This is a genomic window from Streptomyces sp. NPDC006872 (genome assembly GCF_040635845.1).
Taxonomy (GTDB): domain Bacteria; phylum Actinomycetota; class Actinomycetes; order Streptomycetales; family Streptomycetaceae; genus Streptomyces.
Genome location: NZ_JBEYIL010000001.1, coordinates 566,403 through 678,685, shown reverse-complemented (window position 1 = coordinate 678,685; position 112,283 = coordinate 566,403). Strand labels below are relative to the sequence as shown.

The window sequence follows — 112,283 nt, the reverse complement described above, 5'->3', positions numbered from 1 at the left end:
CGTCGGGGACGCCGACCACCCCGACGTTCGGCTCGATCGTGGCGAACGGGTAGTTGGCCGCCAGCACGTCGTTCTTGGTCAGGGCGTTGAACAGGGTCGACTTGCCGACATTCGGCAGGCCGACGATTCCGATCGTGAGCGACACGTTGCGACTTCCCGTAGTGAGAGGGCCAGGGGGCCGGTTCCCTCGAGGCGAGGGCCAGGGGGCGGAGGGCCGACCGGTCCACCAGTTTACGGCGTGCGCGGACGCGGCCCGGCGGACCTGTCGAACGGATGGCCAAGCTCGGGCCCCCGGCGTGTCCGACACCCGATTCGGCACATAAACCGACCTAAGTTGGTCCGGTGGAGCAACACAGGACCCGTCCGCCGAGCCGAGGCGCCACCCGACGCGACCCGCCGCCGCCCCTTCCGGCCCTTCCGTCCGTGCCGCCCCTTCCGCCTCAGGCCGCCGGGCGGGAGGAGCGGGGCCGCCGGCAGCAGCCACCACGTCCTGCCGTCCCTCGGAGCGGTCCCGCCGGTCCCGCCGGTGCCGCCAGTGCCGCCGGTCCCGCCCCCGTGCGGCCCTCGGTGGGGCCTGCCGGGCGGCGGGTGCCCAATCCGCGGCTCACCGGGCTCGGCGCCGGGCTCTTCAGCAGTGCGCTGATGTTCGTGCTCGGATGCCTGGACCAGCTGCTGTTCGGGTCCTCGCTGACGGCGTACAGCGTGCTGTTCCTGCCGGTGTGCCTGCTGACCGCCCTGTGGGTGCGCGGCGGCGACCTGCTCTCCGCGCCTGTGGTCGCGCCGATCGCCTTCACCGTCGGGCTGCTGCCCGTGGCCGACGGCGGGCACGGGTTCGGGGCTCGGCTGATGGGGCTGGTGACGGCGCTGGCCACACAGGTCGGCTGGCTCTACGGAGGGACGCTCATGGCCGCGCTGACCATCCTGGCGCGCGGCCTGCGCCGGGCGGCGGCCCACCGGCACGCCATGCGGGCTCGGCAGCCGCGCTAGCTCCGCTTCGCCGCGTGCATCGCCGCCCCCACGATCCCCGCGTTGTTCTGCAGCTGGGCCGGGACGATGTCCGCCTTGATGCCCTCGATGAAGGGCAGGAACTTCTCCGACTTACGGCTGACGCCGCCCCCGATGATGAACAGCTCGGGCGAGAAGAGCATCTCGACATGGTCGAGGTACTTCTGGACGCGGTGCGCCCAGTGCTCCCATGTCAGCTCGCCGTCCTCCTTGGCCTTGCTGCTGGCGCGCTTCTCGGCGTCGTGGCCGTGCAGCTCCAGGTGGCCCAGCTCGGTGTTGGGGACGAGCACGCCGTCCACGAAGAGGGCGCTGCCGATGCCCGTGCCGAACGTCAGCAGGATCACCGTGCCGCTGCGGTCGCGGCCGGCGCCGAAGGCCATCTCGGCCACGCCCGCCGCGTCCGCGTCGTTGACCATCGTCACCGGCAGGCCGCCCAGGCGCTCGCCGAACAACGCGCGCGCGTCCGTGTCGATCCAGCTCTTGTCGACGTTGGCCGCCGTACGGATGGTGGATCCGCCGGTGACCACGCCGGGGAAGGTCAGGCCCACCGGGCCGGTCCAGCCGAAGTGCTCCACGACCTGCTTCACCCCGTCGGCGACGCTCTCGGGCGTCGCCGGGTGCGGGGTGAGCACTTTCAGGCGCTCCTGAGCCAGGTCGCCTTTGTCCAGGTCCACCGGGGCGCCCTTGATTCCGGATCCACCGATGTCCACGCCGAAGATCTGCATGGCCCTACGTTACGACGATCGACTGACAGTCACTCAGTCGAGGCTCCCGCGGCACCGCTGCCGCCACGCTCGGCGACCAGCGCCGCAGCCTCTTCGCGCAGGTCACGGCGGAGTTCCTTGGGCAGCGAGAAGGTGATGTGCTCCTCGGCGGCCTTGACCAGCTCGACGTCCCCGTAGCCGCGCTCGGTGAGCCAGGCCAGGACCTCCTCGACGAGGATCTCCGGGACGGAGGCCCCGGAGGTGACGCCCACCGTGGTGACGCCCTCCAGCCAGGCCTCGTCGATCTCGCTCGCGAAGTCCACCAGGTGGGCCGCGCGGGCGCCGGCCAGCTTGGCGACCTCGACCAGCCGCACGGAGTTCGAGGAGTTGCGGGAGCCGACCACGATCACCAGCTCCGCCTCCGCGCCCATCTGCTTCACCGCGAGCTGGCGGTTCTGCGTGGCGTAGCAGATGTCGTCGCTGGGCGGGGAGATGAGCTGCGGGAACTTCTCCTTGAGGGCGTCGACCGTCTCCATGGTCTCGTCGACCGAGAGGGTGGTCTGGGAGAGCCACACGATCTTCGACGGGTCGCGGACCTCGACCTTGGCGACGTCCGCGGGGCCGTCGACGAGCTGGATGTGGTCGGGCGCCTCGCCGGAGGTGCCGATGACCTCCTCGTGGCCCTCGTGCCCGATCAGGAGGATGTCGTAGTCCTCATTGGCGAAGCGGACGGCTTCCTTGTGGACCTTGGTGACCAGCGGGCAGGTCGCGTCGATGGTGGCGAGCTGCCCGCGCGCGGCCTCCTCGTGGACGACCGGGGCGACGCCGTGCGCCGAGAACATGACGATGTTGCCCGGCGGGACCTCCTCCGTCCGTTCGACGAAGACGGCGCCCTTCTTCTCCAGGGTCTGCACGACGTACTTGTTGTGGACGATCTCGTGCCGGACGTAGACCGGGGCCCCGTACTGCTCCAGGGCCTTCTCGACGGCGATCACGGCACGGTCGACGCCCGCGCAGTAGCCCCGGGGAGCGGCGAGCAGGACACGGCGGCGGCCAGGCGAAGCAGTCATGCGTCCCATCGTAAGGGCGCTCGCCGCCCTGACGGCGCGTGCACCGGGGGCGGCGCCCCCCCCAGACCCCCATCGGCCTCCCCCGCCTCGGCCCGGCCCGCGCCTCGGACGGGCTGATCGTCCTCGCCGGTGTTGTCAGTGCGGGCCGATACTCTCGTTCGCATGGCTGTGAACACGTCCGCGGACGCCCCGTTGCCCGTCGGCGAGGTCTCGCGGCTCATCGGAAGCTGGATCGACCGGCTCGGCGCGGTGTGGGTCGAGGGGCAGATCACCCAGTTGTCGCGGCGCCCGGGCGCCGGCGTCGTGTTTCTGACGCTGCGGGACCCGTCGCACGACATCTCCGTGGGCGTGACCTGCTACCGACAGGTGTTCGACGCGGTGGCGGACGTCGTGGGCGAGGGCGCGCGGGTCGTCGTCCACGCGAAGCCGGAGTGGTACGCGCCGCGCGGCCAGCTGTCGCTGCGGGCCGTGGAGATCAAGCCGGTGGGCGTCGGTGAGCTGCTGGCGCGGCTGGAGCAGCTGAAGAAGTCGCTGGCCTCGGAGGGGCTCTTCTCGCCTGCGCGGAAGAAGCCGCTGCCCTTCCTGCCGCAGCTCATCGGGCTGGTGTGCGGGCGGGCCTCCGCGGCCGAGCGGGACGTCCTGGAGAACGCCCGGCACCGCTGGCCCGCGGTCCGCTTCGAGGTGCGCAACGTGGCCGTCCAGGGCGTGCACGCGGTGACACAGGTCGTCCAGGCCGTGAAGGAGCTGGACGCCCTGGAGGAGGTGGACGTGATCATCGTCGCGCGGGGCGGCGGCAGCGTGGAGGATCTGCTGCCGTTCTCGGACGAGCAGCTGGTCCGGGCGGTCGCGGCCTGCCGTACGCCGCTCGTCTCGGCGATCGGGCACGAGCCGGACAACCCGCTGCTCGACCATGTGGCCGACCTGCGCGCCTCGACGCCGACCGACGCCGCGAAGAAGGTCGTGCCGGACGTCGGCGAGGAGCTGGAGCGGGTGCGGATGCTGCGTGGGCGTGCGCGCCGGTGTGCGGAGGCGTTCGTGGAGCGGGAGGAGCGCGGGCTCGCCCACGCGCTCGCGCGGCCCGCGATACAGGATCCGCACCGGATGATCGACGAACGGGCCGATCATGTCGCCTCGCTCGTCGGCCGTTCCCGGCGCACGGTCGGGCACCTTCTGGACCGGGCCGACTCCGAGCTGACGCACACGCACGCGCGTGTGGTGGCCCTCTCGCCGGCCGCGACGCTGAAGCGGGGGTACGCGGTGCTGCAGCGGGCCGACGGGCACGTGGTCCGGGATCCGGACGAGGTGGCGGCGGACGAGACGCTGCGCGCGCGGGTCGCCGAGGGCGAGTTCACCGTTCGGGTCGACAACGACGACCAGGGCTGACGACTTCCGGAACTGCCGACTTCCAGAGCCGGCGACTTCCAGCGCCGCGACGGCCGGAGCCGACGACGGACCAGGGCAACGACAACTAGGACGGGGTGCATGACGGGCAAGGTCGAGGAAACCCTCGGGTACGAGCAGGCGCGCGACGAGCTGATCGAGGTCGTACGGCGGCTGGAGGCGGGCGGCACCACCCTGGAGGAGTCCCTCGCGCTCTGGGAGCGCGGTGAGGAGCTGGCCAAGGTGTGCCGGCGCTGGCTGGAGGGCGCGCGCGCCCGGCTGGACGCGGCGCTCGCCGAGGAGGGGGAAGAAGAGGGCGCGGACAAGTAGGCGCGCGGGACGACAGCTGTGAGGGCGGTCACTGAGCACCCGAGTTTTGTTGAACCTTGAACATCTCTCGCGTACCGTCGTGGACGTCAGCCGGTCCGGCATCCCGGATCCGGACGCGCAGCAAAGGAAGTCCACGCATGTCTCTCGTTCTTGACGCCGCCGCCCAGGACCTGCTGTTCCGCGAGGCCCGCACCGCGAACACCTTCACCGACGAGCCGGTGACCGACGAGCAGGTCCAGGCGATCTACGACCTGGTCAAGTACGGGCCGACGGCGTTCAACCAGACCCCGCTGCGCATCACCCTGGTCCGCTCCGCCGAGGCCCGCGAGCGCCTGGTGCAGCACATGGCCGAGGGCAACCAGGCCAAGACCGCCACCGCCCCGCTGGTCGCGATCCTCTCCGCGGACAACGAGTTCCACGACGAGCTGCCGACCCTGTTCCCGGCCTTCCCCCAGGCCAAGGACCTGTTCTTCGGCGAGCGCGCAGCCCGCGAGGGCTCCGCCAAGGTCAACGCCGCCCTCCAGGCCGCGTACTTCATCATCGGCGTGCGCGCCGCGGGCCTCGCCGCCGGCCCGATGAGCGGTCTGGACTTCGAGGGCGTCCGCAAGGAGTTCCTGGACGACGACCACACCCCGCTGATGGTCGTCAACATCGGCAAGCCGGGCGAGGGCGCCTCGTACCCGCGCTCCCCGCGCCTGGCGTACGACGAGGTCGTCACCACCGTCTGACCCGCACAGCGAGCGGTCTTCACGACTGAGGCCCCCGGCGATCCCGCCGGGGGCCTCGACTCATGACCTGTGCGCCCGGAGGTTCACGCCAGCTTCAGCGCGCCGGCCATCGTCGACAGCTGTTCGAAGGAGCCCGTGCCCGCGACCACCGTGGTGGAGCCCGCGGCGTCCTGCAGGACGAGCGCGTCGTAGCGGCCGCCGGTGTAGCGGGTCCAGGTGCGGCCGCCGATCTGCTCGGTGACCTTCGTCGCGGTCGAGCCCTGGCTGGCCTGGTCGATGAACTGCGAGCGCTTCTGAGTGGACTGCTCGATCGTCACGTACTCCCCGTCGGGGGCGTGGAAACCGAGGTGCCAGGCGTCGAAGTCGTCACCCTTGAAGCGCACCGAGGTCGCCTTCCAGGTGTCGGGCAGGCCCTCGGGCGCGGCCACCAAGTACGACGCCGCACGGCGCGCCGTGAGGAGCTCGACGCGGTAGTCGACCTTTTTGACGTCGGGAGCGCGATCGTCATGCGGGACGAAGAGGTATATGACGCCCGCCGCGATCATGATCACGCCCAGGGAAAGGATCATGTCCCGGGCCGTCTTCTGCTTGCCGTTCGAACCTGCCACGCCCCCTATCGTCGCAGGTGCCCGGTGCGCTCATCCGTGGGGTCCCCTGCTCATTTTGTCGGACTGACGATAGAGTCGGGGATCGAACCCTCATCCGGCCGTCGTCGTATCAGTCAGAAAGGTGCGCTCCGATGACCGAGCATCATCACTTGCCGTCCGAACTCGATGTCCCTTCCGAGGCTCCTGACCGCAACCTCGCCCTCGAGCTGGTCCGGGTGACCGAAGCCGCCGCCATGGCCGCGGGCCGCTGGGTGGGTCGCGGTGACAAGAACGGCGCCGACGGCGCCGCGGTGCGCGCCATGCGGACCCTCGTCTCCACCGTGTCGATGAACGGCGTGGTCGTCATCGGCGAGGGCGAGAAGGACGAAGCCCCGATGCTCTTCAACGGCGAGCGCGTCGGCGACGGCACCGGGCCCGAGGTCGACATCGCGGTCGACCCGATCGACGGCACCACGCTGACGGCAAAGGGCATGCCGAACGCGATCGCCGTCCTCGCCGCCACCGAACGGGGCGCGATGTTCGACCCGTCCGCCGTGTTCTACATGGACAAGCTGGTCACCGGGCCGGAGGCGGCCGACTTCGTCGACATCGACGCCCCCGTCTCCGTGAACATCCGGCGCGTGGCCAAGGCCAAGCGGGCCACGCCCGAGGACGTCACCGTCGTCATCCTGGACCGGCCGCGGCACGAAGGCATCATCGAGGAGATCCGGGCGACCGGTGCGCGGATCAAGCTGATCTCCGACGGTGACGTCGCCGGCTCGATCCTGGCCCTGCGCGAGGGCACCGGCATCGACCTGCTGCTCGGCATCGGCGGCACGCCCGAGGGCATCATCTCGGCCTGCGCCGTGCGGTGTCTGGGCGGTGTCATCCAGGGCAAGCTGTGGCCCAAGGACGACGAGGAGCGGCAGCGGGCGATCGACGCCGGGCACGATCTCGGCCGGGTGCTGACCACCGAGGACCTGGTGACCGGCGAGAACGTCTTCTTCGTCGCGACCGGCATCACCGACGGCGAGCTGCTGCGCGGGGTGCGGTACCGGTCGGAGACCGCGACCACCGACTCGATCGTGATGCGGTCGAAGTCCGGGACGGTTCGGCGGATCGACTCCGAGCACCGGCTGAGCAAGCTGCGGGCGTACAGCGCCGTCGATTTCGACCGGGCGAAGTAGCGCCCACCGGGCAGCGGGGGCGGATCGTCGGCGAGTGCGGGTCCGCTGTGGCCGGTCGCGCCGAGCCCCGCGCCCCTTGACCGCAAGAGCCACAAGAAGCAGGGCGCCCCCGGTGCGGAGGGGGCGCCCCTTTTCTGCGGGGCCGGTCAGCCCGCCGCCGCTATGCGGCCCGTCGTGCGGGCCGCCTTCTGCAGTTCCACGTCGCGGCGACGTCGTCGGGCGAGCACCACTCGGCGTTCGGCGGCGGTGAGGCCGCCCCAGACGCCGTAGGGCTCGGGTTGCAGGAGCGCGTGTTCACGGCACTCCACCATGACGGGGCAGCGCGCACAGACCCGCTTCGCCGCTTCCTCGCGGGAGAGTCGGGCGGCTGTGGGCTCCTTGGAGGGGGCGAAGAACAGGCCTGCCTCGTCGCGCCGGCACACCGCCTCGGTATGCCAGGGAGCGTCTTGGTCCCTGTCGCGCGCTGGTACCCGCTGGGCCGGTACAGCGGCGACCTGCAGGGACGAATGCGGCGGTTGCAGCACGGGTCTACTCCTGACGACGGCTTCGCGAGCGAGAGACGATGCAGCAAGGCCTACCCGCTGTGCGCGTGCCTATGCACTGAGTTCCGAACCACCGCGGCCGCGCCGGCTTCCCGGCCCACTTCACTACCGTCAACGGTCCAGGTGTTTGCGCAAACTCCTGTCGACCTTGTCCTGAACCCGATCGAGAATGTCCGCGACGAGCCTTCCGCGCTTCGGCCGGCCTTCGATGTTGCCCAGCACCGCCCAGCCGTCCACATAGACCACCGGGGCGTCGGGCTGCGGGGAGTCGAGCGAGACGACCTCGAAGCTCCCGAGCACCGCGCCGCCGGTGCCGCGCAGCGAGACGTTCTCCGGAACCCGGACCTCCACGTTGCCGAAGACCGAGAAGGCCTTGATCACGACCTGCCGGTACTCGAACAGCGCCTCGGTGAGGTCGATCTCGACGCTCCCGAAGACCGCGTACGCGTGGAGGCGGCGGCCCGCGCGCCAGCGGCCTCGGCGGACGGCGCTGCTGAAGACCGCGACCACGGTGTCGTCGGGGTCGGCGGGTATCGCGCCGGGGGTGGGCCGGCTGGGGGCGGAGGCGGGCCCGGGGGCCGTGCGCCGCTCATGGGCGGCGGGCAGGTCCCGGACGAAGACCTCCAGCTCGCCGACGGTCTTGGCGGCCAGTACGCCCTCGACGCGCTCGGCGTGCTCGTCGGCGGTGAGCCTGCCCTCCGCGAGGGCCTCGCGGAGCATGTCGGCGATACGGTCACGGTCGGCGTCCGAGGCCCGCAACTCGGCCGTCGGTGTGGGGGCGGCAGCGGTCTGCTTCTGAAGGTCCACGGGATCAGCGTACCCAAACACGATAGATCGCGATAGCCCCCGTCGGATGAACCGCGACGAGCCGCGACGAGCCGCGGCGGGGTCGATCGCGTTCGAACTGAGCCTTACCTCACAAGCTCGCCGTCCGAGGCAGGTTCTACGCTGGTGAGCGCCCGCCAACGGAGGCGGCCGCTGTCTGTCGAGTGAGGAATGGGCGAGATGCCTGAGTTCGCGTACACCGATCTGCTCCCCATGGGAGAGGACACCACCCCCTACCGGCTGGTGACCGCCGAGGGTGTCTCCACCTTCGAGGCCGACGGGCGGACGTTCCTCAAGGTGGAGCCGGAGGCGCTGCGCAAGCTCGCCGAGGAGGCGATCCACGACATCCAGCACTACCTGCGGCCCGCGCACCTCGCGCAGCTGCGGCGCATCATCGACGACCCCGAGGCCTCGGCCAACGACAAGTTCGTGGCCCTCGACCTGCTGAAGAACGCCAACATCGCGGCCGCCGGCGTGCTGCCGATGTGCCAGGACACCGGCACGGCGATCGTCATGGGCAAGCGCGGGCAGAACGTGCTCACCGAGGGCGGTGACGAGTCGGCCCTGAGCCGCGGCATCTACGACGCCTACCTGAACCTGAACCTGCGCTACTCGCAGATGGCCCCGCTGACCATGTGGGACGAGAAGAACACCGGCTCCAACCTCCCGGCGCAGATCGAGCTGTACGCCACCGACGGCGGCGCGTACAAGTTCCTGTTCATGGCGAAGGGCGGCGGCTCCGCCAACAAGTCGTTCCTCTACCAGGAGACGAAGGCCGTCCTGAACGAGGCCTCCATGATGAAGTTCCTGGAGGAGAAGATCCGTTCGCTGGGCACGGCCGCCTGCCCGCCGTACCACCTGGCGATCGTCGTCGGCGGCACCTCCGCCGAGTACGCGCTGAAGACCGCGAAGTACGCCTCCGCGCACTACCTGGACGAGATCCCGGCCGAGGGCTCGCCGCTCGGGCACGGCTTCCGGGACAAGGAGCTGGAGGAGAAGGTCTTCGAGCTGACGCAGAAGATCGGGATCGGGGCGCAGTTCGGCGGCAAGTACTTCTGCCACGACGTGCGCGTGGTGCGGCTGCCGAGGCATGGCGCCTCGTGTCCCGTCGCCATCGCCGTGTCCTGCTCCGCCGACCGGCAGGCCGTCGCGAAGATCACGGCGGAGGGTGTCTTCCTGGAGCAGCTGGAGACCGACCCGGCGCGGTTCCTGCCGGAGACGACGGACGAGCACCTCGACGAGTCGTCGGACGTCGTCAGGATCGACCTGAACCAGCCGATGGAGTCGATCCTCGCCGAGCTGACGAAGTACTCGGTCAAGACCCGGCTCTCGCTCACCGGCCCGCTGGTCGTGGCCCGCGACATCGCGCACGCCAAGATCAAGGAGCGGCTGGACGCGGGTGAGGGGATGCCGCAGTACCTGAAGGACCACCCGGTGTACTACGCGGGCCCGGCGAAGACCCCCGAGGGCTACGCGTCCGGCTCCTTCGGGCCGACGACGGCCGGTCGCATGGACTCCTACGTGGAGCAGTTCCAGGCCGCGGGCGGCTCCAAGGTGATGCTCGCCAAGGGCAACCGCAGCAAGCAGGTCACGGACGCGTGCGACGCGCACGGCGGCTTCTACCTGGGCTCCATCGGCGGCCCCGCCGCCCGGCTCGCCCAGGACTGCATCAAGAAGGTCGAGGTCGTCGAGTACGAGGAACTCGGCATGGAGGCCGTCTGGAAGATCGAGGTCGAGGACTTCCCGGCCTTCGTCGTCGTCGACGACAAGGGCAACGACTTCTTCCAGGACCCGGCGCCCGCGCCGACGTTCACGACAATTCCGGTGCGGGGGCCGGGGCTGGTGTGACGCGTGTGATCCTGTGACGGACGCCCGCCCCTGATTGGCGCAGGGGCGGGCGTCGTTGTCAGGTCGGGGCCCGGTCAGCCGGCGCAGATGGTGAAGCTGACCGTGTCGCCCGGCTTGATGGTCTTCGGGGCGTGCGGGGTCACCTCGAGCACCGAGTTCGGCTTGCAGCCCTTGACGGCCTTCTTGGTGACGGTGCCGAGTTTGGTCTGCGTCTTCTCGAGCAGCGGCTTGGCCATGTCCAGGCTGAGGCCCGCGAGGGGGATCCGCGTGGTCGTGCCGTCGCTGAAGAGGTAGAGCAGGGTGGTGGCGTCGTCGCTCTGGGCGGCCGTGCTGGTCGCCGCCGGGGTCGAGGCCTTGCTGCCGCCCGCGACCGAGGTGGCCAGGGCCGTGCCCCCGCCGCCCGCGATGAGGGCGACGGCGACGGCGGCGATGCCGATGGTCCGCCGGCGCCGGGTGCGGCGCTCGATCTGGGGCGCGTCGAAGTCGGGGGCGTCGGCGGAGTTCGCGAAACGGTTCATGGCGTTCATCAGTTCCTGTTCGAAAGGTGTGCGGCCGGAAGCCGGCGCGTCGCCGTACGAAGTCATCGGATTCCTTCCGTGTGCCGCTGAGGTGAAGGTTCGGAGAGTGCGGGGAACTGGCTTCTCAGCTTCTCGATCCCCCGGGCGAGCTGGGAGCGGACCGTGCTCGGCGAGACGCCGAGGTCGGCCCCTATCTCGAGGTCCGAGAGGTCGTGGAAGTACCGCAGCACCACGACCGTCCGCATCCGCATGGGCAGTTGCTGCAGTGCGCGTACCAACTGGTCCCTGCTGTCCACCTGTCCGTACTCGTCCCCGGGGGCGGCCGGATCGGCGCCTTCCGGGTGCGGAGCCGTGGCCAGGCGGCGGAATCTCCGCCAGCGGTCGTTGGCCAGGTTCACCATGATCCGCCGGACGTAGGCGTCCGGAGCGTCCTTCGCCGCGATGGTGCGCCACTTGCGGCAGGCCTTCTCCAGGGTCTCCTGGACGAGGTCCTCCGCCGCCTCACGGTTTCCCGTGAGGACGAACGCGCCCTTGAATAACGCGGCCGATCGAGCGGCCACGAATTCATGGAAGTCCGTCTCCACACGCTCCTCCCTTCCTGTCACCCCTCCACGACGCGGCTGCCCCCTCGTCTGCTGCACGGCCTCGGTGAGACCTGAGTCACATGGCGGGCCTCACCCGATCGGCCCAACGCCGGAACATCCCCGCCGTCCCGCTCGCTGTACCGGACATGAGCGAATACCGGATCGAGCACGACTCCATGGGCGAGGTACGCGTCCCGGCGGACGCCAAGTGGCGGGCCCAGACGCAGCGCGCCGTCGAGAACTTCCCCGTCTCGGGGCAGCGCCTGGAGCGCGCGCACATCGAGGCCCTGGCGCGCGTCAAGGGCGCCGCGGCGAAGGTGAACGCACAGCTCGGGGTGGTCGACAAGGACATCGCGGACGCCATCCAGGAGGCCGCCGCCGAGGTCGCCGAGGGCCGGTGGGACGACCACTTCCCGGTGGACGTGTTCCAGACCGGGTCCGGTACGTCGTCCAACATGAACGCCAACGAGGTCCTGGCCACGCTGGCCGGTGAGCGGCTGGGGCGGGACGTGCACCCCAACGACCACGTCAACGCCTCGCAGTCCTCCAACGACGTCTTCCCCTCCTCGATCCACATCGCGGCCACCGCCGCCGTCACGCGCGATCTGATCCCCGCGCTGGAGCACCTGGCGGCGTCCCTGGAGCGGAAGGCGGCGGAGTTCGCCGACGTCGTGAAGTCGGGGCGCACCCATCTGATGGACGCCACGCCCGTCACCCTGGGCCAGGAGTTCGGCGGGTACGCCGCGCAGGTGCGGTACGGCGTCGAGCGGCTGACCGCCTCCCTCCCCCGGCTCGCCGAGCTGCCCCTGGGCGGGACCGCCGTCGGCACCGGCATCAACACGCCCCCCGGGTTCTCCGCCGCCGTCATCGAGGAGGTCGCCCGGGCCACCGGGCTGCCGCTGACCGAGGCGCGCGACCACTTCGAGGCGCAGGGCGCTCGGGACGGCATCGTCGAGACCAGCGGGCAGCTGCGGACCATCGCCGTGGGCCTCACGAAGATCGCCAACGATCTGCGGTGGATGGCCTCGGGGCCGCGCACGGGATTGGCCGAAATCAGCCTGCCCGACCTCCAGCCCGGCTCCTCGATCATGCCCGGCAAGGTCAACCCGGTGATCCCGGAGGCCGTGCTGATGGTCGCCGCGCAGGTGGTCGGGAACGACGCGACGGTGGCCACGGCGGGCGCGGCCGGCAACTTCGAACTCAACGTCATGCTGCCGGTGATCGCGAAGAACGTGCTGGAGTCGATCCGGCTGCTCGCCAACGTGTCCCGGCTGCTCGCCGACCGGACGGTCGACGGCATCGTCGCCCACCGCGAGCGCGCCCGCGAGTACGCCGAGTCCTCACCGTCCGTCGTCACCCCGCTGAACAAGTACATCGGGTACGAGGAAGCCGCGAAGGTGGCCAAAAAGGCGCTGTCGGAGCGGAAGACGATCCGCGAGACGGTGCTTGAGGGCGGGTACGTGGAGCGCGGGGATCTGACGGTTCAGCAGCTCGACGAGGCCTTGGATGTCCTGCGGATGACGCACCCGTAACCGCGCCCGAAACCTTCGCGCCCCGGCGTGAGAACCGTGACGCGCGCCGCAGCGTCGTATGCCCATGGCACCTAATATCTGTGCATGGCAGACGGTGGAGCGGTGAGACGCGTAGGAACGGGCGGCGCGGCCGCTTTCTGGAAGCCCGGGGACCGGATCCTGTGGCGCTACCGGGAGAACGGCGGCGCGCATGTCCACATCGCCCGCCCGGTCACCGTCGTGCGCGACGACGAGGAACTGCTCGCCGTGTGGCTGGCCCCGGGCACGGAGTGCGTCAAGCCGGTGCTCGCGGACGGCACCTCACCGCACCAGGAGCCGCTGCACACCCGGTACACCAAGCCGCGGACCGTGCGGCGCGACCACTGGTTCGGCACCGGCGTGCTGAAGCTGGCCCGGCCCGGCGAGCCCTGGTCGGTGTGGCTGTTCTGGGAGCCGGGCTGGCAGTTCAAGAACTGGTACGTCAACCTGGAGCAGCCGCTGGCCCGTTGGGACGGCGGGGTGGACTCCGAGGACCACTTCCTGGACATCTGCGTGTACCCGGACCGCAGTTGGGGCTGGCGCGACGAGGACGAGTTCGCGCAGGCCCAGCAGGACGGACTGATGGACGCGACGGTGGCCGCACAGGTGCGGGAGGCGGGCCGCAGAGCGGTGGAAGCGATCCGCGACTGGGGGCCGCCGTACAACGAGCGCTGGCAGCACTGGCGCCCGGATCCGTCCTGGGCCGTACCGTTGCTGCCGGAGGACTGGGACCGTACCCCCGCGCACATGTCCACATGAGACCCTTGATGCGCCCCCGGGCAACAAACGTAGGATCGTCCTCCGCAAGGCACGCAGGTAGTAACTCCCGGAGCAGACGCCGGGTCTGACCGAACGTCACCGAGGGGCGGCAGGACGTGAGCGAGGGGCACGACGGCAACACCGGCGGGATGTTCGACGTCGGCCCCCAGGGTCGCGTCCGGTCCACCCGTGACACAGGAACAACCTCTGACCACGCGGGATTTCCGTTCCGGGGACATGTATTCCGGGTATCGGGTTTCCTGCGGGACCAACTGCGCGCGCGGCGCGCAGCCCCGGACGGACGGATTCGACACGCGTGACGGAGCAGCCCACCTCCTACGAACGCCCCCAGGGCGTCGACCCCACGGACCCCCGTGGGGCACTCCTGCATACCCCGGCGCCCGCGCCGGGCGCGTCCGCCTTACCGCCCGACACCTCGGGCACGGCGACGCGCGGAAAGGGCGGCAAAGGCGGAAAGGGCGACATGGGCGGCCAGGGCAGCCAGGGCGGCGGCCAGGGAGCCGCAGGAAACGCGGGAAAGGATCCGGCCGGTCCGGAGGCCGGTTCCGACACCGAGCACTCCCAGCCGTCGGCGTCCGACGAGGCGACGGGAGCGTCTCCTGCGCGGGACAAGCCGAACGTGGGCGAGCATCGGCCGCGCCCCGCGCCCGAGTCCATTCCCGCCCAGCCGGGCGGCGCCGAAGCCCGCCCGGAGCGCGCTCCCGGCCCGCAGGACCGGCGCGGCGGCGGGGCGGTGACGCCCGGTCGGCCCACGCCGATGCGGCGGGACGGCGACCGGCTGCGCTTCGTGGGCGCCGCGACCCGGCGGATCGCCCGCGGCCTGGACCTCGACGAGATCGTGATGGGGCTGTGCCGGGCCACCGTGCCGACCTTCTCCGACGCGATCCTCGTCTATCTGCGCGACCCGCTGCCGGTCGGCGACGAGCGGCCCGCGGCGGACCGCATCATGCTGCGGCTGCGGCGCACCGACCGCATCCCGGAGGAGCGGGACACCGAGACCGGCTTCGCCGCGCTGGCGCTGCCGCCGCCGGAACCGGCGGAGCTGACCGCCGAGTTGTCGGCCGCGATCGCGGAACTGTGCGAGGTGCGGCCCGGCGGGGCGCTCGCGGAGGTGCTGCGCGGGGTGCGTCCGGTGTTCGCCGACTCCCCGGCCGCACGCGCCGCGCTGCCCGAACTCCTCGGCGAGGACAGCACCTTGGTCATCCCGGGCGGCCAGCGGGCCGTCCTGGCCCCGCTGCGGGGCCGGCGCCGGGTGATCGGCGCCGCGGTGTTCCTGCGCCGCCCGGAACGCATCCCGTTCGAGAACGACGACCTGCTGGTGGCCGCCCAGCTCGCCACCCACAGTGCCCTGGGCATCGACAAGGCGGTGCTGTACGACCGTGAGGCGTACATCGCCGACGAGCTGCAGCGCACGATGCTGCCGGAGACCCTGCCACGTCCCACGGGCGTTCGGCTGGCGTCCCGGTATCTGCCCGCGGCCGAGACGGCGCGGGTCGGCGGCGACTGGTACGACGCCATCCCGCTGCCCGGCAGCCGGGTGGCGCTGGTGGTGGGCGACGTCATGGGGCACTCCATGACGTCGGCGGCGATCATGGGCCAGCTGCGCACGACGGCCCAGACCCTGGCCGGTCTCGACCTGCCCCCGCAGGAGGTCCTGCACCACCTGGACGAGCAGGCCCAGCGGCTGGGCACGGACCGCATGGCGACCTGCCTCTACGCGGTGTACGACCCGGTGTCGCACCGCATCACCATCGCCAACGCGGGCCATCCCCCGCCCGTTCTGCTGCACCTGGGCGGCCATGCCGAGGTGCTGCGGGTGCCGCCGGGCGCGCCGATCGGCGTCGGCGGGGTCGACTTCGAGGCGGTGGAGCTCGACGCGCCGGCCGGGGCGACGCTGCTGCTGTACACCGACGGCCTGGTCGAGTCCCGGCTGCGGGACGTGGCGACCGGTATAGAGCAGTTGCGGGAGAAGCTCGCCGCGACCGCCCAGCTCACCGGTCCCGACCATCCGCCGCCCCTCGAGGCGCTGTGCGACGAGGTGCTCGACATGCTCGGCCCCGGCGACCGGGACGACGACATCGCGCTGCTCGCCGCCCGGTTCGACGGGATCGCGCCCAGCGACGTGGCGTACTGGTTCCTCGAACCGGAGGACGCGGCGCCGGGGCGGGCCCGTCGGCTGGCCCGCCGGGCGCTGTCCCGCTGGGGTCTGGAGGACATGACCGACTCCGTCGAGCTGCTCGTCAGCGAGGTCGTCACGAATGCGGTGCGGTATGCCACGCGACCGGTCACGCTGCGCTTGCTGCGGACCGATGTGCTGCGCTGCGAGGTCGGGGACGACGTGCCTCAGCTGCCCCGGCTGCGGCAGGCCAGGGCCACCGACGAGGGCGGGCGCGGGCTGTACCTCGTGAACCGGCTGGCCCGGCGCTGGGGGGCGACCCGGCTGAGCACCGGCAAGGTGGTCTGGTTCGAGCTGAACCGGAGCTGACCGACGCGAACAGACGCAGACCAGAGGGCGCCCGGTGATGATCACCGGGCGCCCTCCGCGTTGTACCGCTACCGGGTTGTACCGCTACTGGCTGAAGAGCGGCTCGTCCGGATCCTCGGTTCCGGTCGACGGGTCGTCCGTGCTCGGTTCCGTCGACGGGCCACCCGTCGGTGTGCTGGACGGGGACGAACTCGGCTTCGGCGACGAGGACGGCGACGAACTCGGCTTCGGCGACGAGGACGGCGACGAGGACGGGGACGGCGACGAGGACGGCGACGAACTCGTGGACGGGGACGTGGACGGCGACGGGGACGACGTCTGGACCGCCGCGCCCTGGTCGGTCTCCAGGTCGAACTTGGTGACCTTGGTGGAGACGCCGAAGGTGTACGCCGCCCAGATCTGCGCCGGGTAGCCACCGCCGTTGATGCGGCCGCCGCCCGCGCTGATCAGACCGGTCGCGCCGGTCAGCGGGACCTGGGCGTGGGTCTTGGCGCTCTCGCCGAAGAGGCCGACCGAGGTCACCAGATCGGGGGTGTAGCCGGTGAACCAGGCCGACTTGTTGTTGTCGGAGGTTCCGGTCTTGCCGGCCACCTTCTGGCCCTTGCGCAGCGGGTTGTCCCGTACGGACTTCTTGGCCGTACCGTCGTCGACCACGCCGGTGAGGATCGAGGTGACCGAGTCGGCGGCCTCCCTGTCGATGACCTGCTCCCCGATGGCCTCGGTGTGCTTGAACGACGGGTAGGCGCTGTTCTCCGCCGACTTGATGATCGCCGGGGTGACCTTCTTGCCGTGGTTGTCGAGGGTGGCGTAGACGCCGGCCATCTGCAGGGGGCTCGCGCCCATGGTGCCGAGGGTCTGGGCGGGCACGGCCTTCAGGTCCTCGGTGTTCATGCCGAGGTCGCTGGCGACCTTCAGCACGTTGGCCATCCCGACGTCGACGCCCATCTGCGCGAACACGGAGTTGATGGACTGGTTCAACGCCGTCTGGACGGTGACGTCGCCGTAGTCCTGGTCGTCCTCGTTCTCCGGGGCGAAGCCGATGTCGCTGCCGACCACCGGGCGCTTGCTGGTGCCGTCGTAGATGGTGTTCGCGGTGATCGGGTCGTCGTCCTGGGTCTGGGCGTTCTCGTCGAAGGCGGCGGCCAGGATCACCGGCTTGAAGGTGGAGGCGGGCTGGTAGTCGGTGCGGGTGGCGTTGTTGATGTAGTGCTCGGTGTAGGTCGTGCCGCCGTACATCGCCTCGACCGCGCCCGTCTTCGGGTTCACGGACACCGCGCCGGCCTGGACGTCTCCGTCGACCGAGCGCTTCTTCTTGTCCAGCTTGCTGGTCAGCTGTCCCTTGACGGACTCCTCCAGCGCCTTCTGCTTGGTCTTGTCGATGTTGAGCTCGATGTTCCAGCCGCCCTTGCTGACCAGGGCCGCAGCCGACTCGTAGTCGTCGGCGATGCCCTGGGCGACGAGCTGCTTGGCGAGCTCGGCGTTGGCCGCGTCGACCAGGTAGCCGATCTGGCCCTCCTTGCCGGGCGCCGCCTTGGGCTCCTTCGGCTCCGGGAACGTCATGGCGGCGCGCTTGCTCTTGTCGAGCCAGTCCATCTCGACCATGTTGTCGAGGACGTAGTTCCAGCGGGTCTTGACCAGGCGCTTGCCCGTGTCGGAGGCGACGGCCCAGTCGTACTGGCTGGGCGCCTGCAGCAGCGCGGCGAGGTAGGCGCCCTGCTCGACGCTGAGCTTGTCGGCGTCGACGCGGTAGTAGGCCTGGGCGGCGGCCTGGATGCCGTAGGCGCCGCGGCCGTAGTAGCTGGTGTTGATGTAGCCGGCCAGGATGTAGTCCTTGGACTCCTCCCGGTCCAGCTTCAGGGAGATGACCAGTTCCTTCAGCTTGCGCGAGACGGTCTGCTCCTGCGTCAGGTAGTAGTTCTTCACGTACTGCTGGGTGATCGTCGAACCGCCCTGCGCGCCCTTGCCCATGAGCGTGTTGAGCACACCGCGGGCGGTGCCCTTGAGGTCGACGCCGGCGTCGTCGTAGAAGGTCTTGTTCTCGGCGGCGACGAAGGTGTGCTGCACCGGCTTGGGGACCGACGCGAGGTCGACGTTCTCACGGTTGACGTCGCCGTCGCGGGCGAGCATCGCGCCGTTGCCGTACTTGTAGACGTTGCTCTGCAGGTCGGCGTCGGGATTGCCCTTGGGGATGGGCGTGCTGACGTACAGCCAGACGAAGGCGCCGATGACGGCCACGGTCAGGCCGATGAACGTGCCGAGGATCTTCTTCCAGGTGAAGATCCGGCGTATGAGGCTCTTGTCCTTCTTGCCTGCCTTGCCCTTGACGCCTCTGCCGCCCTTGCCGCCCTTCTTCGCGCCCCTGCGGGCCGCCGCGCGGCCTCCGGGCTCGGGTGCGTCCGTGGCGGCGGCTGTGGCGGTGGCTGTGCCCGCGTCCGAGGACTCCGGCGTCGAGGGCGGCGCCTCCGTCTCCGTCGAGCGGTTCCTGGGCGCCGCGCGGCGGCCACCGCGCTGTCGCGCTCGTCTCTCTTCCGCTCGTCCCATGAGTCCGCTCGCTCCGCTTCCTACTCGGCAGTCACACCAGTGCCCAAGGGCAGGGGCAGGTCAGCTCAGAAAGCTAACACCGCTCGCTATGACGGAGCGCTCTCGATCCGGTCTTCGGAGGGCGTGAGAATCAGCACCCCACACCGTGGAACCGGTGGAACGTCCCCACCGATTCGACGTACGAGAGGCGTACAGGGTTGCCATCACACGCTAAAGTGATATCACTTAGCTAGGCAGCCGATAACTGAATCGGCTGATGAACAGAGACGGGGACCCCACCATGTCCGCACACGACCCCACCGCCACCGCCGAAGTCACCGCCGACGCCACGACCGAGGCCGTCGACGCGCCGCAGATGCCCGACCCGAGCGTGCAGGAGTTCGTCGCGCACAGCGTGGGCGGCGGGCTCGCGCTGACGCTCGGCCTGGCCGGGCTGCTGGCCGGCGGCGGGTTGATCGCCGCGGGCAGCATGGCGGCCGCGGCCGGCCTCAAGGCCGCGCTGATCACCGGCGGCATCCTGGTCGCCGTCGCCGCGTTCCTCGCGATGTGCGGACTGAACACGGTGTCGCCCGGCGAAGCCCGCGTGGTGCAGCTCTTCGGCCGCTACCGGGGCACCATCCGCGAGGACGGCCTGCGCTGGGTGAACCCCTTCACCTCCCGCGAGAAGATCTCCACCCGGGTCCGCAACCACGAGACGCCCGTCCTCAAGGTCAACGACGCCTACGGCAACCCGATCGAGCTCGCCGCGGTCGTGGTGTGGAACGTGCACGACACCGCGCAGGCCTCCTTCGAGGTGGACGACTTCCTGGAGTTCGTCGCCACCCAGACCGAGGCGGCCGTCCGGCACATCGCCATCGAGTACCCCTATGACTCGCACGACGAGGACGGGCTCTCGCTGCGCGGCAACGCCGAGGAAATCACCGAGAAGCTCGCGATAGAGCTGCACGCGCGCGTGCAGACGGCCGGCGTCCGGATCATCGAGTCCCGCTTCACCCACCTCGCCTACGCTCCCGAGATCGCCTCGGCGATGCTCCAGCGGCAGCAGGCGGGTGCGGTCGTCGCGGCCCGGCGGGAGATCGTGGACGGCGCCGTGGGCATGGTCGAGGCGGCGCTCAACCGGATCGCCGAACAGGGCTTCGTGGAACTGGACGACGAGCGCAAGGCGGCGATGGTGTCCAACCTGATGGTGGTGCTGTGCGGGGACCGATCGCCCCAGCCGGTGCTGAACACCGGGACGCTCTACCAGTGACCTCACCCGAAGAGGGCCAGACCCCTCGGCGTCGGCCGCAGCAGCAGCGCAAGCAGGTGCTGCTGCGGCTCGACCCGCTGGTCTACGACGCGTTGGCCCGCTGGGCCTCGGACGAGCTGCGGTCGGCGAACGCGCAGATCGAGTTCCTGTTGCGCAAGGCCCTGAAGGACGCGGGGCGGCTGCCGGGCGAGGCGGGACCCATCCCGCGCCGCGGGCGGCCCCCCGGGGGCGGCTCCACCCCCGGACCCCCGTCGGCCTGACCGGCTCGGGGGCTGTTTCCGAACAGTGACAATCGGCTCCCACCTGCGCACTCCCACCCCCCGGCACCAACTGCACACCGTGCGTATACACACCGGGTATACACCGCATGTACAGTCCTCCTCATGTCCATCGGTCACACTCTCCTGGGACTCCTGGAGTCCGGGCCCCGCCACGGTTACGACCTCAAGCGGGCCTTCGACGAGAAGTTCGGTCACGACCGGCCCCTGCACTACGGCCAGGTCTACTCGACGATGTCGCGTCTGCTGAAGAACGGGCTCGTCGAGGTCGACGGCATCGAGGCCGGCGGCGGCCCCGAGCGCAAGCGGTACGCGATCACCGACGCCGGCGTCACCGACGTCGCGCAGTGGCTCGCCACGCCCGAGAAGCCCGAGCCGTATCTGCAGTCCACGCTGTACACGAAGATCGTCCTCGCGCTGCTGACCCACCGCGACGCGGCCGACATCCTCGACACTCAGCGGTCCGAGCACCTGCGCAGCATGCGCATCCTCACCGACCGCAAGCGCAAGGGCGATCTGGCCGACCAGCTGATCTGCGACCATGCTCTGTTCCATCTCGAGGCCGACCTGCGCTGGCTGGAGCTCGCCGCCGCGCGCCTCGACAAGCTGAAGGCGGCGGTGAACGCGTGAACGCTCCCGGGGGATCCCTGCTCGTCGCCGAGAACCTGAAGAAGGCGTACGGCCCGACGATGGCGCTGGACGGCGCCGAGTTCTCCATCCACGCCGGCGAGGTCGTCGCCGTGATGGGCCCGTCCGGGTCCGGCAAGTCGACGCTGCTGCACTGCCTCGCCGGCATCGTGACGCCCGACTCGGGCTCGATCAGGTACGACGACCGTGAGCTCGCGACGATGAACGACGCCCAGCGCAGTCAGCTGCGGCGCTCGGAGTTCGGGTTCGTGTTCCAGTTCGGCCAGCTGGTGCCGGAGTTGACCTGCGTGGAGAACGTCGCGCTGCCGCTGCGGCTGAACGGCACCCCGCGCAAGCAGGCCGAGCGCACCGCGCTGAGCTGGATGGAGCGCCTCGAGGTCGACGACCTCGGCAAGAAGCGGCCCGGTGAGGTGTCCGGCGGTCAGGGGCAGCGGGTGGCCGTGGCGCGTTCGCTCGTCACCAGCCCGCGGGTCGTCTTCGCCGACGAGCCGACCGGCGCGCTGGACTCGCTCAACGGCGAGCGCGTGATGGAGCTGCTCACCGAGGCCGCCCGGTCGGCCAACGCGGCCGTGGTGCTCGTGACGCACGAGGCGCGGGTCGCCGCCTACTCCGACCGCGAGATCGTCGTACGGGACGGCAAGTCGCGCGACATGGAGCGCGTCGTATGAGCGTGCGCCAGTGGTCCCAGGACCTGGGGATGGGGATCCGGTTCGCCTTCGCGGGCGGGCGGGAGGGGTGGGTCCGGGCCGTGCTGACGGCGCTCGGCGTCGGCCTCGGCGTGGCGCTGCTGCTGCTGTCGACCGCGCTGCCGAACGCCCTCGCGGTGCGGCACGAACGCGAACAGGCCCGGATGGACTACTCGTTCACGGACAAGCCGGTGCCCAAGGCCGACGACACCGTGCTGGTCGCCCACGCCGACACGACGTTCCGCGAGCAGGACGTACGCGGCCGGCTGGTGGAGCCCGAGGGGACGCACGCCCCGCTGCCGCCCGGCGTCGACGCCTACCCGGCCAAGGGCGAGATGCTGGTCTCGCCCGCTCTGAAGAAGCTGCTCGCCTCCGACGGGGCGGGGCTGCTGCGGGAGCGGCTGCCGTACCGGATCGTCGGGAGCATCGGGGAGAGCGGGCTCATCGGCTCGCACGAACTCGCCTACTACGCGGGCGCCTCCGGACTCGCCCCGCGCATCAACGGCTTCGGCGTGTCCCGGCTGACGAAGTTCGGGGACCCGAATCCGACACCCGATTCCACCGACCCGGTGCTGGTGCTGCTGAACATCGTGGTGATCGTGATGCTGCTGATGCCGGTGGCCGTGTTCATCGCGGCGGCCGTGCGGTTCGGCGGCGAACGGCGCGACCGCAGGCTGGCCGCACTGCGCCTGGTGGGCGCCGACGGCCGGATGACCCGACGCATCGCGGCGGGCGAGGCGCTGGCCGGCGCCCTGCTCGGCCTGGTCATCGGCACCGGCTTCTTCCTGGTCGGACGTCAGGTGGCGGGCTCCGTCGAGATGCTCGGCATCAGCGTGTGGCCCAGCTATCTCAACCCCTCCCCCGCACTGGCCGCGCTGGTCGCGGTGGCGGTGCCGGCGTCCGCCGTCCTCGTCACCCTTCTCTCGCTGCGCGGTGTGGTGATCGAACCGCTCGGCGTGGTGCGCGCGGCGAAGCCCGCCCGGCGCCGGCTGTGGTGGCGGCTGCTGCTGCCGGTGGGCGGCCTCGCGATGCTCTACCCGATGATCGGCCAGGGCCGCGAGAACGGCGACTTCAACCAGTACCTGGTGGTCGGCGGCGTCCTGCTGCTCCTCGTCGGGGTCACCGCCCTGCTGCCCTGGCTGGTGGAGGCGCTCGTCGCCCGGCTCGGCTCCGGCGGCGTCGCCTGGCAACTGGCGGTACGGCGGCTGCAGTTGAGCAGCGGCACGGCGGCCCGGATGGTCAACGGCATCGCCGTGGCGGTGGCCGGGGCCATCGCGCTGCAGATGCTGTTCGCCGGAGTGGACAGCGACTACACCGAGGCGACGACCAACCAGGACGTCACGCGGGCGCAGATGCAGGTGCAGGTGCCGGAGGGCACTCCGATGGCCGCGACCGTCGCCAAGTTCCAGGAGACCAAGGGCGTCCGGAAGGTCACGGCGCTGTGGGAGGACTACCTCGGCGACGTCACCTGGAAGAACGAGGACGGCCCGACCCTGTCCGACTCGCTGACCGTGGGCGACTGCACGACCCTGCGCGAGGTGGCGAAGCTGCCCACCTGCAAGGACGGCGACGTGTTCGTCCTCGACGGCTACGACGGGTACTCCGGGGACGCCGTGAAGATGAACCAGCCCGGCAAGAAGCTGTACATGGAGTCGTACTACTCCGCCGCCTCCGACACAGAGGTCGTCTGGACCGTCCCGGCGGGCATCCGGCAGGCCCACTCCATCGACGACCCGACCGGCAACCGGCGCAGCGGCTTCATGATGACGCCGGGCGCGCTGCCGAAGGACGCCGAGGCGATCCTCTCCGGCCAGCTGTACCTCTCGATCGACCAGTCCGTGCCCGACGCCTTCGACTACGCCCGCAACACCGCGGCGCGGGTGGACCCGCAGGCCGACCCGATGATGTGGGCGTCCAGCCGGGAGGCCGCCCGGTTCACCTCGCTGCGCACCGGCCTGCTCGTCGGCTCCGCCGCGGTGCTGCTGCTGATCGGCGCGAGCCTGCTGGTCGCACAGCTGGAGCAACTGCGCGAGCGCCGCAAGCTGCTGTCGTCCCTGGTCGCCTTCGGCACCCGACGGCGCACGCTGGGCCTGTCGGTGCTGTGGCAGACGGCGATCCCGATCACGTTGGGCCTGGCGCTGGCCCTGGTCGTCGGGCTCACGCTGGGCGCGGTCCTGCTGAAGATGACGGGCACGCCGGTCGGCATCGACTGGGCCAGCGTGCTGTCGATGACCGGCATCGGCGCGGCGGTCGTCCTGGTGGTGACGCTGCTGAGCCTGCCACCGCTGCTGCGGCTGCTGCGGCCGGACGGGCTGCGCACGGAGTGACGGCCGAGTAGCGACCGACCGACCCCGAAGGGCCCCTCGCACCGGCGAGGGGCCCTTCGCCGTTCACAGCTGGTACTCCCGCACCACCCTCCGCACCTGCGCGAACAGCATGCCGACGTTGACGGACTTGCGGCAGACGACCACCGCGACGACGTCCTGCTGTTCGGTCATCCGCACGAACAGATGGGTGAGGTTCTCGCTGTTGACGAGGATCTCCTGGAAGAAGTGGTTGTCGCTCTGGTTCCCGCGCCGCTCCTTGAAGACGTCCTCGATCATCACGACCGTACGGCCCTGGAAGAGGTCGAGCGTGGCGCCCGCCAGCAGGTCCAGGACCTCGGGCGGATGGTTGTCGACGGTCTCGTAGGAGAGCAGCATGCCGGTCGACATGTCGACGACGCCGGACGCGACGCAGTCGGGGGCATCCGTACGCAGTGACTTGACCAGGCCCATCACCTGGTCGGAGAAACCTGGGGTCATACGCTTCGTCGCCATCCCTTCAGACTCCGGTCTTCTCGGTGAGGATCAGGTCGATACGGCGCAGGGCAGGCTGGGTCGCCGTGTGCAGGCGCTCCACGTCCATGCCCTCGTCGCCGAGCACGACCATCAGCGCGGTGTCCCCGACCGCGTAGAACGCGGCGCAGCCGTGGCTTCCGTAGGCCACCGTGCGGTGCAGGGCGCCGCGGGAGGTCGCCTCGGCGGTGCGGCGGGCGAGGCCGAGGCCGGCCGCGGCGAGGGCCGCGAGGCCCTCCGGGTCGATGGAGTCGGCGGTGTCCGCGGCTATGAGCAGTCCGTCGGCCGCCGCCACCGCGGTGTCGGTGATGCCGGTCACCTGCTCGCGCAGGCCGCGCATCTCCCGCGCGAGGGCTTTGTGGTCCATGAAGGCAACTCCCCTGATTCTGATCGCATATGACCGTCTGTTTTCTTTGGGGGTTTCGCGTGGGGGCATTTGTGTGGGGGCATTGACGCGGGGGGATCGATGCGGACGGATCGATGCGGAGGGCATCGATATGGGGACATCGATGTGGAGGGCATCGATGTGGGGCCGCTATTTCGCCGGCGAGTTCCGCAGGCGGAAGAACTCCTTCCAGCCGGTGCCGTTTCCGGATTCGTCCTGTTCCGGTGTGAGCGCTTCGTTGATGCCGCTGGCACCGGGCCGACGGCGGGGCAGCGCCGTCGCCTCCTCCGGAACCGGCTGCGGCGGCGGGAGCGCGGGCGGCGCCGGTTCCCGGGGGCGCACCCCGTGTCCGTCGGGCGGCAACCGGACCGGGATCGGGCGGGGCGCGTCCACGCACTCCAGCAGCCCCTCGCCCACCATCCGCGCCACCTCCACGGTGACCGTGTAGACCCCGCGCCCGGTGCGGAAGGCGAGATCGCGGGCGGTGCGCCGGCCGTCCGCGTGGGCGAGCAGCTCGCACTGCAACGCGCCGAGACGGGCCGCCGCGTAGGAGAGGGAGGCGGGCACCGGCCGTTCCCGGTCCGGGCGTACCGGGCACGGCAGCGCCAGCAGCGCGGCCAGCTTGCGCGACGCCTCCTGGAGCAGCCGGGTGGGCGGTTCGCCGACGGCGACCGCGGCGGGCGGCGGACCAGCCGCCGGACCGCGTTCGCAGCCGTCGACACTGCCCGCGACGACTGCGAACGCGGCGTCCTGGAGGGCCATCGCGCAGACCACCCGGAGCTGTGCGGCCCCCGCGTAGCCGTGGGCGATCAGCCCGGCGGCCGGCCAGCGCGCGCCGCCCGACTCGCGCACCAGCCCGGCCCACTCCTCGCCGCCGATCCGGCCGGAGCGCAGCAGCAGCGCCTCCGGCGCGGGCGCGCCGGGCGACTCGACCGCGACGACCAGCCCGCCGTACAGATGGAAGGTGCCGCCGGGCGCGCCGAAGACGCGCAGTTCCCCGGTGAAGCCCTCCCGGCTGCACGCGGCAAGGTCGCGTGCCAGCAGTTCGTAGCCCGACATCACTCCCCTTGGGCCTCTCGCACATACGCCTGACGCGTAGCGCTGAGGAGGGAATGTGTATCAGTCCGGGCGCATATTCCCGCGGGGGATTTCCGAGCTGCCCTCAGCTGACCTCCAGCTGACGGAAGTTGAGCGCTCAGCGGCCTTTCGGGGAATTCAATTTGCTTTGTTCAGTGCTCATTTGACGCCCCGTCCGCAGGCACCGAATCCGTCGGAGCGGCCGAACCCGCCGAAGTCGGCGCGCCCGCCGGAGTGGCCGTCACCGGTGCCACGTCCGAGGCCGTGGCTCCCCTCGGGCGTGGCGCGTGCCGCAGGGCCTGTTCCCGGGAGTAGGCATGCAGATAGCCCACCACCGTGTTCGTGACGGCCACCAGGGGCACGGCCACGATCGCGCCGCCGATGCCCGCCACCATCCCGCCCGCGGCGACCGACAGGACCACCGCCAGCGGGTGGACGCGTACGGCGCGGCCGAGGATGAACGGCTGGAGGATGTGCCCCTCGATCTGCTGGACGGCCAGCACGACCGCCAGGGTCATCACCGCGGTGAACACGCCCTGGGTGACCAGCGCGACGACGACCGCGAGCGCGCCGGAGGCGACCGCGCCGACGAGCGGGATGAAGGAGAACAGGAAGATGAAGACGGCGAGCGGGACGGCCATCGGCACGTCGAGGAAGTAGATGCCGAGGCCGATGAAGATCGCGTCGATCAACGCGACTATCACCGTGCCGCGGACGTACGCGGTGAGCGTCGCCCAGGCCCGCGGGCCCGCGCCCGCCACGCCCGGCCGGGCCGCGGCCGGGACCAGCTTGAGCGTCCACTCCCAGATGCGCTTGCCGTCGTAGAGCAGGAAGAGGGTCGAGAAGAACGCCAGGAGGATGCCGGTCAGCGCCTCGACGACGACCGTGACGCCCTCCAGGCCGGCCGAGGTGATCGAGTCGGTGTTGTCGCCGATCGCGTCGCGCAGGTTCTCGGCGATGCCGTTGATCTGCTTGTCGGTGACGTGGAAGGGGCTGTTGAGCAGCCAGCGGCGCAGGTCGTCGATGCCGTCCTGGACCTGGTCGGAGAGGTCGTCGATGTTCGCCATGACCTGCCAGGTGACGAACCAGCCCATCAGACCGATGACGACGAACCCGAGGATCGCCGTCAGCGCGGTGGCGGCCCCGCCGGGGACGCCGACCCGCTTCAGCCGGGCCACGGTCGGTTCGAGGAGCGCGGTGAGGAGCAGGGCGACCACGAAGGCCATGACGACCAGTTGGACCGCGCTGATGACCTTGATCAGGATCCAGACGGTCCCGGCGAGCACCAGCAGCCGCCAGCCCGCCTCGGCCGCGACCCGGACGCCCCAGGGCACCACTTGCGCGGGATCGGGACGCGGGGCCCGCGGCGGGGGCTCCTCCAGGAACTCCTCGGCGGTCGCCACGGAGCTCGCGGACGCCGCGGCGGCCTCGGACGTCGTCGGCTTCGACCTCGGATTCGGATCAGGCCGCGGATCCGGCGTCGGATTCAGTTCGGCGGAGGTCTCCCGCTCCACCTCCGCGCGCCGCTCGTCGAGCCGCTCGCCCATCTCGCTCAGCCTGGTGCCGAGCCGGCCCAGCCACCCTGGCACTCGCGACATGATCCGACCTCTTCCCCCGTCTCTCCCCACCACTCCCCCTGGAGTCGTCGGTCACGGCCGTAACGACCGTACATGGCGATGGCCCCTCCCCCTAGGACGGGGAGGGGCTGTGCAGGGTTGAGAGCTACCGCGAAGTCACCGGCTCAGTACGAGCCGTTGGCCTGCCAGAAGGCCCAGGCGTCGCAGGGACTGCCGTAGCGGTCGTTCATGTAGTTCAGGCCCCACTTGATCTGGGTGGCCGGGTTGGTCCGCCAGTCGGCGCCCGCGGACGACATCTTCGAGCCGGGATAGGCCTGGACGAGGCCGTATGCGCCGGAGGAGGGGTTGACGGCCTGGTAGTTCCAGGTGGACTCGTGGTCCACGATGTTGCTGAAGCACTGGAACTGACCGCTCGGGATGATCTGCCGGGCGATGGCCTTGACCTCGGCGACCGTGTACGACGCCTGCTGGGGGAAGCTTCCGGAGGCGGAGGTCGACTCGACGTCGTTCTCGGCCGCCTTGTCGGCGGCGTCCTTGGCGGCCTTGTCCGCCTTCGCCTTGTCCACGGCGGCCTGGGCGGCCTTCTGCTTGGCGACCGCGTCCTTGGCCGCCTGCTTGCGGGCCGACTCCTCCGCGGACTTCCTGGCGGTGGTGTCGGCGGCGATGGCCTGGACGTCGGCCTGGTGCGTCAGCGTGGCGGACTGCACCTGGGCCTGCTGGCCTACAGGTAAGTCCGCGAGGAGGGTGGATTCGCTCGCTGTCGCCTCGGCGTCGTCGAGAGGCTGCGCGACGCCGCCCTGGCCGACGCCCACGACGGCGCCGACGGTGGTCACAGCGGTAGCCGAGGCAACGGCGAATCCCCGGGCCGATATCGGGCTCACACGGATTCCTTCTGCTGGTCGTCAGGTCTGCTGGTCGTCAGATGAAGGGAACGTACGGCCGACCGGCCGTACGGCCTAGTACCAGTGGTTGGCCTGCCAGAACGACCATGCCTCGCACGGGCTGCCGTAGCGGCTGTCCATGTAGTTGAGGCCCCACTTGATCTGGGTGGCCGGGTTGGTCTGCCAGTCGGAGCCGGCGGACGCGTACTTGCCGGCGGGCAGAGCCTGGAAGAGACCGTAGGCGCCGGAGGAGGCGTTGACGGCGTGGTAGTTCCAGCTGGACTCGTGGTCCACGATGTTGCTGAAGCACTGGAACTGGCCGCTCGGCACCATCTGCGCCGCCATCGCCTTGATCTGGGCGATGGTGTAGGAGCTCTGGATCGGGAAGTCGCCCGCGCTGCGGCTGGCCTTGGCCTTGGCCTCGGCGCGGTCCTTGGCCGCCTTCTCGGCGGCCTCCTTCTTCGCGACGGCCGTCTTGGCGGCGGCCTTGCGGGCCGTTTCCTCGGCATCCTTCTTAGCGCCCTCGTCCGCGGCGATGGCCTGTACGTTGGCCTGCTGCGCGAGGGACGCCGTCTGCACCTGGGCCTGCTGGCCCACGGGTATGTCTGCGAGGAGCGTCGCGTCGCCTGCCGTCGCTTCTGCGTCGTTGGGCTGCGCGACACTGCCCGAGGCAACGCCGACGACGCTTCCGACAGCGGTGACCGCCGTGGCCGAGGCCACTGCGAATCCCCGGACCGAGATCCGGCTCACACGGTTTCCTTCCAGCATCGCCCGCTTCGGTGACCCTGGCGGACGCAATCGTGCCCCTTGACGCTGGTCTCCGAACTGCGGGGTCACAGGAGACACGGGCCCGTTGGACGACTCCCGGAAAGGGAGCGCCCGTGGTGCGCGGGCGGCATACGACGGTCGGTATGGAGTTTGAGGTGGTACTCAAGTGGCGCTGCACCTCCCCCACTGCCCTAAAAGCGTGGGAGGTACCCCCAGGGGTACAGCTGTGTCGTATGCGGGGCCTGACGGAACTGAGACTCTGCCGTAACCAAACCGCGCAAGGCAATTCCGAGTTACGTGTGAAAGCTCACACCCGTCGGAAGCCTGGGTATTTCGCGAAACCCCCACACACGCCGACGCCGTCCGACTAGGCTCACAGCCTTTGTCGGACGGCGCCAACTCACGCCCAATCCCCGTCAATCGGGGCAGGGCATTCAGATCTGCCCGTCCTCCAGCATTTCGGTCACAAGCGCCGCGATCTGGGACCTCTCGGACCGGTTCAGGGTGACGTGCGCGAAGAGCGGATGCCCCTTCAGTTTCTCGACGACGGCGACCACTCCGTCATATCGCCCGACGCGCAGATTGTCCCTTTGCGCCACATCGTGGGTCAGTACGACCCGGGAATTCGCGCCGATTCGGGACAGAACGGTGAGCAGTACATTCCGTTCGAGCGACTGCGCCTCGTCGACGATCACGAAGGCGTCGTGGAGGGAACGGCCCCGGATGTGCGTCAGGGGCAGGACCTCCAGCATCCCGCGCGCGGTGACCTCCTCGATGACCTCGCGGCTGGTGACCGCGGACAGCGTGTCGAAGACCGCCTGCGCCCAGGGGCCCATCTTGTCGGCCTCGGAACCGGGCAGATAGCCCAGCTCCTGTCCGCCCACCGCGTACAGCGGCCGGAAGACCATCACCTTCTGGTGCTGGCGGCGCTCCAGGACCGCCTCCAGACCCGCGCAGAGCGCGAGCGCGGACTTGCCGGTGCCGGCCCGGCCGCCCATCGACAGGATCCCGACGTCCGGGTCGAGCAGCAGATCGAGCGCGATGCGCTGCTCGGCACTGCGGCCCTTGATGCCGAAGGCCTCCCGGTCGCCGCGCACCAGGCGGACATTGCCGTCGGCGGTGACCCGGCCGAGAGCCTTGCCGCGCTCCGACTGGATGGTCAGACCGGTGTGCACGGGAAGGTCGGCGGCCTCGGGCACATGGATGCGCCCCTCCTCGAAGAGGATGTCCACCTGTTCACCGGACAGGGTCAGTTCGGACATTCCGGTCCAGCCGGAGGAGCCCGTGATGGCGAGCTCGGCGCGGTACTCCTCGGCGAGGAGACCGACCGAGGACGCCTTGATCCTGAGCGGAAGGTCCTTCGACACAACGGTGACGTCGAACCCCTCGGCCTGCAGATTGCGGGCGACCGCGAGGATGCGGGAGTCGTTGTCCCCCAGGCGGTAGCCGGACGGCAGGACGCTGGGGTCCGAGTGGTTGAGCTCGACACGGATGGTCCCGCCCAGTTCGCCGATCGGAATGGGAGCGTCCAGGCGACCGAACTTCACCCGGTAGTCGTCGAGCAGGCGCAGCGCCTGCCGGGCGAAGTAGCCGAGTTCGGGATGGTGCCTCTTGGCCTCCAGTTCCGTGACCACGACGATGGGAAGCACGACTTCGTGCTCCTCGAAGCGGGTCATGGCGTTCGGGTCGGCCAGCAGGACGCTGGTGTCGAGAACATAGGTGCGCCGGTCTGGCATACGGCGCTTTGTGCTGGTCACCACGGAAGGACGTACCCCCTCGGATGAGGTCGGGGAGCGACGGAGTGGAGCTGGACCGGTTCCCGGCCCGCTTGCACGGGCCGAGAACCGGCCCCCCGCTGCTTCTTCCGTGCCGTGACCGCACGGTCGGGCTGGTGCAAAGGGCCTCCCGGGCGGACGGCCCCGTGCCGTCCGCTGAGATCCGACACCCGTGGTTCGGGCGTCGACCTGCTTGGCTTATGCCCTCGAACATGCGCTGCCATGCCAGGGCATATGACGGCGCCCCGGTGAACTCCTTGTTACTTCCGCCCCAAGAGGGTGAACGCGAGGGTGGCGCCTCAGCCGCCGTAACGGCGGTGCCGGGCCGCGTAGTCGCGCAGGGCGCGCAGAAAGTCGACCTTGCGGAAGGCCGGCCAGAAGACCTCGCAGAAGTAGTACTCCGCATGGGCGGTCTGCCACAGCATGAAACCGGACAACCGCTGCTCGCCGCTGGTGCGGATCACCAGGTCGGGGTCGGGCTGGGCGCCGGTGTAGAGGTGGCGGCCGATCAGCTCGACGCTGACGGACTCGGCGAGGTCCTCGATCGAGGTGCCCTTGTCCGCCGCGTCCACGATCATCGAGCGCACGGCGTCGGCGATCTCCTGCCGGCCGCCGTAGCCGATGGCGACGTTGACCAGTATCCCGTCGACATGGGCGGTGGACTCCTCGGCCTCCTTCAGCGCGCTCTGCACATGGGAGGGGAGGATGTCGGGGTTGCCGACGTGGTGGACCCGCCAGCGGCCGTCGGCGGCGAGGGTGCGCACGACGTCCTCGATGATGCCGAGGAGCGGGACGAGTTCTTCCTTGGCGCGGTCGAGGTTGTCCGTCGACAGCAGCCAGAGGGTGACGACCTCGACGTCCGTCTCGGTGCACCAGCCGAGGAACTCCTCGATCTTGTCGGCGCCGGCCCGGTGGCCGTGCTCCGTGGTGGAACCCGCGGCCTTCGCCCAGCGCCGGTTGCCGTCCATGATGACGCCGATGTGCTTGGGCACCTGAGCGTGGTCCAGGTGACCTTCCACCCGGCGTGCGTACAGCCTGACCAGAAGGCCGCGCAGCTTGTCGCGCAGGTTCACGTGTTTGTCAGCCCCTCCGTACGGTGCGGTCCCCGCGGGGCGCAGCCTACCGCGCAGGGCTCGGACGGGTCACACGGGAGCCGACGGCGGTGCGGGGACAAAAAAACGGGCCGGTCCGTGGGGGGGAGACGGACCGGCCCGAGGGGGGGTTTCCACCATAACCCTTCGTAAGTGATGCTGCGCGCATCGGCGCACCACAACTACTCTCCGGAGTCGCCCGACGACGCGCCGGTGGCCCTTTCGGGCGTTGTTCATGGGTGGTTCATGGCCGGAACACAGCGGATTCGCAGGGCAATGCACCCGATTGCCGAGGGAAGCTGAGGTTTTGGAGCGACTTGAGCCCCGGTCGACCACATGTCCATCCGTCCCTCCGACGGGCTAACGCGGCCGCGAACGCCCGCTTGACGCGGGCATCCCCGCGCAGCCCCCTCCGCGCTCCGGAAACTCCGTGGAGCCGGAGGGTGGAGGGGAGGCCCGAAGAGCGGAGCGGGGCCCGGGAGCGCAGGGGTGATTCCTGGCCAATTCGCCACGACCGGCACAACGGGGGCTCATCGGGGGCCTACGGGCGGCGCGCCTCGACGAGGTGGCGGGTGCTGTGCGCGACGAAGGGGCCGTCGGCCTCGATCTGCTCGTGCAGGGCGCGCAGTCGGGGCCGGTAGGCCTCCACCGTGAAGCCGGGCACCATCCACACCACCTTGCGCAGGAAGTGCACGACGGCGGCGATGTCGTGGAACTCGACGCGGAGCCGTTCCGCGCGCAGGTCGACGATCTGCAGACCGGCCCGCTCGGCGTCGGCGCGCTCGCGGTCGGGGTGCCGTCCGCTGTTCACCGCCGCCGGCTGCGGACCGAGGAAGTACTCGACGAGCTCGAAGACGCTGCGGGGACCGACGTGCTGAGCAAAGTACGTGCCGCCCGGCCGCAGGACGCGGGCGATCTCGCCCCACCGGGGCCGGACCGGATGCCTGCTGCTCACCAGGTCGAAGACGGCGTCCGCGAACGGCAGCGGGGCGTCCTCGGGGGACGCGACGACCGCGATGCCGCGCGGGCGGAGCAGGGCGGTGGCCTTGGCGACGTTCGCCGGCCAGCTCTCGGTGGCGACGGTGAGGACGGGCGCCTCGGAGGCGGCGCGGCCGAGGGCGAAGTCCAGGACCTCCCCTCCCCCGGTCTGCACGTCGAGCACGGCGCTCGCGCCCGCCAGCCGCCCGGCCAGCGACGACGCGTACCCCCAGGACGGCCGCGCCTCGGTGGCCCGCCCCTCGAACCAGGAGAAGTCCCACCCTTCGGTGGGCACGGCGCCGCCCTCCGCGAGGAGGCTCTCGAAGACGTCCATACGGTGATCGTGGCAGAGCGGGCGCAAAGGCCGCCGCTGATTTTCGCGACGCCGACGGGGCCTACTCCGGGCGCTCGTAGTGCAGCATCACGACCCCGTTGCCGAAGGTGCGGGACTCGGTGAGGTGGAGCGCGGCCGTGGCGGGACGCGCTGTGCGGGGGAACAGGGGTGTGCCGTCGCCGACGAGCACCGGGTGGACGTAGACGCGGAGTTCGTCGACCAGGTCCTGGCGGAGGAAGGCCGCGGCGAGTTCGGCGCCGCCGAGGCCGAGGTCGCCGCCGATCTGCTCCTTGAGGGCGTTCACCTCGGCGGGGACGACGTCCCGGACGATCGTCGTGTTCCCCTCCACGTGTTCCAGCGTCCGCGAGTAGACGAACTTCGGTTTCTCGCGCCAGATCGCGGCGAAGTCGGCCACCGCAGCGGGGGCGGCCGGGTCGGCGTCGGCGGTCGGCCAGAAGTCGGCCATGAGGTCGTGGGTGGTCCGGCCGAGGAGCATGGCGCCCAGCTCCCGGACCCGGTCGTTGACGTACCGGTGCACCTCGTCGTCGACGCGATGCCAGGAGATGTCGTGGCCCGGGCCCTCGATACAGCCGTCCAGGGACATCGACATCATCAGGACGATCTTCCCCATACGACGGCCACCCTTCGTGTCCCCGGCTCGCTACGGTGCAGAGGGTAACGACGCGGCCGAGGGGAGACGGGGATGGCGCGCTGGCGGGACGGGCGTGGGGAACTGATCGTGGGCGGCGGTGCCGGCCCGCGGGTTCCGCTGGAGGTCGCCGCCTCCTACCGGGCCCGTACGAAGGGCCTGCTCGGGCGGGACTCCGTGGACGGGGCGATGCTGCTGACGCCGGCCGGCAGTGTGCACACGTTCCGGATGCGGATGCCGATCGACGTCGCGTATCTCGATCGGCGGCTGAAGGTCATCGCCGTGCGCACCATGCGGCCGGGGCGACTGGGGTTGCCCCGGCTGCGGTCCCGGCATGTGCTGGAGGCCGCGGCGGGGGCGATGGAGGGGTGGGGGGTGCGGGTGGGGGTGCGGGTCGAGGTCCGGGTCAGCTCACCGTCCGCGGGAAGGTGACCTCCACCCGGCGGTTCTTCTTGCGGCCGGCCTCGGTCGAGTTGTCGGAGATGGGGTACTGCTCGCCGTAGCCGCGCACCTCGAAGGTGATGTTCGGGTTGTTCAGCTCCCCCGCGAGCTCGGCCTGCACGGCGTCCGCCCGCTGCTTCGACAGGACGTCGCCGTGGGCGGAGGAGCCCAGGTCGTCCGTGAACCCGAAGACGCGGACCAGGGTGGTGTTCTGCTTCTTGATCTCCGCCGCGATCGTGCCGATCCGGGCCTTCGCAGCCGCGCCCAGGCTCGCGCTGTCCTTGCCGAAGAGGACCTCGGCCTGGAGGGCGAACGTCACGTCGGCGTTGGTGTCCTCCCGGCGTTCGTCACCGGTCTCGTCCTCGACGACCTGCTTGATGTCCAGCACCTTGGGCTCGGCCAGGGTGCCGCCCTCGGGGAGCTTGAGATCGGGGTCGTTCGGGTCCACCTCGACCGGGGCGGTGGCGGTGGGCTCGGTGCCGGGGGGCACGCTGGGGGTGGTGTCGGCCCGGGCGGCAGGAGCCGTGCCGACGATCACGAGGGTGGCCGTGGCCACCGCCAGAGCAAGACGTGGGGTCATGACCGCCTCACCCGGAGATCTTGATGACCCCGCTGGGGAACAGCGGGAGTTGGAAGGTGACGTCCGTGGAACTGGCGGGCGGGGCGGGGAACTGGAGGAAGACGTCGATGGATTCGCCGGCCTTGAGGGTGGAGAAGCCCGTCGTCGTCAACGGTCGGCCTTCGGTGTCGCGGAGGACGTAGTAGCGCTTCTTGCTCTTGGAGTCGACGAGGGTGGCTCCGCCGAGGGATCGCCCGTTGTTGATGATCTCGGTCTCGTTGCCGCTCAGTGCGGACGGGATCGTGACCATCGTGCCGCTGTCGTTCTTCAGAGCGGCGTTCACGGTGACGAAGCCGCCGGAGTCACGTACGGCAGAGGTGATCTGGAGCAGCAGCCCGCTCGGGCCCTTCAGCTCGGCCAACGGCTCGTCGGACTGCTCTTCCTGCGTGTTCGGCTGCGATCCACTGGTCTGCGAGGACGATGCCGTGGACTGCGGCTTCTTGTCGTCGCCGCCACCGCCGCCACCGCAGGCGGTCGAGCCGAGGGCCAGCCCGGCTGCGACTGCCAGCGCGACCGTCCCCCTGCGGGCCTTCGCAGTGAACCGCATGCTCATCGCTCTGCCTCCTTCTTCACTCGTCGTTCGCTCGTTCAGTCGGCCAGGTGGACGGAGAAGAGATCCTCGGGCCCGGGAAGATCACCGAGGTCCGCCGGGTCCAGATCCCATATCCCCCCGTCCTTGCAGGTGAGACTCGGCAGCACGTCGTCCTCGGCGTCCGGGTCCGGAGTCGGGGTCGGGGTCGGGTCCGGAGTCGGGGCCGGGTCCGGCAGCTCGAACGTGCACAGCGACTCGATCACGGCTGTGGCGGAAGCGTGGGCCCGGGTGGTGCTCGTGACGGGGATTACGGAGTCCCCCGCCGACTTGTTCGTCTGGACGGCGACGCTGAAGTTGAGGCCGTCCGGCTCACAGGCGTCCACGCTGGCGTCGTTCTGCGCGGCGAGCTCATAGGCGCGCCAGCACGGGTTGTCGGTCGCTCCGACGCCGTCGAAGATGTCCTGCCACTTCGTCGGGTCGAGCACGGCCAGGGTCCACAGGTCGGCAAGCTGGTCCCTGGTCTCCTGCGCCGCCGCCAGCGCCGCCGCGTCGGCCGCGGTCTGGGCGCCGTTGCGGTTCACCGCGGCCTGGCCGACCGCGAAGTACGCGAACGCGAGAAAGAGCAGGCCCGCCACCACCGTGATGTAGATGGGGAAGGCCTGCCCTGCGTCGTGGTGACGGGCAGATCGGATCAGGGGGCGACCTTGCCGATCTGGGTGGTCAGCTTGTCGACGATCGTCTGGCCCAGGTTCGTGTTCGCGATCAGGACCACGATCGCCACCACCACCGCGATGATGCCCAGGTACTCGACCGCGGTCTGTCCCTTGTCGTCGGCGGCGCGGCGGCGTGCCGCCCGCACCGTGGTGTTCGTCCAGCCGCTCACCCGGACCCTGGCCGCGACGGCGGTCTTCAGCAGCAGGTCGCTCATGGCGTTCCCCTCCGTTCGTGGCGTGAGGGGCACCGTACGACGGGGGCGGCGGTTCGGCCGAGGGTCCCAGGGCCCAATTCCGGGCCCATTCAGGGCTGCGGTCGGGTGTCATGAGGGCACCGCCGTTCCCAGCCACTTGGCCGCGGCCTCGGAGCGGCTGCTGCTGTGCAGCTTGGCGAAGATGCGGTTGATGTGGTTCTTGACGGTCTTCTCGCTGATGAAGCAGGTGGCGGCGATCTGCTGGTTGTTCATGCCCGATGCGATGAAGTCCATGATCTCCGCCTCCCTCGCGCTGAGTTGGAACCCCGCCCTGTGTTCAGGGCCATGTACAGGGGTCAACTGTCTCACAGGCGATTGCAACTGCGAAAGCTGTTCCGGGGATGTCGGGGAAAATAGGGGTGTTGGGTCCGGTTCGACGTGTGCATTCGCATCGGACTGGATGTGTGCGAGGACCGCCGTCGCCGCCGTCGGGGTGAAGTGGGCGCGGCCCGAGGTGATGTCCCGCACCGCCGACGCCAGTTCCTCCACGGTGAACTCCCCGTGGACCAGATAGCCGCCGGCCCCACCGCGCAGGGCCGCCCGGACGATCTCAGGCTCGTGGCTGTACGTCAGCATCACGACCCGGGCGATCCGCGCCAGGTGGGGAAGGGCGGAGAGACCGTCGACGCCCGGCATGCGGACGTCCAGGAGCACGACGTCGGGGCGGTGGCGGAGGGTGGCCTCGTAGGCCTCACGGCCGTCCGCCGCCTCCGCGACGACCGTGATGTCGTCCCGGCCGGAGAGCAGGGCGGTCAGGCCCGCGCGGACGACCGGGTTGTCGTCGGCCACCACCACGCGCACGCGGGCCGGCCTGGGCGGTGGGGGGAAGAGCGGCTGCACGGCGCCGTCCGGCATCAGGCGGCCTCCTCTCGGGTGAGTGCGGCCAGCGGGAGTTCCAGGCGCACCTCGGTGCCCCGGGAGTCATGGCCGTGGCCGATGTGGATGCGGGCGCCGACGGAGGCGGCCCGCTCGACCATGCCGACCAGGCCGAAGTGGCCGGTGCGGCGCAGTCGTTCGAGGGTGGTGCCGGGCGGGAGGCCCCGGCCGTCGTCGTGGACGCTGAGGGTGAGGAGTTCGCCGTGCACGGCCGCCCGCACCTCGACATGGGTCGGGGCCGCGTGGCGGTGGGCGTTCTCCAGGGCCTCCGAGGTGATCGTGAGGAGTTGGCGGGCCACCGCGGGCGGGACGGGGAGGGTCGTCCGGTCGCCCGAGGGGTGGTAGGTGACCGGCAGGCCGGTCCGCCGCGCGAAGTCGTGGGTGCTGGCCGCCAGTTCGGGCAGGACGTCGACGCCGGGCGCCGGATCCGACTCCCGGCGCAGGTCGGTGAGGAGTTCGCGGGACTCGGCGGCGGCGCGGCGCGCGGCCCGGGCGACCAGCTCCGCGTGTTGCCGCACCCGGGCCGGGTCCATGTCCGGCGCGGCGGCCGAGCGGGCGAGGGCGTCCGCGGCGAGGGCCACGCCGTGCAGGGTCTTGGCCACGGAGTCGTGCATCTCGCGGGCCAGCCGGGCGCGTTCGGCGGCGACCGCCTCGGTGACGGCCAGCCGGGCCTTGACGGTGGTCAGGGCCAGGGTGGCCGCGCCGAAGCGGAGCATGAGGCCCCGCAGCGACGAGCCCATCGCACCGGTGATGACGCACAGGCCCGGCAGCAGCAGTCGCTCGGCGAGGCTCGCGCCGGGATCCCGCACCAGGGTCGCGTGCACCAGCAGCAGGATCAGCGACTGGAGGGAGGCGAAGCAGGCGGCGCCCCGCCAGCCGTAGACGATGCCGGCGAGGAGGGGGGTGCAGACGCTGACGTAGGCGAGCGTGGTGTCCGGGCCCGCCGAGATCAGCAGCAGGGTGCCGAAGGCGGTGTCCGCGACCAGGAGCGCGGGGTGGCGCAGCAGCAGGGGGCCGAAGCGTTCCCAGTCCCGGAAGAGGACGTACGAGCCCATGAAGGTGACGACCACGGCGGCGCCCACCAGACGGACGCCCAGTCCCGGGGCCGCGTTCAGCAGGGCGGGCGGGGCGGCGACGGCGATCATGGCCAGCCGGAAGCCGAAGACCTGACGGCACATCGCCTGAAGGGCGTTGACCTGGAGCGGTATGGGCGTGGCGGGGGTGTGCGCACGGCCGAGCAGCCCCGGCAGCCGCACGCGCCGCCGCAGCGCCTGCCCGCGCCCCCTCGTGGTCGCCGTCATGCCCGCCGTCGTCATGGCCGTCATCCCGCTCGCCCGCCTGCCTACTCGCCCGTGATCGAGCTGAAGTCCGTACCGGAGCCGAGCAGCATCCCCGCGCCGAGGAGGAGCATCGTCGCCGGGACCATGAACGTCGTGATCATCAGCGTGGCCTTGGGGACCGCTCGGGCCGCCTTGCGGCGGGCGTTCTGCGCGTCCGTGCGGCGCATGTCCTTGGCGATCGCGACGAGCGTGTCGACGATCGGCGCGCCCAGCTCCTCGCCCTGCTGGAGCGCGGTGACGAACATGGCGACCTGCTCGGAGTCGTTGCGGCGGCGCAGTTCCTGGAAGGCCTCGCGGCGGCTCACGCCGAGGTCCATCTGGCGGAGCGTGATGCGGATCTCGTCCGCCCACGGGCCCTCGTACTTGGTGGCGACCCGGTCGAGGGCCTGCCGGAAGCCGAGGCCCGCGCTGACGACCACGGCGAGGACGTCGAGGAAGTCCGGCAGGGTCCGTTCGATGGCGTCCTTGCGGATCCGGATCGCGGACCAGATGCCGACCTCGGACCAGAACAGGCCGAAGGCGAGCATGAGAAGGGCGATGAAGTAGCTGCCCTGAAGCACGGCGGCCAGCGCGCCGAAGGCGCCGATCGCGCCGTAGACGGCGCGCCGGGCGGCGTAGCGGTCGATCGTCAGGCCGCCCGGGTTGCCCGCGAGGTCGATCCGGCGGCGGTACCGGGTGACCTGTTTGGGGCCCATCAGGCGCAGGACGGCGGGTGCGTACCGCATGCCCATCCGGTCGACGACCGAGCCGACCGCGCCGGTGCGGGTCGAGCCGACCTCCAGCGCCAGTTGGAGGTCGCTGGGCAGTTTCACGTCGGCCCGGTACATGCGGATGCCGGCGAACATGCCCCAGACGCTGAGCCCCACGGCCAGTGCGAGCAGGTACTCCATCCCGTCCCTCTCCTTCCCGGATTGCTCAGACGTCGATACGGGACATACGGCGGATGAGGACGAAGCCGACCGCGTAGAGGCCGAACGCGATGATCACGCAGGCCTGGCCGACGGGCGAGCCCGTCATACGGTCCAGCGTGCCGCCCTCGACGCTGTTCATGAGGAACAACGCCCCGACCCCCAGCCCGGGCACCGCATAGGAGGTCAGATTCACCTGCGACAGCTGTGTGCGCACCTCGCGCCGGGTCTCCTTGCGTTCCTCCAGCGTCTCCGTCAGGTTCCGCAGGGCCCCGACGACCTGGCCGCCGGCCCGGTTGGAGAGGACCAGGGTGGTGACGAGGACGACGAGTTCGCGGGAGGGGAGGCGGTCGGCGAGTTCGCCCAGGGCGTCGTCCATGGAGTGGCCGACCGCCAACTGGTTGGCGACCTTGGCCAGTTCCTCGCCCGCCGGGGCCTCCAGCTCCTCCGCCGCCATGCCGATCGCGGTGCGCAGCGCCAGGCCCGCGTGGGTGGCGTTGGCCAGGATGCGGGCCAGTTCGGGGAGTTGGTTGATGAACCGCTCGATGCGTTTCTGGCGCTGCCAGTTGAGGAACTGCCAGGCCGCCCAGACGCCCAGGAGGCCGGCGATGGGCCCGAAGAACGGGGCGAGGACGGCGTCGCCGATCAGCCACAGGCCGGCCACCGTCGCCAGCATGTAGACGAGGAACTCGCCGGGCGTCACGTCCAGGCCCGTCGCCACGAGCCTCAGTTCCAGGTTGCGGCCCGACTTGGTGCCGCGCAGCCGGCGGTCCAGGCCGCGGAAGCGGCGTCGGCGGCCGGTGTCGGGGAGCCGGCCGGTGTAGGAGAGGCGTTCGACGAGTTCGGCCCGCTGGGCGCGGCCCTTGGCGTAGGCGTGCAGACCGGCGACGGCCAGGGTGCAGGTCAGGACGGTCACGCCGGTGGTCAGGGCGGTGAGGGTGTCGAGGTTCATCGGCGTCACCGGGCTTCCCTTGTGGTCAGTTCATGTGCCGCGCGCGCCACCCCGAACGCCTGCGGGATCGGCTGGCTCGCCATGTACAGGCGGTCCGCGGTGCGGCGCGGGAGGGGGAAGTACTCGAAGTCGCCGTGGATGCGGCCGTCGGCGGCCATCGGGCGGGCGTTGAAGCGGGCGATCGTCGCCAGCCGGTACGGCTCTCCGCCGTGGCTGTCGAGCAGGGCTATCTCGGTGACGCGGCGGGCGCCGTCGGCGAACCGGGTGAGCTGGACGACGACGTCCACCGCGCTGTTGATCTGGTCGTGGAGGGCGATGAAGGGGATCTCGACGTCGGACATCGAGGCGAGGGTCTGCAGGCGCATCAGGGCGTCCTCGGCGCTGTTGGCGTGGACGGTGGCCAGGGAGCCGTCGTGGCCCGTGGACATCGCCTGGAGCATGTCGAGCGACTCGCCGCCGCGGACCTCGCCGACCACGATCCGGTCCGGGCGCATCCGCAGCGAGTTGCGGACCAGGTCGCGGATGGTGATGCGGCCGTTGCCCTCCACGTTCGGGGGGCGGGACTCGAGGCGGATCACATGGGACTGCTGGAGCTGGAGTTCCGCCGAGTCCTCGATGGTGATGATGCGTTCGCCCTCCGGGATCAGACCGGAGAGCGCGTTCAGCAGGGTCGTCTTGCCGGTGCCGGTCGCGCCGGAGACGATCACGTTGAACTTCGCCTGCACCAGGCCCGCCAGCAGATACAGCATCTGCTCGTCGAGCGAGCCGAAGCCGACCAGCTCGTGCAGGGTGTAGGAGCGGGGGAAGCGGCGGATGGTGAGGATGGGGCCGGTGAGGGAGAGCGGGGGGATGATCACGTTGACGCGTTCGCCCGACGGGAGGCGGGCGTCGACCATCGGGTTGGTCTCGTCCACGCGCCGGTTGACGGTCGAGACGATGCGTTCGATCGTCTGCATCAGCTGGTCGTTCGACGCGAAGCGGATGGGGAGCTGCTCGACCCGGCCGCTGCGCTCGACGAAGATCGAGTCGGGGCCGTTCACCATGATCTCGGTGATCGACGCGTCTTCGAGCAGCGGCTCCAGGATGCCCAGGCCCAGTGCCTCGTCGACGACCCGGCGGATCAGCTGGGCGCGTTCCGTCGTCGACAGCACCGGGCCCTCGCGGCTGATGATGTGCCCCAGCACCCGTTCCAGCCGGGCCCGGCGCTCGGCCGCCGCCAGCGAGCTCATCTCGGCGAGGTCGATCTCCTCCAGCAGCTTGGTCCGGTAGGAGGAGACCAGATGGCCGTCCTCGCCCCGGCCGCCGTTCTCCTCGGGGGAGGTGATGCGTGCCCGCAGACTCATGGCTGCGCCGCCTTTCAGTGGTCCACCGGCATGACGGCCGTCTTGCTGGCCGTGCCGAAGTCGATGCCGGGAATGACGGACGGGATGGTGACGGTGGAGGTGACCTTGACCTCGTCGCCCAGATACGCGGGGGTGCAGCCCGCGTCCAGCCAGCTGCTGACCGCGTTCGCGCAGTCCGCGGCGTAGTCCTCGCGCAGCGACGCGCTGCGCGCGCCCGTCCGGGCCGCCGTGCCCGCCTGCTGCGCCGCGTACGCGATCAGGCCGAGCTGGACGGCGGCCAGCGCGACCAGCAGCAGCAGGGGGAGGAAACCCAGGTACTCCAGGGCCACCTGGCCCCGGTCGCGGGAGCGTCCGCGCCATGCCCGGCGTCCGACCGCCATCTCAGTCGCCGCCATCTCAGTCGCCGTCCTCTTCCTCGACGGCGCCGGCATGGCCGTGCACCGGGAACGGGAAGTCGATCAGCCCCGGGAAGAGGACGGGGACCCGGAGGGTGACGTCGGCCGTGACATAGCCGCTGCCGCCGCAGTTCACCTCGGCGTTCCCCTTCCACGCGCTCCCCAGCTTGTCCAGGCCCGCCTGTTGGCATGCGGCCTGCCGCTCCCCCGGGTGCGCCGCCGTGCCGGCCCGCACCGCCTCGTCGGCAGCATTCCCCGCGAGCGTGAACGTGTACCCCACAAGGACGAACTGCCACACCACCACCAGGGTCACGATGATCAGCGGCGTCATGCCGAGGAACTCGATGGTGACCTGGCCCCGGTCGCGCCCCCACGGTCTCCTCATGGCGTCACTCCTTCCGCCGCCGGAACCCGACCGGGCTCCGGTCCGCGGCGCGCGCCCGGCTGCCGCCCCGGCGCACCAGCGCGGTCTCCGGGGCCTTGACGAGCTCCAGCTCCGCCGCGAGCGCCCACAGGGCCTGGCGGACGGCGCCCTTGCCGTCGAGGGCGTGGACACGGCCGGCGTCCACGGCGGCCTGGAGTTCCCGGAAGTTGGCGGGGACCGTGGTCGCGGCGATGGCCGTGCCGGTGATCTTCTGGATGAGCGGGGGCTGGATCTCGGTGCCGCGGGTGTGCCGGTTGACGACGACGGTCGTCTCCTCGGCCTTGCGGATCTGGAGCCGGTCCCACATGCGGACGGTGCGTTTGGCGCCGCGGACGGCGACCACGTCGGGGGTGGTGACGAGCAGCGCGCGGTCGGCGAGTTCGACGGCGGCCGCGCCGGCGCCGCTCAGCTGGGCGCCGCAGTCGACGACGACGACCTCGTAGCGGGAGCGCAGGGCGGTGAGGATCTGGCGGGCGGCGCGGTCGGTGACCTCCTCGCCGCGTTCGCCCTCGCCGGGGGCGAGCAGCAGGGCCACGCCGGTGTCGTGGCGGAAGACGGCCTCGGCGAGGATCCGGGGCGAGAGGTCGGCGATGGCGGCGAGGTCGACTACCGAGCGGCGGAACTGGACGTCCAGGTAGGAGGCGATGTCGCCGGCCTGGAGGTCGAGGTCGACGAGGGCGGTGGAGCGGCCGGAGGCCTGGGCGGCCAGGGCGAGTTGGACGGCGGTGAGGGTCGCGCCCACGCCTCCCTTCGCGCCGCTGACGGTGACGACCGTGCCGCCTACGCCGGTGAACACGTCGCCGCCGTGGCCGAGATGGCGTCGGACGCCGACCGACCACTGGGCGACGGCCTGGACTCTGTTGGCGAGGTCCTCGTAGCTCAGCGGCAGGGTGACCAGGCCGCGGGCGCCGGAGTCCATGGCGGCGGCGAAGAGGCCGGGGCCGACGTCGGTGGTGACGAGGATGACGCCGACCGCGGGGAAGCGCAGGGCGACCTCGCGGACGAGCTCCAACGCCGGTACGGGGCCGATGCGTTCGTGGACGACGACGACCTCGGGGAGTTCGTCGACGGACTCGGCGGCGAGCCGGGCGAGGGTGTCCACGAGCTGGGTGGAGTCGGAGACCGGGGCGACCGGTTCGGCGTCCGGGAGCTGGCTGAGCAGGGTGGTGAGGGAACGGACCGCGTCCGCGTCGCCGACGGCCGGGAGGATCCTCGTGGGCATGGGCGGCGGCCTCTCACTTGTCCGTGGCGAGTTCGTACGTACGGTCCTGGTCGGGGACCGGTGTGTCGCCGCCGGGTGCGACGAGGGCGAGGCGGACGCGCTTGGCGAACGACTCCGCGTACGTGATGCGCTGGGCGTCGAGAGTGGACAGCGCGAAGGTGATGGGGACGGCGTCGGTGATCGACTGGCTGCGGTTGTTCGCGTCCGGTTCGAGGGGGGTGAGCTCGCCGACGTCGAGGACCCGGGCGTTCGTCACGATGATCTTCGACTGGTCGGGGTCGGAGTCGCGGGCGCCCTCGAACGTGGCGTAGACGTTGACGGACGAACCCGGGCTGATCTTGCCGGCGACGCCGGTGGCCGCGTCGATCATGATGGCGACCTCCTGCTGGCCCGGCTGGAGCGCGGGCTGGTCGACGATCATGTCGCTCTGCAGCAGGGAGCCCTTCTTGAGCGTCGTCACGGCGATCTTGCCGCTGATGGCGGCGAGGTCGGTGACGGCGTTCTCGGACAGCCAGCGCTTCGGCATCTCGATCTTCTTGAACTGGCCCGCGCTCAGGGTGGTGTAGGGCGCCACGTCGGAGCGCAGCTCGTACGCGGTGACCTCGGGGCCGACCTTGGACTTCACGTCGTCGATGACGGAGAGGACGCCGGCGAACGCGCCGAGGGCGCACACCACCGACAGGAGCAGGAGAATCACGCCGCGGCGCTGACGGGAGTTCATTAGCCGTACAACCTCGTCGGGGGTCGGGTCGAGCGGACGGAACGGGGGTCTGGGACTGGGTGCTTGAGGCGGTTCAGCCGCCCGCGGTGAGCGCGCGGGTGGATGGGGCGGATCGGGCGGATCGGGCGGTGAGCTCGGAGGCGGGCGGCGGGGTGGCGGAGCAGAAGACGCAGCGGTCGCCGATGACGTCGATGCCGCACCAGTGACAGACGCTCTGCCGGACCGAGGCGACCAGTTGGTAGAGGACCGAGAGGTCGGGCAGGTAGGCGCAGAACTCGATCGCCTTGCCGGTGCCCCACCAGTCGGCGGACTCGGCGGGCAGCGTCGTCTCGCGCAGTCCCTGGACCTTCCAGGCGGGGGCGAGGGCGTCGGTCACCCAGTCGGACTGGAGCTGTCCGCGGGCGACGAGCAGCCAGGTGCCGAACTCCGGTCCGGGCAGCACGGTTTCGGGGGTCGCCCTGACCAGCTGCGGCTGCGGGTGGGCGAGCACGCCGAACTGGGCGCCCGGGACCCACGACCGGGCATGCGACTTCAGGCCGACGACGGGAACGCGGTCGAGGCGTGCGACCGAGCCGAGGAGCGCGCCCGCGTGGATGTAGTGGGTGAGCAGCCGGCCCGCGGAGGCGAGGACGCCGGGCCCGAGGTCGCAGGAGGCCAGCTGACGCAGCTGGCGGGCGAGGACGGCGACTCCGAGCGGCGGCAGGTCGGGGCGGAACAGCGCGATGCGGTCGCTCTCCAGGAGGGAGCGGATGGTGTGCAGTCGCTGTTCCACGGCGGTGGGCGCGGCGCGCGAGTACAGGACGATCAGGTGCCCGTACTGGTCGAGGAGCGTCTGGACGGCGGCGAGGGACCGGTCCAGCGGCTGACGGTCGAGGTCGGCGAGGACGGCGGCGGGCAGGGTGCGTTCGTCCTGCGGCGGCAGCGCGAGGTCTGCTCCGGTCACGGCAATGGCTGTTGGCACGCGCAGCTCCCCGATTCCCGCGGTCCGGTCCGCCGGCGTTACTCCGGTGGACCGGGGTGACTTCATTGCGTGACTACCTCAGCACTGTATCCACGCCCCTGTGGCCGGAGAACAGCTTTCCGTAGCTGGTAAGCAACTGTTCTTCGCGCAACTCACAGCAAAACGGGGCAGGTTACGCACACCGACCCTCCACAAACGGACCCCTTGACAACCAGGATTGGTCTGGACCACTTTGTTGTCATGTCCCCACTTAAACGAAAGCCACGAGTGACACGAGTGACACGACTCCGGTCGGGAGCCGCGGGCGCGATCGTCGCCGCCCTCGCCCTGTCCCTGACGGGCGCGGCTCAGGCGTCCGCCGCGGACCTGAACAACGCGAAGAACGCCGGCTTCGAGTCCGGCCTGACCAACTGGAGCTGTTCGGCGGGCAGCGGCACCACCGTCTCCTCCCCTGTGCACGGCGGCGCGGCCGCGCTGAAGGCGACGCCGGCCGGGCAGGACAACGCCAGGTGCGCCCAGACGGTGGCGGTGAAACCGGGTTCCACCTACACGCTGAGCGCCTGGGTCCAGGGCGGCTACACCTACCTGGGCGTGACCGGCACGGGCACGACGGACGTCTCGACCTGGACCCCCGACTCGTCGACCTGGAAACAACTGTCGACGACCTTCACCACCGGCGCCTCGACGACCTCGGTGACGGTCTACACCCACGGCTGGTACGGCCAGGCGGCGTACTACGCCGACGACGTCTCCGTCTACGGACCCGACGGCGGCGGAGGCGGCGACCCGGCCCCGACGGTGCCCAGCGCGCCGAGCGGCCTGTCCGTGTCCGGCACGACGTCGTCGTCCGTCTCCCTCGCCTGGAACGCGGTGTCCGGCGCGACCGGCTACTCCGTCTACCGAGGCGGCACGAAGGTCACCGCCGTGACCGGCGCCTCGGCGACCGTGACCGGGCTCGCCGCGTCGACCTCGTACAGCTTCCAGGTCACGGCGACGAACGCGGCCGGCGAGTCGGTGAAGTCGACGACGGTGACGGCCACGACGACGGCCGCCCCGACCGGTCCCGCCCTGCCGAAGCACGCGGTGACGGGGTACTGGCAGAACTTCAACAACGGCGCGACGGTCCAGCGGATCTCGGACGTCCCCTCCCAGTACGACATCATCGCCGTGGCCTTCGCGGACGCGACGACTACGCCGGGCGCCGTGACCTTCAACCTGGACTCGGCCGGCCTGGGCGGCTACACCGTCGACCAGTTCAAGGCGGACATCAGGGCGAAGCAGACGGCCGGCAAGAAGGTCATCGTCTCGGTGGGCGGCCAGAACGGCACGGTGTCGATCAACGACTCCGCCTCCGCGGCGAACTTCGCGAACTCGGTGTACACGCTGATGCAGACGTACGGCTTCGACGGCGTCGACATCGACCTGGAGAACGGGCTCAACGCGACCTATATGTCGCAGGCGTTGAGGTCGCTCTCGGGGAAGGCGGGTTCGGGGCTGGTCCTCACCATGGCCCCGCAGACGATCGACATGCAGTCGACCTCGAACTCCTACTTCCAGACCGCGCTGAACGTGAAGGACATCCTCACGGTCGTCAACATGCAGTACTACAACAGCGGTTCGATGCTGGGCTGCGACGGCAAGGTCTACAGCCAGGGCTCGGTGGACTTCCTGACCGCGCTCGCCTGCATCCAGCTGCAGGGCGGCCTCGCCCCGTCCCAGGTGGGCCTGGGCCTGCCGGCCTCACCCAGCGGCGCGGGCAGCGGGTATGTGTCGCCGACGGTGGTCGACAACGCCCTGGACTGTCTGACGAAGGGCACCGGCTGCGGCTCCTTCAAACCGTCGAAGACCTACCCCGACCTGCGGGGCGCGATGACCTGGTCGACCAACTGGGACGCGGCGGCGGGCAACGCCTGGTCCAACGCCGTCGGCCCGCATGTGCACGGGCTGCCGTAGCGGCACCGCCCTGAAGTCCACCGCCTCCGCCTCCTACCCCGCCGGCCGGTAGTACCCCAGCACCCACGCCAGCTGTGCGAACCAACCCTGCAAGCGCTCTCGTGGCTTCGCCGTGACCACGCACTCGTAGACCCTGCCGTCCACGTGCACCACGGCGACCATGAGGGCCTTGCCGTTGGGGGCGGCCTTGTAGTGCACGCTGCGGATCTCGGGCCAGGGGAAGTCGACGGTGATGTCGTACATCTCGAAGGCGACGCCCGACGCGTCGACGACGACCGAGTTGTGCTTGTCGACCGCCAGGAACTCCGGGCCGGGCTGCGGCGGGCCCGCCTGCGGGGCGTACGGGGACGGAGGCGGTCCGAAGCCCGGCGGGATCGGCGGGGTCGGCGGGGTCGGCGGGGTCGGCGGCTGGTCTGTCACAGCCGCAACCTACCCGGCGGCCCCTGTGCGGCTGCTTTCGGTCCCCTGGAAGCCTCCCCTGAAACATTCCGCGTGCCCCACCGCATTAATGAGGTGAGGACAGCACGGCTACCGACGCAGGGGGAACACTCATGAGGCAGGTCCGCGCGGACGAGTACGCCGAGTTCGCGGCGGCCCGTACCGGGCACCTCTACCGGTCGGCGTGTCTGCTCACCGCCGGGGACACGCATCTCGCCGAGGATCTGGTCCAGGAGACGCTCGGCAGACTGTACGTCCGCTGGGGCCGGGTGTCCCGGGTCGAGAACCCGGCCGGATACGCGCAGACCGTCCTCACCCGCACCTTCCTCGCCCACCAGCGCCGGCGCAGCAGCCGCGAGCGGGCCGTCGACACGTTCCCGGACATGGCCGACGGCGGCGGCACCGACACGCCGTTGAGAATGACGCTGCTGCAGGCCCTCGGGCGGCTGCCCGCCAAGGACCGGGCCGTCGTGGTCCTGCGGTACTGGGAGGACCGCTCGATCGAGGAGACCGCCGGCGCGATGAACGCGAGCTCGGCGGCCGTGCGGACGCGGTGTACACGAGCCCTCGGACGGCTGCGGGAACTGCTGGGCGAGGACATCGGCGAGTACGCCCGTCCCTGAGCGTCCCGTTCGACTTCCGGTTCGGCTTCCCGTTCGGCTTCCCGTTCGACTTCCGGTTCGACTTCCGGTTCGGCTTCCGGTTCCCCTCGCCTTCGCCCCCCATCACTTCGACCCATCTTGCGGAAACGGTGGTTCACCATGCCCGTCGACCAGCACAGCGATCCCTTCGAGGAGCAGCTCTCCGCCGCCCTGCACGAGACCGGCGGCACCTTCGGCAACCCGGGCGCCGAGCTCGCGGCCGCCGGTCAGGCCCGGGGCCACCGGCTGCGACTGCGGCGCAGGGCCGCGGTCGCGGGGAGCGCGGCGGGCCTCGCCCTCGTGGGGGTGGGCGGGGCGCTGCTGGTGCCGTGGGGCGCCGACGGCGCCTCGAAGCCGTCCTCCGCCGCCGCGACCGGCAGCAGCGACATCGCGCAGCCGGCGTTCTCCGCCGACGACGTCGTCCGCACGCTCCAGAAGCTGCTCCCCGAGGGGAAGTTCACCAGGACGGAGGCGCGCGGCACGGACGGGGAGCTGCCGCCGCTCGCCTCGGGCGTGTTCGACGACGGCAAGGGCGACGCGGCCATCTCGGTGGGGCTGGAGCAGATCCCCCCGGACGGAAGCGAGGTCAATCCGTCCGGCCAGGTGATGCCCTGCCCGGACAGTCCGGACTCGGGCCTCGACAGCTGTACGACCGAGCTGCTGCCCGACGGGTCCGCGCTCACCGTCTACCAGGGCTACGAGTATCCCGACCGCCGTGAGGACACCAAGGCGTGGGGCGCGGACCTGGTCACCCCGGCCGGGCAGCATGTGAGCGTCCTGGAGTGGAACGCCCCGGCGGAGAAGGGCGAGCCGGTCAGCCGTCCCGAACCGCCGTTGAGCGTCGCGCAGTTGAAGACGCTCGCCGCGGCCGACGACTGGCGCCGGATCATCGCCGCCATCCCCGAGAAGGACGTGAAGCCGAACCCGGCCACCTCGTCGTCGTCCCAGGCCGACCCGGCCGTCCAGGTCCAGCGGATGCTCTCCGTCCTGCGCACGACCCTCCCCGACAACCTGACGATCGGCGTCAGCGGCGGCCAGGAGGGGTTCGTGTACGCCGTCGTGGACGACGGCAAGGGGAAGAGCTATGTCCAGGTCAACCTCCAGCTGAACATGTCCGACGTCGCCGACCAGTTGTACGGCTCCGCCGAGACCCTCCCCGACGGCACCCGTGTCGCGACGAGTCAGGGGCCGGGCGAGAAGGGCGGCGAGGGCGTCGTGATGTGGACCGTGGACACGATGCGCAAGGACGGCAGGCGGGTGGTGATCAGCGCGTTCAACGCGGGCAGCCAGACGACGGCCGCGACCCGCCCGGAACCCGCCCTCACCATGGCCCAGTTGCGGAAGATCGCGCTCAGCTCGCACTGGGACGTGCTCGGCGGCTGACGGGTCGGCGGCCGGGGGCCCGTCCGTCAGCGGTCGGCCAGCAGCGCGAGGATCTCCTTCGTCGTGCCCGGCTCGCCGATCAGCGGGAAGAGGTACGACACGCTGTGCCGGTGCGCGTCCTCGCTGATGTCGGTCATCGCGTCGGTCGCGAACGTGACGTGGTAGCCGTGCTCGTGGGCGGCGCGGGCGGTGGACTCGACGCCGAGGCTGGTCGCGATGCCGCCCAGGACGATCTGGGTGACGCCCCGGCGGCGCAGCCGGATGTCGAGGTCGGTGCCGTGGAAGGCGCCCCAGTTCCGCTTGGCCACCAGGATGTCCTCGTCGTGGCCGGTGAGCGGTTCGGCGATCGGGCCCAGGTCGTAGGCGCGGGAGCGACCGCCGGCCAGTCGGGCCGCCTCGCTGCGGCCGGGCACCGCGTCGGCGCCGTCGGGCGAGGTCACCATCCGGACCAGGACGACGGGGGCGCCGGCGGCGCGGAAGGCGTCGGCGAGCTCGGCGGCCCGGGCCACCACGTCCGCCGCCGGGTAGGGCTTGGTGGGGGCGGCGAGTGTGCCGGCCTGAAGGTCGATCAGCACGAGCGCGGTCTTGTCGTCCAGCACGGTCACGGCCACGGCCTGGCACCTCTCCTAGGGGATCAGCAGCCTAGGAGAGATGCTTGCCGAACTCAAGCTTGACTTAATCAAGCTTGAGTTTCTCAAGCAGTCTGGTCGGGGCGCTCGGAGGGTGCGTCATCGGAGGACGCGTCAGAAGAACTCCGACCACGGCTGGTCCGAGATCTGCTTCACGCACAGCACCAGGAACAGCAGCCCCGCCAGCACCAGCATCGCGTTGCTGAGCAGCCCGTTGCGCCACTCGCGCGGCGTGCGGGAGGAGTTGAGCAGCCACAGCAGCGTTCCCGCCAGGAACGGCAGAAAGGCCGCGCCCAGCACGCCGTACAGGATGATCAGACGGAACGGCTCGCCCTGGAAGAGCAGCACGATCGGCGGGAACGTCAGCCAGAGCAGGTACGCCCGGAAGGGCCAGGAGCGCTCCCGCTCGCCGGAGGCGACCTCCTTCCCGCTCGCGCCGCCCTGGCCGCGGAACCGGGCCACGAAGTCGGCGAACATCAGGCTCACGCCGTGCCAGACGCCGATCAGCGAGGTGAAGGAGGTGGCGAAGAAGCCGATGAGGAAGAACTTGGCCGTCGCCGTGCCGTACTCCGCCGCCAGGATGTCGCTGAGCTGGATGAGCCCCTTGTCGCCGCTCGCGATCGCCACGTTCGCGGAGTGCAGCAGCTCCGCGCCGACGAAGAGCATGGCGACGACGAAGATGCCGGTGGTGATGTACGCGACCCGGTTGTCGAGCCGCATGACCTTCATCCAGCCGGTGTTCGTCCAGCCCTTGGCGTTGACCCAGTAGCCGTACGCGGCGAGCGTGATGGTGCCGCCGACGCCGCCGATCAGGCCGAGGGTGTTGAGGACGGAGTCCTTCTCGTCCGGCAGGACCGGCAGCAGGCCCGCGAAGGCGTCGCCCAGGTTCGGGGTGACCCGGATCGCCAGGTACACCGTCACCACGAACATGACGCCCACCAGGACGGTCATGACCTTCTCGAAGACGGCGTACTTGTTGAACCAGACGAACACCAGGCCCACCAGTCCGCAGGCGACCGCCCACGCCTCGAGGTCCATCACGTCCGGGAACAGCGCCTGGAGCGGCAGGGCGCTCGACGACATCGCCGCCGCGCCGTAGACGAAGCCCCAGACGACCACGTAGACGACGAAGAACCACGTCGTCCAGCGGCCGAGGCTCGCCCAGCCGTCGAAGAGGGTGCGGCCGGTGGAGAGGTGCCAGCGGCCGGCCGCCTCGGCGAGGGAGATCTTGACCAGGCAGCCGACGACCGCCGCCCAGAGGAGGGTGTAGCCGAAGTTGCTGCCCGCGATCAGGGTGGCGACGAGGTCGCCGGCGCCGACGCCGGTCGCGGCGACGACGATGCCGGGGCCGATGTACTTCCAACTCGCCTTGCGCGGGGAGGGGTTGTGGGAGGAGTTGTGGGAGGAGTGGTCGATGTCGGATGGAGCCTCGGAGTCCGTGGGGTTTCCCGTGGTGTCCGCCATGAAGGTCAAGAAAGCCCAAAGACGCCGGTCCGGCAAGGGGGCGTGCGCGATCTCCACCCGATGTGATCACGCTCCCCTCAAACCACCCGCCGGTCGAACGCCTCGCGCCGCTCGCAGCCGTCGCCCCCGCAGGTGCCGAGTTCGAACCAGACCGTCTTGCCCGCCCCGTCCTGGTGGCAGCTCCAGCGCCGGGCGAGCGCGTTCACCAGGAACATCCCCCGGCCGCTCTCCGCACCGCCCGCCTGCAGCACCTGCGGGACGCGGCGGCCGGAGTCGGTCACCTCGCAGCGCAGGACGCCGTGCGCGGCGTTCAGCGTGAGGCGGAAGCTGCTCGCGCAGTGCAGCAGGGCGTTGGTGGCCAGTTCGCTGACGAGCAGCTCGGCCGTGTCCACCAACTCCGCACGGTCCGCCAGCCCCCAGCCCTCCAACTGCCTGCGCACCTGCGCGCGGGCCTCGCGGACGGCGGAGGGCCGGGGCTCGTACTCGACGCTCCAATGGCCTGCCCCTATCGGCGGTTGGGGGTAGGCGGCGTACTGGGGGCGGGGGTCCGGGAGGGGGCCGCTTCCCCCGGAAAGTCGCAGCATGGGTTCAGGATGTCCTCCCCCGGGCCGTCCACGTACGGGGAGGACTACCCGATTCCGTACCCGTCGAGAGGCCCCGGCCACGTCTACGCGTACTGCAGTCGTACGGTCGTGCCTACGCCGGCGTCGACCCGGCCGTCCGCGCCCGCGTAGGCGTCCCGGACGTCGACGTACGCGCACACCTGGCGGGCGAACCACAGGCCCTGGCCGGGCGCCGGCTCCAGCGTCGGCGGCGGGACGAAACCGGCCAGGGGGTCGTCGAGTCGGCGGGCGAGGAGCAGTTCGCAGACGCAGCCGGGCGCCTCGCCCCACAACAGGGCCCCGGTGACCGGTCCGAGGGAGGCCGCCTCCGCGACGGCCGTGGCGAACAACTCCGCGTCCGCCGCGCCCAGTCCACGGCCGACCGCCCAGGAGCGGACGGCGTCCGGGGCGGGGTCGGCGAGCCGCCGGGCGTCGGCGGGCGTCGGGGGCAGCGGCACGGCGTCCAGCTCCGCCGCCACGCGCAGGGGGTCCGCGTAGACGCCGGTGTCGGGGTGGGCGCGACGGGCCGCCTCGATGACGACGGAGCCTGCCGTACGGGTGTCGTAGACGCACATCGCGGTGGTCGCCGTCGGTGCGAAGAGGAGGTTGGCGAGGGCCTCGTAGCGGATCCACTCGGCGCTCTCCCGCGGGGAGCGGCCGGCCCTGCCGTTCCACACGGGCTCCATGAGGAGGTGGACCCGGCCGCCGGGACCGGCGTGCGCGGCGAGGTGGCCGGCCGCCCGGGCGATGGCGTTGGCGGCCGAGCCGGTGTACCAGTCGGTGTGCGGGACGAGACCGACGTGCTTCGCGTCCGCGCCGAGGGCGTCGCGCAGGAGGTCCAGCTTGTCGGGGGCGACGATGGCGACGGGCGGGGGCTCCTCGGCGGCGGCCAGGCCCTCGGCGAGGAAGGGGAGCGCGGCGGCGACGAACCCCTCGTCCGTGGCGGAGACGGACATGCGGTGGTCGAACGTCCCCGGGGCGGTGGCGGGCTGAGCGGTCATGGGTCCCCATCGGTCGAGCGGTCGGGTGGATGCAACTCGCCTGGGTGTCAGCGTTGGGCGGTCACCCAGGAGGCGATCTGGCTGCGGTTGCTGAAGCCGAGCTTGCTGAGGATGCGTTCGACGTGCCCTTCGGCGGTGCGGCGGGCGATCACCAGCCGGTCGGCGATCTGCTGGTTGGCGAGCCCTTCGGCGACGAGTTCGGCGACCTGTGCCTCACGGCGGGTGAGCCGGACGCCCGGGGCGGTGGGCGGTTCCTCGACGGGGGCCGACGCGGGCGGCTTCTCCTCCAGTTCGAGGGCGACCACGTCCGTGAGCGTGAGGGCGGCCCCGTGTTCGTACGCCCGGCGGAACGCGGCGCGTCCGATCGCCGCCCGGACGCGCTCCTCGCTGCCGCGCCGGGTGGAGTTCAGACAGGCGGAGCCCCACCGGTCGCGGTCGACGTCCGCCCAGGCACGGTCGGCGCCGCCGAGGAGGACCGCCGCGTGTTCGTGGGCGCCGCGGGCCGTCGCGATCCGGGCCAACAGGTCGAGGGTGAGGCCCATGCCCAGGACGTCGTGGACCGCGTGCTTGAGGCGTATCGCCTCCCTGCCGTGCCGCTGGGCCCGCTCCCAGTCGCCGCGCACGCTGTGGGCCAGGGCGAGGATGCGCTCCACGTACGACAGCACCCATCGCTCCCCGTGCTCGGCGCACAGCCGCCGGGTCGCCTCGCAGACCTCGATGGCCTCGTCGGCGCGGCCCAGGTAGGCGAGGGCGCAGGCCAGTTCGACCCGGTCCAGGCCGACGAGGCTGAGGTGCTGGCCGGGGACCCGGCCGCGGGCGACGCCGGCGCGGAAGTGGTCGAGGGCGCCGGTGAGGTCGTCGCTGAAGAGCCGGATGACGCCCACGACGTAGTCGGCGTGGGCCGCTTCCGCCTGGTCGCCGAGGGTCTCGGCCAGTTCGCGGGCCTGCTGCGCGCGGCGGCGGCCCCGGGTGAGGTCTTCCGGGCAGCCGGCGAGGAGGCCCGCGACCCATAGGGCTCTGGCGCGTTCGGGGGTGGGGTCGGGGTTGGCCTCCAGGGCCCGGTCCAGCCAGTAGCGGCCCTCCCGGGGGGCTCCGCAGGCGTGCCAGTGGAACCAGAGGGTGCCGGCGAGCCGCAGGCCCGCGTGGGACTCGCCGGGGGTGGTGAGGCTGAAGTCGAGGGCGCTGCGCAGGTTGTCCCGGTCGGCGCGGAGGCAGGCGACGATGTCCGGCTGCGCGGGGCCGAACCAGTCGCGCTCGGCGGTGGCGGCCTGCCGCTGTATCCGGTCGCGGTGGCGGACCTGGGCCCGGTGCTCCTCGCCGGGGCGCTCCCGCAGGCGCTCCAGGCCGTACTGCCGGAGGGTGTCGAGGAGGCGGTACCGTGCGCCGCCCGTCGGGCCGGTCTCCCGGCACAGGACGGACTTGTCGAGCAGGCCGGCCACGGCGTCCAGGACGTCGCCGGCTTCCAGGACGCTCTCCCCCGCGCACACCGCCTCGGCCGTCTCCAGGTCGAAGGTGCCGGGGAGGACGGACAGCCGGGACCAGGTCAGCTGTTCCTGTGCGTCGCAGAGTTCGTAGCTCCAGTCGATGGCCGCGCGCAGGGTCTGGTGACGTGGCGGGACGGTGGGGCTGCCGGTGGTGAGGAGGCGGTAGCGGTCGTCCAGGCGGGTCAGGAGCTGGGGGAGGTCCAGGACGCGCATGCGGACCGCGGCGAGTTCGATGGCGAGGGGGAGGCCGTCCAGCCGTCGGCAGAGGCGGGCGACCGAGGCGCGGTTGGCCGCGGTGAGGCGGAAGCCGGGGGCCACCGCGGCCGCCCGGTCGGCGAAGAGGGCGAGGGCCGGGTAGCCGTCGGCGGCGGTGAGGTCGCCGTCCGGGTCCGGGACCGGCAGCGGGCGTACGTCCATCAGGTGTTCCTCGGTCAGGCCGAGGCGGTGGCGGCTGGTGGCGAGGACGCGGACTCCGGTCGTGCCCCGCAGGAGGGCGCCGACCAGCGTGGCACAGGAGGCGAGCAGGTGTTCGCAGTTGTCCAGGACCAGGAGCACCCGGCGGTCCGTCAGCTGCTCCACCAGCGCGTCCAGCGCGGGGCGTTCCGAGTGGTCGTGCAGGTCGAGCGCGTCGGCCACGGCGAGGGGGACCAGGGTCGGGTCGTGCAGGCCGGAGAGGGGCACGAAGCGGACGCCGTCGGGGAAGGCCCGTTCCACGCGGGCCGCGATCCGGCCGGCCAGCCGGGTCTTGCCGACGCCGCCGGGGCCGGTCAGGGTGACCAGTCGGGCCCTGGCCAACAGCTCACGGCCCGCTGTCAGTTCGCTCCTTCGGTCGACGAAGCTGGTCGACTCCACCGGCAGGTGGCCGTCCCGGCGCGGCGCTGATCCGCCCATGAACAGTCCTTGGTCGTCGTCGCGAATCCCCAGCCTTCCCCGAGGCGTACATATATGCACACTCGCCTCACACGCGTGGGTGCACTTCGCGTGGGATCGCTTCGGGAGGCGCCGCCGCGACTACACTGCGCGGCCGGTCGGGCGCCGATTCCGCACGATTCCAGCCACCTCGACGCTTTGTCGTCTCTTGACCTGCTCATGCCATACCCCGACGATGAGCGGCACCCGTACCGCCGCACACAGCAAGCGCACAGCCCCCCACAACCCGACTCCCCACCAGGAGCGTTCATGCGACTTCGCATTCGCGGCTCAGGCTCAGGCAGTCCCGGCGCCACCGGCGGCCGCAGCGGCAGACGGACCGCAGTCCTCGCCGCCCTGCTGGCCCTCGCCCTCGCGGCGCCGGTCTCGGCGACGGTCACCGACGCGGCGGCGGGCAGCGCCCCGAAGGCGGCGCCCTCCGCCGACGACATCCGCCAGTACGAGATCCACATCGCCCACAGCACCCCGCAGCTGCGCACCGCGATCGCCGCGTCCGGCGTGAGCATCGACGAGGCCGACGAGGAGACCGTCGTGGTCTCCGGCCGCGCGGAGCAGATCAAGAAGCTGCGCTCGCAGGGGTACGAGGTCTCCCTGCTGGGCTCGGCGCCGGACCGGGTCGCCGAGGACGAGGTACGGCTCTTCGACTTCCCGTCCGCCGACTCGAAGTACCACAACTACGCCGAGATGACGGCGGAGATCGACCAGCGCATCGCCGCCTACCCCGGCATCATGAGCAAGCGGGTCATCGGCACGTCGTACCAGGGCCGGGACATCGTGGCCATCAAGATCAGCGACAACGTGGCCAGCGACGAGGCCGAGCCGGAGGTGCTGTTCACCCACCACCAGCACGCCCGCGAGCACCTCACCGTGGAGATGGCCCTGTACCTGATCCGCGAGCTGGGCGCCGGCTACGGCTCCGACTCCCGGGTCACCAACATGGTCAACGGCCGCGAGATCTGGATCGTCCCCGACCTCAACCCGGACGGCGGCGAGTACGACGTCGCCACCGGCTCCTACCGCTCGTGGCGCAAGAACCGGCAGCCCAACTCCGGTTCCTCCTACGTCGGCACGGACCTCAACCGGAACTGGAACTACAAGTTCGGCTGCTGCGGCGGCTCCTCGGGGTCCACGTCCTCCGAGACCTACCGGGGCACCTCCGCCGAGTCCGCGCCCGAGGTGAAGGTGGTCGCGGACTTCGTGCGCAGCCGGATCGTCGGCGGGAAGCAGCAGATCACCGCCGGCATCGACTTCCACACCTACAGCCAGCTCGTGCTGTGGCCGTTCGGCTACACCACCGCCGACACGGCGACCGGGATGACCGTGGACGACAACGCCGCGTTCAAGGCCGTCGGGCAGAAGATGGCCGCGAGCAACGGGTACACCGCCGAGCAGGCCAGTGACCTGTACATCACCGACGGGTCGATCGACGACTATCTCTGGGGCACCCAGAAGATCTTCTCGTACACCTTCGAGATGTACCCGTCCTCCAGCGCGGGAGGTGGGTTCTACCCGCCCGACGAGGTCATCGAGCGGGAGACGTCCCGTAACAGGGATGCTGTGTTGCAGCTTCTCGAAAACGCGGACTGCATGTACCGGTCCATCGGTAAGGCGACCCAGTACTGCAGCTAGTCGGCGTCCTTGACCTCGACGTCGTCGTCCTCGGCGTCGCCTTCTTCGAAGTAGGCGTCGAGGACGTCGTCCAACTGCTTCTCCCACTCGCTGAAGCGGGCCCTGGCCGTCGCCTCGATCTCGATCGGGTACCAGCGGCGGTCAGGGGTGTGCACCGTGATGGTGAACCGCTTGCCGAAGCGCGGTGACTCCGTCTCGATCGCGCCGATCTCGTCCCAACGGAACTCGCACTCCTCCTCGTCGAGGCGGAGCCGGACGCCCTTGGCGTCGGCGGCGATCCGCGCCCGGCGGTCGGAGGCCTCGAAGACGGGGCCCTCGGACGACAGTTCCTCTTCCGAGTCGTCGGCGGAGTCGTCGGCCGACTCCGTCTTCTCGGTGGAGGTCTCCGCGGCGGGAGTCTCCTGTGTCGTCGGCTCCCCCTCTTCGTCCTCGGCCGGCTTCGCGTCCTCCGGCTCCGCGGTCACGGGCGACGTGAGCCCGGGGATGAATGCCGGGTCGAATCCGGCGCCCTCCAGGGGCTGGCTGCTCGAACCTATGCGCTGCTCCACAGCGGGCAGTATGGTCGAAGATCCTGTGCCGGACACAGCCAGCCCCTACTTCGTTACCGGAGACCTACACGAAGAGGCTCAATCCGGCCGCCATCACGAACCCGACCACCGACAGCACCGTCTCCAGCACGGTCCACGTCTTGAGGGTGTCGCGCTCGCTGATCCCGAAGTACTTGGCCACCATCCAGAAGCCGCCGTCGTTGACGTGCGAGGCGAAGATCGAGCCCGCCGAGATGGCCATGATGACCAGGGCGACGAAGGCCTGCGAGTGGTCGCCCTCCGCGAGCAGCGGCGCCACGATGCCCGCCGTCGTCACGATCGCGACCGTCGCCGAGCCCTGGGCGACCCGCAGGACCACCGAGATCAGATAGGAGAGCACGATCACCGGGAGGCCGACGTCGTTGAAGGTGTCCGAAAGCGCCTGCGCCACCCCGCTCGCCTTCAGGACCGCGCCGAAGATCCCGCCCGCGCCGACCACCAGCAGAATGTTGCCGACCGGCTTCAGCGAGGACGTGGACACCGTCTCCAGGGACTTGCGGGACCAGCCGCGCCGGATGCCCAGCAGGTAGTACGCCAGGAACAGGGCGATCGTGAGGGCCACGAAGGGGTGACCGAAGAACTCGACGACCGAGCGGCCCGTGGAGGGGTCGAGGGCGATCGAGGAGAAGGTCGCGGCGAGTATCAGGACGAGCGGGGTGCCGATGATGCCGAGGACCGTGCCCAGCGGCACCGGGTCCTCCCGCGGCTCCACGCCCTGCTCGCGCTGCTCGTCGACCACCGCGAGCCTGGCCTCCGCGGCGGCCTCCACCATGTCCTGCGGCACGGCGACGAAGAGGCGCTCGCCGACCCGGGCGGAGAACGCCCACGCGGCCAGGACGGCCGGGATGCCGCAGACGACGCCCATCAGGATGACCCAGCCGAGGTCCACGTGCAGCAGACCGGCCGCGGCCACCGGGCCCGGGTGCGGGGGCAGGAACGCGTGGGTCATCGACAGGCCGGCGAGCAGCGGAAGGCAGTACAGCAGGATCGACCTGCCGGAGCGCTTGGCCGCCGCGTACACGATCGGCGCGAGGACGAAGATGCCGACGTCGAAGAAGACCGGGATGCCGAAGATCAGGCCGGTGAGGCCCATGGCGAGGGGCTCCCGCTTCTCCCCGAACAGGCCGAGCAGCCGGGACGCCAACACCTCGGCCCCGCCGCTGACTTCGAGGATCGCCCCGAGCATGGTGCCCAGGCCGATGATGATCGCGACATGGCCCAGGATGCCGCCCATCCCGGACTCGATGGTGGACACGGCGTCCGAGCGCTGGACCGTGCCGAAGAGTTCGGTGACCGAGAGTCCCGCGAGCAGGCCGACGGTTATGGAGACGGCCAGGAGGGCCACGAAGGGCTGGAGCCTGACCTTGATGATCAGGAAGAGGAGCAGGGCGATGCCGAGCGCGGCGACCGTCAGAAGGCCTGCGGTGCCGTCGACGAGGAGCAGCAGGCCTCCGGTGTGAGGTGGGGTCTCGGCCGGGGCGGAGGCGGCGAGCGGAAGGGACATGGGGGGTCCTCTGCGTAGGGGCATGGAGCTTTCGGGCAGGGGGGAGCGCGGCACGGCACCCCTGTGGGGTGCCGTGCCGTTACGACGTGCGGGAATCTGGGATCTGTGGAGCGGTGGAGCGGTGTCAGCCGAGGACGGCGAGTGCGTCGATCTCGATGAGGAGCCCGGCGGGGAGGCCGACGTAGACCGTCGTGCGGGCGGCCGGCGGCGCGGTGAGGCCCTGTTCCACGAAATACCGGTCGTAGATCTCGTTCAGCTCGGGGAAGTGGGCCGTATCCGTCAGATAGACGCGGATCATCATCGCGTCGTCCCAGCTCGCGCCGCCCTCCTCGAGGATCGCCTTGACGTTGGCGAGGGTCTGCAGGGTCTGCTCGCGCAGGGTGGGTCCGGCGGGCGTGGGGGGCTTGCCCTCCTCGGCGGGCAGGAAGCCGACCTGGCCCGCGACCTGCAGGATGTTGCCCTTGCGCACGCCGTGCGAGAACTTCGCGGGCGGGGTGGTGTGGGTCTTGGGGGTGAGGGCGGTCTTCTCGGTCACTGGGTGTCCTTCGCTGGCGTTCTTCCGGAGTACTCCCCGCTGATGGCGTCCGCCGCGCGGCGGACCAGCGGAAGCAGGGTGAGGAGCTCGTCGGCGGTGACGACGACGTTCGGCGCGGAGACGGACATCGCGGCGACGACCCGGCCGTCGGAGCCCCTGATCGGCGCGGCGACACAGTTGATGGACTCCTCGTGGCCGCCGAGGTCGGTGGCCCAGCCCTGTTCGCGTACCTTCTCCAACTCCCGTACGAAGGCGGTGGCGTTGGGGGTGGAGCGGGCCGTGTAGAGGGGGTAGTCCAGCTTCTCGGCGACCGCGCGCCGCTCGGGCTCGGGCAGGTCGGCGAGGAGCAGTTTGGCGACGGCGGCGACCGTGATGGCGACGGGCTTGCCGATCCGCGAGTACATGCGCACCGGGTAGCGGCTCTCCACCTTGTCGATGTAGAGGACCTCGCCCTCCTCGTACACGGCGAGGTGGACGGTGTGCCCGCAGGTCTCGTTCAGTCGGACGAGGTGGGGGTGGGCGATCTCGCGGATGTCGAGGTTCTCCATCGCCTCCTGGGCGAGGGCGAAGAGGCGCGCGCCGAGGCGGTAGCGCTGGTCGGACTGGCGGTAGACGAGGCCGTGTTCGTGCAGGGTGCGCAGCAGCCGCAGGGCCGTCGATTTGTGCACGCCGAGGCGGTCGGCGACCTGTCCCAGGTCGGCGGGGCCTTCGGCGAGCAGCGGCAGGATGCTCAGGGCGCGGTCGACGGTCTGACTCATGGGGTGCGTACCTCCTCCGGGGCCGCGACCTTGGTCCAGCCGGGGCCGAGTCGAAGTGTCTCCCACGACCGGTCGTCGAGGTCGGCCAGCCGGTCCGCGTGCTCGCGCGTCGGGGGTACGGCGAGGTCGCCGGGGGCGGTGAGGGCGGCGGCGGCCATGAGGTGCCCGTGTCGCAGCCGCTCCCGCGCCGAGAGCCCCCGCAGGGTCGCGGAGAGAAACCCGGCGGCGAAGGCGTCCCCGGCCCCGACCGCGGCGCTGACCTGCACGATCGGCGCGGACACGAAGGTGACCGTCGGCTGCGCGGCGCCGTCGTCCTCGAAGGCCGTCGCCCCCCGGGCTCCCTGCTTCACCACCAGCACGCGTGGTTCCGGCAGGGCCTGTCTGATCTCTGTCGGGCCGCCGGTGATCCCCCATGCCTCCTCCGCCTCGTCCTCCCCGACGAAGACGAGGTCCGCGGCGCGGGCGAGTTCCAGCAGCACGCGCGGGCCGTCGGCGCTGCGCCAGAGCCCGGGGCGGTGGTTGACGTCGAAGGAGATCAGCGGGCGTCCGGGCCGGCGGGCCGTCAGTTCCCGCAGCAGGCCCAGGCAGTCGTCGGAGAGGGCGGCCGTGATGCCGGTCAGGTGCAGCACGCGGCCGGCGCGGACGGCGTCGAGGTCGACGGTGTCGACGGACATCGCGGAGGCCGCGGACCCGGCCCGGTAGTAGGCGACCTCGTGCGCGTCGGTGGCCCGGTCGCCGGCGGTGCGGAAGTAGACGCCGGTCGGGCGGGCGGGATCGCGCCGTACGGAGGCGACGTCGACGCCGTAGGAGCCGACGGCCTCGACGAGGTGGTCGCCGAAGCCGTCCGCGCCGACCCGGCCGACCCAGCGCACCGGGTGTCCGGCGGCCGCCAGCGCGCAGGCCACGTTGGACTCCGCGCCGCCGATGGCCCGGTCGAAGGACGGCACATCGGCGAGGCGGCCCGGCCGGGTGGGCAGGAAGGTGACCATGGACTCGCCGAGCGCGACGACGTCCACGACGTCGTGTGCGTCGGGGGCGGCGCTGGGTCCGGTGGCGGTCACGATCGTCGTGGCTCCTGTGTCGGTGCGGGCGAGCGAAGCGAGATGGGGGTCCCCCCGGCCGAAGGCTGGGGGAGGCTTTCGTTGACCCGGCGTTGGCCGAGATGTTAGACAGCAGTAAGCGACATACGCAATGGTCGTTGCAGATATCGCAACGCTCCTGATCAGGGAGGTTCCATGAGCACCGAGGCAAACGAGGCGCTGGCCCGACTGGCCGAGGAACGGGTCGACCACCGCTTCAAGGGCCTCCCGCCGGACGCCGACGGCCTCACCGTCGGCGAGCTGGCCGCCCAGCGGCGCAACCTCTTCAGCGGCGGCTTCGCGACCCCGGTGCTGGCCCTCTCCGCCGAGCGCCTGGAGCACAACCTCGACCTCATGGAGACGTACGCGACCCGGCACGGTCTCGCGTTCGCCCCGCACGGCAAGACCTCCATGGCCCCGCAGCTCTTCCGCCGTCAGATCGACCGCGGCGCCTGGGGCATCACCCTCGCCGTCCCGCACCAGGTGCGGGTGGCCCGGGCGTACGGCGTCCAGCGGGTCTTCCTCGCCAACGAGCTGGTGGACCCGGCCGCCCTGCGCTGGATCTCGGCGCAGCTCGACGCCGACGCCGGCTTCCGCTTCGTCTGCTACGTCGACTCGGTGCGCGGGGTCGAGCTGATGGACGCCGCCCTGCGCGGCGCGGGCCGCCCGCTGGACGTCGTCGTCGAACTGGCGGCGGGCGAGGGAGCCCGCACCGGCGTGCGCACGGAGGCGGAATGCGCGGCGGTCGCGGACGCGGTGGCGGCCACGACGACCCTGCGGCTGGTCGGGGTCGCGGGCTACGAGGGCGAGGTCCCGCAGGCCGACCCGGAGCGGGTGCACACGTGGCTGCGTCGGCTCGTCGCCCTTGCCGTGGACTTCGACAAGGCGGGACGGTTCGCGGCCGCCGAGGAGATCGTGGTCAGCGCGGGCGGCAGCGCCTGGTTCGACGCGGTCGCCGACGTCTTCGCCGAGATCCCCGAACTCTCGCTCCCGGTCCTGAAGTTGCTGCGCTCGGGCGCGTACGTCTCGCACGACGACGGCCACTACCGCAAGCTCACGCCGTTCAACCGGGTACCCGAGGAGGGCGCGCTGGAGCCCGCGTTCCGGCTGTGGGCCCAGGTCGTCTCCCGCCCCTCCGCCCAGCAGGCGTTCCTCAACGCGGGCAAGCGGGACGCGGCCTACGACCTCGACCTGCCCTTCGCCCAGGCGGTCCGCCGCGACGGCACGGAACGCCCCGCCACCGGCGTCTCGGTGACCGGCCTGTCCGACCAGCACGCCTGGCTGCGCACCACCGCCGAGGCGGACGTCGAGGTCGGCGACTGGATCGGCCTGGGCCTGTCCCACCCCTGCACGTCCTTCGACAAGTGGCCGCTGATCCCCGTGGCCGAGGCGGACGGCACGGTCGTCGAATACATCCGCACGTTCTTCTAGGGCCTGTCCCTGGTCGCACTTCTCATCGCTGGAGGCCGGTCATGGAAGAACTCGTCATCCGGGACGCGGACGTCGTCGACGGCTCGGGTGCGCCCGCGTACCGGGCCGATGTGGTCGTGGACGGCGGCCGGATCGTGGGGATCGTGCAGGAGGCGGCCGCGGCCGGGTGCCAACGGCCCAAGGCCCGCCGGGAGCTGGACGCCGAGGGTCTCGTCCTCTCCCCCGGCTTCATCGACATGCACGCGCACAGCGACCTCGCCCTGCTGCGCGACCCCGACCACAGTGCGAAGGCCGCGCAGGGCGTGACCCTCGAAGTGCTGGGCCAGGACGGTCTGTCGTACGCCCCGGTCGACGACCGGACGCTGACAGAGGTCCGGTCGGCCATAGCCGGCTGGAACGGCCCCGGCGACGACATCGACTTCGACTGGCGGTCGGTGGGCGAGTACCTGGACCGGCTGGATCGCGGGATCGCCGTCAACGCCGCGTATCTGATCCCGCAGGGCACGGTCCGCGCCCTCGCCGTCGGCTGGGAGGACCGTCCGGCCACGCCCCGGGAGCTGGACCGGATGCGGCAGCTGGTGGCGGAGGGGCTGGAGCAGGGCGCGGTCGGACTGTCGTCCGGGCTGACCTACACGCCCGGCATGTACGCGCAGGACGCCGAACTCACCGAACTGTGCCGGGTGGTGGCGTCCTACGGCGGCTACTACTGCCCCCATCACCGCAGTTACGGCGCCGGTGCGCTGGCGGCGTACGCGGAGATGGTCGAGCTGACCCGCAAGGCGGGCTGTCCGCTCCATCTCGCCCACGCCACCATGAACTTCGGCGAGAACGAGGGCCGGGCGCCCGAGCTGCTGGCGCTGCTGGACGAGGCGTTGGAGGCGGGCGCCGACATCAGTCTCGACACCTACCCCTACACCCCCGGCAGCACCACGCTCGCGGCCCTGCTGCCCAGTTGGGCGAGCGAGGGCGGCCCGGCGCAGATCCTGCGCCGTCTCGCGGACGACGAGACCGCCGAGCGCGTCCGCCACCATATGGAGGTCGTCGGCGCGGACGGCTGTCACGGGGTGCCGGTGGACTGGGAGACGATCGAGATCTCCGGCGTGGGCGACCCGGCGCTCGGCGAGTACGTCGGCCGTACCGTCCGGGAGTCGGCGGCCGCGCGTGGCGAGACCCCTTGGACGACAGCCCGCCGGCTGCTCCTCGACGACCGGCTCGCGCCCTCGATCCTCCAGCACGTGGGCCATGAGGAGAACGTCCGGACGATCATGCGGCACCGCGTCCACACGGGCGGTTCGGACGGCATTCTGCAGGGCGCGAAGCCGCATCCACGGGCGTACGGCACGTTCCCGCGGTATCTCGGCCGGTATGTACGGGAGTTGGGCGTCCTGTCGCTGGAGGACTGCGTCGCCCATCTCACCTCGCGCCCGGCGGCCCGGCTGCGACTGGCCGACCGGGGCCTGGTCCGCGAGGGCTACCGCGCCGATCTGGTGCTCTTCGACCCGGCGACGGTCGCCGCGGGCTCCACCTTCGACCGGCCGCGCACCCTGCCGACGGGCGTCCCGCACGTCCTGATCGACGGCCGGTTCGTCATCGAGGACGGCCGCCGCACGGACGTGCTGGCGGGGCGGGCGGTCCGTCGCAGTCCCATGTGACGGAACGCCCCGCTCATCGAGCCCTACGCTTCGAGCCCTGCCGCTTCAAGCCCTGCCGCTTCAAGCCCTACGGCTTGGGCAGCGTGCAGGCGCTGGCGCTCAGGTTGAGCTGGTTGCCGGTCGTGAAGCAGGCCGGGATCTGGTAGATCTCCTGGGCGTAGTTGATGCCCTCGCGGACGGTGATGTTGCCGCTCGCGTCGACCTCGCACGGGTTGTTCACCGTGCAGGTCTCGCCGTCCTCGTTGCCGGTGTTGTTGACGGCGACGACCTTGCCGGTGGCCTGGTCGATCACCGGCGAGCCGGAGGTGCCGCCGATGGTCTGGCAGGCGGAGGTGTAACGGATCGAGTCCTTCCAGGTCCAGTCGCCCTCCTTCAGGCGGTACGCGAACCCGTCGATGCTGCAGTTGTAGAGCGTCTTCCAGTAGCCGGAGGCCACGGTGATGGCGGTGCCGGCGGTCGGGTGGGTGTCCTGCACGGTCAGCGCGGAGATCCCGTACGCGGACTGGATCGTCGCGTAGGTGCTGGTGAGCTGGTAGATCGAGACGTCCGTGTCGGTCATCGTCCCGTAGGCGAGCTTGCTGGCCCTGAGGGTCGCGACGCGGGTGCCGGCGGAGTTGAGCAGGCCGAAGGTGCGGCTGGAGGCCTGGTTGACGAGCACCTCGCCCGGCTCCGGGAAGCCGGTCGTCAGGCAGTGGCCGTTGGAGAGCACCAGCGCCGGGTCGGTGGCCAGCGAGTTCGGGAAGCGGATGACCGAGCCGGAACAGTTGCTGAGCGCGACGGTCCCGGCGAGGGTGACGGCCTGGAGCGTCGGCGCGGCGGCCTTGGTCGTGGTCGTCGTTCCGGCCTGGGAAGCGGCCGGTGCGCTCACCGGCGCCGCGACCGCGGGTGCCGCGCCTGCCCCGGCGATGGCCAGGGCGAAGAACGCGGCGACGAGAGGCTTTCTCATGTGGGGGTCCCCTCTTACGACAAGGCGACCGGAGATCTTCCGGCCGCCCGTTGACTTGTCATGCACAGTTTTGTCATGCGCATTGTTAGTGCCGTGGGGGGTGAGATCAAGAGTCGGTTTTCGGCCGCCGGGACTACGCTGGAGAGGGGCGCAGTTCAGAGATCGGCTCCCGACCATGGACCTGAACACGATCACCGAAGTCGTCCGGCACCCGTCGCCCGATCGACCGGGTACGGACTGGCGCGAGGGCGATGCCTGGCTCGCCGGCGGAACGTGGCTCTTCTCCGCCGAGCAGCCTCAGCTGCGCCGACTGGTCGATCTGACCGCGCTGGGCTGGGAACCCCTGGTCGCCACCGACGCGGGCCTGGAGATCGGCGCCACCTGCACCGTCCGCGACCTGTACGCCTACGCGCCCCCGCGCGACTGGATCGCGGGCTCCCTCTTCGCGGCCGGCTGCGAGGCCTTCCTGTCCTCCTTCAAGGTCTGGAACTCGGCCACCGTCGGCGGCAACATCTGCCTGTCCTTGCCCGCCGGCCCGATGATCACACTGACGGTCGCGCTGGAGGCCCGCTACGAACTCTGGGCTCCCGACGGGTCGACGCGCTTCGTGGACGCCGTCGACTTCGTCACCGGGGACCACCGCAATGTGCTCGCTCCCGGGGAGATGCTGCGCCGCGTCGGCATCCCGGCCCACGCCCTGCGCAAGCGCACCGCGCACCGCCGCTTCACGCTGACCCGGCTCGGCCGTTCGACGGTGTTCCTCATCGGCACCCGGACGCCGGGCAGAGGCGACCTGCTGCTCACCGTCACGGCCGGCACCACCCGCCCGGTGCGCTTCGCCTTCGACAGCGTGCCCGACGCCCGTACCCTGCGCCGGCGCATCGACGCCGTCCCGCCCGGCCTCTGGTTCGCCGATCCCAACGGGACCCCCGACCACCGTCGCCACCTGACAAGGCACTTCGCCGAAGAGATTCGTCGCGAACTCAAGGCTGGGGACCTGACATGAGCTACCTGGTGAACGGCAGGAGCTTCACCGAAGAACCGGCGCCCGGGCAGTGTCTGCGCACTTTCCTGCGCTCGCTCGGCCACTACGGCGTCAAGAAGGGCTGCGACGCGGGCGACTGCGGCGCCTGCACGGTGTGGCTGGACGGCGACCCCGTGCACAGCTGCATCACCCCCGCCTTCCGCGCGGACGGCCACGAGGTCACGACGATCGAGGGCCTCGGAGCACCCGGCGACCTGCATCCGGTGCAACGCGAGTTCCGCGACGCCCCGGGGTTCCAGTGCGGATTCTGCACCGCCGGGATGATCATGACGTCGGCGACGTTCACCGACGCGCAGCGGGCGGACCTGCCCCGGGCGCTGAAGGGCAACCTCTGCCGCTGCACCGGCTATCGGGCGATCGAGGACGCCGTGCGCGGCGTCGTGGGCGTGGAGGGCGCCGCGCCGGGAAAGGCCGTCGGGACAAGCGTCGGCGCGCCGGCGGCCGACGATGTGGTGACCGGCCGCGCCGAGTTCACGATGGACACCCGCCTCGACGGCATGCTGCACCTCAAGGTGCTGCACTCGCCGCACGCGCACGCCCGGATCGTGTCCGTCGACAAGAACGCCGCCCTGGCGGTCCCCGGCGTGCGGCGCGTCTACACCTGGCAGGACGTGCCGCGCAGGCGCTTCACCACGGCGATCCACACCGACCATCTCGTCGACCCCGACGACACCTTCATCCTCGACGACACGATCCGCTTCGCCGGACAGCGCGTCGTCGCGGTCCTGGCCGACACGGTCGGGGCGGCGGAGGAGGGCTGCCGGAAGGTCGTCGTGGAGTACGAGGTGCTGCCGGCCGTGTTCGACGCCGAAGCCGCGATGGCGGAGGGGGCGCCACAACTCCACGACACGGACGATCCGTTCGCCCTGGATCCCGTCCACAACGTGCTGCTGGAGATCCACTCGCACATCGGCGACGTGGACACGGGGTTCGCCGAGGCCGATGTGATCCACGAGGCCACGTACTCCTCGCCCCGGGTGCAGCACGCGCATCTGGAGACGCACGGCTCGATCGCCTGGCTGGAGAACGGGCGCCTCAACGTCCGCACCAGCTCGCAGTCGCCGTCGATCGCGAAGGTCAAACTCGCCCATCTGTTCGCCCTGCGTCCGGACCAGCTCCGGGTGTTCTGCAAGCGCGTGGGCGGCGGCTTCGGCGGCAAACAGGAGGTGATCTCGGAGGACCTCGCCGCGCTCGCCGCCCTGGACACCGGGCGTCCCGTCTGCTTCGAGTACACCCGCGAGGAGGAGTTCACCACGGCCTCGCCACGGCACCCGATGACGCTGACGGTCAAGCTCGGCGCGAAGGCCGACGGCACCCTGACGGCGTTCCAGGTCCGCAATGTGTCGAACACGGGCGCCTACGGCAACCACGGCGGCGAGACGCTGTTCGCGGGCGGCGCGGCCGTCATGATCTACCGCTGCCCCCACAAGAAGTACGACGCGTACTCCGTCTACACCAACACCGTTCCGAGCGGCGCGCTGCGCGGCTACGGGATGACCCAGCCGGCGTTCGCGGTGGAGTCGGCGATGGACGAGCTGGCGCGCGCCCTGCACCTCGATCCGCTCGAACTGCGCCGCCGGAACATCGTGCGCCCGGGCGACCCGCTCGTCGCCCTGCACGACGGCCCCGACGACGTGTCGTTCACCGAGGACTCCCTCGCGAAGTGCATCGATCGGGTGGGCGAGGCCCTGGCCCGGACCGCGGGCCAGGCGTCCCCCGGCCCCGAATGGCTCGTCGGGACGGGCGTGGCGAGTTCCCTGCACGAGACGGCGCCGCCGACCGAGCACATCTCCGAGGCCTGGGTCACGCTCGGCGACGACCTGGTGTACGAACTGGCCGTCGGCACGGTCGAGTTCGGCGAGGGCACGTCGACCGCGCACGTCCAGATCGCGGCCGGCCAGCTCGGTACGACACCGTCGCGCATCCGGCTGGTGCAGTCCGACACCGACCGCACGGGCTTCGACACGGGCGCCTTCGCCAGTGCGGGGCTGTTCGTGTCGGGCAACGCGGTGCTGCGGGCGGCCGACGCCGTACGCGACCGCATCCTGGAGTACGCCGCCGCGTACACGGGCGTCCATCCCGTGCTGTGCTCGCTGGGCGAGGAGGACGTCTTCTGCGGCGACCGGCGGGTGCCGCTGGCCGAGCTGGTCGCATCGGCCGGGGCGCGCGGAATCCGTTTCACGGCCGCCCGCAAGGCCTACGGCTCGCCCCGCAGCGTCACCTCCAACACCCAGGGCTTCCGGATCGCCGTGCACCGGGTGACGGGGGAGATCCGGATCCTGCACAGCGTCCAGGCGGCCGACGCCGGCGCGATCGTCAACCCCGCCCAGGTGCGCGGACAGGTGGAGGGCGGGGTCGCCCAGGGCATCGGGTTCGCGCTGACCGAGAACCACCACATCGACGCGGACGGCGTCATGGTGAACCCGAACCTGCGCAACTACCGCATCCCCGCCTACGCCGACATTCCACGCACCGACGTGCTTCTGGTGGCCTCGACGGATTCGGTCGGCCCCCTGCGGTCGAAGGGAATGGCGGAGTGCTGCATCAACCCGGTGGCCCCGGCGCTGGCGAACGCCCTGCATGACGCCACGGGCGTCCGCTTCCGCTCGCTGCCGCTGACTCCGGAGCGGATCTACAGCCGGCTCATCGAGAAGCAGTCGGTGTCGACGGGCCCGGACTCATGAGCACCGAACAGCACGCGGGCGCGGCGGCGACGGCGATCATCGGCCAGAAGGTACTGCCCGGACTCGAACAGGAATACGAGTCGTGGCAGGAGGACGTCAACGCCGCCGCCGCCGACTACGCCGGGTATCTCGGCGTCGAGGTGACCCGGCCGACGGACCTGCAACCCGAATGGGTCGTCGTCTACCGGTTCGACTCGGTGGCCCATCTTCAGGCGTGGATCAACAGCGCGACCAGACAGCGCCTCCTGGAGGTCGGCGACACCTACCTGGACGGCCCCGGCACACAGCAGGTCGTCAGCGGCGGCGGCCGGCCGGCGGATCCGCTGGTGACGGTCGTGATCACCCACCGCGTCGATCCCGGCCAGGTGGACGAGTTCCTCGCCTGGCAGCGCCGTATGAGCCAGGAGGAGGGGAAGTTCGAGGGATTCCGCGGGACCGAGCTGTTCCGCCCGGTCGAGGGGGTCCAGGCCGACTGGACCACCATGTACCGATTCGACAGCGCCGAGCATCTCGACGCCTGGCTGACGTCACCGAGGCGGCAGGAGCTGCTCGCCGAAGGCGCGAAGTTCAACGACTTCAGACTGCACACGATCGACAACTCGTTCGGCAGCTGGTTCGCCTTCGACGAGAGCGGCAAGGAATCGCCGCCGCCCTCGGAGACGAAGACGTCCATCGCCGTCTGGGTCGGCCTGTACCCGACCGTCGTGCTGCTGACGCTGGCCCTGTCGCCGCTGGGCATGCCGTTCTGGCTCGGGCTGCTGGTGGGCAACCTGCTGTCCAGCTTCCTGATGAGCTTCCTCACCATGCCGCACTACGTGAACCGGCTCCTCGGGCGGTGGCTGCGGCCGCCCCCGGACGAGCCGGCGGCGCGGACCAACCTCGTCGGCCTCGGCATCGTCGCCGCACTGATGGCGTTCTGGGTCGTGGTCTTCTACCTCGTCACCACCCAGATCTGGACGCTGCCCTGAGCGATCACCGAAAACCACCCAAACTCCACGTCTCACGTGGTGGAAAACACGCCCCCGGATGCGTTACCGAGCCGTAAGCTCCCAGGCATGCAGGTGATCCAGTCGACCAAGCTCGCCAACGTCTGTTACGAGATCCGGGGCCCGGTTCTCGAAGAGGCGATGCGCCTGGAAGCGGCTGGTCACCGCATTCTCAAGCTGAACACCGGCAACCCGGCCGCCTTCGGCTTCGACTGCCCGCCGGAGATCCTGGAGGACATCCTCCGCAACGTCTCGACGGCGCACGGCTACGGCGACGCCAAGGGCCTGCTGGCCGCGCGCAGGGCCGTCGTGATGCACAACCAGACGCTCGGCATCGAGACGGACGTCGAGCACGTCTTCATCGGCAACGGCGTCTCCGAGCTGATCGTCATGGCGATGCAGGGCCTGCTGGACGACGGCGACGAGGTCCTCGTGCCGGCGCCGGACTACCCCCTGTGGACCGCGGCCGTCTCCCTCTCCGGCGGCACCGCCGTGCACTACCGCTGCGACGAGCAGTCGGACTGGATGCCGGACCTCGCGGACGTCGAGCGCAAGGTCACCGACCGCACCAAGGCGATCGTCATCATCAACCCGAACAACCCGACGGGCGCGGTGTACGACGAGGCGATGATCCGGGGACTGACGGACATCGCACGCCGACACAACCTGCTGATCTGCTCGGACGAGATCTACGACAAGATCCTCTACGACGGCGCCACGCACACCCCGACCGCCAAGGTCGCCCCGGACCTGCTCACCCTCACCTTCAACGGCATGTCGAAGGCGTACCGGGTGGCCGGCTACCGGGTCGGCTGGATGTCGATCTCCGGCCCGCGCGCCCACGCCGACTCCTATATCGAGGGCCTGACGATCCTGGCGAACATGCGGCTGTGCGCGAACATGCCGGGCCAGCACGGAGTGGTCGCCGCACTCAGCGGACGCCAGACGATCAACGACCTGGTGCTGCCGGGCGGCCGGCTCAAGGAGCAGCGGGACGTCGCGTACGAGCTGCTCACCCAGATCCCGGGCGTGACCTGCGTGAAGCCCAAGGGCGCGCTGTATCTCTTCCCGCGCCTGGACCCCAGCGTCTTCAAGATCAAGGACGACCGGCGGATGGTCCTGGACCTGCTGCGCCGGGAGAAGATCATGGTCGTCCAGGGCACCGGCTTCAACTGGCCGGAACCGGACCACTTCCGGGTCGTCACCCTGCCGACGGCGACGGACCTGCGCGACGCGGTGGGCCGGATCGCCCGCTTCCTGGACGGCTACGGCCAGCCGTGACCGCGACTCCAGTCGCGGGTCTACTTTAGACGAAATCTAAGCTAGGATGGTTTCCTGACAGCACAGGAGGCCATCCTCATGTACGAACCGATCCGCACCAAGTCGGTCCACAGCACGATGGCCGGCACGCCCTCGGACTTCCCCCACCGCTCCCGCGAGGAGGAGCTGGACATCCAGCTCGCCGGTCATCTCGCGGCGCTGCTCGCCGTCACCGACGAACTGCGCGCCACGGCCCCGTCCACCGACCTGGACACCGCGGCCGCCCGGCTCGCGCAGCAGGTCACACGGCTGCGGGGAGGACGGACCCCGGTCCGCCCGGCCCCCGCCGCCGAGCCGCACCTCGCGGTGCTGCACGAGCGGGCGAACGCCCTGGCGGGTCGCGCCCTCCTCGTCGCCGCGTCCCGCGCGGACACCACGGCGGCGATCCTGGCGGCCCAGCGCATGGAAGCGCACACGGCCGCCCTGACGGAGCCCAAGGAACTGAGCACAGCCGGCTGAACCCTCCGGGGATCTCCCCCGGAAACCCATGAACGGCCCCGGTCCGCGTGCACCCGCAGCGACGCGCGGACCGGGTGCCATGCACTGCGTTCGCTTTGGCGGGGGTGTTTATTCGCCGCGGGGGCTGGTGACGTCTTGCGGGTGCGCGTTCGGTGTGGCTGATCGCGCAGTTCCTCGCGCCCCTTGAGGGCGTTGCAGGGCCGGGGCCGGTGCGTCACCCTGCGTTCATCCGGGACACCCAGGAATGTGGGGTTCCGGGAGCACGCTTCCCCTGTGAGACGAATCGTGGGAATCGTCCTCGCGGTACTGCTGACGGCGGGTGTGGTGGTCGCCGTCGTCGCAGGTCGCAGCGATGAGGACAAGGGCACGGCAACGAAGACCGTGCGGACCGTGATCGGGTCGGAGAAGGCGGAGTTCTTCGCGGACCCGGATGTGGTGAAGGCCCTCGCCGCCAAGGGCTACACCGTCAAGGCCGAGACCTCCGGGTCCTGGGCCATGGAGGGGCTGGACCTCAAGGGGTACGACCTCGCCTTCCCGAGCAGCCAGGCGCCCGCCGTCGAGCTCGCGGCCAAGTACAAGGTGCAGGGGACCCTCCCCCGCCCCTTCTACTCGCCCCTCGTCGTCGTGGCGCACAAGAACGCCGCCGACGTGCTCGCGGGCAACGGCCTGGCCACGCTGGACGCCGCACACCGCGGCACGCTGAAGATGGCCGCCTATCTCGACGCGGCCCGCGCCGACCGGACCTGGCAGCAGCTCAAGGGCGCCGAGAAGTACGGGGAGTTGACCGGCACCCTCTACCTCTCCAGCACCGACCCGGAGACCTCCAACTCCGGCGCGCTCTATCTCGCCGCCGCCTCCTACGTGGCCAACGGCGGCAAGGTCGTCGCGAGCGACGCCGAGGTCGACAGGACAGCGCCGCTGCTGCACAAGCTGGTCAGCGTCCAGGGCGCCCAGCAGACCGGCACGGACGCGGCCTTCCGGGACTTCGTCAGCGGCGCCGGCAACCCGCTCGTCCTGGTCTACGAGTCGCAGGTCGCCTCGCTCCTCGCGGACGGACAGCAGCCGGGCGACCTGGTGGTCCTCTACCCGGACACCACCGTCAACAGCGACCACACCGCCGTACCGCTCACCGAGAACGGCGCCGGACTCGCCCAACTCCTGTCCACCGACCCGCAGTTGCGCAAGCTGGAGATCCGGCACGGGTTCCGTCCGCAGGGCGTCGCCGCCGAGTTCGCCTCGGCCGGCACCTATCTCAAGCAGCAACTGACCGGCGTCCGCCAGGCGCCCGTGCCCACCTCCGCGGTGCTGCACGAGCTGGCGCGACGGGCGCGCGGATAAGGGGGACAGCAACACATGAGCAACACCACCGACAGCGACTTCACCCTCACCCCGCCCGAGGCGGTCGCCGCCGTGCCGCGCGAGAGGGCCGGCGGACTCGTCCCCGTCGACGACTCCGTCCGCACGGACATGGCGACCAAGGCCGCCGCCTACGTCGAAGGCCTCACCGCGCTGGACGCCCGCTCGCCCGAGTTCGTCGGCAAGGTCGGCGAGATCACCGCGCTCGGCGCCGGCGAGATGCGCACGGCCGCCGCGCAGTCCAACCGCATGCTGGAGCGGACCATCCGGAGCCTGCCGGACAAGGGCGGGGACGCCCAGTCGCAGGTCGCCGGCTCGCTCGTCGAACTCCGGCGCGTGGTCGAGGACCTGGACCCGCGGGATCTGCCGGCGAGCAAGGGCCGCAAGTTCCTCTCCAGGCTCCCCGGCGGCAACAAGCTGCGCGACCACGTCGCCAAGTACGCCTCCGCGCAAGGCACGCTCAACAAGATCGTGGGCTCGCTGCGCGGCGGCCAGGACGAACTGCGGCGCGACAACGCCGCGTTGCAGACCGAGCGGGTCCGGTTGTGGGAGACCATGGGCAAGCTCCAGGAGTACATCGTCCTGACCGACGCCCTGGACTCGGCCGTCGAACAGCAGATCTCCGGCACCGAGATCACCGACCCCGAGCGGGCCGACAGCCTGCGCGCCGACGTCCTCTTCCCGGTCCGGCAGAAGCACCAGGACCTGCTCACCCAGCTCGCGGTGTGCGCACAGGGCTACCTCGCCATGGACGTCGTCCGCCGCAACAACGACGAGCTGATCAAGGGCGTCGACCGGGCCGCCACGACCACGGTCTCGGCGCTGCGCATCTCGGTCATGCTGGCCTCCGCGCTCGACAACCAGAAGAAGGTCATCGAGCAGGTCAACGCCCTGCGCGGCACCACCGAGGACCTCATCCGGGGCAACGCGGAGATGCTGGCGACGCAGAGCGGGGAGATCCAGCGCATCGCCGCCGACCCGGCCGTCGGCGCCGAGACCCTGCGCTCCGCCTTCCAGCAGATCTACCGCACCCTCGACGCCATCGACACCTACAAGGTGCAGGCGACCGAGGCGATGGCGGTGACCGTGGAGAACCTCACGGCCGAACTCCAGCAGGCCAGTGTCTACCTGGACCGCAGCCGGTCGCGGGGCGCGCTGGAAGGCGGCCTCTCATGAGACAGCCTCTTCGGCCCCTCCTCGCGCTGACCGCCCTCGCTCTTGTGCTCACCGCCTGCTCGGCGGCGGCCGACGGGGACGAGAAGGACCCCGAAGCCGCCCGCCCCGGCACCCTCCGCGTCCTCGCCTCCAGCGAGCTGAGCGATATGGCCCCCGTGCTGGAGCAGGTCCGCAAGGACACCGGCGTCACGATCCGGCCCACCTACATGGGCACCCTGGACGCCGTGAACGTGCTGGCGAAGAGCGGCACGGACGGCAGGTACGACGCCGTGTGGCTGTCCTCCGACGACTATCTGCGACTGCGCCCCGACGCGGCGAAGAAGATCGTCTCGGAGACGCCGATCATGTCGAGCCCGGTGGCCCTCGGGATGAAGACCGCGACGCTGACCTCCCTCGGCTGGAAGGCCGACCAGGTCACCTGGTCGCAGATCGAGCAGGCCGTCCAGGACGGCAGACTCACCTACGGCATGACCGACCCGGCCCGCTCCAACTCCGGTTTCTCCACTCTCGTCTCGGTCGCCTCGGCGCTCTCAGGAGCCCAGTCCGCGCTCACCGACGCGGATGTCGCGAAGGCGACCCCGAGGCTGAAGGAGTTCTTCAAGGGACAGCAGCTGACCTCGGGTTCGTCCGGCTGGCTGGCGAACGCGTACGCCAGACGCGGCGACGTCGACGCCCTGCTCAACTACGAGTCCGTGCTGAAGGGCATCCCGGGACTGACCGTGATCCGGCCCACCGACGGCGTCGTCACCGCCGACTACCCCCTCTCCTCCCTCGCCGCGACCGACGCGACGACCCGCGACAACGTCAAGCGGGTGACCGACGCGCTGCGCACGGAGGCCGTCCAGCGGCTGATCACCGCCAAGACGCACCGCCGCCCGGTCGTCGCCTCCGTGCCGCCCGCGCCCGGTCTCGACACCACCCGTCGGCGCGAACTGCCGTTCCCCGGCAGCCGATCCGTCGCCGACGGGCTGCTCGACGCCTACGAGAACGAACTGCGCCGCCCCTCGCGGACGGTGTACGTCCTCGACACCTCCGGCTCGATGCAGGGCGATCGGCTGCGCCGCCTCAAGGACGCCCTCACCGACCTGACCGACGACTTCCGGGACCGCGAGGAGGTGACGCTGATGCCGTTCGGATCGGATGTGAAGAGCGTCAGGACGCATGTCGTCAGCCCCACCGACCCCGACACCGGGCTCGCCGCGATCCGCAAGGACACCAAGGAACTGGCGGCCGACGGGGACACGGCCATCTACACCTCGCTGGAGAAGGCGTACGACCATCTCGGCGCCGACCGGGACGCGTTCACCTCGATCGTGCTCATGACCGACGGGGAGAACACCGCGGGCGCGAAGGCCGGCGACTTCGACGGCTTCTACCAGGCCCTCAGCGCCGAACGGCAGGACATCCCCGTCTTCCCCATCCTCTTCGGCGACTCCGACCGGGGGGAGCTGGAGCACATCGCCGAGCTGACCGGCGGCCGGCTCTTCGACGCCCAGAAGGGCTCGCTGGACGGCGCCTTCGAGGAGATCCGTGGCTACCAGTAGGTTCGTCGGGTACCTGGAGTCCCGCAAGAACATCACCGGCAGCGCGGCGGGACTGGTCGGCCTCGTCCTGACCTTCACCGGCGTCGCGGGCCCGTACTGGCCGGTCGTGGTCGTCGGCCTCTACGGCGCGGGCGCGCTGATCGCCCCGCCGGAGCGGCCCCCGCTGCCCGACTTCCCGGACCCGTCCGCCCAGCTCGACGAAGTGCGCGGAGACTTCGAGCGGCTCGGCGAGTACCTCGCGGAGGTCGATCTGCCCCCGGCCGCCGCCGGCCGCCTCACCGAACTCACCGGCCTGCTGACCGCGCTGCTGGAACCGGGCTGGGTCGCCGAGATCCTCGCCCAGGACCCGGAGGGCGTCCACACCCTGTCGCGGACCGTGCGCCAGGACCTGCCGGAGGCGGTCGACAGCTTCGTACGGGCACGCTGGTGGACGAGGATGACACCGGGCCAGGAACCCCCGGAGCGCCACCTGGAGCGACAGCTGACATTGCTGCAGGAGGAGGCGGAGCGATTGGCGAGCGCCCTGAGGGAGATCGAGGCCAGACGCCAGGAGACCCACACGCGTTACTTGGAAGACCGCTCACAGTAGTCACCGCACAGGCGAGGGTCTGTCGTCTGCTCCCCGTCGGGGCGGACGGGGAGCGGACGACAGACCCAGGGCCGCATACGCCGTTGTACGCGGCCTCGCCGATCACGGGGCGGGCGTCAGCCCAGGCGCTGCACCAGCGCCCGGTACTCGTCCCACAGCTCCTTCGGCGTGTGATCGCCGAAGGTGTTCAGGTGCTCGGGGACCAGCGCGGCCTCCTCGCGCCAGACCTCCTTGTCGACCGTGAGCAGGAAGTCGAGGTCCTCCTCGGCGAGTTCGAGACCCGCCGTGTCCAGCGCGCCCTTCGCCGGCAGCACGCCGATCGCCGTCTCGACGCCCTCGGCCTTGCCGTCCAGCCGCTCCACGATCCACTTCAGGACGCGGCTGTTCTCACCGAAGCCGGGCCAGACGAACTTGCCCTCGTCGTTCTTGCGGAACCAGTTGACGTAGTAGATCTTCGGGAGCTTCGCCTGGTCCCTGCCCTTGGCGACGTCGACCCAGTGGCCCATGTAGTCGCCCATGTTGTAGCCGCAGAACGGCAGCATGGCGAAGGGGTCGCGGCGCAGCTCGCCGACCTTGCCCTCGGCGGCGGCGGTCTTCTCGCTCGCCACGTTCGCGCCGAGGAAGACGCCGTGGTTCCAGTCGAAGGACTCCGTCACCAGCGGGACCGCGCTCGCGCGCCGGCCGCCGAAGAGGATCGCCGAGATCGGCACGCCCTTGGGGTCCTCCCACTCGGGCGCGATGATCGGGCACTGAGCGGCGGGGACGGTGAAGCGGGCGTTGGGGTGGGCGGCGGGGACGTCCGCGGACGGCGTCCAGTCGTTGCCCTTCCAGTCGGTGAGGTGGGCCGGAGTCTCCTCCGTCATGCCCTCCCACCAGATGTCGTTGTCGTCCGTCAACGCCACGTTGGTGAAGACCGAGTTGCCCCACAGCGTCTTCATCGCGTTGGCGTTGGTGTGCTCACCGGTGCCGGGCGCGACGCCGAAGAAGCCGGCCTCGGGGTTGATGGCGTACAGCCGGCCGTCCTCGCCGAAGCGCATCCAGGCTATGTCGTCGCCGATGGTCTCCACGGTCCAGCCGGAGATCGTCGGCTCGAGCATGGCGAGGTTGGTCTTGCCGCAGGCCGAGGGGAAGGCCGCCGCCACGTACTTCGACGCGCCTTGCGGCGGGGTCAGTTTGAGGATCAGCATGTGCTCGGCGAGCCAGCCCTCGTCGCGGGCCATGACGGAGGCGATGCGCAGGGCGTAGCACTTCTTGCCGAGCAGGGCGTTGCCGCCGTAGCCGGATCCGTAGGACCAGATCTCGCGGCTCTCGGGGAAGTGCGAGATGTACTTGGTCTGGTTGCAGGGCCACGGGACGTCCGCCTCGCCCTCGGCCAGCGGCGCTCCGAGCGTGTGCACAGCACGCACGAAGAACCCGTCGGCGCCGAGTTCGTCCAGGACCGGCTGTCCCATGCGGGTCATGGTGCGCATGGACACGGCGACGTAGGCGGAGTCGGTGATCTCGACGCCGATCGCGGAGAGGTCCGAGCCCAGCGGGCCCATGCAGAACGGGACGACGTACATGGTGCGGCCGCGCATCGAGCCGCGGAACAGGCCCTTCTCACCGGAGAAGATCTCCCGCATCTCGGCGGGGGCCTTCCAGTGGTTGGTCGGGCCGGCGTCCTTCTCCTGCTCGGAGCAGATGAAGGTGCGGTCCTCGACGCGGGCGACGTCGGTGGGGTCGGAGGCCGCGTAGTAGGAGTTCGGGCGTTTGATCGGGTCGAGTTTCCGGAAGGTGCCCTTGCCGACGAGCTCCTCGCACAGTCGCTCGTACTCGGCCTCTGATCCGTCACACCAGACCACGTTGTCCGGCTGCGTCAGTTCGGCGATCTCGTTCACCCAGGAGACGAGTTCCTGGTGGTCGGTGGGAATGACGGGGGGAGCCGCGATGTCGCGCGCCACGATTGCTCCTAGAAGAGGGGTTTTTTGTTGGAGGCCCCGTGGGGGCTGCGACCCGGATGCTTCTCAGTGGTGACCTTGGCGCTCATCCGGTGTCGACCGCACTCATTTGATCATCCGACGGTACCGCCCATATGTCCATAGGGCCTCACAGGTGAGCGGAGTGAGGATGGCCACGTGCCCGGCCAGGTGTACGGACGCCTCTTTGCGTCCACATGACGTTCAGACGGGACCCCTTTGGCGTAACTCCCGTGAGACGATGGCCACTCTTCGCCCCGCATCTCGCCGGACTGATCCGTAACTTACGGTTCCGTAGGTACGATTCGGGGTATGACTGCGCCCGTCCCCGACGCGCCAACGGACACGCCGGCCGCCGGCCGCGGCCCCGTCGCGCTCTCCCTGCCGCAAGAAATCAAGCCCAAGCTCCGCGGCTGGCTGCATCTGGGCATGTTCCCGGCCGTACTGATCTCCGGCCTCGTGCTCACCGCCCTGGCCGACTCCTCCCGCGGCCGCATCGCCTGCGGCATCTACGCCCTCACCGCCTGCCTGCTGTTCGGCGTGAGCGCCCTGTACCACCGGGGCAACTGGAACGCGCGCATGGACGGCATCCTGCGCAGACTCGACCACGCGAACATCTTCCTGATCATCGCGGGCACCTACACGCCGCTGACCATGCTGTTGCTGCCCGGCGCCAAGGGTCAGTGGCTGCTGTGGGGCATCTGGGGGGCGGCCCTCGCGGGGATCATGTTCCGGGTCTTCTGGGTCGGCGCCCCGCGCTGGCTCTACACGCCCTGCTACATCGCGATGGGCTGGGCGGCCGTCTTCTTCCTGCCGGACTTCATGCGCACGGGCGGCATCGCGGTGCTGGTCCTGGTGATCGTCGGCGGCCTGCTGTACAGCGCGGGCGGGGTCATCTACGGCATCAAGCGCCCCAACCCCTCACCGAACTGGTTCGGCTTCCACGAGGTCTTCCACTCCCTCACGCTCGCCGCGTTCGTCGTCCACTACGTCGGCATCTCCCTGGTGGCCTACCAGCACGCGTAACCGTCGCTTTTCCGCCTTCCTCCCGGTCACGGCTCCACGCCGTGGCCGGTTCTTTTTGTTCGAGCGCGTCGCGATTGACAGCAACCACCTTTTGAGAGCTACTATCATTTTATGCCTACTGTCACGCACGACTACGAGACGGGCACCGACCCCCGTCGCTGGTGGGCCCTGGGCGCCCTGGTCGCGAGCATGCTCACGCTCGGCTTCGACACCACGATCCTCAACGTGGCCCTCCCGACGATGGCGGAGCAGCTCGGCGCCACCACCGGCCAGCAACAGTGGATGGCGGACGCGTACATCGTCGTGTTCGCCGCGCTGATGCTCCCGGCCGGACTCCTCGGCGACCGGTTCGGGCGGCGCCGGATGCTGATCGCCGGGCTCGGCATCTTCCTCGTCGGCTCGCTGGTCGGCACCCTCGCCGGGAGCGTCGACGCGGTGATCGCCGCCCGCGCCTTCATGGGCGTCGGCGCCGCGCTGGTCACCCCGCTCGCGCTGTCGGTGCTGCCCTCGCTCTTCACGCCCGAGGAGCGCACCAAGGCCGTCGGCATCGTCTCGGCCGGCTCGACGCTCGGTCTGCCGCTCGGGCCGATCCTCGGCGGCTGGCTGCTCAACCACTTCTGGTGGGGCTCGGTCTTCCTGATCAACCTCCCGATGGCCGCCATCGGCATCGCCGCCTGCGTCTTCCTGCTGCCGGAGACCCGCGACCCCGCCTCCCCCAAGGTCGACACCGTCTCCACCGCGCTCACCGCGGCCGGCCTCGCCGCGCTCATCTACGCGATCATCGAGGCCCCCACCCGCGGCTGGACCGACCCCCTGGTCCTGGCGATGTTCACCGCGTCCGTCGTGCTGATCACCGCACTCGTGCTGCGCGAGCGGCGCGCCGTGCGGCCGATGCTCGACATGGGGCTCCTCGCCCACCGGGGGTTCCTGTTCAACACGCTCGCCGCGACCCTCGTGATGTTCGTGCTGTCCGGACTGATGTTCGTCCTGCCGCCCTATCTCCAGGCCGTCCTCGGCCATGACTCCCTCGGCACCGGTGTGCGGCTGCTGCCGCTGATGGGCGGCCTGCTCGTCGCCGCGCGGACCGCCCAGCCGGTCGTCGCCCGGTTCGGAGCGCGGGCCGTGGTGAGCGCGGGCCTGGTGGTGCTGGCCTTCGCCGCCCTCCTCGGCAGCCGGACGACGGTGGACTCCGGCTACGGCTTCGTCGCGCTGTGGCTGTCGCTCGCCGGGGCCGGCTTCGGCTTCTCGGTCGTGCCCGCGATGTCCGGCGCGCTGGGCGCCCTGCCCTCCGACCGGGCCGGCAGCGGCTCCGGCCTGCTGATGACCTTCCGCCAGGTCGGCGGCGCGATCGGCATCGCCCTGCTCGGCAGTCTGCTCGCGGGCGCCTTCCGCGACCGTCTCGACGTCACCGGTCTGCCCGCCGGGGCCGCGGACACCGCCGGGGACTCGGTGGTCGCCGCCCATCTGATCGCCGAGAAGGCCCGCCTGACCGATCTCGCCGCCTCCGCGAACAGCGCCTATGTGCACGGCATGGGCCTGGTCATGCTGGTGTGCGCGATCGCCGCCCTGGTCTCCGCACTGCTGGCGGCGGCGTTCCTGCCTGGCACGTCCGGGGCGGCGCGCAAGGTGAGCGACGACACCGCCATGGCCGCCACCACGGCCGATGCCCGACAATGAGCAACATGACGGCCGCACCTTTCAGCTCTTCCGCCGACCGCCCCCAGCCGGGCCTGCGTGAGCGCAAGAAGATCAAGACCCGCGAGGCGATCCGCACCGCGACCTATGCGCTGGTCAAGGAACAGGGGTACGACGCCACGACGATCGACCAGATCGCCGAGCGTGCCGAGGTGTCGCCCTCGACCGTCTTCCGCTACTTCCCCACCAAGGAGGACATCGTGCTCACCGACGAGTACGACCCGGTCCTCCTGGAGACGCTGCTGGCCCGCCCGGCGGACGAGCCGGTGCCGGAGACCATGCGGTACGTGATGCGGGAAGGCGTCCGCCAGGGCATCCAGGAGGACATCGAGGTGGCGCGGATGCGCACCCACCTCATGGTCCAGATCCCTGCCGTGCGCTCGCGGATGATGGAGAGCATGTCGGTCACCGGCCGCATGATCTGCACCGCGATCGGCGAGCGCACCGGCCGCGACCCCGACAGTCTGGAGGTCCGCGTCTACGCGATGTCCCTCATCGGCGGCCTGATGGAGACGTCCCTGTACTGGGCCGAACAGGGCCACCAGGACGACTTCGCAAGCCTCGTCGACCGCGCGCTGGACGTCCTGGAGCACGGCCTCGGCAAGGAAACCCGCTGAGCCCCCACCTCCGCCCATGCCATCCTGACCAGGTGAACGCACCCGAGATCCGCGTCGAAATCTCCCCCGAGCTCGCCCTGTTCGTCCCGCACGCCCGGCGCGTCGGCGCCACCGCGCTGGCCGTCGACGGCGCCTCGACCCTCGGCCATGTCGTCGAGTCCCTCGGGGTGCCCCTCACGGAGGTCGGCGCCCTGCTCGTCGACGGCCGCGAGGTACGGGTCTCGCACATCCCGGCCGACGGCGAGTCGGTCACCGTCCACCCGGTCGCCCGCCCCCAGCTGGTCCCGGGCGCTCCCCTGCGCTTCATCCTCGACGTCCACCTCGGCACCCTCGCCCGCCGGCTGCGGCTGCTCGGCGTGGACGCGGCGTACGAGTCGACCGACATCGGCGACCCGGCGCTCGCCGCCCGCTCGGCGGCGCAGCAGCGCGTCATGCTCAGCCGCGACCGCGGCCTGCTGCGCCGCCGCGAGCTGTGGGCGGGCGCCTACGTCTACAGCACCGACCCCGAGCAGCAACTCCGTGACGTCCTCGACCGGTTCGCACCCGAACTGCTCCCCTGGACCCGGTGCACGGCCTGCAACGGCCTCCTGAAGGAAGCCACCAAGGACGAGGTCGCCGACCAGCTGCGACACGGCACGCAGAAGTCGTACGACGTCTTCGCCCAGTGCCGCTCCTGCGGGCGCGCGTACTGGAAGGGCGCCCACCACGAACAGCTGGTGGCGATCGTCGAGGACGCCCTGAGCATGCGTGCGCAGGGGAACTGAGTACGCCGGCCCTCACGGACAGCCCTGCCGCGCGGTGGGATGGGGCCATGAACACCACCGCCCCGCAGCAGGTCACGCTCACACCACAGCACAAGGACAGCCTCCTCGCCGGCTGGGCCGTGGCCGGACTCGTGTCGCTGCTGCCGACCGTCGGCCTCGCCTGGCTGGCCGTGCTGTCCACCGAGCGCGGCGGCCGCTGTCTGACCTACGGCGAGCGGTGCTCCACGGTCCCCGGCAGCGCCCTGTACGGCGTGTTCTGGCTGTCCGTGCTGGCCGGGCTGGCGGCACTGGTGTGGCCCCGAGCCCGCTGGACGTACGCGAGGCTCGGGGCCGTGGGGGTGCAGTGGGGTGCTCAGCTCACGCTGGGCGCGATGATCCTCAGCGGCGCCTGAGCTCGCCGCTCGGCCGCTCGGCCGCTCGGCCCTTCAGCCGTTCAGCGCGGTGCGCAGCCGCTCCGGGTCGGTGGTCGGGGCGTCGCACGTGAAGTTGCGGCAGACGTACGCGGTCGGCTCGCCGCCGCTCAGCGGCCGGTCGGCGAGCAACGGGAACTCGTCGCTCCCCGGGGTCCCGAACGCGACGACGGCTCCCGGGGCGGTCCCCAGAAGCGCCGTGCGAAGAAGGGCTTTCGAGGCCTTGTCGTCCAGGTCGGAGCCGACGACGGCGACCTCACGCGGCCCGTCGAGCAGCGCCTCGGCGGCGGCGAGCCCCCACCCGATGAACCGGGGCACCCGTGGCCCGAGCGCCTTCACCACCCCCAACGCCCGTTCCGCGGCGGTGCGGTGCGGCTCGGAACCGGTGTGGGCCGCGTAGCTCAGCAGCGCCCCGGCGGCGGCGGTCCAGCCGGACGGGACGGCGTTGTCGGTCGGATCCTGCGGACGCCGGATGAGCTGCTCGGCGTCGGCCGCGGTGTCGAACAGCGCACCGGACTCGGGGTCGACGAACCGGACGAGGACATGGTCGAGGAGGAACCCGGCGAACTCCAGCCAGACGCCCTCCCCGGTGACCGAGGCGAGCGCGAGGAACCCCTCGGCGACGTCGGCGTAGTCCTCCAGGACGCCCGCGTTGGCCCCGACCTGCCCGTCCTTGCTGGTACGGGCGATACGGGCCAGGTCGTCGAGATGCAGCCGGACGAGGAGGTCGGCGGCGGCGAGAGCCGCGTCCACGAGATCGGGGCGGTCGAAGTAGGCGCCGGTCTCGGCGAGCGCGGCGATCGCGAGCCCGTTCCACGCGGCGACGACCTTGTCGTCCCGCCCGGGCGCGGGCCGCTCGGCGCGCTTGCGGAGCAGCCGCTCCTTGATGTCGGCGATCTTCTCGGCGTCGAAGACCCCGTCCTGCTGCGGGAGCTGGAGAACGGAGGAGCCATGCTCGAAGGTGCCCTCCTCGGTGACTCCGAAGTAGCGGGCGGCAAGCTCCGCGTCGTCCGGCCCGAGCGCCTCGGCGAGCTGCGCGGGCGTCCACGCGTAGTAGGCGCCCTCGACGTGCTTCCCGCTCCCGTCGTCGCTGTCGGCGTCGAGCGCCGAGGCGAACCCGCCCTGGTCGGTCCGCAGCTCCCGCACCATGAAGTCGGCGGTCTCCAACGCGACCCGACGGGCAAGCTCGCTACCGGTGGCCCGCCAGAGATGGGCATACACACGACACAGCAGCGCATTGTCGTACAGCATCTTCTCGAAATGGGGCACGACCCAGTCACGGTCGACGGAGTACCGGGCGAACCCGCCGCCGAGCTGGTCGTAGATCCCTCCCCGGGCCATCCGCTCACATGTGTCCTGCGCCATCTGCAGGGCGCCCTCGGCCCCGGTCCGCGCGTGATGCCGCAGCAGGAACTCGACGACCATCGACGGCGGAAACTTCGGCGCCCCGCCGAACCCGCCCCGCTGCGGGTCGTACTCCCGGGTCAGCCCGAGCAACGCCTGTGACAGCTCCTGCTCGCCGGGCGCCCGACCGTCCCCGTAGGAGATCTCCCGCCCCGCCAGATCCCGCACGATCTTCCCGGCGACCTCGGCCACCTCGTCCCGCCGCTCGGTCCACGCCTGCCGGACCCCCTCCAGCACCTGCCGGAAGGAGGGCATGCCGTGCCGCGGAGCGGGCGGAAAGTACGTCCCGAAGTAGAACGGCTCGGCCTCGGCCGTGAGAAACACGGTCATCGGCCAGCCGCCCTGCCCGGTGGCCGCCTGCACGGCCTCCATGTAGACGGCGTCGACGTCGGGACGCTCCTCGCGGTCGACCTTGACGTTGACGAAGTGCGCGTTGAGCTGGTCGGCGGTCTCCTGGTCCTCGAAGGACTCGTGCGCCATGACATGGCACCAGTGACAGCTGCTGTACCCCACGCTCAACAGCACCGGCACCCCCCGCCTGCGCGCCTCCTCGAAGGCCTCGGCCGACCAGGGCCACCAGTCGACGGGGTTGTCGGCGTGCTGGAGGAGGTAGGGGGATGTCTCATGAGCCAGTCGGTTCGGCATGGGGTCCATCCTGCCGCAGTACCCCGCCGCTCATGCGTCAGACGTCCACCGGACGCCGGCCTCGCGCGCCGAGGCCCCGACCGGGCGGGACGATCGCGGCCCACGCCCCCTCGCGTCACGGAGCCGCCCGCAGCACACTTGACCAAGAAATGTGTGACCGCCGGAGGGGGACGGGACATGCGGGACGGCCATAGGGCGGAAGCCGAGCGGTTGTTGGCGCGGGCCGTGGAGGAGGAGGTACGGCGGTCCGGCGGGCGTACCGATCGCCAGGCGTTGCTGACCCGGGCCCGTGGCGCGTTGGACGCCATGGCGCAGACGGCCGCCGAGGAGTACGAGGCGTATGCGCGTGCCCTGGAGGAGTCGGAGGCCCGGCGGATCAGTTTCGGGCAGCGGTACGCACGCGAAGGCGGCCGGACTCCGTTACTGGTGGCGGGTGTTGCCGCCGTGACGACGGCGGTCGCCGACCTCGCGCTGGGCACGGGCCCGGGCACGGCGCTCGGGGCCGGGATGGCCGTCGGGGTCGTCGGGGCCGCCGCGACCGTCGTGAAGGTGGCGGGCTCGCATCTGCCGGCCGCGCATCACCGGGCCGGCGAGGCGGGACAGCCCGGCGGCGCCGAGCAACTGCGGCTGCAGTGGCTCACGGCGCTCGAGGTGCGGGGCATCCGGCCGTTCCTGGACCAGCAGCGGGTGCTGAGCGCGACGACCGGGGCGAAGAAGACGCCGGGACCGCAGCTGCGCGGCACGGACAAGAGCGCGGCGGCACGCGGGCGGACGGTGCTGGCGCAGTCCTTCACCCAACTCCCGGAGCCGTCCGGTCCGTTCGCGGGACGTCGGGCGGAGGTCGCGCAGATCCGGCAGTGGGTGCAGTCGGCGCGGGCCAGCACGGAGACCCGGCCCACCGTGGTCGTGCTGCACGGCGACCCCGGCAGCGGCCGCACGACGCTCGCGGTGCGGGCCGCGCACGATCTGCGGGACCAGTTCCGCGGCGCATGCGTGGTGGATCTGCGCGGCGACAGCGCCCAGGAGACGCCGCTGCCCACCAGGGACGCCCTGCTGCACCTGCTGAACCGGCTGGGCGCGCCCCGCGAGCAGCTTCTCTTCCGCGAGCGTTCCTCCGCGGACCAGCAGGTCAAACGGCTGGGCGAGCTGTATCAGCAGCATCTGACGGGCCTGCCGGTCATCGTCGTCCTCGATGACGCCTCCGACGCGGAGCAGATCCGCGCGCTCGTCCCCGAACGCTCCGACAGCCTCGTCCTGATCACCGCACGGACCCCGCCCGCGCTGCCGGCCGAGCTGTCCGCGTGGGTGCACGAGCTGGCGGTGCGCCCGCTGGAGGCGGCGGGTGCGGAGGAACTGCTGGGCGTGGCGGCGCAGGACGCCTCGGGTCCGTACGACGCCGAATCCGCCGACCGGATCACCGAGTTGTGCGGCGGGCTGCCGCTGGCCCTGCGCGTGGCGGGCTCCTCGCTGGGCCCGCGCTCGCCGCGCGCACTGGCCGCGGATCTGGGCGCGTACGGTCCGGTGGAGCCGGTCGAGCGCGCGCTGTGGCTGCGCTACACCGACCAGCCGGAGGTGCCGCGCAGGCTGCTGCGCCGGCTGGCGCTGGCCGGGCGGGCCTCGCTCGGCGCGGCCGCGGCGGCCGCACTGCTCGCCACGGACCGCGGGGAGGCGGCGCGGCATCTCGCGGCCCTCGCCGACGCCGGTCTGGTCGACCTGGTCCGCGGCGACCGCTACCGCCTGCACGACCTGGTCCGCGCCTTCGCGCAGGCCCGCCTGCTGGACGAGGAGGAGCAGACCGACCGCTCGGCCGCCCAGGAGCGTCTGATCGTCAGCTACGCCGAGCTCGCCGACTCCGTGCTGCGGCTGGTCGACGGCAACATGTCGACCCGCTCGGACCGTTTCACCCCGCACGGCTTCACCTCCCTGGACGAGGCGCTGCGCTGGCTGGACGACGAGTCCAGCTTCATCACGGCGACGCTGCGGCACGCGGAGGGCGTCGACCAGAACGCTGTCATGAGCCTGCTGGGCGCACTGTGCGACTACTGCCTGCTGCGCGGCGACCTCTACCGGCTCGGTGAGATCAGCGAGCTGGCCCAGTCGGTCGGCCAGGACCTGCTGGTCCGGTCCGTGCAGTGGCGTACGGGCATCGCGGCCCGTCAGCTGGGCGAGCTCGACAAGGCCCGCACCACGCTCAGCTCGGTCGTCGACCTCTATCTCCAGGCCCATCACGACGCGGGCGCGGCGCGCGCCCTGTGCTCGCTGGGCATCACCCTGCACCACCAGGGCCAGCTCACCGAGGCGGCGGCGAAGCTGCGGGAGGCGATGGACCTGCAGGCCGCGCCCGAGCTGGCCACGGACCGCGCCTGGACGATGCACGCGCTGGCCGCGGTGGAGCGGGACCGCGCCCACCTCGCCGAGGCCCTGGACCTGCTCACCCGCTCCCTGGTCCTGCACCGCGAGGGCGGCTCCGTGCACGGTGAGGCATGGGCGCACTTCCAGCTGGGCCAGCTGCATCTACGGCGCGGCGACGTCCCGCAGGCCGAGGCCGAGCTGCGTCAGGCCCTCGATCTGTACGGCCGCACCCGCGACGCCCGCGGCGAGGCCTGGGCCCTGACCCAGCTGGCCCGGGCCCGGATGATCACCGGCGATCCCGGCCCGGCGGCCGAGGATCTGCGCCGGGCGGCGGCCAGGCACCGGGACAACGAGGACGCGCGCGGCGAGGCCTGGACGATCTACTACCTGGGTCTGGCCCTGGAGGAGACGGGCGACCTCGACCATGCCGTCCGCGAGCTGGAACGTTCCCGCAGCCTCTTCTCCCGGATGCGGGACGTCTACGGCCTGGCCTGCGCCCGGCACCACTCGGCCCGGGTGACCCGCGACCAGCGCGCCGCGCAGACCGGCTCCCTGCGCAACTCCGGCTTCGCCCGGCAGCTGCTGGTCGACGCCCGCGCCGACTTCCAGCGCATCGGGGTCCCCCACGGCGAGGCCTGGACCTGCCTGGAGCTGGCGATCGTCGACGCGGGCAACGCCCGTGCCCAGGCCGCCCTGGCCCTGTGCGAGGAGGCGACGGCCCTGTTCGCGTCCTACGGCGACCGGCGCGGCGAGGACTGGGCGCGCTTCCTGCGCTGCACCCTGCTGCCGTACGCGGCCCCGGGCGGTGTCGTGGTCGGCACGGCGGTGGCCCAGGAGGAACTGGCCCAGCTGAGCCGGACCCACCACCCGCTGCGCGACGGCCGCCTCACCGAATGCCTGGAGGCCTACGCCCTGCTCCTGGAGCGCGGCATCCGCCTGGAGTCGGGCTGGCAGGCCTGGCGCCTGGGAATGGTCCCGAGCAGACACGGCCGCGAGATCATGGGCGTGGAGCTCCCCACGGGGTAGCCGACACCGGCGTCGGCGGGGAGCCTCGGGGCGGAGCGGAGACGGGGCGATTCGCCCACACCCCCGCCCCCCCGCCTTCGCCCTCGCGTCAGGTCGCCGACGACGGCTTCCCGGTCGTCGGCGCGGTGCTCGGCGCGCTCGCCGGCGCGCCCTTGCCGGAGGTTTCGTCCGGGCCCGTCGACTCGCTGAAGTCGACCTTGCCCATGTGCTTGTTCATGGACTTCATCAGGGCCCACACCGCCACCGCCATCGCCGCGAAGACGATGAAGCCGAGGACGCCGGGAGTGACCTTGTTCTCGTCGACCTCCTTGGCGAGGGGGACGAGATGCGTCATTGCCAGGCTCACGCTTGCGCTCATGTCAGGCATTGTCGCGGATGCCCGCAAAGAGGTCGTCCTCGGGGAGGGAGGTATCGACGCGGGACTTCGCGAGCTCGTACTCCTCCGTCGGCCAGACCTCCCGCTGGATCTCCATGGGAACGCGGAACCAGCCGCCGTCGGGGTCGATCTGCGTGGCGTGGGCGATCAGCGCCTTGTCACGGATCTCGTAGAAGTCGGCGCACGGGATGTGCGTGGTCAGCGTGCGCTCCGGCTGCCCGAACTCGTCCCAGCGCTTGAGCCACTCCGCGTAGGGCGACTCCAGGCCGCGCTCGATCATCGCGTTGTGCAGCGCCAGTGTGCGCGGGCGGTTGAAGCCCTGGTTGTAGTAGAGCTTCAGCGGCCGGTACACCGGGCCGAACTCGGCCTCGGGGTACTTCTCGGCGTCGTCCGCACCCTCGAAGGCCACCACCGAGATCTTGTAGGTCATGATGTGGTCGGGGTGCGGGTAGCCGCCGTTCTCGTCGTAGGTGGTGATCACCTGGGGACGGAAGGAACGGATCTGCTTCACCAGCTCGCCGGCCGCCTTGTCGACGTCCTCCAGGGCGAAGCAGCCCTCCGGCAGCGGCGGCAGCGGGTCGCCCTCGGGCAGCCCGGAGTCGACGAAGCCGAGCCACTCCTGCTTGACCCCGAGGATCTCCCTGGCCTCGTCCATCTCCTTCTTGCGTACCTCGTGGATGTGCTCCTCGATGTACTTGTCGCCCTGCAGCTTGGGATTGAGGATGGAGCCGCGCTCGCCGCCCGTGCAGGTCACCACCAGCACGTCCACCCCCTCGGACACGTACATGGCCATGGTGGCCGCGCCCTTGCTCGACTCGTCGTCGGGGTGCGCGTGGACGGCCATCAGTCGCAGCTGGTCAGTCAAGACTCAATCCTCGGTAAGTCGGCGCCCGGTGTGAACCGGCGCGATCGCAGGCTTCTATAGTGACCGAATCGGAGGGCGATTAATTCCGCGCCGGGAGGACGATCATGAGTACGGCGAGCACGCGACTGCCCGAGGGCCGCTACGGCCGCTCCTCGGACGAGCACGCCGACCACAAGCTCAAGATCGCCGGCGCCGTGCTCGGCGCGCTGCTGCTCGCGGTGGTCGGCTACTTCGCCTACCACTACGTCGGCCAGAACAAGATCAGCGCCGAGGTGATCGCTTTCGACGTGGCCTCGGACGACTCGGTGCAGGTCCACCTGGAGGTCCGCAAGGACTCGGGCGCGAACGGCTACTGCACGGTCCGCTCACAGGCCGAGGACGGCACCGAGGTGGGCCGGGCGGACTTCCGCTTCTCCGGTTCGGACACGCGCATCGACCGGGTGGTCACCCTGCGTACGACGGCCAAGGGCACGACGGCGGAGCTGCTCGGCTGTCACGCCGGCTGACGCCGGGCCGTCCAGGCGGGGGCATCCTCCGCAATACGTACACGCTGACCTGCGTTGACGTAATTCTGATGCCTTATGTCCTCCCCCTTCGCCCGCTGAATTGTTAGGCTCGTGGTTTCGCCCATCCCCTGAGGAACATGCTTCTGGGTAGGGCGATGCTTTGTATTCCCAGTACCGACGAGGAGCACCTGTGACCCAGACCAGCGAGTCCGTCACCTGGCTGACCCAGGAGGCGTACAACAAGCTCAAGGTCGAGCTTGAGTACCTTACTGGTCCTGCGCGCACGGAGATCGCCGCCAAGATCGCGGCCGCGCGCGAGGAGGGGGACCTGCGTGAGAACGGTGGGTACCACGCGGCCAAGGAGGAGCAGGGCAAGCAGGAGCTTCGTGTGCGCCAGCTGACCCAGCTTCTCGACAACGCCAAGGTCGGCGAGGCCCCGGCTTCCACGGACGGCGCGGTGGCGCCCGGCATGGTCGTGACGATCGCGTTCGACGGTGACGAGGACGACACGACGACGTTCCTGCTCGCCTCTCGCGAGTACGCGAGCTCCGACATCGAGACCTACTCGCCGCAGTCGCCCCTGGGCACCGGCGTGATCGGTCACAAGGTCGGCGAGGACGCGCAGTACGAGCTGCCGAACGGCAAGAAGGCGTCCGTGCGCATCCTCAAGGCCGAGCCCTACAGCGGCTGACCCTCACAGCGGCTGAGCCCCCTTTCCCGGACGTTCCCGTTCCCGGACCTTCCGGACGAGCCCCCGGCGCCCCGTGCCGCCGGGGGCTTCGTCATGCGGTGGCCGAGCGGTACTTGCGGACCGCCAGCGTCCGGAAGATCAGGACGATCAGCACCGAGTAGATCAGCGAGGCCCAGACGGGGTGCTGCATGGGCCAGGCGTCCGACGCCGACTGGCCGGGGTTGGCGAACAGCACCCGGCAGGCCTGGACGGTGGCGCTGAAGGGGTTCCACTCGGCCACGTGACGCAGCCAGGGCGTCATATTGCTGGTGTCGACGAAGGCGTTGGATATGAAGGTCACCGGGAAGAGCCAGATCAGCCCGCCGGAGGTGGCCGCCTCGGGTGTGCGGACGGTCAGACCGATCAGGGCGCCGATCCAGGTGAACGCGTACCCGAGCAGGAGCAGCAGGCCGAAGGCGGCCAGCACCCGGCCGATGTCGGTGTCGCCGTTGGACCCGACCCGCCAGCCGACCAGGAGCGCGACGACCGCCAGGACCAGCAGCGTGAGCGCCGTCTGCACGAGGTCGGCGAGGGTGCGCCCGGTGAGTACCGCGCCGCGCGCCATGGGCAGGGAGCGGAAGCGGTCTATGAGGCCCTTGTGCATGTCGTCGGCGATGCCCGCGCCGGCACCTGCGGTGGCGAAGGTGACGGTCTGCGCGAAGATGCCCGCCATGAGGAAGTTCTTGTAGTCGGTGGCGCTCGTGCTGCCGCCGATCTGCATGGAGCCGCCGAACACGTAGGTGAAGAGCACCACGAACATAATTGGCTGGATGAGCCCGAAAATAACCATTTCCGGAATCCGGGACATCCGAATCAAGTTGCGCTTTGCAACGACCAGCGAGTCGCGGACGGACTGTCCGAGCGGATGGGCGGGCGCGGGCGCCGCGCCGCGCACGGCGTCGGTGACGGCACTCATCTGACGGTCTCCCTCTCGCTCTGTCCGTTGCGTTCGCTGTGCTCGTCGCCCTCGGCCTTCGCTTCGGCCACGTGTCCCGTCAGGGACAGGAAGACGTCGTCGAGGGTGGGGCGGCGCAGGCCTATGTCGTCTATCTCTATGCCGCGGGTGTCGAGCTCGCGGATGACCTCGGCGAGGAGCTTGGCGCCGCCCGCGACGGGCACGGTGAGCTTGCGCATGTGCTGCTCGACGGTTGTCTCGCCCTTGCCGAAGCCGGCCAGTACCTCCGCGGCCGTGGTGATGTGTTCGCGATCGTGCACGACAACCTCCACGCGCTCGCCGCCGGTGCGGGCCTTGAGCTGGTCGGAGGTGCCGCGGGCGATGACGCGGCCGTGGTCGACGACCGCGATGTCATGCGCGAGGTGGTCGGCCTCTTCGAGGTACTGAGTGGTCAGCAACAGCGTCGTGCCGCCGGAGACCAGACGCTTGATCACCTCCCACAGGAGCTGGCGGTTACGTGGGTCGAGGCCGGTCGTCGGCTCGTCCATGAACATCACGGGCGGCGAGACCACCAGCGCCGCGGCCAGGTCGAGGCGGCGGCGCATGCCTCCGGAGTAGGTCTTGGCGGTGCGGTCGGCGGCGTCCGCGAGGTCGAACTGGTCGAGCAGCTCGGCGGCCCGGATCTTGGCCGCACCGGATTTCATCTGGTAGAGCTGGCCGACCATCTGGAGGTTCTCGCGGCCGGTGAGGTATTCGTCGACCGCGGCGAACTGGCCGGACAGGCCGATCGAGCGGCGCACCTCGTTGGGGTGCTTGAGCACGTCGAAGCCGGCGACGACGGCCCGGCCTCGATCGGGGCGCAGGAGGGTGGTCAGACAGCGGACCGCGGTGGTCTTGCCCGCCCCGTTCGGCCCGAGCAGGCCGAGGACGGTGCCCTCCGGGACGTCGAGGTCGACGCCGTCCAGAGCCTTTACGTCGCCGAAGGTCTTGACCAGACCCTCGGCGTAGATGGCGCCTGGCATATGAGTCTCCACGTCGTTGGGGATTCTTCGGAAAGCCTAGGTTTGCACTTTTCGTTCCGCCCGTCTCTCCGCACGACCGGGCATGGAATGAGCGGCATGCGACACACCATAACGCGATGTATCGCGTCTCACAACGGACTTACTCGAATGAGTGACAGAGAGGGCTCTGACCTGGATCAGCCCGTCAGCCGATCAGCCGATCAGCCGATCAGTCGATGACGGTGTAGCCGGACTCGCGCAGGGCCCGGCCGACCTCGGCACAGTGCATCGGCCCCTTCGTCTCCAGGTGCAGCTCGACCTCCGCCTCGGTCAGCCCGAGCCGGGGATCGGTCCGCACATGGCCCACGTCCAGAACGTTGGCGTCGACCAGTGTCAACACACCGAGCAGCGTGGCGAGGGCGCCCGGCCGGTCCGTCAGCCGCAGCCGTACGGCCAGGTAGCGGCCCTGCGCCGCCATGCCGTGCCGCAGCACACGCTCCATCAGCACCGGATCGACGTTGCCGCCGGACAGCACCGCGACGACCGGCCCGTCGAAGGATTCGGGCCTGCTCAGCAGCGCGGCCACCGGGCTGGCGCCGGCCGGCTCGACGACCAGCTTGGCCCGCTCCAGGCACAACAGCAGCGCGGTGGACAACTCGTCCTCCGTCACCGTGCGCACCTCGTCCACCAGATCGCCGACGAGGGCGAACGGCACGTCGCCGGGCCGGCCGACCTTGATGCCGTCGGCCATCGTCGCCGGGTTGCGGATCGACACCGGCCGCCCGGCCGCCAGCGAGGGCGGATACGCCGCGGCCCCCACCGCCTGCACGCCGACGATCCGCACGTCCGGCCGCAGCGCCTTCACCGCGACGGCGATGCCCGCCGCCAGACCGCCGCCGCCGACCCCGACGACGATCGTGCGCACCTCCGGGCACTGCTCCAGGATCTCCAGGCCGACCGTGCCCTGCCCCGCGATGACGTCGGGGTGGTCGAAGGGGTGGATGAACACCGCCCCCGTCTCGAGCGCGTACTCCTGCGCGGCGGCCAGCGTCTCGTCGACCACCTGACCGTGCAGGCGCACCTCGGCGCCGTACTCGCGGGTGGCGCTGATCTTGGGAAGCGGCGCGCCCTGCGGCATGAACACCGTGGAACGCACGCCCAGCAGCGACGACGCCAGCGCGACGCCCTGCGCGTGGTTGCCCGCGCTCGCCGCGACGACCCCGGCGGCCCGTTCCTCCGGCAGCAGCCCGGAGATCCGGACGTACGCGCCGCGCAGCTTGAACGATCCCGTCCGCTGGAGGTTCTCGCACTTGAAGTGCACCGGAGCCCCCACCAACTGGGAAAGGTGCCTGCTGCCCTCCATCGCGGTCATCCGCGCGACGCCCGACAACATCTTCTGGGCGCCACGCACATCGTCGAGGGTGACGGCACGCAAGGAGTCAGCCGGGCGGTAGCTCATGACACCAGCATCGCAGTTCACAGGCGGGAACGGCCGCTGTGACCAACCTCCGAGACCGGTTTCCGCAGCGCCCGTACGACCCGCCTTCCAGCCGCGTACTCTGTCCCCCATTCCAGCAGCCCCTTCATGAAGTGAGCCCCCGGCCATGCCCACAACACCTGAAATGTCGATGGACATGACGACCGTCGGTGACACCGGTCTTCTCGACACGCTGCAGCACGAGGTCGCGGTGTTCGCCCGCCGTGCCGAACAGACCCGGCTCGGCGGTGTCGGGCAGGTGCGCAACTCCATGGACCGCGCCGCGTACCTGCTGCTCAACCGCCTCGACAAGGAAGGCCCGATGGGCGTCAAGGCGCTCGCCGCGAGCATGGGCATCGACTCGTCCACGGTCACCCGGCAGGTGGCCCCGCTCGTCGACACCGGCCTGGTCAAGCGGACCTCGCACCCCGAGGACGGACGGGCCGTGGTGCTCCAGCTGTCCCCGCGCGGGCAGTCCCGTCTGGAGGAAGTACGGTCCTCCCGGCGGCAGTTGATGGCCGAGCTCACGGAAGAGTGGGCACCGGAGGAGCGCGAGGCGTTCTGCACGCTCCTCACGCGCTTCAACACCGCGCTGTCCTCCCGGATGGCCGCCCAGGGCCTGCCGGGCGCGGAGCCGTCGCAGACCGCGTCCTGAGCGAGAAGCGAGAAGCGCGCGGCTCTTCGCCGAGGAGTGCGCGGCCCTCGAACGAGGAGTGCGCGGCTCTTGACCGAAAGCCTGCCCCTGGCCTCATATGAGACCGGAGGACATGGCCGTCCAGGGGCCAGGGATCCGAAAGCTCCGGAAGCCCCGGAAGCTCCGGGATCCGGGGGTTCAGGGGGATGCCGTCGGGCGGGAGGCTCGGTGTGCGAGAGACGCGTGCGGCCCAGGAAGCCCGCCGGGCCCGGGAGTTCGAGGCGTTCGTCGCCGGAGCGGGCGGACGGCTGCTGCACGCCGCGACACTGCTCACGGCCGAGGCTCCGGACGCCAACCCGCGCGCGCGTCGCCTGCTGACACTCGCGCTCGCGCACACGTACGCGTGCTGGGACCGGCTGCACGGCGAGGATCCGTACAACCGTGCCCGCGAGCACCTCGCCACCCGTTTCCTGCACGGCGCCTGGCACCAGTACGGCGCGCTGCCCCTGGGCCGCATACTGCAGCGGCCCGCCGCCGTCGGCACACTGGCCCGGCTCACTCCCCAGGAACGCCTCGTCCTGGTCCTGAGGCTGTACGAGGGCGTCGCCGAGGAACAGGTGGCGGCCCTGCTCGGCCTCCCCACGGACCGGGTCCGCACGGTCTGCGACCGCGCGACGGCGACGCTTCTGCACCCCCCGCGCGGACCGGCGCCCGCGGTACGGCGGGCGAAGGCGGCCGCGTCGTGAACCGCGCCGAGCGGGACGCCGCCGTACGCCAGATCATGGAGCGGACGGCGCCGCACGTACCCGCGGAGCTGCACGCCGACGTCGTACGCCGGGGCAGCCGCATGCTGCGCCGCCGGACGATCGCCCGGCGGCTGCTGTGGCTGCTGCTGCTCGCGGCGACCGTGGCGTTCGTCGTCTGGGCGGTGATCGCCCAGCCCTGGGTGGAGCCGCCGTCGGAGACGACTCCACCGCTCACCGACTGGTGACGAACAAGCCTCGGCAGGGGGTCTAGCCGAGGGCCTGCTGCAGGTCTTCGAGGAGATCGTCGACGTTCTCGATGCCCACGGAGAGACGGACGAGATCGGCGGGCACCTCGAGGGCGGAACCGACCACGGACGCGTGCGTCATGCGCCCCGGGTGCTCGATGAGGGACTCGACGCCGCCCAGGGACTCGCCCAGGGTGAACACCTTGGCGCGGTTGCAGACCTCGACGGCCGCCTCCTCGCCGCCGGTCACCCGGAAGGAGATCATGCCGCCGAAGGCCCGCATCTGCTTGGCGGCGACCTCGTGACCGGGGTGCTCCGGCAGGCCCGGGTACAGCACGCTCGTCACGCGCGCGTGCCGCGTCAGCATGTCGGCGACCTTGGTGGCGTTCTCGCTGTGCCGGTCCATGCGCACCGACAGCGTCTTCGTGCCGCGCAGCACCAGCCAGGAGTCGAAGGGCCCGGCGACCGCGCCCATCGCGTTCTGGTGGAACGCCAGCTCCTCGCCCAGCTCCGCGTCGCCGGTGATCAGCGCGCCGCCGACGACGTCCGAGTGGCCGCCCATGTACTTGGTCAGGGAGTGCACGACGACGTCGGCGCCGAGCGCCAGCGGCTGCTGCAGATACGGCGTGGCGAAGGTGTTGTCGACGACGAGCCGGGCGCCCGCGTCATGGGCGACCTGGGCGACGGCGGCGATGTCGGTGATGCCGAGCAGCGGGTTGGAGGGGGTCTCCACCCACACCGCCTTGGTCTTCGGGGTGAGGGCGGCCCGTACGGCGGACGGATCGCTGGTGTCGGCGACCGACCACTCGACCCCCCACCGGGCGACGACCTTGGCGAAGAGCCGGAACGTTCCGCCGTACGCGTCGTTGGGGATGACCACGTGGTCGCCGGGGCTGAGCAGCGTACGCAACAGGCAGTCCTCGGCCGCCAGTCCGGAAGCGAACGCAAGGCCTCGGCTGCCGCCTTCGAGGGCGGCGAGGTTCTCCTCCAGGGCGGTCCTGGTCGGGTTGGCGCTGCGGCTGTACTCGTAGCCGCCGCGCAGGCCGCCGACGCCGTCCTGCTTGTAGGTCGAGACCTGGTAGATCGGCGGGACGACCGCGCCGGTGAGGGGATCGGCGGTGTTGCCCGCGTGGATCGCGAGGGTCTCGAAATGCTGACTGATGTGCCTGTCGCTCATGGACAACGAGCGTAGTCCGCTCACGCGCCGGACGCGGGACGGGAGCGGTACGGGAGCGGTACGGGCCCGTGCCCGAGCACGGGCAGGGCGCGGGAGGGGGCACGGGCAGGGCGCGGGACGGGCGCGGGAGGGGCGCGGGACGGGCGGTTTCCTCGGCCGTGAGCGGACAGTTATCCACAGGTGCGGGGGCGGGTTGGCCAATTGTCGGCGCGGTCTGGTTCGCTTGTGGCATGGAGATTCTCTGGGTCCTGATGGCGCTGGTCCTGATCGGCTTCGTGCTGCTGCCGTTCCTGCGGCGCAGGCGCGGCCAGATCGAGCTGGTCCCGGCGGATCACCCGGACGCCGCGGACCCGGCGACCTACGGCTTCGTGCGCACGGAGGAGCTGGACATCCGCATGCCCGGCCCCGACCACGACCTGCTGGACGTGCTGGACGTGGTGCAGCACACGCAGGACTACCGGGCCGCGCAGCAGCTGCTCGCCGGCACCGAGACGGAGGGTGAGCTGCGCTGGCAGCGCGTGCAGGCCTTCGCCGGCGCGGCGGCGCTGGAGCTGCAGCAGCGGCCTGGCGGTGTCAGCGAGACGCCGGGCGGGCAGTGGCTGCGGGTGTGGCGGACCGAGGCGCCGAAGGACGCGGGCGGTGCGGCGGTGCACGCCGAGTTCCTGGTCCAGCAGGCGTGGCGGACGTCGACGCGGGGCACGGACGACTTCCGGATCATCATGGAGGAGGCGAAGGACGCCTGCGGTCAGGCGGCGCTGCTCGCCCCCGGCGACCCGATCCCGTACATCGTCGAGCTGTCCGTGGCCCGTGGCCTGAACTACCCGCAGGCGGAGTTCGAGCAGCTCTGGCTGAAGATCCTGGACCGCGCTCCGGCGCACATGGGGGCGCATCTGGCGGCCCTGCACTACTGGTGCGAGAAGTGGCACGGTTCGCGCGAGCTGGCGAACGCGTTCGCGGAGGCGGCGGCGGCCAGAGCCCCCCAGGGCTCGCTCCTCGCGGCCATGCCCCTGTTCGCGGTCTTCGAGCACCTGCCCGAGGTGAACCTGGTCAGCGGCTTCTACCAGAGCGAGGTCGTGACGAAGGCGATGCACGGCGCGCTGTTCGCGGTGCACGCGGCCCGGCCCGACGACCCGATGCTGGCGCACGTCCGCCACCTGCTGATCTTCTTCCTGGTACGGGCCGAGCGCTGGTCCGAGGCGATGAGCCAGCTCATACACGTGGACGGCCATGTCGGCGCCCTCCCCTGGACGCTCTCCCCCGACCCGGCGGGCGAGTTCGCGATCTACCGAGCGCTGGCGGTAGCGGGCTACGAGGCGAACGGCGGCAGCCCGGCAACGCTGCCGCACTGAGGTCGGGGACCGTCGGGCGGAACCTCGGCCGGCCCGGCCAGTCGGCCAGCCGGCCTCCGCCTTCCGCCCTTCACCGGACCGCCGCGCTGTCAGCCCTCCGCGCGGGCGGGCAGCCGCCATCCCGGGCGCGGGAAGTGGCAGGTGTAGCCGTTCGGGTAACGCTGCAGGTAGTCCTGGTGCTCGGGCTCGGCCTCCCAGAAGGGGCCGACCGGCTCCACCTCGGTGACGACCTTGCCGGGCCACAGTCCGGAGGCGTCCACATCGGCGATCGTGTCCTCGGCGATCCGCTTCTGCTCGTCGTCCACGTAGTAGATCGCCGAGCGGTAGCTGAGGCCGATGTCGTTGCCCTGGCGGTTCTTGGTGCTCGGGTCGTGGATCTGGAAGAAGAACTCCAGGATCGCGCGGAAGTCGGTCTTCTCGGGATCGAAGGCGATCTCGATGGCCTCCGCGTGCGTGCCGTGGTTACGGTACGTCGCGTTCGCCACGTCACCCCCCGTGTATCCGACCCGGGTCGCCGTCACGCCCGGGAGTCGGCGTATCAGCTCCTCCATCCCCCAGAAGCATCCACCAGCCAGCACGGCCCTCTGCGTCTGCGACGCCATTACGGCCCCTCCAATATCTGTCGGCTCGGTCACTCGGGCTGCTCGGCTCGCACACCACCGGCATCCCAGCCCACTGACCTCAACACACGAGGGTCCCAACCGATTCCAGGCCGGTCCAACCCGCCCAACCCGCCCTGTCCGACAGCCGACAGCCGAGAGATCATGAGGAGACGCCTCGCGCCAGGCACCTTCGGATGAGGTCGGTGGTGGAGACACCCGCCGTGTACTCGACGAGCTGCAACTTCCCCGCAGCGGCCACCGGGCCGAAGACCTCTTCGATGGCATCCGGCGAGATGTCGTCCCCGTGCACGACCACCGCGATGTCGTGATCGTCCAGGAACTCGGTCGTCACGCGTTCCGGAGCGTTCGGTATCACCGCGTCGACGTAGCGGCACGACTCGATCACCGTGACCCGCTCGGCCAGGGTCATGATGGGCCTTCGCTTGTACTCGGTCACGACCTCGTCCGAGAGGACGCCGACGATCAGCCGGTCCCCGAAGGTTCGCGCGGCCTTGAGAAGCGCCACGTGACCCGGGTGGAAGAGATCTCCCACCATGTCGACGTAGACGTTCCGCCGCTTGCTCGTCCCAGCATGTTCGGTCACGGCCGCTGTCCCCCTCTGCATCGTCCGGCTGACCAACCCTGCGCGCACACGGTCATCACGACAGAAGCGCCGACTTCCCGAACCGGCCCGAGCCCACCGCGGCCGTCGGTGGGCTCGGATCGTCCGTGCAGCCGGTTTCCGTTACTTCCCGAATGCCTGGCGGAACTCGTCGACGGTCTCGTCCGAGGCCCCGTTCGCACCGCACACCGGGACGACGCCGTTCTCGGCGGCCAGGATGTAGCGCTCACCCTCCGAGAACGTCAGCGCCTCCGGCCGGCTCGCGTCGCTGCCGAGCACGACCGTCTCCGAGTCGCCGCCCTTCAACCAGTGATCGACGCGGAAGGTGACCGTGGAACCCTTGATGGAGGTGACCGTTCCCACGAAGAGGGTCGGGTACCCGCGCAGGGTGTCGGGACTGGGTGCCACACACTTCTGGCTGCCGAAGCCGCTGTGGGTGGTGAGTGTCAGCGGGCCGGTCGAGGCCGAGTGCCCGTTGTCGTCGTTCGCCATGACTCCTCCGGCGATGCCGCCGCCGAGCAGCAGCAGACCGGCAGCCGCCGCGAGTCCGAGGAGCTGACGGCGGCTCCGCCGCGCCACGGTCTTCGCGGGGACCGTACTGCCGGTCTGGAGCGCGGTGTCGGTGGTCAAGATGTCCTCCACAAGTCGGTCGATGTCAGGCAGCGGAGCATGTGGGGTCAGCGCCGGGTCCGCGGACTTCAGCCGGGCCAGCAACTCGTCGTCATTCACTGACCGCTCCTTCCTTCATCTCTCTTGTGTCCGGACGGTTCGTCATGCTTTCGCCTCAACTGTTCGGCGAGTTTCGTTTTCGCCCGGTGCAGCCGGATGCTCACGGCGTTGGACGTCAGCCCGGTCGCCTCCGCGATCTGCCGGGGTGCCAGCCCCTCCCACGCCCACAGCCGCACCACCTCACGGTCCAGCGCCCCGAGGGCGGCGAGCGCGGCGTGCAGATCGCTGTGGTCGGCGACCCCGGCCGGCTGCTGCTCCTGCGTCCGGATCAACCGCTCCATCAGTCGGAGCCGACGCCCGTCGGCACGGCGGGCATTCGCCAGGCAGCCCCGTGCCACCCCGTAGCACCACGGCAGCACGTCATCGGGCTCGGGCAGGGAACCTGGCGCCGAGCCCAGGCCGGGGACGTCGTCAATACGGCGCCACAGCACCAGCATCGCCTCCGCCAGGATGTCGTCGACCATGTCGGCGCTCGTCCGTCGCAGCAGATACCGGTGCAACGGTTCCACCACCACGTGCGCCAGTCTTTCGAAGCGCGCCCGCTGCCTCTGGCGCGACTCCTCTTCCGTCATGGATTCCACAACCCGTCCTGTCCGGCACCGGCCGGATCCTTTCAGGCGAGGACCCGGTGGAGTCCGGCAGATGGCTTCCCCCCCCTCCCGTCGCCGCGCCAGGTCGGGACGGGCGTCGGCTCACCAGTCGTGCATGGTCCCGTCGCTCAGCCTGTTGACCGGCAAGTACGCCGGCTCGTACGGGAAGTGGCGTGCCACCTCGGTGTCGAGTTCGACTCCCAGTCCCGGGGTGTCGGACGGGTGCAGCAGCCCGTCCTCGAACCGGAACGAGGTGCGGAAGACCTCCAGCGTCCGCTCGGAGTGCTGCATGTACTCCTGGATGCCGAAGTTGTGGATGGCCAGGTCCAGGTGGAGCGCCGCGGCCATGCCCACCGGGGAGATGTCGGTCGGGCCGTGCATCCCGGACTTGATGCCGTAGACATCTGCGAGATCGAGCAGCTTCTTCATGGCGGTGACACCACCGGTGTGGGTGACGGCGGATCGCACGTAGTCGATCAGCCGCTCGCTCAGCAACGTGGTGTAGTCGTACACCGAGTTGAAGACCTCACCGATCGCCAACGGTGTCGTCGTGTGCTGCCGGATCAGGCGCAGGGCCGCCTGATCCTCCGCAGGCGTGGCGTCCTCCAGCCAGAACAGGTCGTACGGTTCCAGTGCCTTGCCGAGTTTGGCGGCCTGGATCGGCGTCATCCGGTGGTGCCCGTCGTGCAGCAACGGCAGTTCGGGACCGAACTCCGCCCGGACGGCCTCGAAGACGGACGGCATGTGCCGCAGATACGCGCGGGTGTCCCAGGTCTCCACCGTCGGGCGGAGCCGCCCGCCGACGGTGGCGCGGCGCGCGGGCTCGTAGTCGTAGCGCTCTCCGCCCTCCGCGCCGGAGGCGGCCACCCCGTACACCGAGTCCAGGCCGGGGATGCCGCTCTGCACGCGGATGGCGCGGTAGCCCAGCTCCAGGTGCTTGCGGACGGAGTCGAGCAGTTCGGGCACATCGCGGCCCGAGGCGTGCCCGTAGGCCATGGCTCCGCTGCGGGACGCACCGCCGAGGAGCTGGTAGAGGGGCATCCCGGCGCTCTTGGCCTTGATGTCCCACAGCGCTGTGTCGACCGCCGCGATGGCCGCCATGGTCACGGGGCCGCGCCGCCAGTAGGCGCCCCGGTAGAGGTACTGCCAGGTGTCCTCGATGCGCGAGGCGTCGCCGCCGAGGATCAGGGGGACGACATGGTCGTCCAGATATGACTGCACGGCCAGTTCCCGGCCGTTCAGCGTGGCGTCGCCGAGGCCGGTGACGCCGTCCTCGGTGGTGAGGCGCAGGGTGACGAAGTTCCGTCCCGGGCTGGTCACGATCACCTCGGCAGACTCAATCCGCATGACGAGATCCCCTTCTCTTCGGTCGGGTCGATCGGGTCGATCGGGCGGGTCGATCGGGCGCGCCAATCCGTCGAGTCGATCGGTCGGGTCGATCGGTCGGGTCGATCCGTCGGGTCGATCCGTCGGGTCGATCCGTCGAGTCAATCGGTCGGGTCAATCGGTCGGGTCAATCGGTCGGGTCGTCGGCGGAACGCGGGCCGGGCGACTCCCGTACGCGGTCCATGTTCGGGCGGACCGGCTCAACGCCCCCGCGCGAGCCGGGCCAGCTCGGTCTGGACCTCGGCGACGATGCGTTCGACGAGCAGGGTCGCGTCGACCGTCATGCCGACCTCGTCGTCCTGCAATGGTTCGAGGTCCTCGAACTGTGAGGGCACCAGGGAGGTGGGCATGTAGTGCGACTGTCTGCCGGCCACCCGGGCGGCGGCCTCGTCCTGGCCGAGTTCCAGGTGCACGAAGAACGCGTCGGGGCGGGCCACGCGCAGCATCTCGCGGTAGATGCGTCTGAGGGCCGAGCACGTGATCACCAGCCCCTCCTCCGAGCCCGCCGCCCGCATGCGGCCCGCGATGGCGGCCAGCCACGGGCTGCGGCTCCGGTCGTCGAGAGGGTCGCCGCGCTCCATCGACTCCCGGTTGCGCCTGCTGTGGAAGCGGTCCCCCTCCTCGAAGGGCACCCTGAGCGACTCCGCCAGGTACTGGCCCACGGTGGTCTTGCCGCACCCGGTCACCCCCATGACGACGACGGGAGCGCGCCGAGCACGGACCAACCCGGCCATGGCGTCCCGGAAACCGTCTCGATGGGCGGTCGGCAGGCCGTTCGCGTTGAACTCGTCCAGCCCGGCCCGAAGACGGTCGAGCACCGCGGGATCCTGCAGTCGTCCGCCCCGGATCTCGGCGAGGATGGCCTCCGCGAAGGCCTCCGAGGCCGTCGCCAGTCCCTGGTCGACGGCGTAGGCCAGCCCCATGTGCAGCCACATGGCGATCGGCTCCGGCCGGGCGGGATAGCTCTGCACGGTGTCGGTGCCGACGGCGGCGCGCGCCGACGTGACCGTCGCGTCCTGGTGACCGCCCGCCCAGTCCCGGTCGATCCGGTGGTTCAAGGCCATGACGACCGGGTGGGAAAGACGCAGGAACAGCTCGTTGCGCGAGCCGGCCAGCAGGGTGCGGTGGAAGGCGGCGTCGATGTCCCGGAAGCGCTGCCGGATCGCGGCTCCTTCCCGCGGCTGCGCAAAGTCCGGTTCCTCGCTGAGGGCGAGCAGGGTGCGGGCTTGGCTGGTCAGGTCGTGGCAGACTTCCGCGGACCTGCTCAGCGCCGCAAGCCTGGCCGCCCGGGGCTCGATCACCTCCCGCAGCTCGGTGAGTGACCGCATCTGGCTGTCGGGGGCCACCTCCAGACGCCACGCGATCACGTCGGGGTCCAGCAGGTCCCACCGTTCCAGCGCCTGAACGGTGGCTCCGATCCGCGGCTGCAGATTGATCAGGCCCTTCTGATGCAGCGTCTGCAGTGCCTCGCGCGCCATGGGCCGGGTGATCCCGAACTCGTGCACGACGGCGTCCACTGTCAGGTGCTGGTCGCGCGGCTTTCCCCCTTCCACGATCTGGCAGCCCAGTAGTTCCACCACCTTGGCGGTGGAACCCCGTAGGGCGTCCTCGGAATCCACGCGAGGGTCTAATTCAGGACCAGTCATGGCGGGAATGCTAGGTCACAGCGCTGCTCTGGTCAGCTGTCCGGGCAACGCGTGAAGTAGCACGGAGAGCCCTACGGGCGCACAACGGAGCGCGCTTCTGCCCGCGACCGCCCCTCTTCTGCCCCTTCGCGCAGTGATGAAATATCAGAAGCCTTCTCTGATACCGCTCATCTGGCTACGGTAGTCACTCATTCGAGAGGTTCCTGACGCAGCTGCAGGAGTGCCATATGTCCGAACCGACCTCGCCCACGCCACCGCCACCGCCGGAGCGGCTGTCCTTACGCTGGGCCCTCATTCTCTTGGCCGCGGTGGTGGCAGGACTGCTGGCAGGGCTGCTGACCTACGCCCAGTCGGGCAACTGGCCCGGATCACTCATGGCCGCACTCGGCGCAAGCGGCGCGGCACTCGTGGGCCTACCGCTGCTGCTCTGAGACCCGGCAAAAAATCAGTGGCCGCCTGAACCGGCCGACTTCACGCTGTACGCCATGGAAGAACCGCAACACAGGATCCGTGCGGCCCACTCGGAATCCACGATCACCGTCTACCAGGCATACTCCCCGGAAATCGGCCTGCCCGCCGTCCGCGACGGCCGTTTCCCCGCCGCGTGGAAGCGGGACAGAATGACGTGGATCAAGCCGTCGTTCCTGTGGATGATGTACCGCTGCGGCTGGGGCTCCAAGACAGGGCAGGAGACCGTCCTCGCCGTCGAGGTCACCCGCGACGGTTTCGAGTGGGCACTGCGCCACGCGTGTCTGTCGAGCTACGTCCGAGGGGTGCACCCCGACCGAGCCACCTGGCAGCGTCAGTTGAAGCGTGCGCCCGCCCGCGTGCAGTGGGACCCCGAGCGGGACCCGCGCCTCCAGCCCCTGCCGTACCGGTCCCTGCAACTCGGCCTCTCCGGCGAGGCCGTACGACGCTACGCGGACGAGTGGACGGTCGCCATCCGCGACGTGACCCCACTCGCCCACGAGATCCACGCCCTCGTCAGCGGCGGTGACCTGGACTCCGCCGCCCGACTGCTGCCCCAGGAACGCCCCTATCCCGCTGGAGACGAACTTCTTGCCCACCTCCTGGGATGACGAACCGGCTCACCCAACAGCCAAACCGCAACCGCCGGGTCACCCGGCACAACAGGCTCGCCGGGACCGGTGTGCGCGCCTGATCGGCGAGGCGAGGCGCATGGCTGAGCCCATGGCGCCGCCGCCCACTGCTTGCTTGCCTGCCGCAGGATTCATCGCTGTTCGGGGGCCCCGATGGCGAGGACCCGATCGCGCAGCACCGGAAGCTCGGTGCGGATTCGGGCGACTTCGGCCATGTCGAGATCCGCCGTCACCGTCTCCGCTGCGGTGCCGGCCGCGCCCTGGACGGTTCCCCAGGGGTCGATGATCATGCTGTGGCCGGCCTGCTGCATGCCGCCGTGGGTGCCTACCGCGCAACAGGCCAGGAGGAAGACCTGCTCCTCCAGGGCCCTCGTGCGCGTGAGGAGCTGCCAATGGCCGAGGCGGGCCGCGGGCCAAGCGGCAGGCACCACGATCAGCTCCGCGCCCGCGTCGAGCAGGCCCCGGAAGAGTTCCGGGAAGCGGAGGTCGTAGCAGATGGCGAGGCCGATCACACCGAAGTCGGTGGGCACGGTGACGATGTCGTCGCCGCCGCCCATCATGGTCGCCTCACCGGTGTCGAAGCCGTATCGATGGATCTTGCGATAGCTACCACGCAGCTCGCCCTCCCGGTCGAAGAGGAGAGCGGTGTTGTACAGGGTCCCGTCCCCGTCCCGCTCGACGATCGATCCGGCATGGAGCCACGCCCCGGCCTGACGGGCAGCGGCGGACATGACCTCGGCAGTCGGGCCGTCGACCCCTTCGGCATCGCGCCCCCAGCGGTCGTACGCCCAGGCGCCGGCCGTCCACAGCTCCGGCAGGACCACGAGGTCGTCGCCCGCCCGGCTGCGGACCAGCGAAGCTGCCCTGTGACGGCGCTCGTCGGCGGAGTCCGACGAGTCCACGGACAGCTGTAACAGCGAGGCACGCATGGCTGTCACCTCCGTGACCGTTCCGCACGGTCCAGGGGAACCTGTTCCCTTCGAGCGTAGGCGACAACATGCGCATCTCGCGTCCCGTGGCACGACAGCCGTCTCGACGGCCTTGCGGACACAGCTGCGGCCGACGGCCCCAGGTGGGCGCTACTCCACCTCGATGCCGAAATCCTGAACGAGTTCCTCCAGGCCGCCCGTGTAACCCTTGCCGCCCAGGACGAAGTCCCAGTCCCCGTTCGGCCTTCGGCGGAAGGAGCCGAGCACCAAGGCGGTTTCGCGTGACCGGCCGTCGGAGACTTCGAGTTGTCCCAGCTCAGAGAGGACCGGATCGAGCAGGCGGATGCAGGCGTCCGTGAAACCGGAGAGGTCGGCGTCCGGGTTGACCTCCGGGTCGATGGCCGCCACGAGGACGAACCGGTCAGCCTCTTCGGGCAGGCCGTCGAAGGAGACGCAGATCGCGGCCTTGTCAGGTGCAGTGGCGGGAAGGGCACGCACTGAGCCGTCCGGCGTCTGCGGGTTGTTGAAGAAGACGAAGTGATCGTCACTGAGGACGCGGTTGCCACGGCAGACGAGAGCGCACACGTCCAAGGCGACGCTTCCGGTCCACGACATGCCCAAGACGTTGTAGTCGTCGGGCAGGCGAGTGTCCGGCACGGAGGGCGTCCGCTGGGCCGGGACTTGACGGCCTCCGTCGCCCAACCGCCCACGCAGTCCATGGCGATGCAACAGGTCGACGAGTTCGGGGCCCGAGATGAGTTCCAGTGGCTTGCCGTTGGCGAAGGTGTGCGAGCCGGGGCCGAAGCCCGACGTCGTCACGAGGACGCCCTTGTTGGCGCCGGCGTCCTGAACGGTTCCGTACAAGTCACGCACGGCGGTGGGCGGCACCGTGTTGCGGTAGCGCTTCACCTGCACGACGATCTTGCCGCCTCGGATCGGCGTCGGATCCAGCGCGTCGACGTCCACACCGCCGTCGTTGGAGCGCTGGGTGGTCACCGCCTGCATCCCCATGGCGCGGAAGAGATCGGCGACGAGATTCTCGAAGGCGATCGGGTCCATGGCGAACAGGTCCGGTTCCTCGTCGCTGCCGTGGGCGACAACGCGGTTCCCGACATCCTGCGGCCGTCTGCTCGGCCGCACGGGTGTGAGTTGGTCCGGTCGGGCCGAGAGCTGCCCGCGCAGTGCGTCGGCCAGGCAACTCCCTGCGTCGACCTGTGCCAGGTGCAAGTCACGGAACGAAGAGCGCGGGGCCATGACCGTGGCGAGGAACATCTGGCCCGGTCGGCCCGTCGTCGGGTCATGGCCATCGACGAAGCCGTTCAATGCCACTGACTCAAGCGCACCCAGCTCGTCTGCGCCGAACAGCTCGTGCAGGACAAGCAGCATGCACTGAGCCAGAACCTCCCTGTAGAGCGCGCGGCGCTGGCCTACGGGGCGGGGAGTCTCCTTGTCCTGGTCGACCCCGTACATGTACCGAACGGCCTTGGCCTCCGGCACGATGCCGTAGGCGGGCAACTCCCAGTCCAGCACCAGTTGCCGTGCCGCCGGGTCGTAGGCCGCCGCCACCTGACGTGGGAAACCCTCCGGCCATGCCGTCGAGGCGTAGAGGGCGGCGGAGAAGTACTCGATCACGGAATCGGGATCCTGGCGCCTTACGCCTTCCGTTATCGCCACGACGCCGGCGTTGTGGCGTCGTACATCAGCCAGCTGAGCATCGACCCACTGCTGGTACTCCCGCTGGTACGACGCCAGTTGTCGCTGTCGCTGAGCCTCCGCGGCCTGGGCGGCCTGCCAGTCGTGCTCGAAGCGCGCTCGTGCTTCGGCCTGCGCCTGGGCCCTGCGACCGGCAGTCCAGCCGCTCTGCGCCTGGTAGTGCTGGAGATCCGGCATGGGCACCGGCTGCGCCAACGGTCCTGGAGCGAAGGGCTGAACCTCCTCAGGTCGCATGAGCGAGGCAGCCCTGAAGGCCGGAGCCCGGCAACCCGAGGCGAGCAGACCTTGCAACGACGCCACCTGCGCGTCCAGTTCCTCCGTGCGCCGTAGCGCCTCCGCCTGCCGGTACTCGCGGTGGCTCTGGGCGGCTCGCCGCTGGTAGGCCCGCGCTTCCTGTTCGTGCTGTCTCCGCCGTCTGGCTTCGGTTTCCAGCTGGCGCTGCTGCTGCCGCTGCATCTCGGCCCAGACGCCGACAGAACCAGTAGAGCGACGACTCATGTGCTGCAGGCCCTCCCCCGGACGGGGGCAGCCGAAAGACGCTTTGGTTGTCCCCGCAACCAGCTGTAACGAGACGACTCTATCCAGCAATCACCGTCTCGCATATCCACTCGTCAGAAGTAGCCCGTTCGGGATATCCCCGCAGGTCAAGTGACTGGAGGGTAACCAGGACCGCGCCCCGCCGCGGTACCCGTCCGAGCCGTGCGCGCGCCCCGAATCGATTCCTGGAGCCACGGCACACGCCGTGCCGCCGCCCAAATTCGGTTGCCCCCGGCCGCCCGGCGGAGGCTAGATGGCTGACATGGCTGACATGGCTCACCCGGCTGACATCCAGGGCTCGTACGACGATCTCTTCACCGCGGTGCCCACCGCGCTCGCCGCGCTGCTGGACGGCGGGGACGCCGGTGGCTCGGCGGCCGTCTTCGTGGACGGCGAGCCGGTGGTGGACGTCTGGGGCGGATTCGCCGACGCGGAGCGCACGGTCCCGTGGCAGCGGGACACGATCGTCAACGTCTTCTCCGTCACCAAGACGATGACGGCCCTGTGCGCGCTGGTGCTGGCCGACCGTGGGGAGCTCGATCCGGACGCGCCGGTCGCCCGGTACTGGCCGGAGTTCGCAGCGGCGGGCAAGGAGGGGGTGCTGGTACGGCATCTGCTCTCGCACACCGCGGGCCTGCCCCACTGGGAGGGGTCGCTGGCGGAGGTCTACGACTGGTCCGCCGCGACGGCACGACTGGCCGCGACGGCGCCGCAGTGGGAGCCGGGCACCGCGGTCGGGTACCACTCGCTCACCCAGGGGTTCCTCGTGGGCGAGGTGGTACGCCGGATCACCGGCCGGAGCCCCGGGGAGTTCTTCGCCGGCGAGATCGCCGGACCGCTGGGCGCGGACTTCCGGATGGGGTTGCCGGCCGAGCACGACCACCGGGTGGCGGCGACGATCCCGCCGCCGTCCCACGACGAGGACTACGCCGCGAGCGCGCCCGGCGCCGCCGCCCCGACCGCCGGAACCGTGCTGCGGGTCCGCGACGGCAACAGCGTGGCCTGGCGTCGGGCGCAGATCCCCGCGGCGAGCGGATTCGGCAACGCCCGCTCGGTGGCCCTCGTGCAGTCGGTGATGGCCTGCGGGGGTTCCGTGCGCGGAGTGCGGCTGCTGTCGCGGGCGGGTTGTGAGCGCGCGTGGGAGGAGCAGTTCAGCGGCGAGGACCGTGTCCTGGGCATGCCGGTCAGCTGGGGCCTGGGCTATGGGCGGTTCGGCAGCACCTACGGGTGGGGCGGCTGGGGCGGCTCGCTGGTCGTGATCGAACCCGAGACGCGGATGACGGTCGCGTATGTGACGAACCAGATGCGCGAACCCGCCGACGACCAGCGGGGAATGGAGATCGTGATGGCCGCGTACGACGGGCTCAAGGGCCTTCAGGCGGGCGGCTGAGGGCGGGCGGCTGAGGGTGCTTTCCAGGGGTCGGGCCCGCCCCAGTCGCCCGACCCGACCCCGACCCGACCCCGACCCGACCCCGACCCGACCGCGACCCCGACCCCCGTCATCACCGCACTCCGACACCGGTTAAGGTAAGGCTCGCCTTAGTAGATGACCGGAAGCAGTGGTTGTGCGTACGTTGAAGTGGAAGGTCTCCGTGGTCTCCGTCGTGGTCGGAGGGCTGCTGGTCGGCTGTTCGTCCGCATCTGACAACGATGCCAAATCCTCTGGCGCGAAGGCCGACGGCGAGAAGAACCTCGTCGCCGGGGCCTCCGAAGGACCCTCCGCCGCGCCGAGCGCCCTCGCCGACGGCATGGGCGCGGACACCGACGCGGACGGAACGTTCCCGCGCACGGTCAAGCACTTCCAGGGCAGCACGACCGTCAAGACGGAGCCGAAGAAGATCGCCGTGCTCAGCACGGGACAGCTCGACGACCTGCTCAGCCTCGGCGTCGTCCCGACCGCCTCGACGCGCGCCGACAACGCCGGTCTCGTCCCGGACTATCTGACGGACGCCTTCCCGCAGTACAAGGCGAAGCTCGCCGCGATGACCGACGCGGGCACCCGTCAGGCGCCCAACCTGGAGTCCCTGGCGACCGCGAAGCCGGACCTGATCCTGGTCAACGACTCCCTCGGCGACCTCTACCCCAAGCTGTCGAAGATCGCGCCGACCGTCGTCACGGCCGGGCAGGGCATCAACTGGAAGCGGGACCTGCTGCTCGTCGGCGAGGCGATCGGCAAGGGGCAGGCCGCGCAGAAGCTGCTCGACGGCATCGTCGGCGACGCACGGACGAAGGGCGACGCGGTCGAGGGCGACCCGACCGTGTCCATGGTGCGGTTCACGCCGGACCGCACGCGCATGTTCGGCGTGTCGTCCTTCACCGGGTCGATCGCCGTGGACATGGGACTCTCCCGCCCCAAGTCGCAGCAGTTCACCGCCATTTCGCAGGACATCAGCGCCGAGAAGATCGACACCGCGGACGGTGACTGGATCTTCTACTCGGTCCAGGGCAACGCGAGCAAGACGGACGCCGCGAGCGTCGTGGCCGGGCCGCTGTGGAAGGGGATGGGCGCGGTGAAGTCCGGGCAGGCCGTCAAGGTCGACGACGACCCCTGGTACCTGAACGCGGGTCCGACGGCCGCGCGTCTGGTCGTCACCGAGCTTGCCGACCGCCTGACCAAGTGAAAGCCCAGTGAGACCCGAGTGAAACACCTCGCCTGGCCGGCGGCCGCCCTGCTGGTGGCCGTCGCGGCCGTGCTCAGCCTCGCCGTCGGCGCCCGGGCCGTGCCGCCGTCCGCCGTGCTCGACGCCCTGCTGGACGGCGGGAGCTCACCGGACGCCCTCGTCGTCCGGTCGCTGCGGCTGCCGCGGACCGAGATCGGGCTGACGGCGGGGGCCGCGCTCGGTCTCGCCGGGGCGGCCCTGCAGGCGGTCACCCGCAATCCGCTGGCCGATCCCGGCATCCTCGGCCTCAGCCAGGGCGCCGCGGCCGGGGTGGTCCTCGCCATCTCCCTCGGCCTCGCGAACGGCTTCTCGGGGTATGTCTGGTACGCCTTCGTCGGCGCCGTCGTCGCCGCGTGTCTGGTGTACGCGATCGCGGTCCGGGGCCGGGGCGGGGCCTCGCCGGTCAAGCTGGCGCTGGCCGGTACCGCCCTGTCCGCGATGACCGCGGGCGGCACGACCGTCGTCCTGACGTCGAGTTCGGCGACCCTCGA

The 112,283-nt window shown here is 70.7% G+C and carries 108 protein-coding genes (2 of these 108 cut by a window edge); 47 read left to right on the top strand and 61 right to left on the bottom strand.

Features of this window, described 5'->3' with window-relative positions:
* Positions 1-145: the 5' portion of a redox-regulated ATPase YchF gene (ychF, locus tag ABZ725_RS03195; RefSeq protein ID WP_351918548.1), read on the bottom strand. It extends 944 nt beyond the left edge of the window; only the first 145 of its 1,089 coding nucleotides appear in the window; it begins with the start codon at positions 143-145; its stop codon lies off the left edge, out of view.
* A gap of 197 nt (positions 146-342) precedes the next feature.
* Between ychF and ABZ725_RS03190 the strand changes: the two genes are divergently transcribed.
* Positions 343-987 carry a DUF6542 domain-containing protein gene (locus tag ABZ725_RS03190; protein WP_358801064.1) on the top strand — a complete coding sequence of 215 codons (645 nt, stop codon included), beginning with the start codon at positions 343-345 and terminating at the stop codon, positions 985-987.
* On the opposite strand, the gene ppgK is transcribed toward ABZ725_RS03190, so the two are convergent.
* Together ppgK and ABZ725_RS03180 are read right to left on the bottom strand one after the other, a co-directional pair.
* Complete coding sequence (gene ppgK, locus ABZ725_RS03185) at positions 984-1,730, bottom strand: polyphosphate--glucose phosphotransferase (protein ID WP_358801063.1); 747 nt, start codon at positions 1,728-1,730, stop codon at positions 984-986. The genes ABZ725_RS03190 and ppgK overlap by 4 nt on opposite strands.
* 29 nt (positions 1,731-1,759) lie before the next feature.
* Entirely contained in the window at positions 1,760-2,788 is a 1,029-nt protein-coding gene (locus tag ABZ725_RS03180) for a 4-hydroxy-3-methylbut-2-enyl diphosphate reductase (RefSeq protein ID WP_358801062.1), read from the bottom strand.
* Positions 2,789-2,941: 153 nt separating this feature from the next.
* Here ABZ725_RS03180 and xseA point away from each other — a divergent pair, with 153 nt between their 5' ends.
* The 3 genes from xseA to ABZ725_RS03165 all read left to right on the top strand — a co-directional run bounded on the left by xseA (position 2,942) and on the right by ABZ725_RS03165 (position 5,217).
* Positions 2,942-4,162, top strand: coding sequence for an exodeoxyribonuclease VII large subunit (gene xseA, locus ABZ725_RS03175; RefSeq protein ID WP_358801061.1), 1,221 nt, complete (start codon positions 2,942-2,944; stop codon positions 4,160-4,162).
* 99 nt (positions 4,163-4,261) lie between these two features.
* A complete protein-coding gene (locus ABZ725_RS03170) occupies positions 4,262-4,489 on the top strand; it encodes an exodeoxyribonuclease VII small subunit (protein ID WP_358801060.1) in 228 nt (75 codons plus the stop codon).
* 137 nt (positions 4,490-4,626) lie between these two features.
* A complete protein-coding gene (locus ABZ725_RS03165) occupies positions 4,627-5,217 on the top strand; it encodes a malonic semialdehyde reductase (protein WP_351918537.1) in 591 nt (196 codons plus the stop codon).
* Between the two features lie 83 nt (positions 5,218-5,300).
* Here ABZ725_RS03165 and ABZ725_RS03160 read toward each other — a convergent pair whose 3' ends face one another.
* Positions 5,301-5,825, bottom strand: coding sequence for a DUF4245 domain-containing protein (locus ABZ725_RS03160; RefSeq protein ID WP_358801059.1), 525 nt, complete (start codon positions 5,823-5,825; stop codon positions 5,301-5,303).
* 131 nt (positions 5,826-5,956) lie between these two features.
* On the opposite strand from ABZ725_RS03160, the gene glpX reads away from it, so the two are divergent.
* Positions 5,957-6,991, top strand: a complete 1,035-nt coding sequence (glpX, locus tag ABZ725_RS03155; protein WP_351918533.1) for a class II fructose-bisphosphatase — start codon at positions 5,957-5,959, stop codon at positions 6,989-6,991.
* A 146-nt stretch (positions 6,992-7,137) separates the two neighbouring features.
* Here glpX and ABZ725_RS03150 read toward each other — a convergent pair whose 3' ends face one another.
* Positions 7,138-7,515, bottom strand: a complete 378-nt coding sequence (locus ABZ725_RS03150) for a WhiB family transcriptional regulator (RefSeq protein ID WP_351918531.1) — start codon at positions 7,513-7,515, stop codon at positions 7,138-7,140.
* Positions 7,516-7,644: 129 nt separating this feature from the next.
* On the bottom strand, positions 7,645-8,340 hold the full coding sequence (locus ABZ725_RS03145) for a DUF1707 domain-containing protein (RefSeq protein WP_358801058.1): 696 nt from the start codon (positions 8,338-8,340) through the stop codon (positions 7,645-7,647).
* A gap of 198 nt (positions 8,341-8,538) precedes the next feature.
* Here ABZ725_RS03145 and ABZ725_RS03140 point away from each other — a divergent pair, with 198 nt between their 5' ends.
* Positions 8,539-10,206 carry a fumarate hydratase gene (locus ABZ725_RS03140; protein ID WP_358801057.1) on the top strand — a complete coding sequence of 556 codons (1,668 nt, stop codon included), beginning with the start codon at positions 8,539-8,541 and terminating at the stop codon, positions 10,204-10,206.
* Positions 10,207-10,280: 74 nt separating this feature from the next.
* Here ABZ725_RS03140 and ABZ725_RS03135 read toward each other — a convergent pair whose 3' ends face one another.
* Together ABZ725_RS03135 and ABZ725_RS03130 are read right to left on the bottom strand one after the other, a co-directional pair.
* Positions 10,281-10,790: a hypothetical protein gene (locus ABZ725_RS03135; protein WP_358801056.1), complete on the bottom strand. Its 510-nt coding sequence runs from the start codon at positions 10,788-10,790 to the stop codon at positions 10,281-10,283.
* Complete coding sequence (locus ABZ725_RS03130) at positions 10,787-11,308, bottom strand: SigE family RNA polymerase sigma factor (RefSeq protein ID WP_358801055.1); 522 nt, start codon at positions 11,306-11,308, stop codon at positions 10,787-10,789. The genes ABZ725_RS03135 and ABZ725_RS03130 overlap by 4 nt, the downstream gene beginning before the upstream one ends.
* A gap of 146 nt (positions 11,309-11,454) precedes the next feature.
* Here ABZ725_RS03130 and ABZ725_RS03125 point away from each other — a divergent pair, with 146 nt between their 5' ends.
* The 3 genes from ABZ725_RS03125 (at position 11,455) to ABZ725_RS03115 (ending at position 16,123) form a co-directional block, all read left to right on the top strand.
* Complete coding sequence (locus ABZ725_RS03125) at positions 11,455-12,840, top strand: class II fumarate hydratase (protein ID WP_358801054.1); 1,386 nt, start codon at positions 11,455-11,457, stop codon at positions 12,838-12,840.
* A gap of 84 nt (positions 12,841-12,924) precedes the next feature.
* Positions 12,925-13,617: a DUF402 domain-containing protein gene (locus ABZ725_RS03120; RefSeq protein WP_358801053.1), complete on the top strand. Its 693-nt coding sequence runs from the start codon at positions 12,925-12,927 to the stop codon at positions 13,615-13,617.
* Positions 13,618-13,933: 316 nt separating this feature from the next.
* Positions 13,934-16,123, top strand: coding sequence for a SpoIIE family protein phosphatase (locus ABZ725_RS03115; protein WP_351909975.1), 2,190 nt, complete (start codon positions 13,934-13,936; stop codon positions 16,121-16,123).
* An 84-nt stretch (positions 16,124-16,207) separates the two neighbouring features.
* Here the strand turns inward: ABZ725_RS03115 and ABZ725_RS03110 are convergent, their stop codons facing one another.
* Positions 16,208-18,664, bottom strand: coding sequence for a transglycosylase domain-containing protein (locus ABZ725_RS03110; RefSeq protein ID WP_358801052.1), 2,457 nt, complete (start codon positions 18,662-18,664; stop codon positions 16,208-16,210).
* A gap of 280 nt (positions 18,665-18,944) precedes the next feature.
* On the opposite strand from ABZ725_RS03110, the gene ABZ725_RS03105 reads away from it, so the two are divergent.
* The 5 genes from ABZ725_RS03105 (at position 18,945) to ABZ725_RS03085 (ending at position 23,852) form a co-directional block, all read left to right on the top strand.
* Positions 18,945-19,913 (top strand): SPFH domain-containing protein, encoded by a 969-nt coding sequence (locus ABZ725_RS03105; protein ID WP_358801051.1) that lies wholly within the window; start codon positions 18,945-18,947, stop codon positions 19,911-19,913.
* Positions 19,910-20,173 (top strand): hypothetical protein, encoded by a 264-nt coding sequence (locus ABZ725_RS03100; protein WP_351909981.1) that lies wholly within the window; start codon positions 19,910-19,912, stop codon positions 20,171-20,173. Before ABZ725_RS03105 ends, ABZ725_RS03100 begins: the two co-directional genes overlap by 4 nt.
* A 123-nt stretch (positions 20,174-20,296) precedes the next feature.
* Positions 20,297-20,821, top strand: a complete 525-nt coding sequence (locus tag ABZ725_RS03095; protein ID WP_351909983.1) for a PadR family transcriptional regulator — start codon at positions 20,297-20,299, stop codon at positions 20,819-20,821.
* Entirely contained in the window at positions 20,818-21,507 is a 690-nt protein-coding gene (locus tag ABZ725_RS03090) for an ABC transporter ATP-binding protein (protein ID WP_358801050.1), read from the top strand. Before ABZ725_RS03095 ends, ABZ725_RS03090 begins: the two co-directional genes overlap by 4 nt.
* Entirely contained in the window at positions 21,504-23,852 is a 2,349-nt protein-coding gene (locus ABZ725_RS03085; protein WP_358801049.1) for an FtsX-like permease family protein, read from the top strand. The genes ABZ725_RS03090 and ABZ725_RS03085 overlap by 4 nt, the downstream gene beginning before the upstream one ends.
* 63 nt (positions 23,853-23,915) lie before the next feature.
* On the opposite strand, the gene ABZ725_RS03080 is transcribed toward ABZ725_RS03085, so the two are convergent.
* The 10 genes from ABZ725_RS03080 to ABZ725_RS03035 all read right to left on the bottom strand — a co-directional run bounded on the left by ABZ725_RS03080 (position 23,916) and on the right by ABZ725_RS03035 (position 33,859).
* A complete protein-coding gene (locus ABZ725_RS03080; RefSeq protein WP_351909990.1) occupies positions 23,916-24,344 on the bottom strand; it encodes a hypothetical protein in 429 nt (142 codons plus the stop codon).
* Positions 24,345-24,348: 4 nt separating this feature from the next.
* On the bottom strand, positions 24,349-24,729 hold the full coding sequence (locus ABZ725_RS03075; RefSeq protein ID WP_351909992.1) for a roadblock/LC7 domain-containing protein: 381 nt from the start codon (positions 24,727-24,729) through the stop codon (positions 24,349-24,351).
* 168 nt (positions 24,730-24,897) lie between these two features.
* Positions 24,898-25,806 (bottom strand): MarR family transcriptional regulator, encoded by a 909-nt coding sequence (locus ABZ725_RS03070; protein ID WP_358801048.1) that lies wholly within the window; start codon positions 25,804-25,806, stop codon positions 24,898-24,900.
* 170 nt (positions 25,807-25,976) lie between these two features.
* Positions 25,977-27,422 carry an AI-2E family transporter gene (locus ABZ725_RS03065; protein ID WP_358801047.1) on the bottom strand — a complete coding sequence of 482 codons (1,446 nt, stop codon included), beginning with the start codon at positions 27,420-27,422 and terminating at the stop codon, positions 25,977-25,979.
* A 143-nt stretch (positions 27,423-27,565) separates the two neighbouring features.
* The gene (locus ABZ725_RS03060; protein WP_358801046.1) at positions 27,566-28,282 is read right to left on the bottom strand and encodes a transglycosylase SLT domain-containing protein; all 717 of its coding nucleotides are present in this window, start codon (positions 28,280-28,282) and stop codon (positions 27,566-27,568) included.
* A 75-nt stretch (positions 28,283-28,357) separates the two neighbouring features.
* Positions 28,358-29,032 (bottom strand): transglycosylase SLT domain-containing protein, encoded by a 675-nt coding sequence (locus ABZ725_RS03055; protein WP_358801045.1) that lies wholly within the window; start codon positions 29,030-29,032, stop codon positions 28,358-28,360.
* Between the two features lie 452 nt (positions 29,033-29,484).
* The gene (locus ABZ725_RS03050; protein ID WP_351910002.1) at positions 29,485-30,810 is read right to left on the bottom strand and encodes a PhoH family protein; all 1,326 of its coding nucleotides are present in this window, start codon (positions 30,808-30,810) and stop codon (positions 29,485-29,487) included.
* A 314-nt stretch (positions 30,811-31,124) separates the two neighbouring features.
* Complete coding sequence (locus ABZ725_RS03045; protein ID WP_358801044.1) at positions 31,125-31,898, bottom strand: isoprenyl transferase; 774 nt, start codon at positions 31,896-31,898, stop codon at positions 31,125-31,127.
* Between the two features lie 559 nt (positions 31,899-32,457).
* Positions 32,458-33,228, bottom strand: coding sequence for a class I SAM-dependent methyltransferase (locus ABZ725_RS03040; RefSeq protein ID WP_358801043.1), 771 nt, complete (start codon positions 33,226-33,228; stop codon positions 32,458-32,460).
* A gap of 61 nt (positions 33,229-33,289) precedes the next feature.
* Positions 33,290-33,859 (bottom strand): dihydrofolate reductase family protein, encoded by a 570-nt coding sequence (locus ABZ725_RS03035; protein WP_358801042.1) that lies wholly within the window; start codon positions 33,857-33,859, stop codon positions 33,290-33,292.
* Positions 33,860-33,931: 72 nt separating this feature from the next.
* On the opposite strand from ABZ725_RS03035, the gene ABZ725_RS03030 reads away from it, so the two are divergent.
* On the top strand, positions 33,932-34,309 hold the full coding sequence (locus tag ABZ725_RS03030; protein WP_358801041.1) for a DUF192 domain-containing protein: 378 nt from the start codon (positions 33,932-33,934) through the stop codon (positions 34,307-34,309).
* On the opposite strand, the gene ABZ725_RS03025 is transcribed toward ABZ725_RS03030, so the two are convergent.
* The 14 genes from ABZ725_RS03025 to ABZ725_RS02960 all read right to left on the bottom strand — a co-directional run bounded on the left by ABZ725_RS03025 (position 34,284) and on the right by ABZ725_RS02960 (position 45,578).
* On the bottom strand, positions 34,284-34,898 hold the full coding sequence (locus tag ABZ725_RS03025) for an OmpA family protein (protein ID WP_351910012.1): 615 nt from the start codon (positions 34,896-34,898) through the stop codon (positions 34,284-34,286). The two genes, ABZ725_RS03030 and ABZ725_RS03025, sit on opposite strands and share 26 nt — an antisense overlap.
* 7 nt (positions 34,899-34,905) lie before the next feature.
* Entirely contained in the window at positions 34,906-35,490 is a 585-nt protein-coding gene (locus tag ABZ725_RS03020; RefSeq protein ID WP_358801040.1) for a hypothetical protein, read from the bottom strand.
* Between the two features lie 35 nt (positions 35,491-35,525).
* The gene (locus ABZ725_RS03015; RefSeq protein WP_358801367.1) at positions 35,526-36,161 is read right to left on the bottom strand and encodes a pilus assembly protein TadG-related protein; all 636 of its coding nucleotides are present in this window, start codon (positions 36,159-36,161) and stop codon (positions 35,526-35,528) included.
* Positions 36,161-36,397, bottom strand: a complete 237-nt coding sequence (locus tag ABZ725_RS03010) for a Flp family type IVb pilin (protein WP_351910016.1) — start codon at positions 36,395-36,397, stop codon at positions 36,161-36,163. Before ABZ725_RS03010 ends, ABZ725_RS03015 begins: the two co-directional genes overlap by 1 nt.
* Positions 36,398-36,505: 108 nt before the next feature.
* A complete protein-coding gene (locus tag ABZ725_RS03005; RefSeq protein ID WP_358801039.1) occupies positions 36,506-37,291 on the bottom strand; it encodes a response regulator transcription factor in 786 nt (261 codons plus the stop codon).
* Positions 37,291-38,490 (bottom strand): histidine kinase, encoded by a 1,200-nt coding sequence (locus tag ABZ725_RS03000; RefSeq protein ID WP_358801366.1) that lies wholly within the window; start codon positions 38,488-38,490, stop codon positions 37,291-37,293. Before ABZ725_RS03000 ends, ABZ725_RS03005 begins: the two co-directional genes overlap by 1 nt.
* A gap of 164 nt (positions 38,491-38,654) precedes the next feature.
* Positions 38,655-39,542 carry a DUF5936 domain-containing protein gene (locus ABZ725_RS02995; RefSeq protein WP_351910020.1) on the bottom strand — a complete coding sequence of 296 codons (888 nt, stop codon included), beginning with the start codon at positions 39,540-39,542 and terminating at the stop codon, positions 38,655-38,657.
* A 25-nt stretch (positions 39,543-39,567) separates the two neighbouring features.
* Positions 39,568-40,512 carry a type II secretion system F family protein gene (locus ABZ725_RS02990; protein ID WP_358801365.1) on the bottom strand — a complete coding sequence of 315 codons (945 nt, stop codon included), beginning with the start codon at positions 40,510-40,512 and terminating at the stop codon, positions 39,568-39,570.
* Between the two features lie 5 nt (positions 40,513-40,517).
* On the bottom strand, positions 40,518-41,855 hold the full coding sequence (locus tag ABZ725_RS02985; protein ID WP_358801038.1) for a CpaF family protein: 1,338 nt from the start codon (positions 41,853-41,855) through the stop codon (positions 40,518-40,520).
* Positions 41,856-41,869: 14 nt separating this feature from the next.
* Positions 41,870-42,250: a TadE/TadG family type IV pilus assembly protein gene (locus ABZ725_RS02980; protein WP_358801037.1), complete on the bottom strand. Its 381-nt coding sequence runs from the start codon at positions 42,248-42,250 to the stop codon at positions 41,870-41,872.
* Between the two features lies 1 nt (position 42,251).
* The gene (locus ABZ725_RS02975) at positions 42,252-42,635 is read right to left on the bottom strand and encodes a TadE family protein (RefSeq protein ID WP_358801036.1); all 384 of its coding nucleotides are present in this window, start codon (positions 42,633-42,635) and stop codon (positions 42,252-42,254) included.
* A gap of 4 nt (positions 42,636-42,639) precedes the next feature.
* Complete coding sequence (locus ABZ725_RS02970) at positions 42,640-43,896, bottom strand: AAA family ATPase (protein WP_358801035.1); 1,257 nt, start codon at positions 43,894-43,896, stop codon at positions 42,640-42,642.
* A gap of 13 nt (positions 43,897-43,909) precedes the next feature.
* Positions 43,910-44,617 (bottom strand): Flp pilus assembly protein CpaB, encoded by a 708-nt coding sequence (gene cpaB / locus ABZ725_RS02965; RefSeq protein WP_358801034.1) that lies wholly within the window; start codon positions 44,615-44,617, stop codon positions 43,910-43,912.
* Positions 44,618-44,690: 73 nt separating this feature from the next.
* Entirely contained in the window at positions 44,691-45,578 is an 888-nt protein-coding gene (locus ABZ725_RS02960; RefSeq protein ID WP_358801033.1) for a hypothetical protein, read from the bottom strand.
* A 240-nt stretch (positions 45,579-45,818) separates the two neighbouring features.
* On the opposite strand from ABZ725_RS02960, the gene ABZ725_RS02955 reads away from it, so the two are divergent.
* Complete coding sequence (locus tag ABZ725_RS02955; protein ID WP_358801032.1) at positions 45,819-47,531, top strand: glycoside hydrolase family 18 protein; 1,713 nt, start codon at positions 45,819-45,821, stop codon at positions 47,529-47,531.
* Between the two features lie 33 nt (positions 47,532-47,564).
* Here ABZ725_RS02955 and ABZ725_RS02950 read toward each other — a convergent pair whose 3' ends face one another.
* Positions 47,565-47,951 carry a hypothetical protein gene (locus ABZ725_RS02950; RefSeq protein WP_358801031.1) on the bottom strand — a complete coding sequence of 129 codons (387 nt, stop codon included), beginning with the start codon at positions 47,949-47,951 and terminating at the stop codon, positions 47,565-47,567.
* 131 nt (positions 47,952-48,082) lie between these two features.
* Between ABZ725_RS02950 and ABZ725_RS02945 the strand changes: the two genes are divergently transcribed.
* Both ABZ725_RS02945 and ABZ725_RS02940 read left to right on the top strand, forming a co-directional pair.
* Positions 48,083-48,592, top strand: coding sequence for a SigE family RNA polymerase sigma factor (locus tag ABZ725_RS02945; protein ID WP_358801030.1), 510 nt, complete (start codon positions 48,083-48,085; stop codon positions 48,590-48,592).
* A gap of 138 nt (positions 48,593-48,730) precedes the next feature.
* On the top strand, positions 48,731-49,993 hold the full coding sequence (locus tag ABZ725_RS02940) for a hypothetical protein (protein WP_358801029.1): 1,263 nt from the start codon (positions 48,731-48,733) through the stop codon (positions 49,991-49,993).
* A gap of 26 nt (positions 49,994-50,019) precedes the next feature.
* Here ABZ725_RS02940 and ABZ725_RS02935 read toward each other — a convergent pair whose 3' ends face one another.
* The 5 genes from ABZ725_RS02935 to ABZ725_RS02915 all read right to left on the bottom strand — a co-directional run bounded on the left by ABZ725_RS02935 (position 50,020) and on the right by ABZ725_RS02915 (position 56,064).
* A complete protein-coding gene (locus tag ABZ725_RS02935; protein ID WP_358801028.1) occupies positions 50,020-50,604 on the bottom strand; it encodes an isochorismatase family protein in 585 nt (194 codons plus the stop codon).
* Positions 50,605-50,736: 132 nt separating this feature from the next.
* Positions 50,737-52,086: an Nramp family divalent metal transporter gene (locus ABZ725_RS02930; RefSeq protein WP_358801027.1), complete on the bottom strand. Its 1,350-nt coding sequence runs from the start codon at positions 52,084-52,086 to the stop codon at positions 50,737-50,739.
* 77 nt (positions 52,087-52,163) lie between these two features.
* On the bottom strand, positions 52,164-52,670 hold the full coding sequence (locus tag ABZ725_RS02925; protein WP_358801026.1) for an ATP-binding protein: 507 nt from the start codon (positions 52,668-52,670) through the stop codon (positions 52,164-52,166).
* Positions 52,671-52,753: 83 nt separating this feature from the next.
* Positions 52,754-53,689 carry an MEDS domain-containing protein gene (locus tag ABZ725_RS02920; RefSeq protein WP_358801025.1) on the bottom strand — a complete coding sequence of 312 codons (936 nt, stop codon included), beginning with the start codon at positions 53,687-53,689 and terminating at the stop codon, positions 52,754-52,756.
* Between the two features lie 47 nt (positions 53,690-53,736).
* Positions 53,737-56,064: a LuxR C-terminal-related transcriptional regulator gene (locus ABZ725_RS02915; protein WP_358801024.1), complete on the bottom strand. Its 2,328-nt coding sequence runs from the start codon at positions 56,062-56,064 to the stop codon at positions 53,737-53,739.
* A 288-nt stretch (positions 56,065-56,352) separates the two neighbouring features.
* Here ABZ725_RS02915 and ABZ725_RS02910 point away from each other — a divergent pair, with 288 nt between their 5' ends.
* A complete protein-coding gene (locus ABZ725_RS02910; RefSeq protein WP_358801023.1) occupies positions 56,353-57,732 on the top strand; it encodes a M14 family metallopeptidase in 1,380 nt (459 codons plus the stop codon).
* Here the strand turns inward: ABZ725_RS02910 and ABZ725_RS02905 are convergent.
* The 5 genes from ABZ725_RS02905 to ABZ725_RS02885 form a co-directional block, all read right to left on the bottom strand.
* A complete protein-coding gene (locus ABZ725_RS02905; protein WP_358801022.1) occupies positions 57,729-58,280 on the bottom strand; it encodes a hypothetical protein in 552 nt (183 codons plus the stop codon). The two genes, ABZ725_RS02910 and ABZ725_RS02905, sit on opposite strands and share 4 nt — an antisense overlap.
* Before the next feature lie 64 nt (positions 58,281-58,344).
* Positions 58,345-59,823, bottom strand: coding sequence for a gluconate:H+ symporter (locus ABZ725_RS02900; RefSeq protein WP_358801021.1), 1,479 nt, complete (start codon positions 59,821-59,823; stop codon positions 58,345-58,347).
* 124 nt (positions 59,824-59,947) lie between these two features.
* The gene (locus tag ABZ725_RS02895; RefSeq protein ID WP_358801020.1) at positions 59,948-60,358 is read right to left on the bottom strand and encodes a RidA family protein; all 411 of its coding nucleotides are present in this window, start codon (positions 60,356-60,358) and stop codon (positions 59,948-59,950) included.
* Entirely contained in the window at positions 60,355-61,116 is a 762-nt protein-coding gene (locus tag ABZ725_RS02890; protein WP_358801019.1) for an IclR family transcriptional regulator, read from the bottom strand. Before ABZ725_RS02890 ends, ABZ725_RS02895 begins: the two co-directional genes overlap by 4 nt.
* Entirely contained in the window at positions 61,113-62,177 is a 1,065-nt protein-coding gene (locus ABZ725_RS02885) for a sugar kinase (RefSeq protein WP_358801018.1), read from the bottom strand. Before ABZ725_RS02885 ends, ABZ725_RS02890 begins: the two co-directional genes overlap by 4 nt.
* Positions 62,178-62,351: 174 nt before the next feature.
* Here ABZ725_RS02885 and ABZ725_RS02880 point away from each other — a divergent pair, with 174 nt between their 5' ends.
* Entirely contained in the window at positions 62,352-63,626 is a 1,275-nt protein-coding gene (locus ABZ725_RS02880) for an amino acid deaminase (RefSeq protein WP_358801017.1), read from the top strand.
* Between the two features lie 41 nt (positions 63,627-63,667).
* Entirely contained in the window at positions 63,668-65,278 is a 1,611-nt protein-coding gene (locus tag ABZ725_RS02875) for a D-aminoacylase (protein ID WP_358801016.1), read from the top strand.
* A gap of 67 nt (positions 65,279-65,345) precedes the next feature.
* On the opposite strand, the gene ABZ725_RS02870 is transcribed toward ABZ725_RS02875, so the two are convergent.
* A complete protein-coding gene (locus tag ABZ725_RS02870; protein WP_358801015.1) occupies positions 65,346-66,224 on the bottom strand; it encodes a serine protease in 879 nt (292 codons plus the stop codon).
* A gap of 175 nt (positions 66,225-66,399) precedes the next feature.
* On the opposite strand from ABZ725_RS02870, the gene ABZ725_RS02865 reads away from it, so the two are divergent.
* The 9 genes from ABZ725_RS02865 (at position 66,400) to ABZ725_RS02825 (ending at position 77,383) form a co-directional block, all read left to right on the top strand.
* On the top strand, positions 66,400-67,230 hold the full coding sequence (locus ABZ725_RS02865) for an FAD binding domain-containing protein (RefSeq protein WP_358801014.1): 831 nt from the start codon (positions 66,400-66,402) through the stop codon (positions 67,228-67,230).
* Entirely contained in the window at positions 67,227-69,953 is a 2,727-nt protein-coding gene (locus ABZ725_RS02860; RefSeq protein WP_358801013.1) for a molybdopterin-dependent oxidoreductase, read from the top strand. Before ABZ725_RS02865 ends, ABZ725_RS02860 begins: the two co-directional genes overlap by 4 nt.
* Positions 69,950-70,921: an antibiotic biosynthesis monooxygenase gene (locus ABZ725_RS02855; protein WP_358801012.1), complete on the top strand. Its 972-nt coding sequence runs from the start codon at positions 69,950-69,952 to the stop codon at positions 70,919-70,921. Before ABZ725_RS02860 ends, ABZ725_RS02855 begins: the two co-directional genes overlap by 4 nt.
* Positions 70,922-71,008: 87 nt before the next feature.
* Positions 71,009-72,220 (top strand): pyridoxal phosphate-dependent aminotransferase, encoded by a 1,212-nt coding sequence (locus ABZ725_RS02850; RefSeq protein ID WP_358801011.1) that lies wholly within the window; start codon positions 71,009-71,011, stop codon positions 72,218-72,220.
* A 78-nt stretch (positions 72,221-72,298) separates the two neighbouring features.
* Positions 72,299-72,718 carry a hypothetical protein gene (locus ABZ725_RS02845; protein WP_358801010.1) on the top strand — a complete coding sequence of 140 codons (420 nt, stop codon included), beginning with the start codon at positions 72,299-72,301 and terminating at the stop codon, positions 72,716-72,718.
* A 273-nt stretch (positions 72,719-72,991) separates the two neighbouring features.
* The gene (locus ABZ725_RS02840) at positions 72,992-74,056 is read left to right on the top strand and encodes a hypothetical protein (protein WP_358801009.1); all 1,065 of its coding nucleotides are present in this window, start codon (positions 72,992-72,994) and stop codon (positions 74,054-74,056) included.
* Positions 74,057-74,071: 15 nt separating this feature from the next.
* Complete coding sequence (locus ABZ725_RS02835) at positions 74,072-75,250, top strand: toxic anion resistance protein (protein WP_358801008.1); 1,179 nt, start codon at positions 74,072-74,074, stop codon at positions 75,248-75,250.
* Positions 75,247-76,794 carry a VWA domain-containing protein gene (locus tag ABZ725_RS02830; RefSeq protein WP_358801007.1) on the top strand — a complete coding sequence of 516 codons (1,548 nt, stop codon included), beginning with the start codon at positions 75,247-75,249 and terminating at the stop codon, positions 76,792-76,794. Before ABZ725_RS02835 ends, ABZ725_RS02830 begins: the two co-directional genes overlap by 4 nt.
* On the top strand, positions 76,781-77,383 hold the full coding sequence (locus ABZ725_RS02825; protein WP_358801006.1) for a hypothetical protein: 603 nt from the start codon (positions 76,781-76,783) through the stop codon (positions 77,381-77,383). The genes ABZ725_RS02830 and ABZ725_RS02825 overlap by 14 nt, the downstream gene beginning before the upstream one ends.
* Before the next feature lie 116 nt (positions 77,384-77,499).
* Here the strand turns inward: ABZ725_RS02825 and ABZ725_RS02820 are convergent, their stop codons facing one another.
* Entirely contained in the window at positions 77,500-79,323 is a 1,824-nt protein-coding gene (locus ABZ725_RS02820; RefSeq protein ID WP_358801005.1) for a phosphoenolpyruvate carboxykinase (GTP), read from the bottom strand.
* A gap of 327 nt (positions 79,324-79,650) precedes the next feature.
* Here ABZ725_RS02820 and ABZ725_RS02815 point away from each other — a divergent pair, with 327 nt between their 5' ends.
* The 5 genes from ABZ725_RS02815 to ABZ725_RS02795 all read left to right on the top strand — a co-directional run bounded on the left by ABZ725_RS02815 (position 79,651) and on the right by ABZ725_RS02795 (position 83,832).
* Complete coding sequence (locus ABZ725_RS02815) at positions 79,651-80,364, top strand: hemolysin III family protein (RefSeq protein WP_358801004.1); 714 nt, start codon at positions 79,651-79,653, stop codon at positions 80,362-80,364.
* 111 nt (positions 80,365-80,475) lie between these two features.
* Positions 80,476-82,041: an MFS transporter gene (locus ABZ725_RS02810; RefSeq protein WP_358801003.1), complete on the top strand. Its 1,566-nt coding sequence runs from the start codon at positions 80,476-80,478 to the stop codon at positions 82,039-82,041.
* Complete coding sequence (locus tag ABZ725_RS02805; protein ID WP_358801002.1) at positions 82,038-82,676, top strand: TetR family transcriptional regulator; 639 nt, start codon at positions 82,038-82,040, stop codon at positions 82,674-82,676. Before ABZ725_RS02810 ends, ABZ725_RS02805 begins: the two co-directional genes overlap by 4 nt.
* Positions 82,677-82,708: 32 nt before the next feature.
* Positions 82,709-83,440, top strand: coding sequence for a Mut7-C RNAse domain-containing protein (locus tag ABZ725_RS02800; protein ID WP_358801001.1), 732 nt, complete (start codon positions 82,709-82,711; stop codon positions 83,438-83,440).
* A gap of 47 nt (positions 83,441-83,487) precedes the next feature.
* Complete coding sequence (locus ABZ725_RS02795) at positions 83,488-83,832, top strand: hypothetical protein (protein ID WP_358801000.1); 345 nt, start codon at positions 83,488-83,490, stop codon at positions 83,830-83,832.
* 33 nt (positions 83,833-83,865) lie between these two features.
* Here ABZ725_RS02795 and ABZ725_RS02790 read toward each other — a convergent pair whose 3' ends face one another.
* A complete protein-coding gene (locus tag ABZ725_RS02790; RefSeq protein ID WP_351910103.1) occupies positions 83,866-85,899 on the bottom strand; it encodes a thioredoxin domain-containing protein in 2,034 nt (677 codons plus the stop codon).
* Between the two features lie 177 nt (positions 85,900-86,076).
* On the opposite strand from ABZ725_RS02790, the gene ABZ725_RS02785 reads away from it, so the two are divergent.
* The gene (locus ABZ725_RS02785; RefSeq protein ID WP_358800999.1) at positions 86,077-89,277 is read left to right on the top strand and encodes a tetratricopeptide repeat protein; all 3,201 of its coding nucleotides are present in this window, start codon (positions 86,077-86,079) and stop codon (positions 89,275-89,277) included.
* A gap of 88 nt (positions 89,278-89,365) precedes the next feature.
* On the opposite strand, the gene ABZ725_RS02780 is transcribed toward ABZ725_RS02785, so the two are convergent.
* Both ABZ725_RS02780 and mca read right to left on the bottom strand, forming a co-directional pair.
* The gene (locus tag ABZ725_RS02780; RefSeq protein ID WP_358800998.1) at positions 89,366-89,644 is read right to left on the bottom strand and encodes a hypothetical protein; all 279 of its coding nucleotides are present in this window, start codon (positions 89,642-89,644) and stop codon (positions 89,366-89,368) included.
* The gene (gene mca / locus ABZ725_RS02775; RefSeq protein WP_358801364.1) at positions 89,637-90,497 is read right to left on the bottom strand and encodes a mycothiol conjugate amidase Mca; all 861 of its coding nucleotides are present in this window, start codon (positions 90,495-90,497) and stop codon (positions 89,637-89,639) included. Before mca ends, ABZ725_RS02780 begins: the two co-directional genes overlap by 8 nt.
* A 125-nt stretch (positions 90,498-90,622) precedes the next feature.
* Between mca and ABZ725_RS02770 the strand changes: the two genes are divergently transcribed.
* Positions 90,623-91,024, top strand: a complete 402-nt coding sequence (locus tag ABZ725_RS02770) for a DUF4307 domain-containing protein (RefSeq protein WP_358800997.1) — start codon at positions 90,623-90,625, stop codon at positions 91,022-91,024.
* A 190-nt stretch (positions 91,025-91,214) separates the two neighbouring features.
* A complete protein-coding gene (gene greA, locus ABZ725_RS02765; RefSeq protein WP_358800996.1) occupies positions 91,215-91,715 on the top strand; it encodes a transcription elongation factor GreA in 501 nt (166 codons plus the stop codon).
* 91 nt (positions 91,716-91,806) lie between these two features.
* Here greA and ABZ725_RS02760 read toward each other — a convergent pair whose 3' ends face one another.
* From ABZ725_RS02760 to ilvA, 3 genes are all read right to left on the bottom strand, one after another.
* Positions 91,807-92,670, bottom strand: a complete 864-nt coding sequence (locus ABZ725_RS02760; protein WP_358800995.1) for an ABC transporter permease — start codon at positions 92,668-92,670, stop codon at positions 91,807-91,809.
* The gene (locus tag ABZ725_RS02755) at positions 92,667-93,671 is read right to left on the bottom strand and encodes an ATP-binding cassette domain-containing protein (RefSeq protein WP_358800994.1); all 1,005 of its coding nucleotides are present in this window, start codon (positions 93,669-93,671) and stop codon (positions 92,667-92,669) included. The genes ABZ725_RS02760 and ABZ725_RS02755 overlap by 4 nt, the downstream gene beginning before the upstream one ends.
* 208 nt (positions 93,672-93,879) lie before the next feature.
* The gene (gene ilvA, locus ABZ725_RS02750; protein ID WP_358800993.1) at positions 93,880-95,109 is read right to left on the bottom strand and encodes a threonine ammonia-lyase; all 1,230 of its coding nucleotides are present in this window, start codon (positions 95,107-95,109) and stop codon (positions 93,880-93,882) included.
* A 163-nt stretch (positions 95,110-95,272) separates the two neighbouring features.
* On the opposite strand from ilvA, the gene ABZ725_RS02745 reads away from it, so the two are divergent.
* From ABZ725_RS02745 to ABZ725_RS02735, 3 genes are all read left to right on the top strand, one after another.
* On the top strand, positions 95,273-95,782 hold the full coding sequence (locus ABZ725_RS02745; protein WP_351910212.1) for a MarR family transcriptional regulator: 510 nt from the start codon (positions 95,273-95,275) through the stop codon (positions 95,780-95,782).
* Positions 95,783-95,991: 209 nt separating this feature from the next.
* Entirely contained in the window at positions 95,992-96,507 is a 516-nt protein-coding gene (locus tag ABZ725_RS02740) for a sigma factor-like helix-turn-helix DNA-binding protein (protein WP_351910118.1), read from the top strand.
* A complete protein-coding gene (locus ABZ725_RS02735; protein WP_351910120.1) occupies positions 96,504-96,752 on the top strand; it encodes a hypothetical protein in 249 nt (82 codons plus the stop codon). Before ABZ725_RS02740 ends, ABZ725_RS02735 begins: the two co-directional genes overlap by 4 nt.
* 22 nt (positions 96,753-96,774) lie before the next feature.
* On the opposite strand, the gene ABZ725_RS02730 is transcribed toward ABZ725_RS02735, so the two are convergent.
* Positions 96,775-97,929: a cystathionine gamma-synthase gene (locus tag ABZ725_RS02730; RefSeq protein ID WP_358800992.1), complete on the bottom strand. Its 1,155-nt coding sequence runs from the start codon at positions 97,927-97,929 to the stop codon at positions 96,775-96,777.
* A 230-nt stretch (positions 97,930-98,159) separates the two neighbouring features.
* Between ABZ725_RS02730 and ABZ725_RS02725 the strand changes: the two genes are divergently transcribed.
* Positions 98,160-99,278: a hypothetical protein gene (locus ABZ725_RS02725; protein ID WP_358800991.1), complete on the top strand. Its 1,119-nt coding sequence runs from the start codon at positions 98,160-98,162 to the stop codon at positions 99,276-99,278.
* An 89-nt stretch (positions 99,279-99,367) separates the two neighbouring features.
* Here ABZ725_RS02725 and msrA read toward each other — a convergent pair whose 3' ends face one another.
* The 6 genes from msrA to ABZ725_RS02695 form a co-directional block, all read right to left on the bottom strand.
* The gene (gene msrA, locus ABZ725_RS02720; protein WP_358800990.1) at positions 99,368-99,880 is read right to left on the bottom strand and encodes a peptide-methionine (S)-S-oxide reductase MsrA; all 513 of its coding nucleotides are present in this window, start codon (positions 99,878-99,880) and stop codon (positions 99,368-99,370) included.
* 160 nt (positions 99,881-100,040) lie between these two features.
* Entirely contained in the window at positions 100,041-100,484 is a 444-nt protein-coding gene (locus tag ABZ725_RS02715; RefSeq protein WP_358800989.1) for an adenylyltransferase/cytidyltransferase family protein, read from the bottom strand.
* A gap of 141 nt (positions 100,485-100,625) precedes the next feature.
* Positions 100,626-101,231 carry a hypothetical protein gene (locus ABZ725_RS02710; RefSeq protein WP_358800988.1) on the bottom strand — a complete coding sequence of 202 codons (606 nt, stop codon included), beginning with the start codon at positions 101,229-101,231 and terminating at the stop codon, positions 100,626-100,628.
* Positions 101,228-101,803 (bottom strand): sigma-70 family RNA polymerase sigma factor, encoded by a 576-nt coding sequence (locus ABZ725_RS02705; RefSeq protein WP_358801363.1) that lies wholly within the window; start codon positions 101,801-101,803, stop codon positions 101,228-101,230. The genes ABZ725_RS02710 and ABZ725_RS02705 overlap by 4 nt, the downstream gene beginning before the upstream one ends.
* 120 nt (positions 101,804-101,923) lie before the next feature.
* A complete protein-coding gene (gene manD / locus ABZ725_RS02700) occupies positions 101,924-103,168 on the bottom strand; it encodes a D-mannonate dehydratase ManD (protein WP_358800987.1) in 1,245 nt (414 codons plus the stop codon).
* 239 nt (positions 103,169-103,407) lie between these two features.
* Positions 103,408-104,826 (bottom strand): gluconokinase, GntK/IdnK-type, encoded by a 1,419-nt coding sequence (locus ABZ725_RS02695; RefSeq protein WP_358800986.1) that lies wholly within the window; start codon positions 104,824-104,826, stop codon positions 103,408-103,410.
* 254 nt (positions 104,827-105,080) lie between these two features.
* Between ABZ725_RS02695 and ABZ725_RS02690 the strand changes: the two genes are divergently transcribed.
* Together ABZ725_RS02690 and ABZ725_RS02685 are read left to right on the top strand one after the other, a co-directional pair.
* Positions 105,081-105,284, top strand: a complete 204-nt coding sequence (locus ABZ725_RS02690; RefSeq protein WP_358800985.1) for a hypothetical protein — start codon at positions 105,081-105,083, stop codon at positions 105,282-105,284.
* Positions 105,285-105,338: 54 nt separating this feature from the next.
* Positions 105,339-105,932 carry a DUF4291 domain-containing protein gene (locus ABZ725_RS02685; RefSeq protein ID WP_358800984.1) on the top strand — a complete coding sequence of 198 codons (594 nt, stop codon included), beginning with the start codon at positions 105,339-105,341 and terminating at the stop codon, positions 105,930-105,932.
* Between the two features lie 152 nt (positions 105,933-106,084).
* Here ABZ725_RS02685 and ABZ725_RS02680 read toward each other — a convergent pair whose 3' ends face one another.
* Together ABZ725_RS02680 and ABZ725_RS02675 are read right to left on the bottom strand one after the other, a co-directional pair.
* Positions 106,085-106,882, bottom strand: a complete 798-nt coding sequence (locus ABZ725_RS02680; protein ID WP_358800983.1) for a carbon-nitrogen family hydrolase — start codon at positions 106,880-106,882, stop codon at positions 106,085-106,087.
* Between the two features lie 150 nt (positions 106,883-107,032).
* On the bottom strand, positions 107,033-109,093 hold the full coding sequence (locus tag ABZ725_RS02675; protein ID WP_358800982.1) for a restriction endonuclease: 2,061 nt from the start codon (positions 109,091-109,093) through the stop codon (positions 107,033-107,035).
* A 292-nt stretch (positions 109,094-109,385) separates the two neighbouring features.
* Between ABZ725_RS02675 and ABZ725_RS02670 the strand changes: the two genes are divergently transcribed.
* The 3 genes from ABZ725_RS02670 to ABZ725_RS02660 form a co-directional block, all read left to right on the top strand.
* Positions 109,386-110,522, top strand: coding sequence for a serine hydrolase domain-containing protein (locus tag ABZ725_RS02670; protein WP_358800981.1), 1,137 nt, complete (start codon positions 109,386-109,388; stop codon positions 110,520-110,522).
* Positions 110,523-110,697: 175 nt separating this feature from the next.
* Positions 110,698-111,753: an iron-siderophore ABC transporter substrate-binding protein gene (locus ABZ725_RS02665; RefSeq protein ID WP_358800980.1), complete on the top strand. Its 1,056-nt coding sequence runs from the start codon at positions 110,698-110,700 to the stop codon at positions 111,751-111,753.
* Between the two features lie 18 nt (positions 111,754-111,771).
* Positions 111,772-112,283: the 5' portion of an iron ABC transporter permease gene (locus tag ABZ725_RS02660; RefSeq protein ID WP_358800979.1), read on the top strand. Its footprint extends 475 nt past the window's final position; 512 of the gene's 987 nt are visible here — the first part of the coding sequence; the start codon lies at positions 111,772-111,774; the stop codon falls past the right edge of the window.

What these genes read in the sequence shown, in the direction of transcription:
- ABZ725_RS03105 (WP_358801051.1), top strand. Translation starts at nt 18,945, where the DNA reads ATGTCCGCACACGACCCCACCGCCACCGCCGAAGTCACCGCCGACGCC.
- ABZ725_RS02865 (WP_358801014.1), top strand. Translation starts at nt 66,400, where the DNA reads ATGGACCTGAACACGATCACCGAAGTCGTCCGGCACCCGTCGCCCGAT.
- ABZ725_RS03030 (WP_358801041.1), top strand. Translation starts at nt 33,932, where the DNA reads ATGGCGCGCTGGCGGGACGGGCGTGGGGAACTGATCGTGGGCGGCGGT.
- ABZ725_RS02850 (WP_358801011.1), top strand. Translation starts at nt 71,009, where the DNA reads ATGCAGGTGATCCAGTCGACCAAGCTCGCCAACGTCTGTTACGAGATC.
- ABZ725_RS02875 (WP_358801016.1), top strand. Translation starts at nt 63,668, where the DNA reads ATGGAAGAACTCGTCATCCGGGACGCGGACGTCGTCGACGGCTCGGGT.
- glpX (WP_351918533.1), top strand. Translation starts at nt 5,957, where the DNA reads ATGACCGAGCATCATCACTTGCCGTCCGAACTCGATGTCCCTTCCGAG.
- ABZ725_RS02855 (WP_358801012.1), top strand. Translation starts at nt 69,950, where the DNA reads ATGAGCACCGAACAGCACGCGGGCGCGGCGGCGACGGCGATCATCGGC.
- ABZ725_RS02790 (WP_351910103.1), bottom strand. Translation starts at nt 85,899, where the DNA reads ATGCCGAACCGACTGGCTCATGAGACATCCCCCTACCTCCTCCAGCAC.
- ABZ725_RS02970 (WP_358801035.1), bottom strand. Translation starts at nt 43,896, where the DNA reads ATGCCCACGAGGATCCTCCCGGCCGTCGGCGACGCGGACGCGGTCCGT.
- ilvA (WP_358800993.1), bottom strand. Translation starts at nt 95,109, where the DNA reads ATGAGCTACCGCCCGGCTGACTCCTTGCGTGCCGTCACCCTCGACGAT.
- ABZ725_RS02670 (WP_358800981.1), top strand. Translation starts at nt 109,386, where the DNA reads ATGGCTGACATGGCTGACATGGCTCACCCGGCTGACATCCAGGGCTCG.
- ABZ725_RS02870 (WP_358801015.1), bottom strand. Translation starts at nt 66,224, where the DNA reads ATGAGAAAGCCTCTCGTCGCCGCGTTCTTCGCCCTGGCCATCGCCGGG.
- ABZ725_RS02990 (WP_358801365.1), bottom strand. Translation starts at nt 40,512, where the DNA reads ATGAACCTCGACACCCTCACCGCCCTGACCACCGGCGTGACCGTCCTG.
- ABZ725_RS02725 (WP_358800991.1), top strand. Translation starts at nt 98,160, where the DNA reads ATGGAGATTCTCTGGGTCCTGATGGCGCTGGTCCTGATCGGCTTCGTG.
- ABZ725_RS02795 (WP_358801000.1), top strand. Translation starts at nt 83,488, where the DNA reads ATGAACACCACCGCCCCGCAGCAGGTCACGCTCACACCACAGCACAAG.
- ABZ725_RS02940 (WP_358801029.1), top strand. Translation starts at nt 48,731, where the DNA reads ATGCCCGTCGACCAGCACAGCGATCCCTTCGAGGAGCAGCTCTCCGCC.
- ABZ725_RS02810 (WP_358801003.1), top strand. Translation starts at nt 80,476, where the DNA reads ATGCCTACTGTCACGCACGACTACGAGACGGGCACCGACCCCCGTCGC.
- ABZ725_RS03005 (WP_358801039.1), bottom strand. Translation starts at nt 37,291, where the DNA reads ATGCCGGACGGCGCCGTGCAGCCGCTCTTCCCCCCACCGCCCAGGCCG.
- ABZ725_RS02690 (WP_358800985.1), top strand. Translation starts at nt 105,081, where the DNA reads ATGTCCGAACCGACCTCGCCCACGCCACCGCCACCGCCGGAGCGGCTG.
- ABZ725_RS03095 (WP_351909983.1), top strand. Translation starts at nt 20,297, where the DNA reads ATGTCCATCGGTCACACTCTCCTGGGACTCCTGGAGTCCGGGCCCCGC.
- ABZ725_RS03165 (WP_351918537.1), top strand. Translation starts at nt 4,627, where the DNA reads ATGTCTCTCGTTCTTGACGCCGCCGCCCAGGACCTGCTGTTCCGCGAG.
- manD (WP_358800987.1), bottom strand. Translation starts at nt 103,168, where the DNA reads ATGCGGATTGAGTCTGCCGAGGTGATCGTGACCAGCCCGGGACGGAAC.
- ABZ725_RS02835 (WP_358801008.1), top strand. Translation starts at nt 74,072, where the DNA reads ATGAGCAACACCACCGACAGCGACTTCACCCTCACCCCGCCCGAGGCG.
- ABZ725_RS03180 (WP_358801062.1), bottom strand. Translation starts at nt 2,788, where the DNA reads ATGGGACGCATGACTGCTTCGCCTGGCCGCCGCCGTGTCCTGCTCGCC.
- ABZ725_RS03125 (WP_358801054.1), top strand. Translation starts at nt 11,455, where the DNA reads ATGAGCGAATACCGGATCGAGCACGACTCCATGGGCGAGGTACGCGTC.
- msrA (WP_358800990.1), bottom strand. Translation starts at nt 99,880, where the DNA reads ATGGCGTCGCAGACGCAGAGGGCCGTGCTGGCTGGTGGATGCTTCTGG.
- ABZ725_RS02675 (WP_358800982.1), bottom strand. Translation starts at nt 109,093, where the DNA reads ATGAGTCGTCGCTCTACTGGTTCTGTCGGCGTCTGGGCCGAGATGCAG.
- ABZ725_RS02705 (WP_358801363.1), bottom strand. Translation starts at nt 101,803, where the DNA reads ATGACGGAAGAGGAGTCGCGCCAGAGGCAGCGGGCGCGCTTCGAAAGA.
- ABZ725_RS02815 (WP_358801004.1), top strand. Translation starts at nt 79,651, where the DNA reads ATGACTGCGCCCGTCCCCGACGCGCCAACGGACACGCCGGCCGCCGGC.
- ABZ725_RS02955 (WP_358801032.1), top strand. Translation starts at nt 45,819, where the DNA reads ATGTCCCCACTTAAACGAAAGCCACGAGTGACACGAGTGACACGACTC.
- ABZ725_RS03085 (WP_358801049.1), top strand. Translation starts at nt 21,504, where the DNA reads ATGAGCGTGCGCCAGTGGTCCCAGGACCTGGGGATGGGGATCCGGTTC.
- ABZ725_RS02995 (WP_351910020.1), bottom strand. Translation starts at nt 39,542, where the DNA reads ATGGAGTACCTGCTCGCACTGGCCGTGGGGCTCAGCGTCTGGGGCATG.
- ABZ725_RS02880 (WP_358801017.1), top strand. Translation starts at nt 62,352, where the DNA reads ATGAGCACCGAGGCAAACGAGGCGCTGGCCCGACTGGCCGAGGAACGG.
- ABZ725_RS03170 (WP_358801060.1), top strand. Translation starts at nt 4,262, where the DNA reads ATGACGGGCAAGGTCGAGGAAACCCTCGGGTACGAGCAGGCGCGCGAC.
- ABZ725_RS02730 (WP_358800992.1), bottom strand. Translation starts at nt 97,929, where the DNA reads ATGAGCGACAGGCACATCAGTCAGCATTTCGAGACCCTCGCGATCCAC.
- ABZ725_RS03065 (WP_358801047.1), bottom strand. Translation starts at nt 27,422, where the DNA reads ATGTCGCGAGTGCCAGGGTGGCTGGGCCGGCTCGGCACCAGGCTGAGC.
- ABZ725_RS03000 (WP_358801366.1), bottom strand. Translation starts at nt 38,490, where the DNA reads ATGTGCCGTCAGGTCTTCGGCTTCCGGCTGGCCATGATCGCCGTCGCC.
- ABZ725_RS02920 (WP_358801025.1), bottom strand. Translation starts at nt 53,689, where the DNA reads ATGACCGCTCAGCCCGCCACCGCCCCGGGGACGTTCGACCACCGCATG.
- ABZ725_RS02915 (WP_358801024.1), bottom strand. Translation starts at nt 56,064, where the DNA reads ATGGGCGGATCAGCGCCGCGCCGGGACGGCCACCTGCCGGTGGAGTCG.
- ABZ725_RS02680 (WP_358800983.1), bottom strand. Translation starts at nt 106,882, where the DNA reads ATGCGTGCCTCGCTGTTACAGCTGTCCGTGGACTCGTCGGACTCCGCC.
- ABZ725_RS02945 (WP_358801030.1), top strand. Translation starts at nt 48,083, where the DNA reads ATGAGGCAGGTCCGCGCGGACGAGTACGCCGAGTTCGCGGCGGCCCGT.
- ABZ725_RS03110 (WP_358801052.1), bottom strand. Translation starts at nt 18,664, where the DNA reads ATGGGACGAGCGGAAGAGAGACGAGCGCGACAGCGCGGTGGCCGCCGC.
- mca (WP_358801364.1), bottom strand. Translation starts at nt 90,497, where the DNA reads ATGGCCGTCCACGCGCACCCCGACGACGAGTCGAGCAAGGGCGCGGCC.
- ABZ725_RS02755 (WP_358800994.1), bottom strand. Translation starts at nt 93,671, where the DNA reads ATGCCAGGCGCCATCTACGCCGAGGGTCTGGTCAAGACCTTCGGCGAC.
- xseA (WP_358801061.1), top strand. Translation starts at nt 2,942, where the DNA reads ATGGCTGTGAACACGTCCGCGGACGCCCCGTTGCCCGTCGGCGAGGTC.
- ABZ725_RS02980 (WP_358801037.1), bottom strand. Translation starts at nt 42,250, where the DNA reads ATGGCGGCGACTGAGATGGCGGTCGGACGCCGGGCATGGCGCGGACGC.
- ABZ725_RS02910 (WP_358801023.1), top strand. Translation starts at nt 56,353, where the DNA reads ATGCGACTTCGCATTCGCGGCTCAGGCTCAGGCAGTCCCGGCGCCACC.
- ABZ725_RS02830 (WP_358801007.1), top strand. Translation starts at nt 75,247, where the DNA reads ATGAGACAGCCTCTTCGGCCCCTCCTCGCGCTGACCGCCCTCGCTCTT.
- ABZ725_RS02985 (WP_358801038.1), bottom strand. Translation starts at nt 41,855, where the DNA reads ATGAGTCTGCGGGCACGCATCACCTCCCCCGAGGAGAACGGCGGCCGG.
- ABZ725_RS02685 (WP_358800984.1), top strand. Translation starts at nt 105,339, where the DNA reads ATGGAAGAACCGCAACACAGGATCCGTGCGGCCCACTCGGAATCCACG.
- ABZ725_RS02770 (WP_358800997.1), top strand. Translation starts at nt 90,623, where the DNA reads ATGAGTACGGCGAGCACGCGACTGCCCGAGGGCCGCTACGGCCGCTCC.
- ABZ725_RS02975 (WP_358801036.1), bottom strand. Translation starts at nt 42,635, where the DNA reads ATGAGGAGACCGTGGGGGCGCGACCGGGGCCAGGTCACCATCGAGTTC.
- ABZ725_RS03040 (WP_358801043.1), bottom strand. Translation starts at nt 33,228, where the DNA reads ATGGACGTCTTCGAGAGCCTCCTCGCGGAGGGCGGCGCCGTGCCCACC.
- ABZ725_RS02805 (WP_358801002.1), top strand. Translation starts at nt 82,038, where the DNA reads ATGAGCAACATGACGGCCGCACCTTTCAGCTCTTCCGCCGACCGCCCC.
- ABZ725_RS03135 (WP_358801056.1), bottom strand. Translation starts at nt 10,790, where the DNA reads ATGACTTCGTACGGCGACGCGCCGGCTTCCGGCCGCACACCTTTCGAA.
- cpaB (WP_358801034.1), bottom strand. Translation starts at nt 44,617, where the DNA reads ATGAACTCCCGTCAGCGCCGCGGCGTGATTCTCCTGCTCCTGTCGGTG.
- ABZ725_RS02925 (WP_358801026.1), bottom strand. Translation starts at nt 52,670, where the DNA reads ATGCTGCGACTTTCCGGGGGAAGCGGCCCCCTCCCGGACCCCCGCCCC.
- ABZ725_RS03080 (WP_351909990.1), bottom strand. Translation starts at nt 24,344, where the DNA reads ATGGCGACGAAGCGTATGACCCCAGGTTTCTCCGACCAGGTGATGGGC.
- ABZ725_RS03020 (WP_358801040.1), bottom strand. Translation starts at nt 35,490, where the DNA reads ATGAGCATGCGGTTCACTGCGAAGGCCCGCAGGGGGACGGTCGCGCTG.
- ABZ725_RS03075 (WP_351909992.1), bottom strand. Translation starts at nt 24,729, where the DNA reads ATGGACCACAAAGCCCTCGCGCGGGAGATGCGCGGCCTGCGCGAGCAG.
- ABZ725_RS03035 (WP_358801042.1), bottom strand. Translation starts at nt 33,859, where the DNA reads ATGGGGAAGATCGTCCTGATGATGTCGATGTCCCTGGACGGCTGTATC.
- ABZ725_RS03010 (WP_351910016.1), bottom strand. Translation starts at nt 36,397, where the DNA reads ATGAGCGACCTGCTGCTGAAGACCGCCGTCGCGGCCAGGGTCCGGGTG.
- ABZ725_RS02900 (WP_358801021.1), bottom strand. Translation starts at nt 59,823, where the DNA reads ATGTCCCTTCCGCTCGCCGCCTCCGCCCCGGCCGAGACCCCACCTCAC.
- ppgK (WP_358801063.1), bottom strand. Translation starts at nt 1,730, where the DNA reads ATGCAGATCTTCGGCGTGGACATCGGTGGATCCGGAATCAAGGGCGCC.
- ABZ725_RS02845 (WP_358801010.1), top strand. Translation starts at nt 72,299, where the DNA reads ATGTACGAACCGATCCGCACCAAGTCGGTCCACAGCACGATGGCCGGC.
- ABZ725_RS02745 (WP_351910212.1), top strand. Translation starts at nt 95,273, where the DNA reads ATGTCGATGGACATGACGACCGTCGGTGACACCGGTCTTCTCGACACG.
- ABZ725_RS02760 (WP_358800995.1), bottom strand. Translation starts at nt 92,670, where the DNA reads ATGAGTGCCGTCACCGACGCCGTGCGCGGCGCGGCGCCCGCGCCCGCC.
- ABZ725_RS02890 (WP_358801019.1), bottom strand. Translation starts at nt 61,116, where the DNA reads ATGAGTCAGACCGTCGACCGCGCCCTGAGCATCCTGCCGCTGCTCGCC.
- ABZ725_RS03025 (WP_351910012.1), bottom strand. Translation starts at nt 34,898, where the DNA reads ATGACCCCACGTCTTGCTCTGGCGGTGGCCACGGCCACCCTCGTGATC.
- ABZ725_RS02930 (WP_358801027.1), bottom strand. Translation starts at nt 52,086, where the DNA reads ATGGCGGACACCACGGGAAACCCCACGGACTCCGAGGCTCCATCCGAC.
- ABZ725_RS02860 (WP_358801013.1), top strand. Translation starts at nt 67,227, where the DNA reads ATGAGCTACCTGGTGAACGGCAGGAGCTTCACCGAAGAACCGGCGCCC.
- ABZ725_RS03120 (WP_358801053.1), top strand. Translation starts at nt 12,925, where the DNA reads ATGGCAGACGGTGGAGCGGTGAGACGCGTAGGAACGGGCGGCGCGGCC.
- ABZ725_RS02780 (WP_358800998.1), bottom strand. Translation starts at nt 89,644, where the DNA reads ATGCCTGACATGAGCGCAAGCGTGAGCCTGGCAATGACGCATCTCGTC.
- ABZ725_RS03140 (WP_358801057.1), top strand. Translation starts at nt 8,539, where the DNA reads ATGCCTGAGTTCGCGTACACCGATCTGCTCCCCATGGGAGAGGACACC.
- ABZ725_RS02785 (WP_358800999.1), top strand. Translation starts at nt 86,077, where the DNA reads ATGCGGGACGGCCATAGGGCGGAAGCCGAGCGGTTGTTGGCGCGGGCC.
- ABZ725_RS03070 (WP_358801048.1), bottom strand. Translation starts at nt 25,806, where the DNA reads ATGTCGGGCTACGAACTGCTGGCACGCGACCTTGCCGCGTGCAGCCGG.